This is a genomic window from Sphingobium sp. EP60837 (assembly GCF_001658005.1).
In the GTDB taxonomy this organism is placed as follows: Bacteria; Pseudomonadota; Alphaproteobacteria; order Sphingomonadales; family Sphingomonadaceae; genus Sphingobium; species Sphingobium tyrosinilyticum.
In genome coordinates, this window is the sequence record NZ_CP015986.1 from 2,504,217 (window position 1) to 2,614,419 (window position 110,203).

The 110,203-nt window shown below is 62.8% G+C and carries 123 protein-coding genes and 2 tRNA genes (1 of these 125 running past the window's edge); 61 read left to right on the forward strand and 64 right to left on the reverse strand.

The features are described from left to right. Positions 1-141: 141 nt before the first annotated feature. The 18 genes from uvrC (at position 142) to EP837_RS12255 (ending at position 18,512) form a co-directional block, all read left to right on the forward strand. Positions 142-2,058: an excinuclease ABC subunit UvrC gene (gene uvrC, locus EP837_RS12170; protein WP_066527927.1), complete on the forward strand. Its 1,917-nt coding sequence runs from the start codon at positions 142-144 to the stop codon at positions 2,056-2,058. 408 nt (positions 2,059-2,466) lie between these two features. Then, positions 2,467-4,125 (forward strand): sensor histidine kinase, encoded by a 1,659-nt coding sequence (locus EP837_RS12175; RefSeq protein ID WP_225870550.1) that lies wholly within the window; start codon positions 2,467-2,469, stop codon positions 4,123-4,125. Between the two features lie 251 nt (positions 4,126-4,376). Continuing rightward, complete coding sequence (locus tag EP837_RS12180; RefSeq protein WP_066527929.1) at positions 4,377-5,159, forward strand: DUF2569 domain-containing protein; 783 nt, start codon at positions 4,377-4,379, stop codon at positions 5,157-5,159. Between the two features lie 665 nt (positions 5,160-5,824). Then, positions 5,825-6,022: a Flp family type IVb pilin gene (locus EP837_RS12185; protein ID WP_066527930.1), complete on the forward strand. Its 198-nt coding sequence runs from the start codon at positions 5,825-5,827 to the stop codon at positions 6,020-6,022. 21 nt (positions 6,023-6,043) lie between these two features. Next, on the forward strand, positions 6,044-6,241 hold the full coding sequence (locus EP837_RS12190) for a Flp family type IVb pilin (RefSeq protein ID WP_066527933.1): 198 nt from the start codon (positions 6,044-6,046) through the stop codon (positions 6,239-6,241). 63 nt (positions 6,242-6,304) lie between these two features. Further along, positions 6,305-7,228, forward strand: coding sequence for a Flp pilus assembly protein CpaB (cpaB, locus tag EP837_RS12195; RefSeq protein ID WP_082919630.1), 924 nt, complete (start codon positions 6,305-6,307; stop codon positions 7,226-7,228). Beyond that, a complete protein-coding gene (locus tag EP837_RS12200; protein WP_066527936.1) occupies positions 7,215-8,708 on the forward strand; it encodes a type II and III secretion system protein family protein in 1,494 nt (497 codons plus the stop codon). The genes cpaB and EP837_RS12200 overlap by 14 nt, the downstream gene beginning before the upstream one ends. 14 nt (positions 8,709-8,722) lie before the next feature. Next, positions 8,723-8,998: a hypothetical protein gene (locus tag EP837_RS12205; RefSeq protein ID WP_066527938.1), complete on the forward strand. Its 276-nt coding sequence runs from the start codon at positions 8,723-8,725 to the stop codon at positions 8,996-8,998. A gap of 19 nt (positions 8,999-9,017) precedes the next feature. Beyond that, complete coding sequence (locus tag EP837_RS12210; RefSeq protein WP_066527941.1) at positions 9,018-10,574, forward strand: pilus assembly protein TadG-related protein; 1,557 nt, start codon at positions 9,018-9,020, stop codon at positions 10,572-10,574. Next, a complete protein-coding gene (locus EP837_RS12215) occupies positions 10,574-11,089 on the forward strand; it encodes a TadE/TadG family type IV pilus assembly protein (protein WP_225870551.1) in 516 nt (171 codons plus the stop codon). Before EP837_RS12210 ends, EP837_RS12215 begins: the two co-directional genes overlap by 1 nt. Beyond that, a complete protein-coding gene (locus EP837_RS12220; protein WP_066527942.1) occupies positions 11,086-11,721 on the forward strand; it encodes a TadE/TadG family type IV pilus assembly protein in 636 nt (211 codons plus the stop codon). Before EP837_RS12215 ends, EP837_RS12220 begins: the two co-directional genes overlap by 4 nt. After that, the gene (locus EP837_RS12225; protein WP_066527943.1) at positions 11,718-12,953 is read left to right on the forward strand and encodes an AAA family ATPase; all 1,236 of its coding nucleotides are present in this window, start codon (positions 11,718-11,720) and stop codon (positions 12,951-12,953) included. Before EP837_RS12220 ends, EP837_RS12225 begins: the two co-directional genes overlap by 4 nt. Beyond that, on the forward strand, positions 12,953-14,314 hold the full coding sequence (locus EP837_RS12230; protein ID WP_066529382.1) for a CpaF family protein: 1,362 nt from the start codon (positions 12,953-12,955) through the stop codon (positions 14,312-14,314). Before EP837_RS12225 ends, EP837_RS12230 begins: the two co-directional genes overlap by 1 nt. Next, the gene (locus EP837_RS12235) at positions 14,311-15,315 is read left to right on the forward strand and encodes a type II secretion system F family protein (RefSeq protein WP_225870552.1); all 1,005 of its coding nucleotides are present in this window, start codon (positions 14,311-14,313) and stop codon (positions 15,313-15,315) included. Before EP837_RS12230 ends, EP837_RS12235 begins: the two co-directional genes overlap by 4 nt. A gap of 4 nt (positions 15,316-15,319) precedes the next feature. Further along, the gene (locus EP837_RS12240; RefSeq protein ID WP_066527944.1) at positions 15,320-16,291 is read left to right on the forward strand and encodes a type II secretion system F family protein; all 972 of its coding nucleotides are present in this window, start codon (positions 15,320-15,322) and stop codon (positions 16,289-16,291) included. Positions 16,292-16,312: 21 nt separating this feature from the next. After that, positions 16,313-17,170 (forward strand): tetratricopeptide repeat protein, encoded by an 858-nt coding sequence (locus EP837_RS12245; RefSeq protein ID WP_156518491.1) that lies wholly within the window; start codon positions 16,313-16,315, stop codon positions 17,168-17,170. Further along, positions 17,167-17,994, forward strand: a complete 828-nt coding sequence (locus EP837_RS12250) for a tetratricopeptide repeat protein (protein ID WP_066527949.1) — start codon at positions 17,167-17,169, stop codon at positions 17,992-17,994. The genes EP837_RS12245 and EP837_RS12250 overlap by 4 nt, the downstream gene beginning before the upstream one ends. Next, positions 17,991-18,512 (forward strand): A24 family peptidase, encoded by a 522-nt coding sequence (locus EP837_RS12255; protein WP_066527952.1) that lies wholly within the window; start codon positions 17,991-17,993, stop codon positions 18,510-18,512. Before EP837_RS12250 ends, EP837_RS12255 begins: the two co-directional genes overlap by 4 nt. A 62-nt stretch (positions 18,513-18,574) precedes the next feature. Here the strand turns inward: EP837_RS12255 and EP837_RS21570 are convergent, their stop codons facing one another. From EP837_RS21570 to purS, 4 genes are all read right to left on the reverse strand, one after another. Beyond that, positions 18,575-19,810, reverse strand: coding sequence for a TonB-dependent receptor (locus EP837_RS21570; RefSeq protein WP_335676088.1), 1,236 nt, complete (start codon positions 19,808-19,810; stop codon positions 18,575-18,577). Between the two features lie 9 nt (positions 19,811-19,819). Next, positions 19,820-20,926 carry a TonB-dependent receptor gene (locus tag EP837_RS21575; RefSeq protein WP_225870553.1) on the reverse strand — a complete coding sequence of 369 codons (1,107 nt, stop codon included), beginning with the start codon at positions 20,924-20,926 and terminating at the stop codon, positions 19,820-19,822. 221 nt (positions 20,927-21,147) lie between these two features. Then, complete coding sequence (purQ, locus tag EP837_RS12265) at positions 21,148-21,822, reverse strand: phosphoribosylformylglycinamidine synthase subunit PurQ (protein ID WP_066527956.1); 675 nt, start codon at positions 21,820-21,822, stop codon at positions 21,148-21,150. Positions 21,823-21,825: 3 nt separating this feature from the next. Continuing rightward, a complete protein-coding gene (gene purS / locus EP837_RS12270) occupies positions 21,826-22,059 on the reverse strand; it encodes a phosphoribosylformylglycinamidine synthase subunit PurS (RefSeq protein ID WP_022683267.1) in 234 nt (77 codons plus the stop codon). 127 nt (positions 22,060-22,186) lie between these two features. Here purS and EP837_RS21345 point away from each other — a divergent pair, with 127 nt between their 5' ends. After that, positions 22,187-22,336: a hypothetical protein gene (locus EP837_RS21345; protein WP_197486278.1), complete on the forward strand. Its 150-nt coding sequence runs from the start codon at positions 22,187-22,189 to the stop codon at positions 22,334-22,336. A 51-nt stretch (positions 22,337-22,387) separates the two neighbouring features. Next, complete coding sequence (locus EP837_RS12275) at positions 22,388-23,140, forward strand: sulfite exporter TauE/SafE family protein (protein ID WP_066527957.1); 753 nt, start codon at positions 22,388-22,390, stop codon at positions 23,138-23,140. A 66-nt stretch (positions 23,141-23,206) separates the two neighbouring features. On the opposite strand, the gene purC is transcribed toward EP837_RS12275, so the two are convergent. The 5 genes from purC to otsB all read right to left on the reverse strand — a co-directional run bounded on the left by purC (position 23,207) and on the right by otsB (position 28,353). Beyond that, positions 23,207-23,989: a phosphoribosylaminoimidazolesuccinocarboxamide synthase gene (gene purC / locus EP837_RS12280; protein ID WP_066527959.1), complete on the reverse strand. Its 783-nt coding sequence runs from the start codon at positions 23,987-23,989 to the stop codon at positions 23,207-23,209. A gap of 137 nt (positions 23,990-24,126) precedes the next feature. After that, the gene (locus EP837_RS21350) at positions 24,127-24,267 is read right to left on the reverse strand and encodes a hypothetical protein (RefSeq protein ID WP_197486279.1); all 141 of its coding nucleotides are present in this window, start codon (positions 24,265-24,267) and stop codon (positions 24,127-24,129) included. 37 nt (positions 24,268-24,304) lie between these two features. Beyond that, a complete protein-coding gene (locus EP837_RS12285; protein WP_066527960.1) occupies positions 24,305-25,714 on the reverse strand; it encodes an alpha,alpha-trehalose-phosphate synthase (UDP-forming) in 1,410 nt (469 codons plus the stop codon). Further along, a complete protein-coding gene (locus tag EP837_RS12290; protein ID WP_225870554.1) occupies positions 25,711-27,561 on the reverse strand; it encodes a glycoside hydrolase family 15 protein in 1,851 nt (616 codons plus the stop codon). The genes EP837_RS12285 and EP837_RS12290 overlap by 4 nt, the downstream gene beginning before the upstream one ends. Positions 27,562-27,588: 27 nt before the next feature. Beyond that, positions 27,589-28,353 (reverse strand): trehalose-phosphatase, encoded by a 765-nt coding sequence (otsB, locus tag EP837_RS12295; RefSeq protein WP_066527961.1) that lies wholly within the window; start codon positions 28,351-28,353, stop codon positions 27,589-27,591. Between the two features lie 127 nt (positions 28,354-28,480). On the opposite strand from otsB, the gene parC reads away from it, so the two are divergent. Both parC and EP837_RS12305 read left to right on the forward strand, forming a co-directional pair. Next, positions 28,481-30,769: a DNA topoisomerase IV subunit A gene (gene parC, locus EP837_RS12300; protein ID WP_066527963.1), complete on the forward strand. Its 2,289-nt coding sequence runs from the start codon at positions 28,481-28,483 to the stop codon at positions 30,767-30,769. 180 nt (positions 30,770-30,949) lie between these two features. Beyond that, complete coding sequence (locus EP837_RS12305; protein ID WP_225870604.1) at positions 30,950-32,605, forward strand: putative bifunctional diguanylate cyclase/phosphodiesterase; 1,656 nt, start codon at positions 30,950-30,952, stop codon at positions 32,603-32,605. Here the strand turns inward: EP837_RS12305 and EP837_RS12310 are convergent. From EP837_RS12310 to EP837_RS12325, 4 genes are read right to left on the reverse strand one after another with little or no spacing between them, the layout of a single operon-like run. After that, on the reverse strand, positions 32,569-33,780 hold the full coding sequence (locus EP837_RS12310; RefSeq protein ID WP_066527970.1) for a CCA tRNA nucleotidyltransferase: 1,212 nt from the start codon (positions 33,778-33,780) through the stop codon (positions 32,569-32,571). The two genes, EP837_RS12305 and EP837_RS12310, sit on opposite strands and share 37 nt — an antisense overlap. After that, positions 33,761-34,372, reverse strand: coding sequence for a CoA pyrophosphatase (locus EP837_RS12315; protein ID WP_066527972.1), 612 nt, complete (start codon positions 34,370-34,372; stop codon positions 33,761-33,763). The genes EP837_RS12310 and EP837_RS12315 overlap by 20 nt, the downstream gene beginning before the upstream one ends. Further along, positions 34,369-34,935, reverse strand: a complete 567-nt coding sequence (locus EP837_RS12320) for a DUF1285 domain-containing protein (RefSeq protein ID WP_066527974.1) — start codon at positions 34,933-34,935, stop codon at positions 34,369-34,371. The genes EP837_RS12315 and EP837_RS12320 overlap by 4 nt, the downstream gene beginning before the upstream one ends. A 43-nt stretch (positions 34,936-34,978) precedes the next feature. Then, positions 34,979-35,497, reverse strand: coding sequence for a GNAT family N-acetyltransferase (locus EP837_RS12325; protein WP_066527977.1), 519 nt, complete (start codon positions 35,495-35,497; stop codon positions 34,979-34,981). Between the two features lie 111 nt (positions 35,498-35,608). Between EP837_RS12325 and EP837_RS12330 the strand changes: the two genes are divergently transcribed. Then, positions 35,609-35,992, forward strand: coding sequence for a dihydroneopterin aldolase (locus tag EP837_RS12330; RefSeq protein WP_066527982.1), 384 nt, complete (start codon positions 35,609-35,611; stop codon positions 35,990-35,992). 10 nt (positions 35,993-36,002) lie between these two features. Here EP837_RS12330 and EP837_RS12335 read toward each other — a convergent pair whose 3' ends face one another. Beyond that, positions 36,003-36,986, reverse strand: coding sequence for an isopenicillin N synthase family dioxygenase (locus EP837_RS12335; protein ID WP_197486281.1), 984 nt, complete (start codon positions 36,984-36,986; stop codon positions 36,003-36,005). Positions 36,987-37,024: 38 nt separating this feature from the next. On the opposite strand from EP837_RS12335, the gene EP837_RS12340 reads away from it, so the two are divergent. Further along, the gene (locus EP837_RS12340; RefSeq protein ID WP_066527988.1) at positions 37,025-37,432 is read left to right on the forward strand and encodes an EVE domain-containing protein; all 408 of its coding nucleotides are present in this window, start codon (positions 37,025-37,027) and stop codon (positions 37,430-37,432) included. A gap of 136 nt (positions 37,433-37,568) precedes the next feature. After that, entirely contained in the window at positions 37,569-37,853 is a 285-nt protein-coding gene (locus EP837_RS12345) for a hypothetical protein (protein ID WP_380807001.1), read from the forward strand. Positions 37,854-37,916: 63 nt separating this feature from the next. Here the strand turns inward: EP837_RS12345 and EP837_RS12350 are convergent, their stop codons facing one another. Further along, positions 37,917-38,219 (reverse strand): glycine zipper 2TM domain-containing protein, encoded by a 303-nt coding sequence (locus EP837_RS12350; protein ID WP_066527998.1) that lies wholly within the window; start codon positions 38,217-38,219, stop codon positions 37,917-37,919. Positions 38,220-38,339: 120 nt separating this feature from the next. Between EP837_RS12350 and EP837_RS12355 the strand changes: the two genes are divergently transcribed. The 4 genes from EP837_RS12355 to EP837_RS12370 all read left to right on the forward strand — a co-directional run bounded on the left by EP837_RS12355 (position 38,340) and on the right by EP837_RS12370 (position 41,295). Further along, complete coding sequence (locus EP837_RS12355) at positions 38,340-38,801, forward strand: cupin domain-containing protein (protein ID WP_066528004.1); 462 nt, start codon at positions 38,340-38,342, stop codon at positions 38,799-38,801. A gap of 98 nt (positions 38,802-38,899) precedes the next feature. After that, positions 38,900-39,529 carry a class I SAM-dependent methyltransferase gene (locus tag EP837_RS12360; protein ID WP_066528006.1) on the forward strand — a complete coding sequence of 210 codons (630 nt, stop codon included), beginning with the start codon at positions 38,900-38,902 and terminating at the stop codon, positions 39,527-39,529. A 63-nt stretch (positions 39,530-39,592) separates the two neighbouring features. After that, entirely contained in the window at positions 39,593-40,525 is a 933-nt protein-coding gene (locus tag EP837_RS12365) for an ABC transporter ATP-binding protein (protein ID WP_066528007.1), read from the forward strand. Continuing rightward, complete coding sequence (locus EP837_RS12370; RefSeq protein ID WP_066528018.1) at positions 40,522-41,295, forward strand: ABC transporter permease; 774 nt, start codon at positions 40,522-40,524, stop codon at positions 41,293-41,295. Before EP837_RS12365 ends, EP837_RS12370 begins: the two co-directional genes overlap by 4 nt. A 36-nt stretch (positions 41,296-41,331) precedes the next feature. Here EP837_RS12370 and EP837_RS12375 read toward each other — a convergent pair whose 3' ends face one another. The 5 genes from EP837_RS12375 to EP837_RS12395 all read right to left on the reverse strand — a co-directional run bounded on the left by EP837_RS12375 (position 41,332) and on the right by EP837_RS12395 (position 44,783). Next, positions 41,332-41,652: a hypothetical protein gene (locus EP837_RS12375; RefSeq protein WP_066528019.1), complete on the reverse strand. Its 321-nt coding sequence runs from the start codon at positions 41,650-41,652 to the stop codon at positions 41,332-41,334. Between the two features lie 85 nt (positions 41,653-41,737). Continuing rightward, positions 41,738-43,114: an MATE family efflux transporter gene (locus tag EP837_RS12380; RefSeq protein ID WP_066528021.1), complete on the reverse strand. Its 1,377-nt coding sequence runs from the start codon at positions 43,112-43,114 to the stop codon at positions 41,738-41,740. 62 nt (positions 43,115-43,176) lie between these two features. Next, entirely contained in the window at positions 43,177-44,106 is a 930-nt protein-coding gene (locus tag EP837_RS12385) for a DUF808 domain-containing protein (protein WP_066528022.1), read from the reverse strand. Between the two features lie 102 nt (positions 44,107-44,208). Next, positions 44,209-44,454 carry a hypothetical protein gene (locus tag EP837_RS12390; RefSeq protein WP_066528026.1) on the reverse strand — a complete coding sequence of 82 codons (246 nt, stop codon included), beginning with the start codon at positions 44,452-44,454 and terminating at the stop codon, positions 44,209-44,211. Then, entirely contained in the window at positions 44,451-44,783 is a 333-nt protein-coding gene (locus tag EP837_RS12395) for a hypothetical protein (protein WP_066528027.1), read from the reverse strand. The genes EP837_RS12390 and EP837_RS12395 overlap by 4 nt, the downstream gene beginning before the upstream one ends. 123 nt (positions 44,784-44,906) lie before the next feature. Between EP837_RS12395 and EP837_RS12400 the strand changes: the two genes are divergently transcribed. After that, a complete protein-coding gene (locus tag EP837_RS12400; RefSeq protein ID WP_066528028.1) occupies positions 44,907-45,212 on the forward strand; it encodes a plasmid stabilization protein in 306 nt (101 codons plus the stop codon). A gap of 5 nt (positions 45,213-45,217) precedes the next feature. Here the strand turns inward: EP837_RS12400 and EP837_RS12405 are convergent, their stop codons facing one another. Together EP837_RS12405 and ygfZ are read right to left on the reverse strand one after the other, a co-directional pair. Next, positions 45,218-45,976 carry a glutaminyl-peptide cyclotransferase gene (locus EP837_RS12405; RefSeq protein WP_066529388.1) on the reverse strand — a complete coding sequence of 253 codons (759 nt, stop codon included), beginning with the start codon at positions 45,974-45,976 and terminating at the stop codon, positions 45,218-45,220. Between the two features lie 95 nt (positions 45,977-46,071). Next, positions 46,072-46,809, reverse strand: coding sequence for a CAF17-like 4Fe-4S cluster assembly/insertion protein YgfZ (gene ygfZ / locus EP837_RS12410; protein WP_066528031.1), 738 nt, complete (start codon positions 46,807-46,809; stop codon positions 46,072-46,074). Between the two features lie 135 nt (positions 46,810-46,944). Here ygfZ and EP837_RS12415 point away from each other — a divergent pair, with 135 nt between their 5' ends. Further along, positions 46,945-48,276 (forward strand): dihydroorotase, encoded by a 1,332-nt coding sequence (locus tag EP837_RS12415; protein ID WP_066528032.1) that lies wholly within the window; start codon positions 46,945-46,947, stop codon positions 48,274-48,276. Between the two features lie 88 nt (positions 48,277-48,364). Here the strand turns inward: EP837_RS12415 and rarD are convergent, their stop codons facing one another. Both rarD and EP837_RS12425 read right to left on the reverse strand, forming a co-directional pair. Continuing rightward, positions 48,365-49,246, reverse strand: a complete 882-nt coding sequence (gene rarD / locus EP837_RS12420) for an EamA family transporter RarD (protein WP_380807190.1) — start codon at positions 49,244-49,246, stop codon at positions 48,365-48,367. Positions 49,247-49,263: 17 nt separating this feature from the next. Then, the gene (locus EP837_RS12425; protein WP_066529389.1) at positions 49,264-49,485 is read right to left on the reverse strand and encodes a hypothetical protein; all 222 of its coding nucleotides are present in this window, start codon (positions 49,483-49,485) and stop codon (positions 49,264-49,266) included. Between the two features lie 155 nt (positions 49,486-49,640). Here EP837_RS12425 and EP837_RS12430 point away from each other — a divergent pair, with 155 nt between their 5' ends. The 6 genes from EP837_RS12430 to EP837_RS12455 all read left to right on the forward strand — a co-directional run bounded on the left by EP837_RS12430 (position 49,641) and on the right by EP837_RS12455 (position 53,738). Further along, the gene (locus tag EP837_RS12430) at positions 49,641-50,369 is read left to right on the forward strand and encodes a hypothetical protein (RefSeq protein ID WP_066528034.1); all 729 of its coding nucleotides are present in this window, start codon (positions 49,641-49,643) and stop codon (positions 50,367-50,369) included. Between the two features lie 61 nt (positions 50,370-50,430). Beyond that, positions 50,431-50,814, forward strand: a complete 384-nt coding sequence (gene crcB / locus EP837_RS12435) for a fluoride efflux transporter CrcB (protein WP_066528037.1) — start codon at positions 50,431-50,433, stop codon at positions 50,812-50,814. Then, positions 50,811-52,139 (forward strand): RluA family pseudouridine synthase, encoded by a 1,329-nt coding sequence (locus tag EP837_RS12440; protein WP_066528040.1) that lies wholly within the window; start codon positions 50,811-50,813, stop codon positions 52,137-52,139. The genes crcB and EP837_RS12440 overlap by 4 nt, the downstream gene beginning before the upstream one ends. Further along, a complete protein-coding gene (locus tag EP837_RS12445; protein WP_066528041.1) occupies positions 52,136-52,795 on the forward strand; it encodes an HAD-IA family hydrolase in 660 nt (219 codons plus the stop codon). Before EP837_RS12440 ends, EP837_RS12445 begins: the two co-directional genes overlap by 4 nt. After that, entirely contained in the window at positions 52,792-53,046 is a 255-nt protein-coding gene (locus tag EP837_RS12450) for a hypothetical protein (RefSeq protein WP_066528043.1), read from the forward strand. The genes EP837_RS12445 and EP837_RS12450 overlap by 4 nt, the downstream gene beginning before the upstream one ends. Continuing rightward, on the forward strand, positions 53,043-53,738 hold the full coding sequence (locus tag EP837_RS12455) for an ATP12 family chaperone protein (RefSeq protein WP_066528047.1): 696 nt from the start codon (positions 53,043-53,045) through the stop codon (positions 53,736-53,738). The genes EP837_RS12450 and EP837_RS12455 overlap by 4 nt, the downstream gene beginning before the upstream one ends. Positions 53,739-53,775: 37 nt before the next feature. Here the strand turns inward: EP837_RS12455 and EP837_RS12460 are convergent, their stop codons facing one another. The 3 genes from EP837_RS12460 to EP837_RS12470 form a co-directional block, all read right to left on the reverse strand. Further along, complete coding sequence (locus tag EP837_RS12460; protein ID WP_066528054.1) at positions 53,776-54,456, reverse strand: murein L,D-transpeptidase catalytic domain family protein; 681 nt, start codon at positions 54,454-54,456, stop codon at positions 53,776-53,778. Positions 54,457-54,546: 90 nt separating this feature from the next. Next, on the reverse strand, positions 54,547-54,840 hold the full coding sequence (locus tag EP837_RS12465) for a hypothetical protein (RefSeq protein ID WP_066528056.1): 294 nt from the start codon (positions 54,838-54,840) through the stop codon (positions 54,547-54,549). Between the two features lie 7 nt (positions 54,841-54,847). Continuing rightward, positions 54,848-56,302 (reverse strand): L,D-transpeptidase family protein, encoded by a 1,455-nt coding sequence (locus EP837_RS12470; RefSeq protein WP_066528058.1) that lies wholly within the window; start codon positions 56,300-56,302, stop codon positions 54,848-54,850. 57 nt (positions 56,303-56,359) lie between these two features. Here EP837_RS12470 and EP837_RS12475 point away from each other — a divergent pair, with 57 nt between their 5' ends. Continuing rightward, a complete protein-coding gene (locus EP837_RS12475) occupies positions 56,360-57,265 on the forward strand; it encodes a histone deacetylase family protein (protein WP_066529395.1) in 906 nt (301 codons plus the stop codon). Here EP837_RS12475 and EP837_RS12480 read toward each other — a convergent pair. The 6 genes from EP837_RS12480 to hisB form a co-directional block, all read right to left on the reverse strand. Then, on the reverse strand, positions 57,262-57,834 hold the full coding sequence (locus EP837_RS12480) for a hypothetical protein (RefSeq protein ID WP_066528060.1): 573 nt from the start codon (positions 57,832-57,834) through the stop codon (positions 57,262-57,264). The genes EP837_RS12475 and EP837_RS12480 overlap by 4 nt on opposite strands. A 67-nt stretch (positions 57,835-57,901) precedes the next feature. Continuing rightward, positions 57,902-58,222, reverse strand: coding sequence for a phosphoribosyl-ATP diphosphatase (locus tag EP837_RS12485; protein ID WP_066529399.1), 321 nt, complete (start codon positions 58,220-58,222; stop codon positions 57,902-57,904). 35 nt (positions 58,223-58,257) lie between these two features. After that, a complete protein-coding gene (gene hisF / locus EP837_RS12490; protein WP_066528062.1) occupies positions 58,258-59,022 on the reverse strand; it encodes an imidazole glycerol phosphate synthase subunit HisF in 765 nt (254 codons plus the stop codon). Between the two features lie 103 nt (positions 59,023-59,125). Continuing rightward, positions 59,126-59,863 (reverse strand): 1-(5-phosphoribosyl)-5-[(5-phosphoribosylamino)methylideneamino]imidazole-4-carboxamide isomerase, encoded by a 738-nt coding sequence (hisA, locus tag EP837_RS12495; RefSeq protein ID WP_066528064.1) that lies wholly within the window; start codon positions 59,861-59,863, stop codon positions 59,126-59,128. Positions 59,864-59,888: 25 nt separating this feature from the next. After that, positions 59,889-60,506 carry an imidazole glycerol phosphate synthase subunit HisH gene (hisH, locus tag EP837_RS12500; protein WP_066528067.1) on the reverse strand — a complete coding sequence of 206 codons (618 nt, stop codon included), beginning with the start codon at positions 60,504-60,506 and terminating at the stop codon, positions 59,889-59,891. Continuing rightward, positions 60,503-61,090 carry an imidazoleglycerol-phosphate dehydratase HisB gene (hisB, locus tag EP837_RS12505; protein ID WP_066528070.1) on the reverse strand — a complete coding sequence of 196 codons (588 nt, stop codon included), beginning with the start codon at positions 61,088-61,090 and terminating at the stop codon, positions 60,503-60,505. Before hisB ends, hisH begins: the two co-directional genes overlap by 4 nt. 97 nt (positions 61,091-61,187) lie before the next feature. On the opposite strand from hisB, the gene EP837_RS12510 reads away from it, so the two are divergent. The 3 genes from EP837_RS12510 to EP837_RS12520 all read left to right on the forward strand — a co-directional run bounded on the left by EP837_RS12510 (position 61,188) and on the right by EP837_RS12520 (position 63,501). After that, positions 61,188-61,664: an SspB family protein gene (locus tag EP837_RS12510; protein ID WP_066529401.1), complete on the forward strand. Its 477-nt coding sequence runs from the start codon at positions 61,188-61,190 to the stop codon at positions 61,662-61,664. Between the two features lie 66 nt (positions 61,665-61,730). Further along, positions 61,731-63,113 (forward strand): class II fumarate hydratase, encoded by a 1,383-nt coding sequence (gene fumC / locus EP837_RS12515; protein ID WP_066528072.1) that lies wholly within the window; start codon positions 61,731-61,733, stop codon positions 63,111-63,113. Between the two features lie 40 nt (positions 63,114-63,153). After that, positions 63,154-63,501, forward strand: a complete 348-nt coding sequence (locus EP837_RS12520) for a hypothetical protein (RefSeq protein ID WP_066528073.1) — start codon at positions 63,154-63,156, stop codon at positions 63,499-63,501. Here EP837_RS12520 and EP837_RS12525 read toward each other — a convergent pair. Then, positions 63,498-64,052, reverse strand: a complete 555-nt coding sequence (locus tag EP837_RS12525) for a DUF2585 domain-containing protein (RefSeq protein WP_380807188.1) — start codon at positions 64,050-64,052, stop codon at positions 63,498-63,500. The genes EP837_RS12520 and EP837_RS12525 overlap by 4 nt on opposite strands. 73 nt (positions 64,053-64,125) lie before the next feature. Between EP837_RS12525 and gmk the strand changes: the two genes are divergently transcribed. After that, entirely contained in the window at positions 64,126-64,791 is a 666-nt protein-coding gene (gmk, locus tag EP837_RS12530) for a guanylate kinase (protein WP_066528077.1), read from the forward strand. A 178-nt stretch (positions 64,792-64,969) separates the two neighbouring features. Here the strand turns inward: gmk and EP837_RS12535 are convergent, their stop codons facing one another. After that, positions 64,970-66,034 (reverse strand): class I SAM-dependent methyltransferase, encoded by a 1,065-nt coding sequence (locus EP837_RS12535; protein ID WP_066528079.1) that lies wholly within the window; start codon positions 66,032-66,034, stop codon positions 64,970-64,972. Next, on the reverse strand, positions 66,024-66,926 hold the full coding sequence (gene lgt, locus EP837_RS12540) for a prolipoprotein diacylglyceryl transferase (protein WP_380806980.1): 903 nt from the start codon (positions 66,924-66,926) through the stop codon (positions 66,024-66,026). Before lgt ends, EP837_RS12535 begins: the two co-directional genes overlap by 11 nt. 167 nt (positions 66,927-67,093) lie before the next feature. On the opposite strand from lgt, the gene EP837_RS12545 reads away from it, so the two are divergent. After that, positions 67,094-67,804: a helix-turn-helix domain-containing protein gene (locus tag EP837_RS12545; RefSeq protein WP_066528080.1), complete on the forward strand. Its 711-nt coding sequence runs from the start codon at positions 67,094-67,096 to the stop codon at positions 67,802-67,804. Between the two features lie 346 nt (positions 67,805-68,150). On the opposite strand, the gene rplI is transcribed toward EP837_RS12545, so the two are convergent. The 9 genes from rplI to EP837_RS12590 all read right to left on the reverse strand — a co-directional run bounded on the left by rplI (position 68,151) and on the right by EP837_RS12590 (position 75,546). After that, a complete protein-coding gene (gene rplI, locus EP837_RS12550) occupies positions 68,151-68,747 on the reverse strand; it encodes a 50S ribosomal protein L9 (protein WP_066528082.1) in 597 nt (198 codons plus the stop codon). Positions 68,748-68,760: 13 nt separating this feature from the next. Beyond that, positions 68,761-68,985: a 30S ribosomal protein S18 gene (rpsR, locus tag EP837_RS12555; RefSeq protein ID WP_004212076.1), complete on the reverse strand. Its 225-nt coding sequence runs from the start codon at positions 68,983-68,985 to the stop codon at positions 68,761-68,763. Positions 68,986-68,998: 13 nt separating this feature from the next. Beyond that, on the reverse strand, positions 68,999-69,430 hold the full coding sequence (gene rpsF, locus EP837_RS12560) for a 30S ribosomal protein S6 (RefSeq protein ID WP_066528084.1): 432 nt from the start codon (positions 69,428-69,430) through the stop codon (positions 68,999-69,001). Between the two features lie 176 nt (positions 69,431-69,606). Beyond that, a complete protein-coding gene (locus EP837_RS12565) occupies positions 69,607-70,008 on the reverse strand; it encodes a BLUF domain-containing protein (protein WP_225870555.1) in 402 nt (133 codons plus the stop codon). Between the two features lie 138 nt (positions 70,009-70,146). Beyond that, positions 70,147-70,509, reverse strand: coding sequence for an RcnB family protein (locus EP837_RS12570; RefSeq protein WP_066528087.1), 363 nt, complete (start codon positions 70,507-70,509; stop codon positions 70,147-70,149). Positions 70,510-70,632: 123 nt separating this feature from the next. Next, complete coding sequence (locus EP837_RS12575; RefSeq protein ID WP_066528092.1) at positions 70,633-71,838, reverse strand: ABC transporter permease; 1,206 nt, start codon at positions 71,836-71,838, stop codon at positions 70,633-70,635. A 112-nt stretch (positions 71,839-71,950) separates the two neighbouring features. Beyond that, positions 71,951-72,649 carry an ABC transporter ATP-binding protein gene (locus tag EP837_RS12580; protein WP_066529410.1) on the reverse strand — a complete coding sequence of 233 codons (699 nt, stop codon included), beginning with the start codon at positions 72,647-72,649 and terminating at the stop codon, positions 71,951-71,953. A gap of 4 nt (positions 72,650-72,653) precedes the next feature. Next, entirely contained in the window at positions 72,654-74,084 is a 1,431-nt protein-coding gene (locus tag EP837_RS12585) for an efflux RND transporter periplasmic adaptor subunit (RefSeq protein WP_066528094.1), read from the reverse strand. Continuing rightward, entirely contained in the window at positions 74,074-75,546 is a 1,473-nt protein-coding gene (locus EP837_RS12590; RefSeq protein ID WP_197486282.1) for an efflux transporter outer membrane subunit, read from the reverse strand. Before EP837_RS12590 ends, EP837_RS12585 begins: the two co-directional genes overlap by 11 nt. 147 nt (positions 75,547-75,693) lie before the next feature. On the opposite strand from EP837_RS12590, the gene fabD reads away from it, so the two are divergent. From fabD to mltG, 5 genes are all read left to right on the forward strand, one after another. Continuing rightward, positions 75,694-76,629, forward strand: coding sequence for an ACP S-malonyltransferase (gene fabD / locus EP837_RS12595; protein WP_066529416.1), 936 nt, complete (start codon positions 75,694-75,696; stop codon positions 76,627-76,629). Positions 76,630-76,649: 20 nt separating this feature from the next. After that, the gene (fabG, locus tag EP837_RS12600) at positions 76,650-77,390 is read left to right on the forward strand and encodes a 3-oxoacyl-[acyl-carrier-protein] reductase (protein ID WP_066528097.1); all 741 of its coding nucleotides are present in this window, start codon (positions 76,650-76,652) and stop codon (positions 77,388-77,390) included. A 197-nt stretch (positions 77,391-77,587) separates the two neighbouring features. Continuing rightward, entirely contained in the window at positions 77,588-77,821 is a 234-nt protein-coding gene (locus tag EP837_RS12605) for an acyl carrier protein (protein ID WP_007689016.1), read from the forward strand. Between the two features lie 179 nt (positions 77,822-78,000). After that, a complete protein-coding gene (gene fabF / locus EP837_RS12610; RefSeq protein ID WP_066528099.1) occupies positions 78,001-79,260 on the forward strand; it encodes a beta-ketoacyl-ACP synthase II in 1,260 nt (419 codons plus the stop codon). A gap of 11 nt (positions 79,261-79,271) precedes the next feature. Then, the gene (gene mltG, locus EP837_RS12615) at positions 79,272-80,243 is read left to right on the forward strand and encodes an endolytic transglycosylase MltG (protein ID WP_066528101.1); all 972 of its coding nucleotides are present in this window, start codon (positions 79,272-79,274) and stop codon (positions 80,241-80,243) included. A 311-nt stretch (positions 80,244-80,554) separates the two neighbouring features. Here mltG and EP837_RS12620 read toward each other — a convergent pair whose 3' ends face one another. Continuing rightward, a complete protein-coding gene (locus tag EP837_RS12620) occupies positions 80,555-80,974 on the reverse strand; it encodes a sugar transporter (RefSeq protein WP_066528103.1) in 420 nt (139 codons plus the stop codon). 102 nt (positions 80,975-81,076) lie between these two features. Here EP837_RS12620 and EP837_RS12625 point away from each other — a divergent pair, with 102 nt between their 5' ends. Both EP837_RS12625 and EP837_RS12630 read left to right on the forward strand, forming a co-directional pair. Further along, complete coding sequence (locus EP837_RS12625) at positions 81,077-81,616, forward strand: peroxiredoxin (protein ID WP_066529421.1); 540 nt, start codon at positions 81,077-81,079, stop codon at positions 81,614-81,616. A gap of 40 nt (positions 81,617-81,656) precedes the next feature. Beyond that, positions 81,657-82,148 carry a 2'-5' RNA ligase family protein gene (locus EP837_RS12630; protein WP_066528104.1) on the forward strand — a complete coding sequence of 164 codons (492 nt, stop codon included), beginning with the start codon at positions 81,657-81,659 and terminating at the stop codon, positions 82,146-82,148. Here EP837_RS12630 and gloA2 read toward each other — a convergent pair. Further along, entirely contained in the window at positions 82,128-82,511 is a 384-nt protein-coding gene (gene gloA2, locus EP837_RS12635; RefSeq protein WP_066528106.1) for an SMU1112c/YaeR family gloxylase I-like metalloprotein, read from the reverse strand. The genes EP837_RS12630 and gloA2 overlap by 21 nt on opposite strands. 74 nt (positions 82,512-82,585) lie before the next feature. Between gloA2 and hemB the strand changes: the two genes are divergently transcribed. Further along, complete coding sequence (gene hemB / locus EP837_RS12640; RefSeq protein ID WP_066528108.1) at positions 82,586-83,581, forward strand: porphobilinogen synthase; 996 nt, start codon at positions 82,586-82,588, stop codon at positions 83,579-83,581. Positions 83,582-83,585: 4 nt separating this feature from the next. Next, a complete protein-coding gene (locus tag EP837_RS12645) occupies positions 83,586-84,173 on the forward strand; it encodes a gamma carbonic anhydrase family protein (RefSeq protein ID WP_066528114.1) in 588 nt (195 codons plus the stop codon). Between the two features lie 97 nt (positions 84,174-84,270). Here the strand turns inward: EP837_RS12645 and EP837_RS12650 are convergent, their stop codons facing one another. From EP837_RS12650 to zwf, 5 genes are all read right to left on the reverse strand, one after another. Then, a complete protein-coding gene (locus EP837_RS12650; RefSeq protein WP_066528116.1) occupies positions 84,271-84,783 on the reverse strand; it encodes a hypothetical protein in 513 nt (170 codons plus the stop codon). Between the two features lie 40 nt (positions 84,784-84,823). Beyond that, positions 84,824-85,441: a bifunctional 4-hydroxy-2-oxoglutarate aldolase/2-dehydro-3-deoxy-phosphogluconate aldolase gene (gene eda, locus EP837_RS12655; protein ID WP_066528118.1), complete on the reverse strand. Its 618-nt coding sequence runs from the start codon at positions 85,439-85,441 to the stop codon at positions 84,824-84,826. After that, complete coding sequence (gene glk, locus EP837_RS12660; protein WP_066528120.1) at positions 85,441-86,406, reverse strand: glucokinase; 966 nt, start codon at positions 86,404-86,406, stop codon at positions 85,441-85,443. Before glk ends, eda begins: the two co-directional genes overlap by 1 nt. Positions 86,407-86,517: 111 nt before the next feature. Further along, positions 86,518-88,344 (reverse strand): phosphogluconate dehydratase, encoded by a 1,827-nt coding sequence (gene edd / locus EP837_RS12665; protein WP_066528123.1) that lies wholly within the window; start codon positions 88,342-88,344, stop codon positions 86,518-86,520. Then, the gene (zwf, locus tag EP837_RS12670) at positions 88,337-89,791 is read right to left on the reverse strand and encodes a glucose-6-phosphate dehydrogenase (RefSeq protein ID WP_066528127.1); all 1,455 of its coding nucleotides are present in this window, start codon (positions 89,789-89,791) and stop codon (positions 88,337-88,339) included. Before zwf ends, edd begins: the two co-directional genes overlap by 8 nt. A gap of 194 nt (positions 89,792-89,985) precedes the next feature. Between zwf and EP837_RS12675 the strand changes: the two genes are divergently transcribed. Beyond that, positions 89,986-90,070, forward strand: a tRNA-Leu gene (locus tag EP837_RS12675). Between the two features lie 235 nt (positions 90,071-90,305). Here the strand turns inward: EP837_RS12675 and EP837_RS12680 are convergent. Next, positions 90,306-91,448, reverse strand: a complete 1,143-nt coding sequence (locus EP837_RS12680; protein WP_066528130.1) for an aminotransferase class I/II-fold pyridoxal phosphate-dependent enzyme — start codon at positions 91,446-91,448, stop codon at positions 90,306-90,308. A 56-nt stretch (positions 91,449-91,504) separates the two neighbouring features. On the opposite strand from EP837_RS12680, the gene EP837_RS12685 reads away from it, so the two are divergent. Continuing rightward, entirely contained in the window at positions 91,505-91,768 is a 264-nt protein-coding gene (locus tag EP837_RS12685; RefSeq protein WP_066529424.1) for a hypothetical protein, read from the forward strand. Positions 91,769-91,774: 6 nt separating this feature from the next. Here the strand turns inward: EP837_RS12685 and pgl are convergent, their stop codons facing one another. The 5 genes from pgl to EP837_RS12710 form a co-directional block, all read right to left on the reverse strand. Continuing rightward, positions 91,775-92,464, reverse strand: coding sequence for a 6-phosphogluconolactonase (pgl, locus tag EP837_RS12690; protein WP_066528137.1), 690 nt, complete (start codon positions 92,462-92,464; stop codon positions 91,775-91,777). Between the two features lie 5 nt (positions 92,465-92,469). Next, complete coding sequence (locus EP837_RS12695; protein WP_066528143.1) at positions 92,470-92,943, reverse strand: YbaK/EbsC family protein; 474 nt, start codon at positions 92,941-92,943, stop codon at positions 92,470-92,472. Beyond that, the gene (galE, locus tag EP837_RS12700) at positions 92,940-93,944 is read right to left on the reverse strand and encodes a UDP-glucose 4-epimerase GalE (protein ID WP_066528146.1); all 1,005 of its coding nucleotides are present in this window, start codon (positions 93,942-93,944) and stop codon (positions 92,940-92,942) included. Before galE ends, EP837_RS12695 begins: the two co-directional genes overlap by 4 nt. A gap of 341 nt (positions 93,945-94,285) precedes the next feature. Beyond that, the gene (locus EP837_RS12705; protein WP_066528150.1) at positions 94,286-96,463 is read right to left on the reverse strand and encodes a 3-hydroxyacyl-CoA dehydrogenase NAD-binding domain-containing protein; all 2,178 of its coding nucleotides are present in this window, start codon (positions 96,461-96,463) and stop codon (positions 94,286-94,288) included. Positions 96,464-96,602: 139 nt separating this feature from the next. Further along, the gene (locus EP837_RS12710) at positions 96,603-97,811 is read right to left on the reverse strand and encodes an acetyl-CoA C-acetyltransferase (RefSeq protein ID WP_066528153.1); all 1,209 of its coding nucleotides are present in this window, start codon (positions 97,809-97,811) and stop codon (positions 96,603-96,605) included. A gap of 174 nt (positions 97,812-97,985) precedes the next feature. Here EP837_RS12710 and EP837_RS12715 point away from each other — a divergent pair, with 174 nt between their 5' ends. After that, the gene (locus tag EP837_RS12715; RefSeq protein WP_066528156.1) at positions 97,986-99,647 is read left to right on the forward strand and encodes an MFS transporter; all 1,662 of its coding nucleotides are present in this window, start codon (positions 97,986-97,988) and stop codon (positions 99,645-99,647) included. 4 nt (positions 99,648-99,651) lie between these two features. On the opposite strand, the gene EP837_RS12720 is transcribed toward EP837_RS12715, so the two are convergent. Further along, the gene (locus EP837_RS12720; protein ID WP_066528158.1) at positions 99,652-100,233 is read right to left on the reverse strand and encodes a nucleotidyltransferase family protein; all 582 of its coding nucleotides are present in this window, start codon (positions 100,231-100,233) and stop codon (positions 99,652-99,654) included. Between the two features lie 193 nt (positions 100,234-100,426). Here EP837_RS12720 and folE point away from each other — a divergent pair, with 193 nt between their 5' ends. The 3 genes from folE (at position 100,427) to EP837_RS12735 (ending at position 102,706) form a co-directional block, all read left to right on the forward strand. Then, positions 100,427-101,035 carry a GTP cyclohydrolase I FolE gene (gene folE, locus EP837_RS12725; protein ID WP_066529427.1) on the forward strand — a complete coding sequence of 203 codons (609 nt, stop codon included), beginning with the start codon at positions 100,427-100,429 and terminating at the stop codon, positions 101,033-101,035. Beyond that, on the forward strand, positions 101,032-101,868 hold the full coding sequence (locus tag EP837_RS12730) for an SDR family oxidoreductase (protein WP_066528161.1): 837 nt from the start codon (positions 101,032-101,034) through the stop codon (positions 101,866-101,868). Before folE ends, EP837_RS12730 begins: the two co-directional genes overlap by 4 nt. Positions 101,869-101,929: 61 nt before the next feature. Continuing rightward, entirely contained in the window at positions 101,930-102,706 is a 777-nt protein-coding gene (locus EP837_RS12735) for an enoyl-CoA hydratase-related protein (protein ID WP_066528172.1), read from the forward strand. A 496-nt stretch (positions 102,707-103,202) separates the two neighbouring features. Here the strand turns inward: EP837_RS12735 and EP837_RS12745 are convergent, their stop codons facing one another. The 5 genes from EP837_RS12745 to EP837_RS12765 all read right to left on the reverse strand — a co-directional run bounded on the left by EP837_RS12745 (position 103,203) and on the right by EP837_RS12765 (position 107,133). After that, positions 103,203-103,580, reverse strand: coding sequence for a YkvA family protein (locus tag EP837_RS12745; RefSeq protein WP_066529430.1), 378 nt, complete (start codon positions 103,578-103,580; stop codon positions 103,203-103,205). 45 nt (positions 103,581-103,625) lie between these two features. Further along, positions 103,626-103,700, reverse strand: a tRNA-Thr gene (locus EP837_RS12750). A gap of 31 nt (positions 103,701-103,731) precedes the next feature. Continuing rightward, a complete protein-coding gene (locus EP837_RS12755) occupies positions 103,732-104,592 on the reverse strand; it encodes a hypothetical protein (RefSeq protein WP_066528177.1) in 861 nt (286 codons plus the stop codon). An 18-nt stretch (positions 104,593-104,610) separates the two neighbouring features. Continuing rightward, complete coding sequence (locus tag EP837_RS12760; RefSeq protein ID WP_066528179.1) at positions 104,611-105,927, reverse strand: replication-associated recombination protein A; 1,317 nt, start codon at positions 105,925-105,927, stop codon at positions 104,611-104,613. Between the two features lie 27 nt (positions 105,928-105,954). Beyond that, positions 105,955-107,133 carry a glycosyltransferase family 4 protein gene (locus tag EP837_RS12765; protein WP_066529433.1) on the reverse strand — a complete coding sequence of 393 codons (1,179 nt, stop codon included), beginning with the start codon at positions 107,131-107,133 and terminating at the stop codon, positions 105,955-105,957. Between the two features lie 118 nt (positions 107,134-107,251). On the opposite strand from EP837_RS12765, the gene EP837_RS12770 reads away from it, so the two are divergent. The 3 genes from EP837_RS12770 to rnr all read left to right on the forward strand — a co-directional run. Beyond that, entirely contained in the window at positions 107,252-107,470 is a 219-nt protein-coding gene (locus tag EP837_RS12770) for a DUF2945 domain-containing protein (protein WP_066529436.1), read from the forward strand. A gap of 44 nt (positions 107,471-107,514) precedes the next feature. After that, positions 107,515-108,165, forward strand: a complete 651-nt coding sequence (locus tag EP837_RS12775) for an MOSC domain-containing protein (protein ID WP_066528187.1) — start codon at positions 107,515-107,517, stop codon at positions 108,163-108,165. A gap of 67 nt (positions 108,166-108,232) precedes the next feature. Then, on the forward strand, positions 108,233-110,203 hold the 5' portion of the coding sequence (gene rnr, locus EP837_RS12780) for a ribonuclease R (protein WP_066528199.1). It continues 369 nt past the right edge of the window; 1,971 of the gene's 2,340 nt are visible here — the first part of the coding sequence; the start codon lies at positions 108,233-108,235; its stop codon lies beyond the right edge, outside the window.

Genomic DNA, 110,203 nt, shown 5'->3' on the forward strand with positions numbered 1-110,203 from the left:
CCCCTTTTTGATGGTCACGCCTGAAGGATGGTGTTGCGGGCAATATAGGGTGATCTTGTTAGGGTGAGTCCATGGCCTTCTGTTGGGGAGCAGGGGCGCACAGCCATTGCGCTTGTCTCTGTCGCCGCTATCTCTGCAACCATGTCGCATCCCCAATCTCCGGACCGTTTTCACGAAGACAAGGCCAGTTTCACCGTGCGTGGAGCGGGGGCGCCTGATATCGAAGCGGGCGTGGAGGCGATCCGCACGACGCTGAAAACTTTGCCGACGCGGCCGGGTGTCTATCGCATGCAGGATGCGCGGGGCGACGTTCTCTACGTCGGGAAAGCGCGGGCGCTGCGGAACCGGGTTGCCAATTATACGCAGGTTGATCGGCTGCCGAAGCGGTTGCAGCGCATGGTGTCGCAAACGCGGTCCATGACGATCGTCACCACCAATAGCGAGGCCGAGGCGCTGTTGCTGGAGGCGCAGCTGATCAAACGCTTCCGCCCGCCATATAATGTTCTGCTGCGTGACGACAAAAGCTTCCCCTTCATTCTGCTGCGCGAGGACCATGACTTTCCTCGCGTACAAAAGCATCGGGGCGCGCGGAAATATAAGGGGCGCTATTATGGCCCCTTCGCCAGCGCGGGGTCTGTGACGCGGACGATCAATGCGCTGCAGAAGCTGTTCCTGCTGAGAAGTTGCACGGACAGTTTCTTCGCCAACCGGTCGCGGCCTTGCCTGCTGTTCCAGATCAAGCGCTGTTCGGCCCCCTGTGTCGGGCGGATCGACGAGGCGGCCTATGCCGAGTTGGTGATCGACGCTCAGGACTTTCTGGGCGGAAAATCGACGGCCGTGCAGAAGAAGCTGGGAGAGGCGATGCAGTCGGCTTCGGAGGCGTTGGACTTCGAGCAAGCGGCGGTGCTGCGCGACCGGCTGAAGGCGCTGACGTTCATCCAGGGTAGCCAGGCGATCAACGCGGAAGGGCTGGGCGACGCTGATATCTTTGCGCTGGCGACCAAGGGTGGGGCGATGTGTATCCAGGCCTTCTTCATCCGTGGGGGGCAAAATTGGGGGCATCGCAGCTTCTTCCCGGTTCATACCGCCGAGGTGGCGGAGGATGAGGTGCTGGCGAGCTTCATGGCGCAATTTTACGAAGAGGTGCCGCCGCCCAAGCTGATCCTGTCCGATCGTGCGCCGATGGAGTGCGAGTTGATAACGCAGGCGCTGAGTGAGCGGATTGGGGCAAAAGTTCGGATTGAGGTGCCCCAGCGCGGCGACCGGACCCGGTTGATCAAGCAGGCCCAGCGCAATGCGGTAGAGGCGCTCGACCGGCGGCTGGCGGAGACGACGACGCAGGCGAAGGTCCTGGACGAGATGGTCGAGACTTTCGGGCTGGACGGCGTGCCGGATCGGATCGAGATTTACGACAACAGCCATATCCAGGGGAGTCATGCGCTGGGCGCGATGGTGGTGGCGGGGCCGGAGGGCTTCCGCAAGAATGCCTATCGCAAGTTCAACATGAAGAACCCCGAAACATCGAACGACGATTTCGCGATGATGCGCGAGATGTTCGAGCGGCGCTTTGGCCGGGCAGCGCGGGAGGACCCGGATCGGGACAGCGGGGAATGGCCAGACCTGGTGTTGATCGATGGCGGCAAGGGGCAGCTGTCGGCGGCGCGCGCGATCCTGGAGGATATGGGGATCGAGGATATCTGCATGATCGGCATCGCCAAGGGGCCGCACCATGGGCGCGAGGGGCGGGAGGTGTTCCATATGCCCGATGGGCGGGAGATCAGCTTTCCGATCAACCACCCGGTGCTCTTCTATCTCCAGAGGCTGCGGGACGAGGCGCATCGCTTTGCGATCGGGGCGCACCGGCAGAAAAGGAGCAAGGCGATTTCGACCAGTTCGCTGGATGAAGTGCCTGGCATCGGGCCGTCGCGAAAGAGGGCGCTGCTGATGCACTTCGGGACGGCGAAGGCGGTGAGGAGCGCGGCTTTGGAGGATTTGTTAAAGGCGCCCGGGGTTTCGAAGGCAGTGGCGCAGCAGGTTTATGACTATTTCCATGGGTGAATTAGTGAGTTGCGAGCGTTTCTAAGATATTGTTTCGATACCGTTATTAAATGACCGGCGACGAGGACCGGCGGACCGGGCGATGACCAGCGACTAGCGACGCGGCCGCCCACCACCTACCGCCCAAGGACGACTGCTACCGGGGCGGTGACCTATTGCTGAGATTTTATCGTTGGTCTTGCGCAATGACTGTTGGCCTGCGATGGTCTGCGCAGACGCTGAAAAAATCATGGCGCGGGGATAAGGTATGAGGGTCGCAACTCTCGGCAAGTTTGGATTGGTGGTAACTACCGTTAATAGTGGCTTCTTAGAAGGTTCACTTTGCTGTTATTATTTTCCCGGGCTTAATACTTAGCCAAAGTCATATAACTAATAATATAGACTTTAGTGCCGGGAGATTATGTCACCGTGATCCATGGGCATGCCGAACTATCGCGGACGTTGAACAGGCGGCGATCCTTCGCCCTGTCTGCGCTTCGCCCGTGGCAAATGCTGGATGTTACGCGCTTGGTGCTGGCAAGCGTATATACGATCGTCAGCTTTGCCTTTGCGACCCCACGGTCATGGGCCGAGGGGGCGGAAAATGGCATCATCCTGGCCATGCTTGCGCTCGCCCTGGCGGCGCTGACGCTGTCGGCCCGATCCTGGGTTACGGAGATGCGGCTGCGCAAGCCGGTGGTCTGCCTGGACGCGCTGCTGTTCCTGTCGCTGCTGGTGGTGACGAACCCCGGCACCAGCCCTTATTTTTCCGGCAGCCTGTTCGTGGCGGTCGAGATTGCGCTGATCGTGCGGCGGCGCTTTCACCTGCTGGTCGGCGCATTCGCGGTCATCACGGCGCTGATGACCCTGTGGGTGGACGAATTGATGGTTTTGCCGTCCGAACCGGATGCGGAGCGGGCCGCGCTGCGCGTGCTATATCTTGCGGTGGTGATCGCGATAACGGGCATGCTGTTGGGGCCTCGCCGTGAAACGCTGCTGGAGCAGGAGCGGATGCGGCGGCTGGCCGACAGCGCCTTTCCGCCGGCCAAGGGCAGTCCCGGACCTTTTCTGTTGCAAGCGCTGAAGATTGCGACGGGCGGCGAGAATGGAGCGGTGTTGTTTCGCGCGGCCAGTGCAGAGCCCTATCGCTTTGCATCGAGCCGCTTTGGCGAAGAGATGCCGGAGGGCAATGGCGGGCTGCTGGCGGTGGAAACGGGTTGGCATGACTGCCGCCGGGGCGCTTCGATCAGCCTGTCATCGGACGGCGTCAGTCAGATTTTTCCGCTGACCCCTGGCGGCCGGGCGTGGGCGGCCCTGCTCGAGGCTGAAACGCTGATGTCGGTCCGCGTGTCGCTGGGCACATTCGACGCGGTGGGCGCGGTGCAGCTCGACGATCCCAGCCATGAGGATGTCGTTGCCATCGCCCAGCGGGTGTTCGAAAGCGCGTGCGAAGAATTGATGGTGCGCAACAGTATGGACCTGGCCCATGTCATAGCGGGAGCGCGGGAGCGCGAACGGTTGCAGCGGGAACTGCATGACAGTGTGCTGCAAGCTCTGGCGAGTATCCGCTTTCAGGTCGCGCCAGTGCTGAACGGCACGATCGGCGATCCCATGCCGGTGGTGCAGAATGTCGATCGGATCGCCAAGGACCAGATCGCCACCATCCGTTGGATCATCAATCCGGAGGTGGACGAGGAGGATTTCGCCTATCTGCCCGAAACGCTGTCGATGGTCGTGCGATCGCTGGCGGATCAGTGGGGCATCCAGTGCGAGTTGAAAGTGGAGGATGGCAATTGCGCGACGAGCGCGACGATCGGCCGGGAGCTGAGCTTTGCCGTGCGGGAGATCGTTGCCAATGCGGTGCGGCACGCGCGGGCGCGGGCCGTGGAATTTTCCCTGCAGCCTGCCGGCAACCGCATTGCGCTGCATGTGACGGATGACGGCGTGCCCAACTTGGCGCGTTTGGGATCGACGGGCGCGGTGCCTTCGCGGTCATTGATGCGGCGGGTGCAGGCTTTGGGGGGTGAGGTGTTCCTGCGCAATATTGGCGGGCGCACGATGATTCAGATTACCGTGCCTCGGAAGTGAGGGCAGGAAGCGCGCGGTTTTTCGACTTCGCTCGAAACGAACGGAGGGAGGAGCGCAGGGGGCTGGCTGCTCTCAGCGTTGAAGGGTTTGTCCCGTTCGTTTCGAGCGAAGTCGAGAAACAATGGCTTGCACGCCGCCATCCCCGCCGTTCGGCAGAACTTTCCCCTCACCCGCGCATTTTACCCAGCATTAACCAGAAGTGCGGATAGTCGGCGCTTCTAGTGGCTGTCCGGGTGGAGGTTCCCGTTTCCATGGTGCGAGTGGTTAAGGATCATCTCTATCGCCGGAGCGTCGCGCTGGTGCTGTCGATGCAAGTCAATTTGCAACGTATTGTCGCCGCGTGGGTCCTCGTCGCCGCCTTCGCTTGTGGCGTGCGGATCGCTTTTCCGGCGACGCCTTATGATGGCGTGCCTTGGATGAGCGGGACGGGGTTGCTGCCCTATCTGCTGGTTGTGGGAGCGCCAGTGGGTTCGCTGCTGATGGGGCTGAAGCTGTTTCCAGCGGGACGGGTGCTTGCGCAGCCCAGTTTCCGCCTGGCGCAGGTCGGTCGCTGGCGGAAGATCGACTGCCTGAAGGCGCGGGAAATGTCGCAGTTCGGGCTTTATGGCGTGATGGCGTCGCTGTTGCTGGGCATTGCGCTCAACGTGCCGGTGCGGACGTTGGAGTTTCTGAGCGCCATCCCTGCGCTCGGGAGCTATTCGCCGGGCTGGTATGTGAGCCTTTATGCGGTGATGCTGGCCGACGTCGTGCTGCTATCCAGCCTTTATATGTTCGCCTTTGCCATGGCGCTGCGAATGGCGCCCCTATTCCCCCGCTTCCTGGTAATGGTGTGGGGTGTGGACCTGATGGCGCAAATGGGCATTGCCGAGCTGGTCACGCGGATTGGGGATGTGCCGCATGCCGTCGAACTGTCGCTGGCTGGCCTCCTGGAGGGCAACGTGAAGAAGGTACTGATCAGCGCTGCCCTCTGGTTGCCTTATCTGCTGCTGTCAGAGCGGGTGAATATCACCTTCCGTAATCGAATTAGCGCCTGACCTTAGGTCCCGGTTCGGCGAACCGAATCGGCGGAGTCCGGCGCGCAAGCGGCAAAAATGGGGGATATTTGGTAGCGGCAGGCTGCACATGATTCGCGACGAGTCGATGGGGACATCGTTCGCTTTACTCATCTCGAGGGTCTGAGGACGGCATGGTCCAGCCTCCTGACATTGGTGGTATTTCCATCGATTGTACGCATGTGGAAGCGACTATTTGATCAGGACATATATCTTTGATGCTGTTCGTATTCCTCAGCATTCGCCAAATCACTCCCGATCGGTAACCTCGTTGATGTTCGTTATTCTTAATGGCCATCAAAGTTACTCGTAGAAGTAATCAAATAATGATTGAGATCAACTTTAAAAACCTGCAGGTATATAACCAAAGGTATACTCATCAAAAGTGCTCGGATACTATCGAGCGCAAAATAGGTAGCGAAAATGGTTAATAAAATTTGACCATAAGCTTCTGAAAAATATGGATATTTTTTACCCTGTTGACTTGATCTTGCTTTGGGTCATTTTGGCGACAAGTTCTACGGGAACTGCCCAACTGCCTGGCGAGTGGAGCAATCACTGCTGGGGTCGCCAGGTGGCAAAGGCCCCTCCGCAGAGCTGTGCAAGAGCAGCCGGAACGCTTTCGGCGCAATAGGGGTGAAAGAGACATGACTTTCTTCAAGACTCTCTGGCGCGACCAGAGCGGTGCTTCGGCGGCCGAATATGCGCTGATCCTGGCAATTGTCGGCACTGGCATTGCGTTGGCCGCTTGGAACTTGGGCACGGCGATCAAAAATTCGATGGGCAGCGCCACCAACTGCATCAAGAATGTCGGCACGGGTTCTGCGCCGAGCGCTAATTGCTGAGCCTAAAAGAGGGGTAAGTACATGACTTATTTTAAAAAGCTTTGGGCAGATGAAAGCGGTGCTTCGGCGGCCGAATATGCCTTGATCCTGGCAATTGTGGGTACCGGCATTGCGTTGGCTGCCTGGAACTTGGGTGCGGCGATTAAGAATTCAATGGGTCTTTCCACGAACTGCATTAGCAATGTTGGCACGGGCTCTGCACCTCCGGCCAATTGCTGAGTATAAATAGGAAGGCCAGCCTGAGGCTGGCCTTCCTAACTTTCAGTTCGGGGGGGAGTTGTTGTGGGGCAGCGCAGATCTTTAATCATCCTTGGTCTCGCGATCTTGCTGGGCTTGGCGGCGGTGTTCATCGCCAACAGCTATTTGAGCAAGGCTGAGCAGGCTCAGGCCACGCCGCAGGGTGGCATGGCCAAGGTGGTCGTCGCATCCATGCCGCTGGCTTTTGGTGCGGCTATTACGCCGGAAAAGATCAAGGTCGTCGATTGGCCCTTGGCTTCGGTGCCGCCCGGCGCCTTCCGGGACCCGATGCAACTCACCTCCCTCGGCAAGCAGCGCGTGGTTCTGCGCCAGATCGAGCCGGGCGAGCCGATCCTCACTTCCAAGCTGTCAGGCGAAGGCGGCCGCGCCACCATGTCCGGTGTGCTGCGGCCCGAAATGCGTGCGGTGGCGGTACGGGTGAATGATGTTGCGGCGGCGGGCGGCTTCGTGCTGCCGGGCGATATGGTCGATGTCTTCGTGACCCGCACGATGCAGGACGGCGTTGGAAGCCAGCAGATCACCGATGTGCTGCTGCAGAATACGCGCGTCATCGCGATCGACCAGAATGCGAACGACAGCTCCAAGGACCCCGCGATTGGCAAGACCGCGACGCTGGAGGTCAACCAGGTCGATGCGCAGAAGCTGGTGCTGGGCCAGCAGGTCGGCCAGCTAACGCTGGTGCTGCGCAACGTGACGGATGAGCCCAACCCGGCGGTGCAGACCGTGGGGACGGAGGATCTGCGCGATGGCGCCTATGTGGGCGGCTTTGCCGGACCGCGCGCCCGGATCGCGGAGGCCGCCTATGTGCCTGCTCGGCTTCCGGTGATGCGCGCTCCGCGCCGTGCCGTGCCGAAGAATGTTTCCGCTCTGCCCGCGACCGCATCGGTCGAAATCGTGCGCGGCACGACTGGCACCAGCTATGAGGTGAAGCGCTATGGTTCCCGCTAAGTCCTTGTCGATGCTGGCGCTGGGGGCAGCGCTGGCTGCGACGGCGATGCCCGCTCAAGCCCAGGTCGCATCGCTGACCGCCAGCAACATCGATCATGCAGGGCAGCTCGACGTGCCGCTCAACAAGAGCCAGGTGCTGACTGTCGATCGGCCTTTTTCAAAGGCGCTGGTGGGCAATCAGGAAGTCGCCGACGTCCTGCCCTTGACCAACCGATCGCTCTATGTGCTGGGCAAGAAGGTGGGGACGACAAGCCTCACGCTTTATGACAGCCGCAACATGCTGATCGCGGTGGTCGATGTGGCGGTGGGGCCGGATGTGGTGACGCTGAAGCGTCAGCTGGCCGAACTGATCCCCGGCGAGCAGATCGGCGCGCGCGTTTCTAATGACGCGGTGGTGCTGACCGGCACAGTGTCGAGCGCTTCGGCGGTCGATCGGGCGATGCAGATCGCCAAGACCTATGCCGGGGGCGACGAGAAGGTCGTCAACATGCTGTCGGTAGGCGCGTCGCAGCAGGTGATGCTGGAAGTGCGCTTTTCGGAAGTGAACCGGCAGGCGGCGAAGCAGATTGGGCTGAACCACAGCTTCAACGGTAACCGCACTGCGGGCAGCATCGGCAACCTGTCGGCTGACTCGATCGTGCCGACCAACAATAATGGCGTGCCGACCATTCTGCTTGACGGGCTGTCCGATGCTTTTGGCGTCGGGACATGGGCGTACAAGATTGGGAGCGTCAACATATTCTCGGCCCTTGATGCGCTGGAGCGCAAGGGGCTGGTGAAGACGCTGGCCGAGCCGACGCTGGTGGCGCTGTCGGGTGAGACCGCGTCCTTCCTGGCGGGCGGCGAATTTCCGATCCCGGTAACGCAGAGCAGCGGCGGGGGGGGCAATAACGGCAACGGCATCACTGTCGAGTTCAAGCCGTTCGGTGTCAGCCTGGGCTTCACGCCTACTGTCCTGAGCGACGGCATCATCAACCTGGTGGTTGAACCGGAGGTTAGCTCGATCGATCCTTCGGCGTCGGTATCGATCAACGGATTGGTCGTTCCGGGCCTGCTGACGCGGCGGGCGAAGACTGTGGTGGAACTGCGGGATGGGCAGTCCTTTGCGATTGCGGGGCTGCTGCGTAACGACTTCCAGGATACGGTGCGGCAACTGCCGGTGCTGGGTTCGCTGCCGATCATCGGAGCGCTGTTCCGCTCGACCGGCTTCCAGAAGCAGCAGACCGAACTGGTCATGATCGTGACGCCTCGGTTGGTGAAGCCGATGCGGGCGGAGGATGTGAGCCTCCCGACCGATCGGGTGGGCAATCCGCATGAGCTGGACCTGTTCCTGATGGGGCGGACGGACAAAGCGGTGGGGATCAACCCGCTCAATCCCGATGCGATGCCACCGGAAAGCCGCCGGACGGCTCCCGCGCCTACGCCTGCCGCCCCGGCGCCGGCTCCGGCGGGCGCGACGCAGAGCGGATATGAACTATGAGCGGGAGTGAGACCATGCGCACACTGTCCCTGGCCGTCCTGCTGGTCGCCCCGGCGCTGGCGGGCTGCACTACAAACGACCCGACCTTCGGCGGCGCGGTGCGCAGCAACTATGCGCAGCAGGTGATCAACCCGGACCCACGCTATGAGGGCACGCTCGTCGAAGGCGGCGAAGGCACGCGCAGCGCCGCCGCGGTGGAACGCTACCGCACCGACAAGGTGAAGGAGCCGAAGTCGATCCGCACCACGTCCGGTAGCGGTGGCTCCGGCGGCGGCTCAGGCGGCCGGTGATCGGGGAGGGTTTCAATCCATGTCTGCCCGTCGGAATAGCCTCCTAAGGTCAACCAGCGGTGCGGTAGCGCCGACGGTCGCCCTGTCGCTGTTCGGGCTGATTGCGGCGGGCGGCATCGCTTTTGATTATGCGCGGATGGCGAGCCTCGACAGCGAATTGCAGACTGCTGCGGACCAAGCTGCTTTGGCAGCGGCGACGCAGTTGGATGGGAAGAGCAATGCCCGGACAAGGGCGACTAACGCCGTCAATAATCTTATCCAGAACGATGCCCGATTTGCAAATGACAAGTGTGGTGCGGCAATTAAGGTCGGCGGCACGGTTCCTACGGGCTGTGACAGCAGCGGAGCCCTGACCTTCTATCAAGACAAGGCCAAGACAACTTTGGCTACCACTGATCAGGATGCCAATTTTGTTGAGGTGAAGGTCAATTCGCGCACGGCTTATTTCGCGCTGACTCCGATCGTGAGGACATTTTCGTCGGGAGCCTTGTCGGCGAAGGCCTTTGCCGGGGTTGGATCGGCGATCTGTAAGGTGCCGCCGGTGATGATCTGCAATCCGAGCGAGCCGGACACCAACGCCGATGAGAATTTGGCTTTCAATGTATCGCGAGGCGTAGGCCTGAAGCTCATCACCGGCAATGCTGACGCGGCAGGCAACTTCGGATGGCTGGAGGCGACGTTCAAAAATGGTGCGAACGGCCTAGCCGCCGCATTGGGTTATGACACCATTCAGACCGATTGCCAGGCAATGGATGGCATCACTACCAAGACCGGCATGAGCACTTCGGTGCTGGATTCACTCAATACCCGATTTGACGTCTATGCGAACGGCAGCATCTGCCCGTCGCAATATGGCGGCACATGTTCGCCCTCCACCAATACGCGCAAAGACCTGACCTGTAGTTCCGACAACGGGAGCACCTGCAAAAACGGATTTGATGTTTCGGACAACCCATACCGGCCGACGACCGCTGCGGTGATGACCGGTGGTTATCCTGATATCATGGGTTATCCCCGTGATCTGTGCCATGCCGTTCCGCAAGGATCGCAAACATGTGGTATCGTTGGCAGCGGCACATGGGATCGTGACGCTTATTTCAAGGTAAATTACGGTTGGGACGCGGCCACATGGCCGGGCGCAACCAGCCTTGGGGCAACGCCGAGCCGCTATGATGTGTATAATTGGGAAGTCGCCCATCCCAGCGTCGTGGTTGGAGGGGTTGCCAAGGGGATCGGTGTGGCGCAGCCCGCTGGCAGCAAATATGCCTTCGGTTCTCCAGCCAATGGTGTAGCGGGCATTACGCCCAGTTCTGCGGGTGTGGATCGCCGGCGCATCTCAGTCGCTGTTCTTAACTGTCACGCCCTTAAGCTGCATGGCAAGACTTCGGGTATTGACCCGGTGAAATGGCTTGATGTTTTTCTGGTTGAGCCATCCATCGATCGTAAGATTGGGGGAACCAAATGGACCGAGAAGAAGGAAGTCTATGTCGAAGTGATTGCCGACACAGGGAGCGGCCTAAACGGAGCGAGTAATCCACAGGTGATCGAGCGATCGGTCCCGTACCTGATTGAGTGATGACGATGGCCTCTTCTTTCCTCTTTCGTCCCATCGGTTGTAACCGGGCAGCAGCTGCTGCGGAAATGGCTCTCGTAACACCCCTTCTCATCACTTTGATGTTCGGTGCGTTTGAGCTGGGCAACTATTTCCTTAGCGAGCACGTTGTGGCGAAGGCAGTTCGCGATGGCGCGCGCTATGCTTCGCGGCGGGCTTTCACAGAGTTCACCTGCCCTAACACCGTATCAAGCGACGTAGTGGACAAGACTCGCAATATCACCCGCACCGGGCAGATCGCAAATGGAGGGACAGCACGGTTAACCAGCTGGACTACAGCGACGACAGTTTCGGTGACACTCAGTTGCACCGCAATTTCTGGAGGAAATTACTCTGGGATATATAATGGCATGTCGAACGTCCCTCGGATCAAGGTTTCCGCCACCGTTCCTTATACGTCCCTGTTCAATAATCTTGGCTTCACCAGCACTTCGTTGTCGCTGATTTCGTCATCCGAAGCGACGGTGCAGGGGATATGATCCGGCGGCTTGCCCTCCTTGCTCAAGACCAGCGCGCTTCTTCGGCGGCGGAATTCGCGATCGTATTGCCGTTGCTCATCATATTTTTATTCGGCATCATCGATGTTGGCCGTCTGATGTGGACTTGGAATCGCGCGGAAAAGGCGACCCAGATGGGTGTGCGCTATGCCGTCGCTACCGACATGATTCCCAACGGTCTGGCTGCATATAGTTTCGTCGTTAGTGGCTCGCTCTCACAGGGTGATCCAATCCCTGAGGCTTCCTTCGGCGGAGCGTCTTGCAACTTCAATGCGGGCGCTGTCAGTTGTTCATGCAAGACAGGGGCGACCTGTCCGAGTCCTCTGGTCAGTAACAGTGCGACGGCACTGACTGCGTTTAACAACGTCGTTGCCCGTATGAAATTGTTCATGCCTGAGATCACGGCGAGTAAGGTCACCATCGACTATGACTATTCGGGCCTGGGTTATGCAGGAGATCCCAACGGGCCGGACGTTGCTCCGCTGGTCAAGGTATCCCTGAAGCAAATGACCTTTACACCGGTGGCTTTGACACCTTTTAGAACTAGCATCTCTCTCCCCAGCTTCAGCGCCGCCCTCACCATGGAAGACGGCCAGGGCACGGTATCAAATTGAGGAACAAGATCTTGGGCATCGTGACGAACACAGCGGAAGCCGCCGAGAGCTGGACCCTCGATGTTGGGGATGAGGGTATTCACCTGATCCTGTCGGAGCAGGAGGTTGCGGCTTCCGATATATTGGGGGATCGGCTGAGCGGGCAGTCGCTGACGCTTTCGATGTTGGCGCCCAGTGCTTCTCTGCCGTCGCAGCTGGTGAGCGAGGCCAAGGCGATCATATTGGAGGTGATGCCGGACGACGAAGCTTCCATGCGGCGGCTGGCGGCGTTGCGGGCGGCTCATCCGGCTCTGCTGGTAGTGGCGGCGGTGCGCAATGCGGAGATTCCGCTGGTGCGCGCGCTGTTGCGGAGCGGGATCAATGATGTGTTGCCGCTGCCTTTGCAGGCGAGCGAACTGACGGCCATCCTGGACCATTTGCGGGCGGAGATCACGGCTAAGGGCGGGCAGAACGTCAAGACGGGGCAGCTGGTCTCCATCATCAAGAGTGTTGGCGGCGTGGGGGCTACCACGATCGCGACCCAGGCGGCGAGCCTGCATGCCCGGTCGGTCCGTCAGGCGGGCGAGCGGGTTTGCCTGTTCGACTTCGATATTCAGTTCGGCAATGCGGGCACCTTCCTGAGCATAACGTCTCCGCTGACGCTGGCGGACCTGTTGCAGGGCGGCAATCGGGTGGATCGGGAGCTGCTGGGATCGGTTACGCTCGAAACGCCGACGGGGCTTCACGTCGTGACCGCGCCGACGGAGATCATGCCGCTGGAGGCGGTGAACGCCGAGCAGGTGTTCCGCGTGGTCGAACTGGCGCAGCGCAATTTCGATACCATCTATCTCGACCTGCCGGGCAATTGGACGAACTGGTCCATGTCGCTGGTGGCGCGGTCGGAAGTCATCTTCCTGGTGTGCGAACTGACCATCGCCAGCCTGCGTCAGGCGCGGAGGCAGATTGCGCTGCTGCGCGACCAGGGCATCGATCCGGCGCGGATCCATGTGATCGCGAACCGGGTGGAGAAGAAGCTGTTCCGCGCGATCGGGCTGGCAGATGCGGCAGCGGCGCTGGATCATCCGGTGAACCTCAGCATTGCAAACGACTTCCCGCTGGTGAGCTCGGCGCTGGACCAGGGGGTGCTGATCCAGGAACTCAAGGCACGCAGCCGCATCTGCAAGGACATGGCCGACATAGTCGATTGCGCCATGCAGGCGGTCGAGGCGCGGCGCCAGGCGGAGAAGGGCTGATGTGGCAGATCCGGAAAGGCGATAGCCGGTTTGGCGATACTCGGGATGAGGTGGGGCCGACCGATACCGAGCTGGTCCACTGGGAAGAGGACCGGCATACCGAACTGAAGGTCGCTCTGCACCAGAAGCTGATCGACCTGATCAACCTGTCCGCGCTGGAAAATATGTCGCGCGCGCAGGTGGAAGCGGAAGTGGGCGAGATCGTCCATGAACAGCTGGCGCTGCAGAAGCATGCGCTGAACTTGGAAGAGCGCAAGCGGCTGGTTTCGGACATATTGGACGAGCTGCTGGGGCTGGGGCCGCTAGAGCCGCTGCTGAAGGACCAGAGCGTCACTGACATTTTGGTGAACGGCCACAAGATCGTCTTCGTCGAGCGCGGCGGACGGCTGGTGGAGACGGCGACGCGGTTCAAGGATGAGAAGCATCTGCTGCGTATCATCCAGAAGATCGTCGCGGCTGTCGGGCGGCGCGTAGACGAGGCTTCACCCTTTGTCGATGCGCGTTTGGCGGACGGTTCGCGCGTCAATGCGGTAGTGCCGCCGCTGGCCGTGGATGGGTCGCTGCTGTCGATCCGTAAATTCGCCAAGGTGCCGATCAGCATGGGGCGGCTGTCCGAGCTGGGCAGCGTGCCCGCGCCGATGGCGCAGGTGCTGGGGGCGGTGGTGGCGGCGCGGCGCAATGTGCTGATTTCCGGCGGGACGGGTTCGGGCAAGACGACGCTGCTCAACGCCATGTCGGCAAGCATCGACGAGGCGGAGCGGATCGTCACGATCGAGGATTCGGCCGAATTGCAATTGCAGCAGCGTCATGTGGTGCGGCTGGAAACGCGGCCCCCGAATATCGAAGGGCGGGGCGAAGTCACCCAGCGCGACCTGGTGAAGAATGCACTGCGTATGCGGCCGGACCGCATCATCGTGGGCGAAGTGCGCGCCGGTGAAGCGTTCGACATGCTGCAGGCGATGAACACCGGCCATGATGGATCGATGACCACGGTCCACGCCAATACGCCGCGCGATGCTCTTTCGCGTGTCGAGCAGATGATCGGCATGAGCGGCATCGACATTTCGCCGCGATCGGCGCGGGCGCAGATTGCTTCGGCGCTGAACGTGATCGTGCAGGTCGGGCGCCTATCGGACGGCCGCCGCCGCCTGATGAGCATTTCCGAGATTACCGGCATGGAAGGTGAGGTCATCACCATGCAGGAAATCTTCCGGTTCAAGATGACCGGGCGTGAGGAGAATGGGATGGTGCGCGGCCATTTCGAGGCGACGGGCATCCGGCCCAAATTCATGAGCGAACTGTCCGATCGGGGCATCAATCTGCCCGCGGACCTCTTCCGGCCTGATGCGGTGGTGCAATGATCAATCCGATCTACATCCGCGCCTTCGTTCTGGTCCTGCTGTTCGCGGCGGTGATCCTGACGATTGAGGGCGTCCACAGCTGGTTCCGGGCACGCGCGGGTACGGAGCGCGTCGTCAACAAGCGGCTGAAGATGATCGCGGCGGGGTTCGAGCGCAGCACGGTCCTTTCAAAGCTTCGCCGTGATGACGAGACGCTGAACTTCAATCATGACAGCGTCTTCGGCCGCATGGGGCTGAGCGTCATCCGGGCGCTGCATGGCGCGGGCCTGAGCGTGCCTGCGCGCACGGTGCTGACGCTGATGACGATCGCGACGGGGCTGCTGTTCCTGATCGTGATTATCGGCGCGCTGCTGTCAGGATATGGCATGACGGCGGGGATGATCATGATGGCGGCGGCCTTTGCCGCGTCGCTGGGCGTGCTGCTGCCGATCATGGTGCTGAGCCGGTTGAGCCAGCGCCGGCGCAAGAAGATGGAAGAGCAGTTTCCCGTGGCGCTGGACACTTTCGTCCGAGGCCTGCGCGCGGGGCATCCGATTGCGGCGGCATTGGACCTGCTGACCAAGGAGATGCGGGACCCGATCGGCAGCGAGTTCGGCATCGTCGTCGATGAAGTCACCTATGGTTCCGACCTGCGCGACGCCTTGCAGCGCATGGCCGAGCGGTGGGACATGAACGAGATGCATATGTTCGTGACGTCCCTGTCCGTGCAGGCGGAGACGGGCGGCAACTTGGCCGAGATATTGGAAAATCTGTCGCTGGTGATCCGCGAGCGGGCGAGCCTGTTCCTGAAGGTGCGGGCGCTGAGTTCCGAAGGGCGGATGACCGCGGTCATGCTGACCGCGCTGCCGATCCTGGCCTTCGTCGCGTTGTTCCTGCTCAATCCGGCCTTTTACCTGGATATCGCGCAGGACCCCATGTTCATCTTCGGATTTTCCGGGCTCATCATCCTCTACATCATCGGCTTCGTCACGATACGCCGCATGGTTGACCTGAAAGTGTGACCTGATGCTGGACCTCGCCCTTATCTCGCAGCTTCGGCCGATATTGCTGATCCTGCTGTTCGTCGCGATCGTGGCGATCGTCTATGGCGTTTCGGAAGCGGTAGCGCGCACCTCGAGGGTGCGCAGCCGCCTCGATGTGGTCAGCGAAGCGGGGAGCGTGGTGCAGGGCGGTGGGCAAAGCCTGCGCAACGAGCGGAACAACAGCGAATGGAAAAAGCTGGTCGAGCGGATCGAGAGGCTGGGCATTTCCCTGGCGGATACGCAGAATGACAGCCTGCGCAAGCGGCTGATCGCGGCGGGCTACCCTTCGCCCGAAGCGCCCAAGGTGTTCACATTCATCCGGCTGGTGCTGACGTTGGTGCTGCCTGCGATATTGGTGCTGATGTCGCTGAACAAGCCGGAGCCGCCGAGCCCGGTGAAGCTCTACTTGATGGCGACTGCTATCGCTGTGCTGGGGCTGTATCTGCCTAACCTGTTCATTTCGGCCAAGGCGGCGCGGCGGCAAGAGGCGATCGTTCACGGCTTTCCCGACGCGCTGGACCTGATGCTGGTGTGCGTTGAGGCGGGGCTTGGGCTGGAAGCGGCGATGGATCGGGTGGGGCGCGAACTTGCCATATCGCATCCACTGGTGTCGCAGGCGCTGGGCAAGGTGGTTCTGGAACTGCGCGCGGGGCGCAGCCGGGCCGATGCGCTGCGGCGTATGGCGGACGATGTGGATGTGGACGAAATCCGCTCCTTCGCGACGCTGCTGATCCAGTCGGACCAGCTGGGGTCGAGCGTGGGGCAAACGCTGCGCGTCTATGCGGCGGAAATGCGCGAGAAGCGGCGGATGCGGGCCGAAGAAAAGGCGCACAGGTTGCCGGTGCTGCTGTCGGTTCCGCTGGTCGCCTGCATGCTGCCGGTGATGATCGGGGTGCTGATGCTGCCTGCGGTGGTGCGGGTAGTGCGTGATATTCTGCCGGCGATGGCGCGGTAGAGGACATAAAGGGGACGGGGCATGAAGAGACGGGCAATGGCGGTCGCGCTCATCTTCGCGAGCGCGGCATGCAGTTCAGCGAACCGGGACGTCGCGATCCGATCCGTCAACAGCGAGGCCGTAGGCACGGCCGGGCAGGACTCTCTGGCGCGCGGCGACGTGCTGTTTTCGCGCGGGGAGCATGCGCTGGCGCTGGACGCCTACCGGCGAGCCATGCGGCAGAACCCGGCCGATCCGCACGCGCTAAACGGCGTAGCGATCAGCTATGCGGCGATAGGGCGGCATGACCTAGCGCGCGAATATTTCGAATTGGCTCTGGCGCGCGCGCCGCAGGATGAGCGCATTCATCGGAACTTCGCGCGCAGCCTGATGGCGCAGGGTTTGCAGGCCGAAGCGAACGCGCTGCTGGCGCAGATCGGGCAGGGGGCCGTGCCGGGGACGGCGCGCCGCCCGACGCTGGCGCAACTGGCGGCGAGCGGGGGAGGGACGCCCGCCGGATTGCCTGCGCGAACCGCTGGGCTGGATCTGGAACGGGTTTCGATGGGTGAAGTGCGGTTGCGTACGCTGGCGGTCAGCGGCGCGCGGCCGACGCTGCCTGGCCGCAGGACGTCGCAGTTGAACACGGCGATCGTGACTGTCGCCAACGCGAGCAAATCAGCGCCTGCCATTTCGCTGACGCGCGAGTTGAAAGCGCCGATCGTCCAGCTTTCCGCCACGTCCGATGCGACGCTGGACAAGCCGGTCGCGTCGCTGGGATGTAACGTGTCTCCGGTTGGGGCTAACGCCAAGGCGTCACCAGCTTGCGCGACGATGGCGGGCGCGGTCGAGCATGATGGTCTGTTCGAACAGTTGTGGAAGTGGAGCGGAGGCCGGGGATGAGCGTCCTCCTGCTTCTGGCGGCTGCGACGGCTTTACCTGCACCGCTGCCGCCGAGCGCGACGACAGCTCCCGCGTTGGATTATGGCCGCCTGATCGATGATGCGATCGATGGTGGGCGGATCATCCAGGCTGAAAGCATGCTCGGCCAATGGCGGGCCAATGCGCGAGCGCAGGAGGGCGCGGCGGTCGATATCGCGGTCGCGCGTATGACGCTTGCCAAGGGACAGAATGGAGAGGCCGAAACGCGCTTTGCCGCGATCAGCCAGGCCGGATCGAAGGACTGCCGCGTCGATGAGGGGCTGGGCATCGCGCGTCTGCGGCTTGGCCGCGCTGAACAGGCGACAGACGCGCTGCGCCGCGCCGTCGATCATTGCGCCGGGCGCTGGCGGGCATGGAATGCGCTGGGCGTCGCCTATGATGCTGAAAAGGCGTGGGCACTTAGCGCGGCGGCCTATGAAAAGGCATTTCAACTGACCGACAAGCCGGTGCAGATACTCAATAATTATGGCCTTTCGCTGATGGCGCAGGGGCAGGCGGAGAGAGCCGTGGCCATATATGGCAAGGCTTTGGAGCTGGCGCCCGATGACGCGCGCATCATCGCCAATAGCGACGCCGCGCAGATCATGGCTGGACGCGACATAGAGCGCCGCCCGGCCGACGACGCCAATAGCTGGGCGAAGCGGCTGGGCGAGGCAGGGAAGGTGGCGCTGCGCATGGGCGACGCGGGCAAAGCGCGGGCATATTTGAGCCGCGCAGTGACAGAGTCGGAAAGCTTTCAGCCAGAAGCTGCCGCCACGCTTGCAACGATGGGAGCCAAGCCGTGACGAAGGACCTGATATTGCTGGCGGTTTGCCTGGTTCTGATGGCAGCGGCGATCGAGGATATCGCGAAGCTGCGGATTTCGAACATATTGCCGCTGCTCGTCATGGGCCTGTTCGTGCCTTGGGTGGTGGTGGCCGGTTGGCAAAATGACATCTGGCAGAACGGAACGCTTTTCCTGGTGGTTTTTGCCCTGGGGTCGGCGCTGTTCGCGATGGGCTGGATGGGCGGGGGAGACGTCAAGCTGATGGCGGCTTGCGCGCTCTGGTTCGATTGGTCGGCGGCACTGCCCTGGTTTGTCTATGTGACGGTGGGCGGCGGCGTGCTGGCGCTGCTGCTGATGGCCGGGCGGCGCATGGTTCCGCGTACGGTGCGGGACGGTTCCTCGCTGGCGATCTTCGCGGCGAACGGCCCCATTCCCTATGGCGTGGCGATCGCGCTGGGGACCATCATGACGCTCTATATGGCTGGACCCAATCCGAGCGGCGTTGCGCATCTGCCGTCCTTCGTGAAGGGGTTGTAACGGAATAGGAAGCGGCCAATCGTCCTTCTTTTGGCGAAAGGCGATTGGCGACCCCCATGGTTTCACGACCCCAGGCGCGTCCGCAGCGTTACGCCGATTGTTCTTGGCTCGCTCGGCGTTCCCACGATGAGGCCGCTATTGCCTGCCTGCACGGTAAGATTCTGCATATAATCCCGGTCGAACAGGTTTCGGGCGAACAGCGCCAGCTCCCATTGTCCGGCGCGGTAACCCACGCTGCCGTTGACCAGCGTATAGCCTTTGATCACCGTATAGGCGGAGCCGGTTGCCTCACCCCGGACCCGTGTGCGGGTAACGGCGTCGGCGCGGAGGAACAGTTCTCCGCCTTTCAAAGGCGCGCGATATTCTCCGCCTGCCGATCCGGTCCATTTGGGTAGGCCGGGGAGAGCGTTGCCGGTGAGATCGCATCGCGCCGTGCTGCTTCCCGTCCGCTCGATGGGGCAAGGCCCGTTGGGATAGCTGGCATATTCGCCGTCCGCATAAGCGCCCGACGCCCTCAGCGTCAGGTGGGACCCTAATGCAGCCGATGCGTCGAATTCGATGCCCTTCACCCTGACCTTGGGGATATTGGCAAGATAGCTGCGCGGCGCGACGGTGGCCGAATTATCGACGATATTGGCCTGAAAATCCTTCACATCCACATGATAGCCATTGATGTTGAAGACCAGCGCGCCTTCCAGCAGCCGCGTCTTGAGCCCGGCTTCCCAGGTAGAATTGGTTTCCGGGCGCACGACGGCGGTGGCCAGCACGGCCTGATTGGCGCTGTTGACCGGCAGGCCGGACATGTTGATGCCGCCCGACTTTTGCCCCTTGGCGAAGCTGGCATAGGCCATGATCTGATTGGTCAGGTCGTAGGCGATGTTGATCCGTCCCGACGCGCTGCCGTCGCCGTCATGCGCGCTGTAGCTTTGCGCGTGCAGGATCGATTGCTGGTCGTTGTAGAGCGTCGAAACGGGCACCGTCGCCTGCCCGCCGAAGGTACGCACGTCATAGATGCCGTCTTTCTCCTCATAGGTGTAGCGCAGGCCGCCTGTGATCGAGAGCCGCGCTGCCGGATGCCAGCTCACCTCGCCGAAGACGCCGAAGCTTTCGCTGCGGAAGTCGGTATGGCCGTCGGTCTGATAGCCGTTCAGCAGGGCCGATGTGCGGGTGGGGCTGGCGGGGAGCAGCCAATAGGTCGCCAGCGGGCCATAGATGCTGATCGGGCGGCCCGTAATCTTCTGGTGGAAATAGTAGAGGCCGGCGACATAGTCGATCGGTCCGGGGCTGGTGGAGCCGATCCGTAGTTCCTAGCTGAACTGCTCCTGCCGGGACGGGATATGCTGCGTGGTCTGGATGTGCAGTCCGGTATAGTCGCGATCGTTGGCCGCGTCCCAGTCCCAGAAGCGCCAGGCGCTGATCGACGTCAATATGGTCCCGCCGAGCTTCCAGTCGGCGGTAGCCGAAACGCCGCCTTCATCCGTATCGACGCCAAGCGGCGCGTCATTGTCGGTTACGCGATCATAGGGATTGAGGCTGGGCGGGGCATAGGGGGCACCCGGGGCATTGGCGGCCAAAGTCACATAGCGTTGCGCGGCAGGCTTGAGCGTTGGCGCCACCCGCACGAAAAGCTGGGCGCAGCAATTGTTGCTGAAGTTCGCCCAATCTCCGATGACCCGCAGGGTGAAATCCGGCGATGGCTGGAACAGCAGTTGCCCGCGGATCGCATCATTGTGAATATTATTCTGCCGCTCGTCGCGCCGGACGTTGCGGATATAACCGTCCTGCCGCGTCACCAGACCCGACAGGCGGAAGGCGAGCACGCCATCCTCGATGGGGCCGGTCACCGCAGCCTTGGCCTGCAGGAAGTTTCGGCTGCCGTAGGAGATTTCCGCTTCTCCGCCGAAGTCGAAGCTGGGCTTCTTCGTGATGATGCTGATCGCGCCTGCCGTAGTGTTCTTGCCGAACAATGTGCCTTGCGGTCCGCGCAGCAGCTCTACTCGTTCGATATCGGCGAAGTCGAACGCCGCGGTTGCGGGGCGGGCATGATAGACGCCATCGACATAGAAGCCCACGCCCCCTTCCAACCCGTCATTGGCCTGGCTGACGGCGACGACGCTCGATCCCAGGCCGCGTGTCGTGAAGGCGGTGTTGCGCGGATTGGCGGAGGAATAGTTGAGCGCGGGCGCCAATTGGCTGAGCTGGTTGATGTTGACTGTGTAGGTTCGTTCGAGGTCCTTGCCGCTGACGATGCTGAGCGATGCGGGAACGCGCTGTGCATCCTCTTCACGTAGGCGGGCGGTGACGATGATCGGCCCTTGAGGTGCGCTTTCCGCTTTGGGCGTCTGCGCCAACACTGGCTTCGGAGAAATGCCCGCCAATAATGCCGCTATTACGGCACAAGATGTCTTGTTCATGTCTGCCCCCTTCTTCGTTGGGGCAGCCGGTACAAGCTACTCGCGTGATTGGCTATATTCAATTGTATATAGGTTTGACTGGCGAGGATGGAGTGGAAAGACGCTGAAAATAGTGGATTTCAGTCGTTCTCCCTCTTCCATCATCGGAAGAAGATTGAGAAACGCCGCGCATCGTCGCGATCAGCTATACAGCCGTCCCATGCCGGAACGGCGCGCCCTCGTCAGGCGCGCGCCAGCAGACCTTCGAGCAAGCCTTCGAACAGGCGGCGGCCGTCGGTCTTACCGTGGGCGGGTTCGATCACGCGTTCGGGGTGGGGCATCATGCCCAGCACATTGCCCGCCTCGTTGAGGATGCCTGCGATGTTGCGGGCCGAGCCGTTGACACTTTCGCCATAGCGCAGCGCCACGCGGCCTTCGCCTTCGAGGCGGTCGAGCGTTTCGGGGTCGGCGAAATAATTGCCGTCATGATGGGCAACCGGGAAAATCACCGACTCGCCAGCGTCGTAGCGGCTGGTGAAGGCGCTCTGCGCATTTTCCACCGTCAGGGAAACGTCGCGGCAGACGAAATGGCCGCCGGCATTGCGCAGCAGCGCGCCGGGCAGCAGGCCGCTTTCGGTCAGCACCTGGAAGCCGTTGCAGATGCCCAGTACATAGGCGCCGCGATCGGCCGCCTTTGCGACGGCCTGCATGACAGGAGAGCGGGCTGCCATCGCGCCGGATCGCAGATAGTCGCCATAGGAAAAGCCGCCCGGAACGCCGATCAGGTCGATGTCATCCGGCAGTTCGGTGTCGCGGTGCCAGATCATGGCCGGCTTCGAACCGCTCACCGCCTCGAACGCCGTGGCGAGGTCGCGGTCGCAATTGCTGCCGGGGAAGACGATGACAGCGCTCTTCATGGCTCAGGCCACCTTTTCGATGCGGTAGTTTTCGATCACCGTGTTGGCGAGCAGCTTGCGGCACATGGCGTCGATATCTTCGTCGCTGGTGCCGTCCGCCAGGTCCAGCTCGATGAGCTTGCCCGCGCGCACGTCGTTCACGCCCGAAAAGCCCAGGCCGTCGAGTGCGTGGTGGATCGCCTTGCCCTGCGGGTCGAGAACCCCGCCCTTGAGGGTGACGAAGATGCGGGCTTTCATGAGGCCAAAAACTCCGTGGATTGCTATGGCGCACCCCCTAGTCGCCTGCGCCGCGCCAAGCAAGGCATTATCCCTTTATTAGCCACTGTAAGGCTATAGCTCATGCACGGCATGAGGGGTTTTCAGGATGGCTGGTCTTGCGCTGGCGATGTTTGTCGGGCTTTTCGCCTTCGGGCAGCAGATCGTCGGCTATGACGATCCGCATGGCCGCGTCCAGTTGGCGCTGCTGGCGACCTTCACCTTCGGCGTACTGATCGGATACCGGGCCAACAGCTGAGCGGGCGATAAAGTCGTTCGCTTGAGCCGCCTTCTATTCTAGGGCGGCGGCATGAGTGGCGAATATCTCTATTATACATGCGCGATCCTGGCGGTGATCCTTTCGGGGCTCGCCAAGGGTGGTTTCGCAGGCGTGGGCGCGCTGGCGATGCCGATCATGGCGTTGGGCATCGATCCTGTCCGGGCTGCGGCGATCATGCTGCCCATATTGATATTGCAGGATGCGGTCAGCGTCTGGTCGTTCCGGCATAGTTGGGACGCGCATATCTTGAAGGTGATGCTGCCCGGCATGGCGGCGGGCGTGGGGCTCGGCTATCTCTTTGCCGCGCAGGTGCCTGAGACGGCTGTGCTGGGCGCACTGGGCTTTATTTCCACGCTGTTCGGTGCGCAGAGGCTTTGGGTGGAGCGGGGCGGGGCGATCGTCCTGCCGTCCACATCGCCCAACTGGATCGGGACGCTGCTCGGCGTGGCGAGCGGCTTTACCAGCCAGATCGCCCATGCGGGTGCGCCGCCCTTTCAGATGTGGGTTCTGCCCAAGCGGCTGGCGCGCGATGTGCTGATCGGAACCAGCGCCATCGCCTTTGCCGTCATGAACTGGATCAAGGTGCCCGCTTATGCCGCGTTGGGGCAGTTCACCCGCGCCAATCTGATGGCGACAGCGATGCTGGCGCCGATCGCGATCGCGGCGACCTTTGCCGGGGTGGTGCTGGTGCGGCGGGTTGATCCGGCGCGTTTCTACACGCTGATCTACGTGCTGATGGTGCTGCTGGGGATCAAGCTGATGGTGGACGCAGCGATGGGGTAATTCCCCTCCACCGCCTATGGCGGTCCCCCTCCCCATCACGGATGGGGAGGATTTGGGAGGTGCCGATCAGTCCTTGCTGCGCTTCTTGCGGTGAGTGTCGAGGTCCAGCACGGTCGTATCTGCGCCCTCGGGCATGAGGCCGAGGCGGCGCGCGACTTCCTGATAGGCTTCGACTTCGCCGCCCAGATCGCGGCGGAAGCGGTCCTTGTCGAGCTTTTCGCCGGTGTTCATGTCCCACAGGCGGCAGCCGTCCGGGCTGATCTCGTCGGCCAGGATGACACGGCTATAGTCGCCATCCCACAGGCGGCCGAACTCCAGCTTGAAGTCCACCAGGCGGATGCCGATGGCCGCGAAGAGGCCGCACATGAAGTCGTTGATGCGGATCGCCATGTCGGCGATGTCGTGCATCTCTTCCTGCGTGGCCCAGCCGAAGCAGGCGATATGCTCTTCGGACACGAGCGGATCGCCCAGCGCATCGTCCTTGTAGCAATATTCGATGAGGGTGCGGGGCAGCTGCGTGCCTTCCTCGATCCCCAGCTTCTTGCTGAGCGAGCCGGCGGCGACGTTGCGCACGACGACTTCGATGGGGACGATTTCCACCTGGCGCACCAACTGCTCGCGCATGTTGAGGCGGCGGATGAAGTGGGTGGGCACGCCGATCTGGCCAAGCAGGGTGAAGATATGCTCGGAAATGCGGTTGTTGAGCACGCCCTTGCCGGAGATCGTGCCCTTCTTCTGCGCGTTGAAGGCGGTGGCGTCATCCTTGAAATATTGAATGATCGTGCCGGGCTCCGGGCCTTCGTAAAGGATCTTTGCCTTGCCTTCGTAAATCTGGCGGCGACGAGCCATGCGCGTTCCTGTCTTCCAAGAAAGAATGTGCCCCGGCAAACGCGAATCGAAAAAGGATCAGCGGGTGCCGGGGCTGCTAGGGCTCGGCCCATAGACCAAAGCAGGCGGGGGTGCAATTAGGGTGCTGAATTCGCGCGCTACAGGACGTCGCCGAACATGAACCAGACCAGCGCGATCCAAGCCGCAAGACCGACAACGCCCAAGATAACGCCGGAGCGCGCCCGGATCGCATGCGCCAAGCCGCCGCCTTCGGTCCATTCGTCTCCGTCATCCGTCATTGGTTCAGTGTAGCCAACCAGGACAGGGAGGAAAGCGCTATTCGGCCGCCTCTATCTGGGGCTTTTTCTCTTCAACCTCGCGCTGGACCGCCATCAGGCGTTCGGTGAAGCATTGCCGCCACCAGCTTATGTCCTGCTCCTCAACGCATTTCATCATCGACTGCCAGCGGCGCTTCCGTTCCTCCAGGGGCATCGCGAGCGCGCGAGTGATGGAATCGGACACCTCCTCGGGACTATAGGGGTTGATGAGCAGCGCGTCCTTGAGCTGGGTGGCCGCTCCTGCGAAGCGCGAGAGGATGAGGACGCCGGGGTCCTCCGGGTCCTGCGCCGCGACATATTCCTTGGCAACGAGGTTCATGCCGTCGCGCAGCGGGGTGACGAGCCCAATCTGGGCAGCGCGATATATGCCCGCCAGCTTGTCGCGGGGATAGCCTTGGTTGACGTAGCGCACGGGGCTCCAGTCCACATCGCTATATTCGCCGTTTATGCGGCCCGCGAGCGCGTCCAGCGTGGCGCGGATATGCTGGTAGCTTTCCACTTCGCCCCGGGACGGGGGCGCTATCTGGGTCAGCACGACATTACGATGATGTTCGGGGTGGTCCTTCAGGAAGCGGGCATAGCCGTTGAAGCGTTCCTCCAGCCCCTTGCTGTAATCCAGCCGATCAACGCCCACGATCAGGGCACGGTGCTGCAGCGAACGGCGGACCTGTTCGAACATGGAGCTGGCCGCGTCGCTGACGGCGGCCCTGGAGAATTCCTGGGCATTGATGCCGATCGGGCAGGCAATCGCCTGGATCGTGCGGCCATTGAGCGTGACGAAGTCGCCGTTGACCGTTCCGCCCATTTCCCGTTCGATATAATGGCGGAAGGATTCCAGCCATTCTTCGGTGTGGAGACCCACAACATCATAAGCGAAGAGCGTCTGCACCAGCTTGGTATGATGCGGCAGCGACACGAGCAGGCGCGTCGGCGGCCAGGGGATGTGCAGGAAAAAGCCCATCCGGTTGTTAAGGCCCTTGTCCCTTAACATCTGGCCGAGCGGGATCATGTGATAATCATGAACCCATATGATGTCCTCTGGTTCGATCAGGGGGCTCGCCGTGTCGGCGAAGCGCTGATTGACGCGATTATAGCCGCCTTCGAAATCGCGGGCATATTCCGCCAGATCGATCCGGAAGTGGAAGAGCGGCCACAGCGTCTTGTTGGCGTAGCCGTTATAATATTCATCGACGTCCTGCTCTTCCAGATCGATCGTTGCAGTCTTGACGCCTTCGTCTTCCGAAAAACCGATATGGCCGGTGAAATTTTCCGTGATCTCACCCGACCAGCCGACCCAGATGCCCCGGCTTTCCCGCAGCGCCTGGGCGAGAGCTACGGCAAGACCGCCCTGATTACCGGACTTGTTGGGCCTGCTTACCCGGTTGGAAATGACAATCAGGCGGCTCATCGCATCACGCTCCAGGGTTTGCTCAGCAGAACGGCGCAATTGATGATGCCGACCAATGAGTAGGTTTGGGGATAGTTCCCCCATAATTCTCCGGTCACTGGATCGATATCCTCGGACAGCAGCCCGGCGGCAGTGCGGCGCGACAGCATCTCTTCGAACAGCAGCCGCGCCTCTTCCGTGCGGCCAGTTCGGTGCAGGGCTTCGATCAGCCAGAAGGTGCAAACATTGAAGGCGGTGACCGGCTCGCCGAAATCGTCGGGCGTGCTATAGCGGAGCATATTGTTGCCCCGGCGCAGATCCTGCTCCAGCGCCTTGAGCGTGCCGACGAACATGGGATTGTCGGCGGTCAGGAAACGCAGGTCGAGTAGTTGCAGCAGTGAGGCGTCGCGGGCGTCATCTTCGAAATTGGCCGAGATGGCGTTGCTGTGGGTGCGCCAGGCCGACTGAAGAATACGCGCCTTCATGATTTCTGCCCGTTCGCGCCAATGCACTTCCCGCTCGGGCAGGGCCAACGCGGAGGCGGCGTGGGCCAGGCGGTCGCAGGCGGCCCAGCACATCACCGCGCTATAGCTGTGCACGTGGGCGCGCGTGCGCAGTTCCCACAGGCCAGCGTCTGGCTGGTCATAGACGGCCCAGGCGCGTTCGCCGACAGCCTCCAGCGCTTCGAAATCGGACATGCCGGCCATGCGGAGCAGGCGTTGGTCGATGAAGCCCTGAACCGAGGACAGGACGATCTGGCCGTAAGCGTCATGCTGGATTTGCGAATAAGCGGCGTTGCCGACGCGGACCGGGCCCATGCCGCGATAGCCGGGCAGATTTTCCGCCTCCCGCTCCTCCAATGTCGCGTTGCCGCGCACATCGTAGAGCGGTTGGATATGGCCGCCCTTGGCCCCATCGACGATGTTGCGCAGATAGACGAGGTAGCTTTCCAAGACGTCCAGCGCACCAAGGCGGTTGAGCGCTTCGACCGTGTAATAGGCGTCGCGTATCCAGCAGTAGCGATAATCCCAGTTACGCCCTGAATCTGCATGTTCGGGGATGCTGGTCGTCAGTGCGGCGACGATCGCGCCGGTTTCCTCATGCTGACAGAGCTTAAGCGTGATGGCGGAGCGAATGACGGCTTCTTGCCACTCCGCAGGAATGGCGAGCCCGCGCACCCAGACCTGCCATTCATGAATGGTGTCGTCCAGCATCCGTTCGACGGCGGGCCGCAGGGCGTCGGAAAAGCTCTCATCCGGCCCCAGGAAGAAATGCATGTCATGTTCCAGACGGAACCAGCTTTCCTGGCTGATGAGGCCGATAGGCGCATTGGTGGACATGCGCATCGCCATGTAGGACAGGACGAGGCGGATATGGTTCGAGCCATAGCTGATCGGCACATTTTCCGAATGCCACGACGTCGTCGGGCGGAGCCGGACACGGATTCGCGGGCTGCCCGCAACGGGACGGACGATGCGGCAAAAGGCGACCGGGCGGTACATGCGTCCCAAATGCCGGTGACGGGGGCAAAAGTCGTAAAGCTCGATCGCGTTGCCGTGATCGTCGGTCTGCCGTGTCACGAGGATCGGCGTGTTGCGGATATAATGCTGCTCTATGCTGACGCAGTTTTCCAGCTCGATCGCCCAGAAACCATGTGCGTCCGGGCCATCCCATGCCTTGTCATCCAGTAGGGCGGAAAAGACGGGATCGCCGTCCACGCGGGGCACGCAGGCCCATATCATCCGGCCGGCGCGGTCGATCAGCGCGGATGCCTGGCAGTTGCCGATAGGCCAAAGATCGAGATTGCGCTCGTTCCCGGCGTAGCTTGTTTGACTGTGCCTGACTATCGGTCTGCCCCCTTGGTTCATTCAAACGAAGGGGGCGCAGGCCGTCGTTCAGCCCGGCCTGGCGACCCCCTCCAGGAGATAATGCCTGACGGCGGCAACCTGTTCCAAAGAGAATGCGGCCAGCGTCGCCCTGGGCGGGCCGACCAGAATGCCAGCGCCGCCCAATGCGGCGGCGGCGGCGAAGCCTTCCTCATCCGTGACGTCGTCGCCGATGAAGACCGGCCGCCCGCCTGCCATGGGTGCGCGGGCCATCAAAACATGCACCGCGCTGCCCTTGTCCGCGCCGCCGGGGCGTAACTCAAAGAGCATCTTGCCCGGTTGAAGGGCGAGGCCCAGCTTGTCCGCAAGGTCGCTCGCCAGTTCGCCCGCCTGTGCACCCCATTGGGGAGCGCCGCGGAAATGGAGACCCACGCTGATCGACTTGCGTTCGACGAGCAGGCCGGGCTTGCCGTCTGCGAAGGCGTGAAAGGCGGCTTCCGCATCGTCCACGGCGGGGCGGCGGGGGGGCGCTTCGACGCCTTCGCCCGGATGAGCGAATTCCAGGCCGTGGGTGCCAGCCAACAGGAAGTTCGCGAAACCCAGGTCGCGCAGGGTTGCGATCGATCGGCCGCTGACGATCGCCAGCCGCCCGCCCAAGGCGTCGCGCAGTTCGCCGAGCAGGGTGAGCAAGTCTGTATCCACCACAACGCCGTCCGGCGTGTCGGCGATCGGCGCCAAGGTGCCGTCGAAGTCGAGGAATAGGGAAGCCCCCGTCAGCAGCGAAGCAGGCGGAGGGGGCAGGTGGGGCAGGGGAGCGAGGCGGGATTCGGACACGCGCGCAAAGTGGCGCGGTTCGCCGAATGTGCAAGCCCTGGAAAATAGCCTGGACGATTTTTTCCGCCCTCACCCATCCCCGTAAACTCCGTTTCCGTTTTTCGGCGGCGCTGCTATTCCGATCGCGATGACCGATTTTCGCGACCCGTTCGACGCTATCAAGGATCACCCGTTCGACGATGCGCTGTCTCAGCGCTATCTCGTCTATGCCCTTTCCACCATCACCGCGCGATCGCTCCCCGACCTGCGGGATGGGTTGAAGCCGGTGCACCGGCGGCTGCTATGGGCGATGCGGCTTCTGCGGATGGAGCCGGGGGGCGCATCACCTGATGTGCTGGTCGCCAATCCGGCGCGCAACACCACCAGCTACAAGAAGTGCGCGCGCGTCGTCGGCGACGTCATCGGTAAATATCACCCGCATGGCGACACATCAGTATATGACGCGATGGTGCGCCTGGCGCAGGATTTTTCGCTGCGCACGCCGCTGGTCGATGGGCAGGGCAATTTCGGCAATATCGATGGCGATAACGCTGCGGCCATGCGCTATACCGAGGCGAGGCTGACGCAGGCTGCTGCCGACCTGATGGCGGGGCTGGACGAGGGCACCGTCGATTTCCGCCCGACCTATAATGGCGAGGACGAGGAGCCGGAGGTTTTCCCCGGCCTCTTCCCCAATCTGCTGGCCAATGGCGCGAGCGGCATTGCAGTCGGCATGGCGACCAGCATCCCGCCGCATAATGTAGCCGAATTGATTGATGCGGCGGGTCTGCTGATCGACAATCCGGAAGCAGAGCATGCCGAGCTGATGCAGATCGTGCGCGGACCGGACTTTCCCACGGGCGGCGTGCTGGTGGACAGCGCTTCCATCATTTCAGAGGCTTATGCGACGGGGCGCGGATCTTTTCGCACCCGCGCACGCTGGCACAAGGAAGATGGCGGGCGGGGCACCTGGGTCGCGGTGGTCACGCAAATCCCGTTCCAGGTCCAGAAGTCGAAGCTGATCGAACAGATCGCGGTGCTCATCAATGACAAGAAGTTGCCGATCCTAGCCGATGTGCGGGACGAGAGCGACGCGGAGATCCGCATCGTTATCGAGCCGCGCGCGAGGACGGTCGATCCTGATGTGTTGATGGACAGTCTTTTCCGGCTGACGGACCTGGAAAACCGCTTTCCGCTGAACCTCAACGTGCTGGACGCTGCGCGGACGCCGCGCGTGCTGGGGCTGAAACCGGTGCTGGTCGAGTGGCTGAAGCATCAGATCGATGTGCTGGTGCGGCGCGCACGGCACCGGCTGGACAAGATCGCGGCGCGAATGGAGCTGCTGGACGGCTATATCATCGCCTATCTCAACCTCGACCGGGTGATCGAGATCATCCGCACGGAGGATGAGCCCAAGGCGCTGATGATGGAGGAGTTTCAGCTCAACGACCGGCAGGCCGAAGCCATCCTGAACATGCGGCTGCGATCCTTGCGCAAGCTGGAGGAGATGGAGTTGCGGCGCGAGCATGGCGAGCTGCTGAAAGAGCGCGACGAACTGACCAAGCTGGTCGAAAGTCCAACGCGGCAGCGCACGCGCCTGAAGAAAGACCTGGCCGAGCTGCGCAAGCGCTATTCGCCTGAAAGCGAGATCGGCAGGCGGCGCACGCTGGTCGAGGAGGCTGCGCCCGCGCGCGAAATTCCGCTGGAGGCGATGATTGAGCGTGAACCCATCACGGTGATTCTGTCGGAACGCGGCTGGATCCGCGCGATGAGCGGACACCGCGACCTGGCAGCGGCCGACACGCTGAAGTTCAAGGAAGGCGATGGGCCGAAGATCGCTTTCCATGCGCAGACGACGGACAAGCTGCTGCTTGCCACGTCGAGTGGCCGCATCTTCACGCTCGGCGCGGACAGGCTACCGGGCGGACGGGGTTTTGGCGATCCGGTTCGGTCGCTGGTCGATATGGATGACCAAGGCGATATCGTAACCTTGTTCCCGGCCAAGACTGGCGGCGAACTGCTGCTGGCGGCGTCGGACGGGCGGGGCTTCGTCGCGGCGGTGGCCGATGTGATCGCCGAAACGCGCAAGGGCAAGCAGGTGGTGAATGTGCGGCCGGGCGCTCGCCTGACGGTGGTGCACAAGATTGCGACGGAGGCAGACAGCGTCGCCGTGGTGGGCGAAAACCGCAAGTTGCTGGTCTTCCCGCTTGTCGAGATGCCGCGCATGGCGCGCGGCCAGGGCATCCAGATGCAACGCTATCGTGATGGCGGACTGTCGGATGCCGTGGCGTTCCGCATGAGCGATGGTCTAAGCTGGGCGATGGGCGGCGACCGCGGACGAACGCGAACCGAGGCGGACATGTCGCCTTGGCGCGTGGCTCGTGGGGCAGCCGGGCGGATGCCGCCGGTCGGCTTCCCGCGAGACAATCGTTTTTGAACGATCGCGTAACAATCCGCATATCCGGTTGAAAACAGGGACGTCGTTTCCTGAAAATTTACCACTGGTGCCTAGTGCGGGGGTATGAAGTCCGCTCCCGTGCGTATTCGGCCAGGTCAAAAGCCGAAAGAAGACCTCCTCGCGAGGTTCACACGCACGCATCTGCGCTGCCTGGCGGAGATGGAACATTGGCTGGAGGCCATGCCTCAAGCTGCGGCAATGTTATGCTATAAAGACAGCAACTTGTCTCTCGTTGCTGTGAACCAGCCTTTCTATAAAACCTTCCTTGCGGCCTTCGATCCGGAGGATGAGCCGCCCTATTATGATGATTGGCGCAAGCGGATCATCGACATGGCGCTGTCGGGAAACAACTCTTCCCTTTTTGAGTTGCGCCGCGACGGACCGCTGGGGCCTGAATATTTCTGCTGCACAGCGGGGTTGCTGCCATCCATGGACGATGGAGCGAACCTGATCCTTTTCACGGCGCTCGATCGAACCAGCGACCGGGTAACTGAAAAGAATCTGCGGCGTGAATTGTTGTCTGACGGGTTGACTGCCTTGCCCAATCGGACGGGTTTTGGCGAAGAGATTGATGACCGGCTGCAGAATGCGCCTTGGCCGGAAAATGCGCAGTTTGGGATTATTGCCATCGATCTCAGCCGGTTCAGCCGCGTCAACGAATCGCTCGGTCCTTTGGCGGGCGACGAACTGCTCATCACCGTCGCCAAGCGTTTGAAGTCGAATTTGCGTCAGGGCGATGTGCTGGCACGCATCGGCGGAAATGATTTTGCGATTTTTGCTAGACTGAACAATGGACTATCTGACTGTCTTCATATTGTTCAGAGGGTCAGGGATTCGCTGAGTTCGCCCATTCGGTTGAGCGATCTGCAAATCCGCGTGGATTGTGCGGTCGGCTGCGCCCTATCAACGAGCCTTGGGGACGATCCCGACGATGTCGTGCGCAAGGCGCAGGCCGCGGTGAAGATCGCCAAGCGCAGTGGCAAGGTTGAAATCTATCGCAACGGCGTCCTTAAGGAGGCGCAGCGGCGCTTTTCCATCGAAAGCCGGCTGCGAACGGCGCTGTCCCAAGGCGAATTGACGCTCGCTTATCAGCCGCTGATTCATCTGCAGACCGGCGAGATTACTGGTTTTGAAGCGCTAGCCCGCTGGAATGATCCGGACCTTGGGCATGTATCGCCGGTGGAGTTCATCGCCGTGGCCGAGGAAAGTGGGCTCATCACGCCGCTCGGCCGCTGGGCTGCTTATGAGGCGGCGCAGGCGCTCAGCCGCTGGGATGGGAAATTCGCCCAGCCTGTTCCCGTGGGCGTCAACGTCAACCTGTCGCCCATTCAGATGGCACGGGATGATGTGGCTTCGATGTTTGAGGAAGCGCTGCGCTATTCGGGCATTTCGGGTAACCGGCTGACCGCCGAATTGACCGAGAGCGCCATCATCGTCGATCCGGACAAGGCGCGGAAACTGCTGGTTGCGCTCAAGGATTTGCAGATGCCGATCGCGATGGACGATTTCGGCACCGGCTATTCCAACCTAGCGAGCCTGCACAGCCTGCCGATCGATATATTGAAGATCGACCGCAGCTTCGTATCGGGCATGCTGGAGGACAAGGACAAGCAGGCGATCGTGCGCACGATCCTGTCGCTGGCGGACTCGCTGAACCTGCACGTTACGGCCGAAGGGGTAGAGACGCAGGAGTTGGCCCACGCGCTGCAATCCATGGGCTGCGGCAATGGCCAGGGCTTCTATTTCGCGCGGCCGATGCCGGAAAATGACGCGTTCGACTATTGGCGGGCGCGTTGGAATTTCGAAACGGTCTGATCTGCGATCTGGCTAACCCGATCCGCATCGGGAAAGCCTTCCTCCACCCACAGACGCTGCACTTCGCCTAAGGCTTTGGCCACATCCGGTCCCGGGGGCAACCCGCGAGCGATCAGCGCGCCCCCGCCTATCGGAAGCTGCGGAGGGGCCCAGCCCTGCAGTGGTTGGATATGTTCCAGTGGAGCAGCCGGGTCGAGCAGGATGCGGTCGATTGCGCTTTCCACACCTATGTCGAAAGCCAACGCCTGAGGCGAACTGGTGGCACCGCTGGTGTCGAGCGCCAGGACCAGGCGTTTGCGGGCCTTGTTCGACAATTTGAGCCGCGCACCGACGAGATCGGCGGTGCGAGGGTCTGGCGGCAGCAAGGCGGCAAGGCGGCGGAGGGGCGCAGATTGCACCCCGGCGGCGGCTTCGCGGGCGATCAATTGCTCGACACGGGAGAGGCCCTCTGCATCGATCTCGGGCACCACGGGGACAAGTATCCCGCCGTCGATCATCAGGCGAAGGGACATGATCGGCGAGGGCAGGGCGAGCAGCTTGAGCAATTCGTCGGCAATGCGCTCGCGCGACAGGGCCATCAGGCTGTTGGCGGCGGCACGGCAAGCGGCGAGGGCTTCGTCATCTGGCAAGTCCCGGCCGAAGCGCGCGAGAAAACGGAAATAGCGCAAGATACGCAGATGATCTTCGGCGATGCGCGCGGCGGCGCTGCCGATGAAGCGCACGTGGCCTGCTTCCAGGTCCGCTACGCCCCCGAAAAAATCCGTCACCTCATGGCTTATCGGGTCGGCATAGAGGGCGTTGATCGTGAAGTCGCGACGGGCGGCATCCTCGCGCCAATCCGCGGTATAGGCAATCGTGGCGCGGCGGCCGTCCGTGCTGACATCGCGGCGCAGGGTGGTGATTTCTACAGGCCATCCGGCAATGACGGCGGTAATGGTTCCGTGGTCGATGCCAGTCGGAACTGCCTTGATACCGCCGGCCTTCAAGCGGTCGACAACAGCCTGAGGCTCCAGCACTGTAGCGATGTCGAGATCACTGACGGGCAGGCCAAGCAGTCCGTCGCGCACCGCGCCGCCAACATAGCGGGCACAACCTTTTTCCGCCTCCAGCGCGGCGAGCAGGCCGTCCAGCCCCGGCCGGTGACGCCAGTCGGCATCAGGCAATAAGGCGGTCATAGCTGAGTCTCCGGGAAAGGTTGGCGAGGATCGCGGCGGTGATGCCCCAAATCCGGCGGCCGTTCCACATTATCTCATAATAGTGCCGTTCAAGACCCTGAAATTCAACGGCATGCTTGACGCGATTGGCCGGGTCCAGCGCATAGGAAAGCGGTACTTCGAACCAGTCCGCGACCTCGTCTGCCTGGGCGGTAAGCGGCAGGTCGGGCGGAATGACGCCGAGCACCGGCACCACGTCGAAGCCAGTGAAGGTGTGGTAGCGGTCGGACGTGCCGATGATATCGACCAGGTGCGGGGGCAGGCCGATTTCCTCCTGCGCTTCCCGCAACGCCCCGGCGATCTCGTCAGCGTCGCTGTCATCGACGCGGCCGCCCGGGAAGGCGATCTGTCCTGCATGCTTCCGTAAGGAAGCTGCGCGTTCGGTGAGGATGAGCCCTGGTTCCGGCCGGTCGGTGATTGCGACGAGCACCGCTGCGGGAGCGAGAACGATCTCCCCATCTATGCGTGGATCGCGTGTGTCCGACAGCATCAGGCCGACTTCGCGGCCATGACCTTCCGTCAACGCGATGCGCAGCCTGTCCGCCAGTGTCATGCCGATCCATCCAGCGCGAAAAACGCGCCGTTGCTCCACAGGCCGATCGGGTCGCTGCCTTCATCAAGGGCGAGGTTCATCAGCTCATAATAGACGCTACGGTTGACGAGCGCATCAAGCCCGCCCCGAACATGCAGATAGGGATGCGGACCATCGGGCGTTTCGCGGATCGAAAGCGGATGATCCGGGTCCGCCGATACTAGGTCGCCGCTGTTGAGACGGAATGCGAGCGCGCGGTCACGCCCCTTGCCCTCGCTTTTCAGTTCGACGGCGATGAAGGGGGCGTCCTCCACTTCGATCGAAAGCTTTTCTACCGGTGTTACAAGCACATATGAACCGTCATTCTCACGCCGCAAGATCGTAGAGAAGAGGCGCACCATGGCTTCGCGGCCGATCGGCGAGCCTTGATGATACCAAGTGCCGTCGCGGGCGATGCGCATCTCGCTGTCGCCGCAATGATCGGGGTTCCACTGCTCGACCGGTGGCAGCCGCTTTTCCGCCACCAGGCGAGCGACGTCGGTCAGAGATAGGCTGGAAAGATCAGGCGGCGGATCCATAGGCATGGCGTCGAGATAGGGTCGCCAGCGGCCGATGGCAAAAGGGAATTTAGGCGGGCGCAGTGATTCGGGGGCTGAGTATCCCTTCGCCGCCAATGGCGCGGCCATCGACTGACAATGCCAGGAGGCGGCGAGCCTCGAACGGGCCAGGACAGGTCCAGCCTGCGGTGGCTTCCGCCGAAAAGCCCCAAAAGCGGCCATAATATTCGGGATCGCCGATCATCATCAGCGGCTCGCTGCCAAGAGCGCGGGCCGTGGTGACGACAGTGTCCATCAGCGCGCGGCCATGGCCGGTGCCCTGCATGGCGGGGGACACTGCGACGGGACCAACCATGATGAGGGGCGTCTGCGACCCGTCCAAATGGGTGATAGCGACGGGCCAGCTCTGCAGCGAGCCGACAAGCTCGCCATGTTCATCGACTATGCCAAAGGATAGTTCGGGCAGCCATGGCATGCCGTCCCGTATCAGATAAGCGGTTCGGCCGTGGCGGTCAGGGCCGAAAGCGGCGTCGAGCAGCCGTTCGATCGCCTCTTCCGCCACGATGTTGAGGGGCACGATATGAGACACGTCTTGCCGATCCGCCGTCAATGGCGCATGGACCGCGCCGGGAGCGGCGGGCTTAGCGCCTGCTTCGCAAAATAAAAGTCTATTCTGGCGATCGCCAGCAGCAGGAAAGCCATGAAAAGCGGATTTGACGATTTTCTGACGCTGGAGGTCAATCATCTGGACGTCGATGTCCTGACCGGCATCTATTCGGAAGAAACGCACTTGCCGCAACCGCTGCGCATTTCCATTCGCGCGCGGTTGAAGGTTGCGGATCATTATGCGCTCGACACGCCGCTGTCGCGGTCGAAAAATTACATGGACCTGAAGCATGCCGCGACGGCAGCGCTGCCCGAGGGCCAGCATTTCACCCTGATCGAAGCGGTGGCCGACCATATCATCGAGACGATCTTCCTGCAGGACGACAAGGTGCTGCATGTCGAGGTGAAGATCATCAAATTGGCGCTGAGCGAGAAGGGCGAGGAGATCGGGATAACGCTGGGGCGCTGGCGGCGCTAAGGCTGCGGCCTCACGCCTTGATCAGGCCGATCTCCCGAAGCCGCTCCGTCAGATAATCATGTGCAGTGATCGGCGGGTCGCGGCGCGGATGCGCGGCGTCCACGCATTGCGGCAGCGGTTCGATGAGGAAATCCGGGCGCAAGTGCAGGAAGAAGGGCATGGAATAGCGCGCCACCCCGCGACGTTCAGGCGGGGGATTGACGACCCGGTGGCTGGTCGAGTGCAGGCGGTGGTTGGTGAGCCGCTGGAGCATGTCGCCGACATTGATGACAAGCGCGCCGGGTGGCGGCACGACCGGGAGCCAGTTGCCCTGCCGATCCTTCAGTTCAAGACCGCCTTCTTCCGCGCCGAGCAGCAGGGTGATGAGGTTGATATCCTCATGCGCGCCCGCACGAATTCCGGGCGCGTTCGGAGATACGGGTGGATAGTGGAGCAGCCGGAGGATCGAGTTGCCATTCTCTACGGCATCATCGAACCAGTTTTCCTCTAGTCCAAGATAGAGAGCGATGGCTGACAGGATGCGGGCGCCGAACCGATCGAACTCTGCGTAAAGTCGTCTGAAAACAGATTGAAATTGTTGTATTTCTCTGGGCCAGATATTGGCTGGCATGGTTGCGGTCAAAGGATCATCGGCAGGCAGGTCGCGGCCAACATGCCAAAATTCCTTGAGATCATTTTCGCTCGCGCCCTTCGCGATTTCCCGGCCAAAGGCCGTATAGCCGCGCTGCCCACCATTAGCCGCGGCGTCATAGCGCCGCTTCTGGTCGTCAGGCAGAGCGAAGAAAGTGCGGGCGAGCACCCAGCCTTCATCGACCAGGGCGGCGTCCATGCCATGATCCTTGACCATGGCGAAGCCGAATTGTCGGAAAGACTCGCCGATCGCCGATGCGAAATCCTCCTTCGCCATGCTGGTCAGCGATAGCAGGGGGACCTGTTCCAATGAAGCTTCCGGCACGTTTGCAGCATTCCTTCGGGGAAATGGCGTTCCGCGCATCCTTGATCGGCCCACGCGGCTGATGCAAGGAGGCGCGCATGAACTATTGGCTGATGAAATCGGAACCCGACGTCTTTTCTTATGACGATCTGGTCGAGAAGGGGAAGGCGGAGTGGGATGGCGTGCGCAACCATGCCGCGCAGCTGAATATGAAGGCGATGCGGAAGGGCGACTTGTCCCTCTTCTACCACAGCAATATCGGTATTGAGGCCGTGGGGGTCATGGAGATCGTCGAGGAAGCGGCGCCCGACAGTACCGATGAAACCGGCAAGTGGATCGCGGTGCATGTCGCGCCGAAGGAAAAGCTGGCCAAGCCCGTCACGCTGAAGGCGATGAAGGCTGATCCGGCGCTGGCGGACATGGTGATGCTGCGTCAGTCGCGCCTGTCGGTCTCTCCGCTGACGGAGGCGCAGTTCAAGCACATCATCGCGATGTCCAAAGTATGACAAGCCATTGATTGCGCGGAGCGCAACTGGCCAGCCGCTTTTTGCGATTGTCGGGCTGATGCACCCCTGCAAAGCTGCGATCAACAGAACAAGAAGACCCAGAGGTGTTTGATCGGCATTCACAAGGAGCACACCCATGCGAATGCTGTCTAAGATTGTACTCACCGGCGCCTTCGGCGCTGCTATCGCCGCCGTTGCGCCCGCCCATGCGGAAGAAGCCAAGCAGCGCTTCACCCATGAAGGTTATACCTATGTTTACGAGGTCAAGGACACGAAGACCGGCAAGCTGATCTCCGGCCGCCGCTATCCCGACGCCGTGGCGTTCAACCTGGCCGTAAAGAATGGCAAGGTCTCGGGGATCTCCGGTGGTCAACAGGTCACCTTCAAGGTGGAAGACGCGCGCGGCGCTTCGGCGAAGTAAGAGTTTAGTTCTTCTGGACAATGAAAAGGGCGGCTCCCAGCCGCCCTTTTTTATGACGAAAGATTAGCGGCAGCGGCGCTTGCTATCGATCGACTTGCCCAGAAGCGCGCCGCCTGCAGCACCCAGGATCGTGCCGGTCGCACGGTCGCCGCGGGTGTCGATTGCGCGGCCTACAAGCGCGCCGCCCACGCCACCGATGATGAGGCCGGTGGTCCCATCCGACTTGCGGCAATAGGTTCTCCCGTCACGGCCGCGCCATTCGCGATAGCGATAATGCTCGCGAGCGCTTACCCCATCGGTAGGGATCGCCATGGAAACCGGAATGGCCATCGAAAGGGCCGACAGAGCGATAATGGCTTTACGCATAAAATTCTCCTCCGAAACAATGATTTGGCTGTTGAACCCGTTAATAGTGGACGAGGTTGCATGAACCTACGGCAACGGGCTAATCGATTGAAAAATGAGGATTAAAAATGAAGTTAGGCAATGAGTGACCGGGGCGAGGACAGTGCAGGAGCATTGATCAAGGCGCTCGATCTCGCGCCGCATCCTGAGGGCGGCTGGTATCGCGAGACTTGGCGCGCAGAGGCTCATGCGGGTGAGCGTGCTGCAGGTACGGCGATCTATTTCCTGCTGGAGGCGCACCAGCGATCGCACTGGCACAAGGTCGATGCCGATGAACATTGGTTCTGGCATGGCGGCGCGCCGCTCCTATTGTCCGTTGCCGGTGATGACTGCGCGGTCGGACGGGTGACGCTGGGCTTCGACCTTATGGCGGGGCAATGCCCGCAGGGGATCGTCCCGGCGGGACATTGGCAAGCGGCGGAGCCCTTGGGCGGATGGGTGCTGGTCAGCTGCACGGTCGTTCCCGCTTTCGAATTTTCCGGCTTCACCTTGGCGCCCCCCGGATGGACGCCCGACGAATCGCCCAACCCGTCGGGAAAGTGAAAAATTTGCCATCTATGGACATGTTAAAGCCAATCGACGTCGCGCGCCGGGCTCGCTAAGGGGAGTCGCAATGACGTGTTTCTGGTCGCCTTTCGCTCATGCATGACAAGCCCAAGCGCAGCCGGGCGATGGCTTTGCCCCATGGCGAATTCCGCACGCGCGCGACGGAATATCTGGATTTCCTGGCTGCCTGGGTGAAGAAGCCGCGCCAGACCGCTTCGGTCGTGCCGAGCAGCCGCTACCTCGCGCGCCTGATGGTGGGGCATATAGATCCGCTTGACGGCCGCGTCATGGAATTGGGCGGTGGCACGGGCGTGTTCACTCGCGCGATCCTGCAGACCGGACTGCCAGCCGAAAAGCTGGAAGTGGTCGAGATCAATCCTGCCTTTGCACGTGGGCTGCGAAGGCATTTCCCCCATGTGTCGGTGCTGGAAACCCCGGCGCAGATCGTCTCGACCGTCGCCGCTGGCGAGCCAGGCCAATATCAAGCGGTGGTGAGCGGCCTGCCGCTGCTGGCGATGGATCGCCATGTGCATGCGGATATCCTGTCCGAAGCCTTTCGCATGTTGCGGCCGGGGGGTAGCTTCATCCAGTTCACCTATTCGACGCGGCCGCCGGTCAGTCGAGATGTGCTGCACGCGTTGGACCTGGAAGTCGCGCGCGTCGGGCAGACGGTGCGCAATTTCCCGCCAGCCACTGTCTTCCGCTTTCACCGCCTTGGTGAATAGCCCGGTTGCGCCACGGCGGCGCAACCCTATCTTGGCGTTCAGATAAGAGGGGCTTTCGCGCGCATGGCGTCCATCATTACCGTATCGGGCCTGACCAAAAGTTATGCATCGGGCTTTCAGGCGCTGAAAGGCGTCGATCTGGAGATTGAGGAAGGCGAGATTTTCGCGCTGCTGGGGCCGAACGGCGCTGGCAAGACGACCATGATCTCCATCATTTGCGGGAATGTGCGGCCGACCGGCGGCAAGGTAACCGTCGCCGGGCACGATATCGTGCGTGACTATCGCGGGTCGCGCTCCGCGATCGGGCTGGTGCCGCAGGAACTGCACACCGACGCGTTCGAGCGGGTGATAGACACGGTGCGCTTTTCCCGTGGCCTGTTCGGCAAGCCGCGCAATGACGCGCATATCGAAAAGGTGCTGCGTGACCTTTCGCTATGGGACAAGCGCAACAGCAAGATGCTGGAACTGTCCGGCGGCATGAAGCGGCGCGTCATGATCGCCAAGGCGCTCAGCCATGAGCCGCGCGTGCTGTTCCTGGACGAGCCGACCGCTGGCGTCGATGTCGAGCTGCGCCGCGACATGTGGAAGCTGATCGGCGAATTGCGGCAGACCGGCGTGACCATCATCCTGACCACCCATTATATCGAGGAAGCCGAGGAGATGGCTGACCGGGTGGGCGTGATCAACAATGGCGAGCTGATCCTGGTCGAGGAAAAAACTGCCCTGATGAAGAAGCTGGGCAAGAAGACGCTCACCGTGACGCTGGGCGAGCGGCTGGAGCGTCTTCCGGTCGAGCTTGGCGACTGGGATGTGGCGTTGAATGCCGATGGGTGCGAAATCGAATATGTTTTCGATACGCGAGCGGAGCGTACCGGCGTGTCGTCGCTTCTGCGCAAGCTCGGTGACCTTGGCATCGGTTATAAGGACCTCAACACGCAGCAGAGCAGCCTGGAGGATATTTTCGTGAGCCTGGTCCATCAGGAGAAGGCGGCATGAGCGGCGGTTTCAACCATCGGGCGATCTGGTCGATCTACAAGTTCGAGCTGCACCGGTTCAGCCGCACGCTGCTGACGGGGCTGCTGGTGCCGGTGATCACGACATCGCTCTATTTCGTGGTGTTCGGCGGTGCGATCGGATCGCGGATGACGCAGATCGACGGGGTTCCCTATGCGGCGTTCATCGTGCCGGGGCTCATCATGATGTCGATGTTCACGGAAAGCATCTTCAACGCGAGTTTCGGCATCTACATGCCCAAATTTGCAGGGACCATCTACGAACTGCTGTCAGCCCCGGTTTCAGCGACGGAGACGGTGATCGCCTATGTCGGCGCGGCGGCGACCAAGTCGCTGATCGTCGGCATCATCATTTTCGTGACCGCGCATTTGTTCGTGGATATTCATGTCGCGCATCCGTTCGCCATGGCGGGGTTCATGTTGCTGATAGCGGTCAGTTTCTGCCTGTTCGGCTTTATCCTGGGCATATGGGCGCAGAGTTTCGAGCAGCTGCAGGTGATCCCACTGCTGCTGATCATGCCCATGACCTTCCTTGGCGGGGCGTTCTATTCCGTGCACATGCTGGCCGAACCGTGGCGGACGGTGACGCTGTTCAACCCGATCGTCTATCTGGTGTCGGGTTTCCGATGGACCTTTTTCGGGCGCGGAGATGTGGGGATAGAGTTCAGCCTGCTGTTCGTCAGCGCGATGCTGCTGGTTTGCCTGGCCATCATCGGATGGATGTTCCGGACCGGCTACCGACTGAAGAAATGAAAGGGGCGGTCAGTTGCCGACCGCCCGCTGGGCTGTTCAGGCCGCGGCGCTTTCGGGAGCGACGGCAAAGAGGGTGACGCCCTTATATTTGTCGTCATTTTCATTGTAGAGGCCGTACATCGCCTCGAACGTCTCATCCAGCACGCTGACGTCATTGAGGCCAGCCAGCTTGAACGTGCCGAGCTTCAGTTCGCGGGGCGGGCCGCCTTCGCGCTCCACGGTCACGGCGTCGATAAACATCTCGTCGTGACGGGTATAGAGGATGTGCGGCGCCAGCTTGACGACCATCTTATTGTAGGTCGCCTTGAGGCATTTCTGAAGCGCGATCGCTTCGAAAATGGTCGTCGGGGCAGTCATAATGTCCCGTCCTTTAGCAATTTGGCGCTGGGGTTCAATTGCTTTGTGCATCGCACCATGGCCGCATAGTGCATCCGGGCCTTTTTCAGGATGAGCCGACAAGTCCCAGGCGGTCACGCATCATCCAGCGGACAAGCAGCAACACCGCCACCGCTCCCAGCCCGCTTGCCAGGCCAAACCAGATGCCCAGGCCCTTCATGCCCAAGGGGAAGGCGAGGAGGGTGCCGACACCGACGCCGATAATCCAATAGCCAATGAGAGCGAAGATCATCGGCACCTTCGTATCGTGCAGGCCGCGCAGGACCCCCGCGCCCACCGCCTGCGTCGCATCGACCAGTTGGAACAGGGCGGCAACGGCCAGGAAGCTGACCGTGAGCGCTGCGGTGCCCGCATTTGCGGTATCGGTCAGGTCGAGGAACGCGCCGATCAGCAGGCGTGGAACCGTGATCAGCAGGATCGCCGCTGCAAAGGCGAAGCCGAAGCCCAGAATGAGGGCGAGCCAGCCCGCCCGGCCTACGCCCGCCCTGTCGCCGCGTCCGTAGGCCAGGCCCACGCGCACGGTTGCGGCTTGGCCGATGCCCATCGGCACCATGAAGAGAAGCGCGGCGATCTGAATGGCGACGGCGTGCGCGGCGAGCGAGTCGCGGCCGATGAGGCCCATGAGCAAGGCCGACGCGTTGAAAACCGTGGTTTCGAAGCCGACCGTGATCGCGATCGGCAGGCCGAGCGCCCACACGGCGCGATGCCGTTCCCGATCGCGGGTCCAAAAGCGACCGAACAGCCGGTAGCGCCGGAAGCGCCGGTCTATCAGGATTACGGCGAGCAATCCCAGGAACAGGAAGAGCGAGGACAAACTGCTCGCCAGCCCCGCGCCGAACAGGCCGAGCGCAGGCAGGCCGGCGTGGCCGAAGATCAACAGCCAGCCCGCAAGCAGGTTGAAGGGCATCGCCAGCAGCATGATGACCACCGCCCAGACAGGCCGCTCGAGCGCCGAGATGAAGTTGCGCAAGGTGGTGAAGCCCAGAAATGGCAGCAGCGCCCATTGCAGGCCATGCATCATCCGCCCGGCTTGATGCGCCAGGTCAGGCTGCTGTCCCATGCCGAGCAGTATCGCTTCGCTCTGGGAAAGCAGGAGCCAGGCGGGCAGGACGAAGAGGAAGGCGGCGCGCAGCGTCTGCTGTACGGTGCGGCGTACGTCGCGGACCGAATGGCGGCGGCGGCCGCGTTCATTGGCGATGAGCGGGGCTGCGGCCGTTACAAGTCCCATGCCGAAGATGAGCAGGGCGTGGAACAGATTGATGGCGAGAGCGCCTGCGGCAACCCCTTGCGCGCCGAGCCGGCCGATCAGCAACAAGTCCGTCGCAGCAATCCCCGCCCAGGCGATATTGCCCGCGATCATGGGGAGGGCCAGCGCCAGCAGCGCTCCTGCCTCTATGCGCCAGGGGGAGGGGTGCCAATTCATGTCAAACCTGACCCACGCCGTTCGCTCGACACGAACGTCCGAAGAGTTGCTCGAATAATCCTTCAGTGCTTCTTGAACAGGTGCAGCGCTGCGACGATTATGCCGCCGATCACCAGGCCAACTATTGCGCCCCCAATTGCATTCACGACCCAATCGATAGCCGCGCTCAAGGCGGGCAACGCGTGAGCAGCGCCCTCGGCGACATGATGAATTGCGCCTGGGATGAGGTCCCAGTGGAATTCATGCAGGCCATGGACGATGAGCCCGCCGCCGACCCATAGCATGGCCGCAGTACCGACGACGGATAGGATCTGCATCAATACCGGCATTGCCTTCACCAGGCCCCGGCCCACTGCGCGGGTGGCGGCAGCGGAGCGGTCCGCGAGGTGAAGGCCGATATCGTCCATCTTCACGATAAAGCCGACAACGCCATAGACGCCTGCGGTGATGAGGACGGCGACGACCACCAGGATCAGTGCCTGTTCCCACAGAGGTTCGGTAGCGACGGTGCCGAGTGCAATAGCCATGATTTCGCCGGACAGAATGAAATCGGTGCGGATCGCGCCCGAAACCTTCTGGTCTTCCAATTCCTTCGAACTGTGCGTGGTCATCGCTTCCTCGGCGACGTCATGGCCGCCTTGCACTGCTTCAAGCAGCTTTTCGACCGCTTCGAAGCATAGGAAGGCGCCGCCCAGCATCAGCAGCGGCGGCAGCAGCCAGGGCGCAAAGGCGCTCAACAGCAGCGCGGCGGGAAGGAGGAAGAAGAGCTTGTTACGCAGCGATCCGCGCGCGATCTTCCAGATGATGGGCAGTTCCCGGTCGGGGGTAAGGCCCATGACATAGCGCGGCGTCACCGCCGTATCATCGATGACCACGCCTGCCGCCTTCGTTCCTGCCCTGCCCGCCGCCGCCGCGACGTCATCGAGAGAGGTTGCAGTGAGCTTTACGATGCCCGCGACATCGTCGAGCAACGCGATCAGACCCGAAGGCATTGATATATTTCCCCTGTTGCAGGGCCGATGCGCAGCCCTCTACGGCTTGGTCTCATAGGGGCGCGGCCAAGCGGGAGCAATAACAGCGCGGATCAGGATGGATCAGGCGATGCCGCGATAGTTGCCGGGCGGGTCGCTGGCGGGGAAGGATTCGTCCATCTGCTCATCGACCATGTCCCAATCTTCGGCGGCTATATGCTGCTCTTCCGGTCCTGCATCGCGCACGATGCCATATGAGCCGACCGGCGCGCGATGGTCCAGGTCATGCCTAGCTTGCCGCTCTTGCCAGGCGCGCCACGCAACTGCACTCAAGCCGCCCAGAAAAGCGAGCTTCAACAACCCCTTCATGACGATTTCTCCTGCGAGTCGTGAACATGTATCCAGTCGGCCCGGTTGCCGCTCACTCCGTGAGGATGGAGCGAAAATTCGCCTTCTTCGTCTGTGCCGGGTTCGGCCTCATCCCCACCCGGATGCGTCGCGACGGCCCAGCGTTCCCGCAGCGCCGCGTTGATCATGGCCCGCCACTGGCTCTCATCGCCCGCTTCGCGCATCGCTGCGTCAGGGTCTTTCATGATGGCGAGGATGCTGGCGGCGTCGGCCACCCGTTCCTCCCACTGATCGGGTTCGCCGGCGGCAAGATGACGGGCCAGCCGTTCGATAAGGGTGCGCTGTTCCATGGCCGGGGAACGCGTGCCGATCAGCTTCCGTTCCGCCTATTTCGTGACGCAAGCGAAGCGGCTTGAACGGTACGGGCGGATGCTCGTTGAAAAGGCGTGAAGCGTGCTGAAAGGAGACCAACCATGCCTCGCGGCGACAAGAGCAGCTATACCGACAAGCAGAAGCGCAAGGCCGAGCATATCGAGGAGAGCTATGAGGACCGTGGCGTTTCGCGCGATGAAGCAGAACGGCGAGCCTGGGCTACGGTGAACAAGGAATCCGGCGGCGGGAACAAGTCCGGGTCCGGCCGGGGTAAAGCCGACACCCATGTGTCTTCGCGCAAAGGTGGACGGAAAGGCGGCGCAGCTTCGGCCCGCCGGTCTGCGGCCGATCGTTCGGCTGCGGCCAAAAAGGGTTGGGAGACGCGGCGGAAGAGGGCCGCTGGTTAGTCTTCCTAGCGGGAACTCTTCGCCATAGGCTGCAGCCTGATTTCGAACAATTTGGGCCAATATTTGCCGGTGATGAAGAGCCGGTCCGCTTGTGCGTCATACGCTATGCCGTTTGGAACAGCCTCGTCATCGGTCGCGCCGCTGGCCTTCGCGAGCGGCGCAATGTCGATCCAATCGATGACTTTGCCTGTCGCCGGGTCGATGCGCGCGATGTGGTTGTCATACCAGATATTGGCCCAAATCTCGCCTTTTACATATTCCAGCTCGTTTAGCCGATCGACGAGGCGTCCGTTGAAGCTGACCGTTATGCGGCGCGTTTCCGCGAGTGTTTCCGGGTCTAGAAAACGGAGCTGGGCGGTGCCGTCGCTCATGATGAGATTGCGGCCGTCCTGCGTCAGGCCCCATCCTTCGCCTTCATAGCGGAAGCGAGAGACGGGTGAAAAGTCGGCAAGCTTCCACACGAAGCCCTGACGATGACGCCAGGTGACGCTGATCAGCCGGTCTTTCCAGTTGACGATCCCTTCGCCGAAATAGGGCTGGGGGATGATGCGCCGCTCGATGACCTTGCCGTCTTTCAACGAGACCTTGCGGATTGCGGAGCGGCCCTCAAGGCCCGTGCTTTCGTAGAGGGCGCCATCGTGGAAGAAGAGCCCCTCTGTGAATGCCGCGGGATCGTGGGGGTAGGTTTTGACCAGCTTCCAAGGCGTGTCTGCTAGCGCGGGTGCGGACAGGAGTGTGAGCAGACAGAGCAGAGGGAAAAGCAGAGCCGCCCACCTCCGTTGGTTTCGAGAGAGGTTGAAAAAGACCGGCGGGGGGTATCCGTTTCTAGACTTCGCTCGAAACGAACGGTTGGTGGACATCATTCGGCGGCTTGCCCTGCGATGGCGGCGGCAAGCCATGCCGGCAGAATGGCAGGATCAATATCCTCCACACGGCGCAATTCGATCGATAGGCCCATGTCGGTCAAGGCAAGGCGCTGGCGCTTCTCATCGGCCTCGGCCAGCGGCACTGCGACGAGGCGGCGATTAACCTTGCTGCGGTAATGCATGCGTGCGGTGTTTTCCTGGCCGACATAGCAGCCTTTGTCGAAATCGACGCCGCGCAGTTCCCCGGCATTGGTTTCCAGCCAGAGCGTCTGATCCTGACCCAACTCGGCCGCGCCCTCGAACACCGCGAGGGACAGGCGATGCGCGCGGAAGGCGGGGGACGCGTCGCCGGTTGTGGCCGGGGCGAGCCAGCGATGCCCAAGCGCGGGCAAGCGCGGGTCGAGCGGCTTGTCCGCAGCATCGAGTGACCAATGAACGGCGAGGCTGTCTTCACGTCCGACCACTACTTTGCGGCGTAAGCGATACAAGGTGAGGCGCTTCGCGAGCGCATCGGCCTGCGCCGCTTCGCAGTCTATCAGCACATCGTCGCCATCAGCCCATAGGATGAAGTCGAACAGCGCCTTGCCCTGCGGCGTCAGCAGCCCTGTCCAGCGGGGCTCGTCTGCCTTCAGCGTCAGTACATCGCGGGTCAGTAGGCCCTGGAGGAACGGCCTTGCTTCTTCGCCTGAAATTCTGATGAGCGCTCGGTCGCTGAGTGTGGTGGGGGTCATCCGTGCAACTTAGGCGCAGCCCTTGATTTTTCTACCCCGTTCGTGTCGAGCGAAGTCGAGATATGTTGCGCACGGCTTCTCGACCCTTCGGCGATGCTCAGGACAGGCTTCGCTCGAAGCGAACGGAGAATTTAGATGACCCAGACTTATGACCTCATCCTGAAGAATGGCACCGTTCATACGCCCGGCGGCGCAGACAAGGCCGATGTGGGGGTTCGCGGCGGCAAGATCGTGGCAATCGGCAGCGCGCTGGGCGATGCGGGCGAGGTGATCGACTGTGCGGGGCTCGATGTGCTGCCGGGCTGCATCGACAGCCAAGTCCATTTCCGCGAGCCGGGGCTGGAGCATAAGGAAGACCTCGAATCGGGCAGCCGCGCGGCGGTGCTGGGCGGTATCACCGCCGTATTCGAGATGCCCAACACCAATCCCAATACCGACAGCGATGAACGGGTCCGCGACAAGCTGACCCGCGCGCATCACCGCATGTGGTGCGACCATGCTTTCTATGTCGGGGCGACGGCGGATAATGCCGAGCAACTGAAAGAACTGGAGCGGATTCCCGGCACGGCGGGGGTGAAGATCTTCATGGGCGCATCGACTGGCAGCCTTTTGATCGATGATGATGCGGCCCTGTCCCGCGTGCTGGCGAGCGGCACGCGCCGCGTCGCCATCCATGCCGAGGACGAAGCGCGGATGAATGCACGCAAGGACCTGCGGGTGGAAGGCGATCCGTCTTCTCATCCGGTCTGGCGGGATGATGAAAGCGCGATGATCGCGACGAAACGGATCATCGGCCTTGCCCGCAAGGCGCGCCGCCGCATCCATATCCTGCATGTGACGACGCCTGCGGAGCTAGAGTATATAGCGTGGCACAAGGACATCGCGACCTGCGAGGTGACGCCGCAGCATCTGACGCTGGCGGCCGAGGACGCCTATCCACGCCTTGGCACCTATGCGCAGATGAATCCGCCGATCCGTTCGGGCGCGCATCGCGATGGCCTCTGGCGCTGGCTTAACCAGGGTGTGCCGGATGTGCTGGGTAGCGACCATGCGCCGCATACTGTCGAGGAAAAGGCCAAGGCTTATCCCGCTTCCCCTAGCGGGATGCCGGGCGTGCAGACGCTTGTTCCCCTGCTGCTCAACCATGTGGCGGAGGGGCGCTTGTCGCTGCGGCGGTTCATCGAATTGACCTCCTCCGGACCGCAGCGGGTGTTCGGCCTAGTGGGCAAGGGGCGTATCGCTCTCGGCTATGACGCTGACTTCACCGTGGTGGATATCAAGAAGCGGTGGACGGTGGGCAGCGAATGGCTGGCCTCACGCTGCAACTGGTCGCCCTTCGAAGGGATGGACCTTACCGGCAAGGCGGTGGGCACCATCGTTCGCGGCCATCGCGTGATGTGGGAAGACACGCTCGCCAATGAGGCCGTGGGCGAGGCTGTGCGGTTCGAGGCGACGGAGTTCGCCTGACCTGCAAACCGTTCGTTTCGAGCAGAGTTGAGAAATGAGGGGCAAACCTTCCGGGGCTCGACTGCGCTCGAAACGAGGGGAGGCTAGTCTAAGCCGCTGCCAACCTGCTGCGCCTCGCCGCCGCGAAGCTGTCCGTCGCAAAGAGGATGAGGCCGAGCCAGATGAGCGCGAAGCTTAGGATCTGACCGTGCGTCAGCTTTTCGCCGTAGAGAAATACGCCGCAGAAAAATTGAAGCGTCGGCGCGACATATTGCGTCAGCCCGAGCGTCGCCATCGGCAGCCGCTGCGCCGCCATGGCGAAGAGGATGAGGGGTACGGTCGTGAGCGCCCCCGAGATCAAAAGCAGCGTCGTCAGATAGGTATCCTTGCCAAGGCTAATGCCGCCATGGGCCGACAGCCAGAACAGATAGGCAAGCGCCAGTGGAGCCAGGATCAGGGTCTCAGCGCCCAGCCCGACCATTGGAGCGACGGGCGTCAGCTTGCGGATGAGGCCATAGAAGGCGAAGCTGATTGCCAGGGCCACGCTGATCCACAAGGTGGTAAGCGCCGCAGCCGCCATGATGGCGACGCCCAGCGCGGCGATGCCGATGGCGATGGCCTGTCCCCGACGCAGCCTTTCCTTCAGTACGAGGACGCCCAGCGCCACATTCACTAGCGGGTTCAAGAAATAGCCCAGGCTCGCGGCGATGACATGGCCGTCGTTGACCGCCCAGACATAGACCAGCCAGTTAATCGCTATGAAGAATGCCGATCCGGTCAGAGGCAGCAATAAACGCCGGTCACGCAGGGTGGCGAGCAGCATGCCGATGCTGCCGCGTGCGGCCAGCAGGCCCAGGATCAAGGTGAGGGACCAGATGATGCGTTGCGTCACCACTTCGACCGGGGTGACGGCATTCAGCAGCTTGAAGAAGATGGGCAGCAGACCCCACAGCCCATAAGCGCCCAGCGCGGCGAGCAGCCCCGTGCGCAGGTCCTGTCGATGCTGATTCAGAAGATGCCTCCGCCCAGGAAGAGGCGCAGCGCCCCAAAGGCGGCGACGAGCAGACAGAAATTGCGGCCGCTGTTTCGCGTCGACAGCATGCCGATCAACGCGCCGAACAGCGCGACGGGCACAAGCAGCCAATTGGCGATGCCAAGAAACGGCAGAAATGCCGGGATCATAAACAGCAGCGCGAAAAGGCCGATGAGAACGGAAAGGACGTTAAGCATGATAGGCAAAATGGCCCTTAGGCTGCCCGGGCACAAGATGGTCCGCAATGCCAATGCAAAGCGAATGGCATCGCGAAATTTTTAGCGATTTACCAAAATCCCTAACGGAAAATTAACCTCCGCTCTTCATCCCTTATTTACGAAGGAGTGAAGCCATGCTGCGTTTCCGTTCTGCCTGTGCCCTTGCAGTGTTGCTGGCATTGCCGCTGGCGAGTTGCGGAAAACGCGATCAGGAGGCGGACCTGAACGCACTCGACGCGCAACTCACCAATAACGCGGTCGATCCGGCGCTGAATGAGGCGCTTGCGGGGAAGATCGTGGTCGATCCCAATCTGGCGAAGCGCTCCGGTGGCAAGGCAGATCGTGCCGCGACTCTGCCCATGCTGAAGGGCGATGCGGCAAAGGCGCTCGCCGAATCGGTGAAGATCGCGGGAGGGAAGCTGCTGGCGACGCCCGCCCCTGGGCAGGGCGACGCAGCGGAATCGACGGCGGCGCTCACGTCCGTCGCGCAGGAGCAGCATAAGCCCGGCGGCAACGTCTTCTGCCGCAAGCAGCTCGCTTATGGAATGCAGTGGGCGAGCCGGATGCCCGACCCGTTCACCGTCTTTCCCGGCGGCCAGCTGAAGGAAGCGGCGGGCGCGGATAAGAATGGCTGCACATTACGGGCGGCCACCTTCGTGACGCCCGTGCCCCGCCAGAGCGTGATGGATTTCTATTATACTCAAGCGCGACGAGCGGGTTTTGACGCTGAACACAAGATCATGGACGGCGATCATGTGCTGGGCGGCACGCGCAACGATGATGGGGCGGCCTTCCTCTTGCTCTTCACCGACGCGCCGGGTGGACGGACAAACGTCGATATCATCGCCGATCAGGGGCAGTAGCCAAGCAGAAAGGCGCGCGCGCCCATTTTCTTTGCCGCATTTTGCCTCTAGGGCGGGCGGCATGAACAATATCCTCCTCGTCATGAGCGGTGGCGCAGTCGGCGCGCTGGCCCGCTATCAGCTTGGCCGCTTCGCCGGCCAAATGCTGCCGGGTGCGCTGTGGCCGTGGGGGACCTTTGCCGCCAATGTCCTGGGCGGCTTTGCAATGGGCCTGCTCGCCGGATGGCTCGCGCGGTTCAATGCCGGTTCGGGTGAGGCGGTGCGGCTGCTCCTCGGTGTCGGCGTACTGGGCGGCTTTACGACCTTTTCTTCCTTTAGCCTTGAGACGGTGCTGATGATCGAGCGTGGCCAAATGGGCATGGCGCTGGGCTATGCGGTCTTTTCCGTCGTGGCGGCAGTCGCTGCCTTGGTTGGCGGCCTTAGCGTCGTGCGGAGCGTCGCATGAAGGGCCGTCCTCCGGGCAAGCCGTCGGGTCCCCCACGTGGCGGCCGTAAGCCGGCTAGCGGTGCTGGCGCGCCGGGCCGTGCACGCGGGGCCGCCAAGGCGGCGCGTGCGCGCAAGCCTGATGGGGCGAAGCCCACCGCTAAGCCATCGGCTAAGCCCGCACAGGCAAAAACTGCTCCGGCAAAGGCGGTTCCGGCGAAGGCCGCTCCGGCCAAGGGCGTCTCGCTCGATGTTCGGCAGTTCCGGGTGGGGCCGGATGATGACGGCATCAGGCTCGACCGTTGGTTCCAGCGGCATCTGCCCGACATCGGCTTCAACAGCGTGTCGCGCTGGGCGCGCACGGGGCAGTTGCGCGTGGATGGCGCGCGTGCAGCTCCCGGCGACCGGCTGACCGAAGGCCAGATGATCCGCGTTCCGCCCGCCGAACCCAAGGCTCCCGAAGCAGCCAAGCCCCGCCGCGTCCGCCCGCAATTGAGCGACGATCAGGAGGCCTTTGCGCAGAGCCTTGTCATCCATCGGGATGCGCAGGCGATCGTCATCAACAAGCCGCCCGGCCTTGCCACGCAGGGCGGGACCAAAACCGACGACCATGTCGATGGCCTGCTCGATGCGCTGGAATTCGAACTGGATCAGCGGCCAAAGCTGGTTCACCGGCTGGACAAGGACACATCCGGCGCGCTGCTGATTGCCCGGACGTCGCGATCTGCGGCTTATTTCGCAAAAGCCTTCTCCAGCCGCACCGCGCGCAAGGTCTATTGGGCGATCGTCATGGGCGTGCCGTCGATCGACGATGGCATGATCGAACTGCCGATCGCCAAACAGCCCGGCACCGGCGGCGAGAAGATGCATGTCGATGAGGAGGAGGGGCTGCCTGCTCGCTCGCGCTATCGCGTGATCGAGCGCGCGGGCAACCGCGCCGCCTGGGTGGAACTGCAGCCGCATACCGGCCGCACCCACCAGCTGCGCGTGCATATGGCGGCGATCGGTCACCCGATCATCGGTGACGGCAAATATGGCGGCAAGGAAGCCTTCCTGTCGGGCTCGATCAGCCGGAAGATGCATCTGCATGCTCGCCGCATCCGGGTGGATCATCCCGATGGCGGCCGCGTCGATGTGCGCGCAGAACTGCCGGAGCATTTCGCCGCCAGCCTGACGTCGCTGGGCTTCGACATTAGCGCTGGCGACCTGCCGTTGGACGAGGAAATCGCTCGCGCACCTACGCGGGAGGATGAGAAGAAGGCGGCGCGCGCGCATGCCAAGCAGGTTCGCAAGGGCCGGCGGGGTGAACGGCGTTCGCGGGGAGCGGGCGCGCCGCGCAAGAAATGAGCAACCGGCTCGCAGTGTTCGACTGCGATGGCACATTGGTGGATAGCCAGCACAGCATCTGCACGGCGATGACTCGCGCCTTTGAGGCGGAAAAGCTCGCGCCGCCTGATCGGGCGAGCATCCTGTCTGTCGTAGGACTTTCGCTGCCGCTGGCGATTGCTCGGCTCCTGCCGGACGCGCAGACCGATTTCCACGATCATCTCTCCGAAAGCTACAAGCGCGCCTTTCACCGCTTGCGGCAGGACAATGCCGTGTCCGAACCGCTTTATCCCGGCATTGCGGAACTGATCCGCGGCCTCGATGCGGACGGCTGGCTGTTGGGCGTGGCGACCGGAAAGTCCGATCGCGGCCTTAACCTCTGCCTCGGCCATCATGGCATCCAAGCCCATTTCGTGACGCTCCAGACCGCCGACCGGCATCCGTCGAAGCCGCACCCGTCCATGCTGCTGACCGCCATGGCCGAAGCGGGCGCGGCGCCTGAAACCACGGTGATGATCGGTGACACGAGCTACGACATCGACATGGCGCTCGCCGCAGGTACGCGCGCGCTGGGGGTGAGCTGGGGCTATCACGCGCCGTCAGACCTGATAGCCGCGGGCGCGCATGGCATAGCGATGGACAGCAGCGAACTCAGCAACCATATCCGGGCAAAATGACCGACTTCCCTCCTCCGCCTCCCGTCGATCCCGAAAAGGCCGCGCGTCAGCGTCATTTTGCGCTGGGCCTATTCCGCCTGTCCGGCGCTCTGCTGGTGATGTTCGGCTTTCTCATCCTGATGCAGCGGTTCAGCTGGGTGCAGGGGGGCAAGGCCAAGGCGATGGGCGCAATCTTCGTGATGGTCGGCCTGTTCCAGTTCATGATCGTGCCCCGCCTGCTGCTAGCGCTGTTCCGGAGGCCGCCGCAATGAGGCGCTTCTACAAGGATGTGGCGGTTATCTCCGGCGATGCAGGCCATGAGATCCAGTTGGATGGGCGGCCGGTGCGCACCCCTGCGCGGGCGTCCTTGGCCTTGCCGACGTTGCGGCTGGCAGCGGCAGTGGCGGACGAATGGCGTGCGCAGGGCGAGAGCGTCGATCCGCGAACCATGCCCTTCACCGGCCTTGCAAATGGAGCGATCGATCAGATTGCGCCTAATCGCGAAAGCTTTGCCGCTGGCATCGCCCGATATGGGGAAAGCGACCTGCTCTGCTACCGCGCCGATGGGCCTGCGGAACTGATCGCGCGCGAGGCTGCGGCATGGGACCCGCTGATCGATTGGGCGCGGCACCGCTATGACGTCACTTTCCGCGTGACTCATGGGGTCATCCCGGTCGATCAGCCGCCCGAGACGCTCGAAAGGCTGGAGGCGGCTGTGATGGCCTATGATCCGTTCATGCTGGCAGGGCTATCCACGCTGGTCACCTTATCAGGGTCGCTGGTGTGCGGATTGGCGATCGTTGAGGGCGGGCATGATGCCGACACGATCTGGACGGCGTCGGAAATCGATGAAGCCTGGGAAATCGAGCAATGGGGCGAGGATGCCGAAGCTGCCGCTCGCTCGGCCAAGCGGCGGGACGAGTTTGCGATGGCCCGGCGATTTTGCGCGTTGGTGAGCGAGTAGCCGCGAGCTTGGCGTCTCGCCACGGGCAAGCTCGGTCTTAAGCCTCAGCCGACCTCAGCTTGTTCGCATAGACCATCCGCCCTGGCCCAAGCAGCCCCAGCAACTGGGGGAGCATGTGGCGCGCCACCGCGAAACAACCTTCGCTACGGCCGATCTTGCCCCAGGTGGCGATATGATCCTCGCTCACATAGTCCGCGCCGTGCACCACGATCGCCCGCATTTCCGCATTGTTGTTCTGAGGATCGAGCCCCGTGAGGCGCATCGCTCGGCCATGCTGCCCTTCGTAGATTTCGCCCGTCTTGTAGGCGCCTGCCGAACTGGCGAGCGAATTGGGCTCGTTCGAGAAGGTCTGGAGCCAACCCGAATGGGCCGGATCCGAGCCGCGGCCATGGGCGACCAGATAGGAGCTGGAATGGCCACCGACCAGATCGACGATGTGAAAGCGCAACTCCCGCGAGGGAGCGTCAAAATCGGCCAAGGCAACGCGGTCCCGTAGCGCGAACATGTGGGAATGTTGATCCATTGCGGCCTTTGCCCGGTCGAGCAGATTGGCATAGGGCTGCTTTGCCAGCGGCGTTACCGGATGGGGCGTGGGAGGAGGCGGTAGCGGCGCAGAGGGCTGCGGCACACCCGTCAGGGCAGCCCGCCCAGCGCTATCGGCCAAAAATGAAAAGGCGAGCCCGCTCAAAGCGAGCTTCGTAAAACTGCGGCGATCCATGGTGCCCAATATAGCAAAGACGCCCGGGCAGTCCAAGACCGGGGCGGGGAGAGGCGGCCGCCATTCGTCCGAAGGCGGCCAGCCTTTGGCTCAATTGGTCGAGTTGCTGCTTTCGGACGGCTGATTGTCGAGCCGCGCCGTCATGCCGGTCGCCTCCGCATCGTCTTGAATCTGCTGCTGTTCCGAAATGCTCGGCGGCGGCGCGGGTTCCGCGGCGGCGGCATTGTTCGAGGGCGGCGGCAGCGGCGCTTCGGGTTCCTCGATAATCACATTTTCTACCGGCGGCTCGACCAGATTGTTGGTCGTGGGCGCTTCCTCTTCCTTTTTTCCGCAGGCGGAAAGGGCGAGCGAGCCAGCCAGAATGGCGAGGGCAATCTTGCGCATTTGGGTCTTAATCCTTCGAAGCGATGGTGGCCGCAGGGGCAGCCATGGGGTCCAGTCGGCGGCTCGACGCCTCGATCTTCTGGGCGAGCAGCTTGTCCCAGCCATAGGGGTCGGAACGGAAATTCATCGTGCCGTTGCTGCTGGAAAAAGCGGTCCAGTAAAGCAGATAGACTGCCACTTCCTTGGGCAACTGCACACGCTGCGTCTTGCCGGTATCGATCAGCGACTGCACTTGGCCCGACAGCTTCGGGTCGTCCTGCAGCATCAGTTCGGCCAACGGCACCGGCTTTTCGAGACGGATGCAGCCATGGCTGGCGAGCCGGTCGTAGCTCGAAAATTTCGCGCGGGCAGGCGTGTCGTGCAGATAGACGGCGAAGGGATTGTTGAAGTCGAACTTCAACCGCCCGAGCGCGCTGCTTGGCCCGGCGGGTTGCACGATCCGCTCGCCGGTTTCCAGGGTGCCGACGATCTTGTATCCCTGCCGCAGCAGGGCGGTCCGGCCCTTGGGCCACAGTTCCTTCTTCGCGATGGAGGAGGGGACGTTCCACGGCGGATTGACGACGATCGAATGGATGCTGGATGTCAGCATCGGCGTCGCATTGTCGGGGGCCCCCGTTACCGCCCGCATCGACGTAACCGGCTGGTCGCCTTCGAACACGGTGAGGACGGCGGCGGCGATGTTCACCTGCACGCGATTGACCGGCAACTGACGCGGCATCCAGCGCCACCGCTCCATATTCGCCATGATCGCGCCGATGCGATCCTCAACCGGAACATTCAGCTCCTTCAGCGTCCGCGCGTCGAGCAGGCCGGTAGGATTGAGCCCGTAGCGGCGCTGCGCCCGCTGCAGGGCATCCACCAGCTTCTCGCCGGGCTGGACGGTCTTATCCTCGATGGCGAGCCGCTTGCGGACCGCGTCGGGCGCCGACTTCGCCGTCAGCACGGGCCAGCCGCCAGCATCGCGTATCCGCTCATAATTGGAGAGGCCACGGCGCAGACCGTCATAGCCCGAATAGGGCGGCGTCAGACCAGCGGCCCATTGCGGCAGGCGATCTTCGGCGATCGCGCGGGCAAGGCCGGGGCGGGGATCGAAGGCAGCGGGTCGCAGCGCCCAGATGTTGAGGAAGTCGGCGGTATCGACCCGCCCGGTGCTGAGCGCCTTGGCCCTGTCCAGCACGGCGGAGATCAGCGCGTCGCTGGCAAGTGAGCTCGTCGCCTTGCTGCGCGCCATCAGCCCCTGTTCCGCGCCGCCCTTCAGCCAATTGTTGAGCCAGACCTGCTGTGCAGCCGATGGCGTTGGGATCGGCACCGGCGGCGGCGTAACCAAGGCCGGGGGCGCGATCACCGGCGGCGCGGGCGCGGGCAAGGTCGGCGCGACGGCGGGTGGCTGTGCCAAAGCTGGCGCGGCGGCAAGGCCGAGCAGGGGAGCGACGCAGAAACGGATCAAATCGGGACGGTTCATGCTGGACCAGATAGCGCAAAGCCCCCATCGTTCAAACTTCCATAGCGGAAAAAGATGATGCTCCATGTCGTTCACCATCCTGCCTATGTCTCTCCCGCCACAGCGGGGAGCCGCTTTCGCTTCGATAAATATGGGCTTGTTATGGAAGCGCTTAAGGTAAGCGGAGCCCCCTTTACCGTACATGAACCCGTAACGATCCCGCGCCACTGGATCGAGGCGGTACACGATCCCGCCTATGTGGAGGAGGTCGCGGCGCTGAGCGTCCCGGTTGAAAAGGAGCGGCGGATCGGCTTTCCCGTAACCGACCGGATCATGCGGCGGTCGATGCTGTCGCCCGGAGGCACCTGGACAGCGGCGAAACTGGCGATGGCCCATGGCTATGCGGCCAACGCAGCGGGCGGCAGTCACCATGCGCTATATGACAGCGGGGCAGGCTATTGTGTGTTCAATGACTTGGCCATCGCGGCGAATCGATTGATCGCGGAAGGAGACGCGCGCCGCATCCTGATCCTGGACTTGGACGTCCATCAGGGCGACGGCACCGCCCGGTTGATGGCTGGCCGGGAGGATGTGTTCACCTTGTCGATCCATGCGGAAAAGAATTTCCCGGCTCGCAAGGCGCGATCGTCGCTGGACGTCGAATTGGCTGATGGTGCTGGCGATCAGGATTATATGGCGGCCTTGATGGAGGTGCTGCCCCATACGCTCGACGCCTTCGAGCCCGACCTTGTCCTCTATCAGGCAGGCGTTGATCCCCATGCGGAAGATAAGCTCGGCCGTCTCGCGCTGAGCGATGCCGGCTTGGCGGCGCGGGATCGCGCCGTGATGCGGGAAGCGCGGCGGCGCGGCATCCCGCTCGCCAGTACCATGGGTGGCGGCTATGGCGAGGATCGGATGGCAGTGGCGCGGCGCCACGCCGCCTGCATGATCCGGCTGGCGGCGGAGGCAATGCGCCGCGATTAGTGCAGCGTCCCAGCGTCGGTGGTCGCGACCACCCCGCTCTCCATGAGCTTCGCCGCGATCACGCCCGCTGCGGCCAGCGCGATGAAATCGCTGAAGGCAAGGTAAAGGATATAGCCCCAAGGCGCGTGGCTGAGCACCGCCTGGGCCACGTCCAGCCACAAGACTGCCGCCAAGGCGAAGAGGATCGCAATCCGCGAGCGGTCACCAAAATCCGTGGCCGTAAACCGCAGGGCGAAGGCGATCACCATGCCGACCACCAGCGCCAAGATCAGACCGCCGATAAGCGCAGCGCTATCGGTGACGGGAAATCCACTGACATTGTAGAAGATCGTCGCAACCGGACCCTTGCCATAGAGGATTGTACCCTGCGCGCTGGCAGGATCGGGCACCACATAGACGCCGGTGCCCGTCTGTGTTAGCGCTTGCGCCATTGCGGCCTGTAAATTGGCGCTTGGCGCCTCGCCCGCGCGGTGGAATGCAAGGGCGCTGAGCGGCGTTCCCCAGAAAATAAAGCGGACCACAAACAGCGCAAAGCCGCCCAAAAGCCCGCCGCCGACCGTCCTTATCATACGCCCTCCTGTCCCTGTTTGCGCTGGGTGCGAACAGGAAACGCGGGCGGGCTTTCCGGTGGCGGAACTAATCCGGCGGACGCGAAGCTTTCTCGGCGATGCCGGACACGCCTTCGCGGCGGTCGAGTTCGTCCAGCACAGCGTCGAGCGGGATGCCCATGTCGCCTAGCAGGATGAGCAGGTGGAAGAGCAGATCGGCGCTTTCGCCGATTGCGCCATCTTTGTCTGACGTCATGGCGGCAATGACGGTCTCCACCGCTTCTTCGCCAACCTTCTGTGCGATCTTGCCACGTCCGCGCGCGGTGAGCTTCGCCACATAGGATTGGGCGGGGTCAGCGGTCCGCCGCTGGCAGATGGTCTTTTCCAGGTCGAAGAGGGTCGATCGCATGGGCCTCATCAAGCGCCCGGCGCGGGGCGCGTCAATCAAAAGTTGCGGACGGGCACGCCTGCAGCGGCGAGCGCTTGATGCGCTTCGGCGACGGTATGCTGCCCGAAGTGGAAGATGGAGGCCGCCAGCACGGCACTCGCATGGCCTTCGATCACGCCTTCGACCAGATGCTGGAGCGTGCCTACGCCCCCACTGGCGATGACCGGGACCGAGACTGCATCGGCGATGGTGCGAGTAAGGGCGAGGTCATAGCCCTGCTTGGTGCCGTCCCCATCCATGGAGGTGACGAGCAACTCTCCCGCACCCAGTCGCGCGAGCCTCACCGCATGTTCCACAGCGTCTATGCCGGTCGGCTTGCGGCCGCCATGGGTGAATATCTCCCAGCGATCTTCGCCCACGCGGCGTGCATCCACGGAGCCGACAACGCACTGACTGCCGAAGCGGTCCGCGATGTCGGCCACCACTTCGGGTCGCGCGACAGCGGCGCTGTTGACCGCCACCTTGTCCGCCCCTGCAAGCAGCAGCGCCCGCGCGTCCTCCGGGCTGCGTACGCCGCCGCCCACGGTCACCGGCATGAAGCATACCTCGGCGGTCCGGCGCACCACATCCAATATGGTGCCGCGCTGCTCATGGCTGGCGGTGATATCGAGGAAGCAAAGCTCGTCCGCGCCCGCCGCGTCATAGACGCGCGCCTGTTCGACCGGATCGCCCGCATCGCGCAGATCGACGAAATTGACGCCCTTCACCACGCGGCCATTGGCGACGTCCAGACAAGGGATGACGCGGGTGCAAACCGTCATGCTTCGATCTTCCAACGTCCATTCGGTTCGAGCGAAGTCGGGGACCGCTGAGCGAGAGCTTCTCGACTTCGCTCGCAGCGGACGGAATAGCGGAGAGCTTTTGTCATGCTGCGGCCTTCGCCACCGCCAGCGCTGCCTTCAGATCAAGCCGCCCATCATACAGCGCGCGACCAGTGATGACGCCTTCGATCCCTTCGTCGGCGTGGAGGCTGAGGATGCGGATATCGGCGATCCCCGCAACCCCCCCGCTGGCGATCACCGGAATGTTGGTCGAGCGGGCGAGGTCCACCGTCGCTTCGATATTGCAGCCCTTGAGCAGCCCGTCGCGGCCAACGTCAGTGAAGAGCAGGCTTGCGACGCCCGCATCTTCGAAACGGCGGGCAAGATCGGCAACCGGCATGTCGGACTTTTCGGCCCAGCCGTTCGTCGCGACGAAGCCGTCGCGCGCATCGACCGCCACGACGATGCCGCCAGGGAAATCGCGCGCGGCGGCCTTCACGAACTCGGGGTCCTTGAGCGCGGCAGTGCCGATCACGATCCGCGACACGCCCAGGTCGAACCAGCGCTCGACCGCTTCACGATTGCGGATGCCGCCGCCCAACTGGACATGGCCGGGGAAGGCCTCGACGATCCGCTCGACCGCCTCGGCATTGACCGCGTGGCCCGCAAAGCTGCCGTCAAGATCAACGACATGGAGATGCTCGGCTCCTGCCTCGGCAAAGATCAGCGCCTGAGCGGCGGGATCGTCGCCATAAACGGTGGCGCGATTCATGTCGCCTTCGGCCAAGCGGACGACTTGGCCGCCTTTCAGGTCGATGGCGGGGAAGACGATCAGGGACATCAGATATACCTAGCGGGGAGCGGGCTCACGGACGCCACTCCAGAAAACGGGACAGGAAGGAAAGGCCATAGGTCTGGCTCTTTTCCGGGTGAAACTGGCAGCCGATGATGGTGTCGCGCGCAACCGCGGCGACCAGCGGCCCGCCATGATCGGTGACCGCCGCGATATGGGCGGGATCGGCAGCTTCGAAATGATAGCTGTGCAAGAAATAGGCCTCGCCTGTCTCCAGCAAAGGGGGCGTTCCGTTCAGGCTTACCTTGTTCCAGCCCATATGCGGCACCTTGATCGCCGGATCGGTGGGCTCGATCAGCCGCACGGTGCCCGGGATCCAGCCAAGTCCCGCATGCCGCCCGAACTCCTCACCCGCATCGGCGAGCAGCTGCATCCCCACGCAGACGCCAAGGAAAGGTGTGCCACGCTGGCCCACCGCTTCATTCATCGCATCGATCATGCCGGGAATGGCGGAAAGCGCATCCATGCAGGCGCGAAAAGCGCCCACGCCAGGCAGCACGATGCGGTCCGCCCTCGCTACCACGGCAGGGTCGGCGGTAATGACGGCATCGCTCGCCCCAGCCTTGCGCAGGGCATTGTGGACCGAATGGAGGTTGCCTGCGCCGTAATCGATGAGGGTGAGAGCGGTCACAGCATCCCCTTGGTGGATGGGATCGCGTCCGCCTTGCGCGGATCGATCTCCACCGCCTGGCGCAGCGCGCGGGCAAGGCCCTTGAAGCAGCTTTCGACAATATGGTGATTGTTGCTGCCGTAGAGATTTTCGACATGCAGCGTGATCCCGGCAGCCTGCGCGAAGCTGTGGAACCAATGCTCGATCATCTCGGTATCCCACTCGCCGAGGCGCTGGACCGTGAAGTCCGCCTTGAACACCAGCCAGGGCCGTCCCGAAATGTCGAGCGACACCCGGCTCAGCGTCTCATCCATCGGCGAATAGACGCTGCCGTACCGGGTGATGCCGCGCTTGTCGCCCAGCGCCTTGGCCACCGCCTCGCCGATCGCGATCGCCGTGTCCTCGGTCGTATGATGTTGATCCACGTGCAGGTCGCCGACCGTCTTCACATCCATGTCGATCAGCGAGTGACGCGAAAGCTGCTCGATCATGTGATCGAGAAAGCCTATGCCGGTAGAAACGGTATAGACGCCAGTGCCGTCCAGGTTGACGGTCACGTCGATCTGCGTTTCCGCAGTGTTGCGGTGAATTTCGGCCGTGCGCATGGCTGCGCCCTATACCGAAGTGGGTGCGGCATGCAATGTGGCGTTGCATGTGTGGGGCGCACTTGACCCGCCGCGCGGCGCCGTTAGGACATTGGGCATGAGCGACGACTTGCCCGACAGCCTGATTCCCTACGACGAAATCGTGCAGGAGGCCTTGCGCGCCGTGGTCGGCCGCGTGCTGGGCGAAGTTGAGCGTTCCGGCGGTCTTCCGGGCACGCATCATTTCTATATCACCTTCAAGACTCAGGCGCCGGGAGTCGCGATCCCCAAGCAGTTGGTGGAACGATTCCCGGACGAAATGACCATCGTGCTCCAGAATAAATTCTGGGACCTGAAGGTTGGCGGCGACGGGTTCGAGGTCAGCCTGACCTTCAATCAGGTAGCGGCGCACCTCGTCATCCCCTTCGCCGCGATCACGGCCTTCGTCGATCCCGCGGTGAATTTCGCGCTTCAGTTTCAGGTGCAGTCCGACGGATCGCCCGAACCGCACGAAGAAGCGGAAAATGACGCGCCGCAGGTCAAAAGCGAGGACGGCTCGAACGTCGTCACCGTGGATTTCGGCAAGAAGAAATAAAGGCTGGCGAATAGCCGGATCACCTCCCAAATTGGCTTCCAACCTCACCGCGCTGGGAGCCGTTGCATGGATAGCCGCACCGAAACCGACAGCATCGGCGCCGTAGAGGTGCCCGCCAGCGCCTATTGGGGCGCACAGACCCAGCGCAGCATCGAAAATTTCCCCTTTGGCATGACGGAGCGCATGCCGATCGGCATCGTCCACGCCCTCGCCATCGTCAAACAGGCCGCCGCGCGGGTCAATCGCACCGAAGGTCTCGCGGCCGAATTGGCCGAAGCAATAGAAGCGGCGGCGGCGCAAGTAGTGGCGGGCGGTCATGACGATCAATTTCCGCTCGTCATCTGGCAGACCGGCAGCGGCACGCAGTCGAACATGAACGTCAATGAGGTGATCGCGGGCCTCGCCAACGAAGCACTGACGGGCAAGCGCGGCGGAAAGTCGCCCGTGCATCCCAACGACCATGTGAACATGGGCCAGTCTTCCAACGACAGCTTCCCCACCGCACTCCATATCGCCGCCGCCCGCGCCGCAACGGATCAGCTTTTCCCGGCGCTCGACCGTCTTCATAAGGCGCTGGATGCCAAGGCGCAGGCATGGGGCGATATCGTCAAGATCGGTCGCACCCATCTACAGGACGCGACCCCGCTGACGCTGGGCCAGGAATTTTCCGGCTACGCGCACCAACTCTACCGCTGCCGCAAGCGGATCGAGCCGGCTGTGATGCACGGCATGATGGCGCTCGCGCAGGGGGGCACGGCGGTTGGCACCGGCCTCAACGCGCCCGAAGGTTTCGGCATCGCTATGGCGCGGGAAATCGCCGCGATCACCGGCCTGTCGTTCCGCACCGCCGACAATAAGTTTGAGGCGCTGGCATCGAACGATCCCTTGGTCCACCTTTCTTCGACGCTTTCCACGCTGGCTGTGGCTCTGACGAAGATCGCCAATGACATTCGCCTGCTTGGCAGCGGCCCGCGCTCGGGGCTTGGCGAACTGGATCTGCCCGCCAACGAACCGGGCAGTTCGATCATGCCGGGCAAGGTCAATCCGACCCAATGTGAAATGCTGACCATGGTCGCGGCGCAGGTCATCGGCAATCACCAGGCGGTGACGGTCGGGGGGCTTCAGGGGCATCTGGAACTCAACGTGTTCAAGCCGCTGATCGGCGCGGCAGTTTTGCGCTCCATCCATCTGTTGAGCGTCGGCATGGAAAGCTTTGCTGAACGCTGCGTCGATGGGCTGGAAGCCAATGAGAAGCGGATTGCCGAGCTGGTCGATCGTTCCCTCATGCTGGTGACGGCGCTCGCGCCTGAGATCGGTTATGACAATGCGGCCAAGATCGCGAAACATGCTCATGGGGAAGGGCTGACGCTCAAGCAGGCGGGACTTGCGCTCGGGCTCATCGACGAGGACAGCTTCGACCGGCTGGTCAGGCCGGAAAATATGGTGTGAACTGGCGGAACCGCCGCTTCTGCAATACATTGAGGGCAGTATGAAGAAGATCGCTTCCAAACAGCCGCTTGTCACCATCCGCCCGCCGCGCAAGGCTGGCCTGCTGCGAAAGACGGCGCGTCTGGGCGCGGCGGTGGTCGCGGCACGCGTGGCGGCGGCGACGGGCAAGAAGGGCGTCGTCGGCCTGGTCGCCGGTATCGGCGCAAAGCGTCTGATCATGCGACACCCGCTGGGCGCACTGTTCGTGACGGGAGCCTATCTCGCGGGCAAGGCGTATGAAACCAAGCGGGATCTGGACAGCAAGCGGGGCACCAAGGCGCTGCCTGACCTCAGCGGCGAGCCGGTGCCGATCGGACAGGCGCGAAAGACCCGCGCGTCCAAGCCCTAAAGCGCCGACTGCCAAAGCTTCACCGCATCAATCGGCCAGGCGAGCATCAGCACATTAAGCGTCAGGTTGTCGCGGATCACGGCGAGCGCGATCAGTTCCAGCGCGATCCCCGCGCAGACCGTCACCCATACCGGCGCACGGGCGGCAAACAGGAAGCCCAGCGTCATCATGCCAATGTCGCTCATCGAATTCAGGATGCTGTCGCCGCTATAGCCCAGTGCAATGGTCGCCGCGCGATAGCGATCGATAATGATTGGCGAATTTTCCAATATCTCCCACACGCATTCGACGAGAACGGCGAGGGCCAGGCGCGGGCCGATCGGTTGCCGCCGCATCACCGCCCGCGCTGCCGCGTAGAAGAGGAAGCCGTGGATCACATGGCTCAGGCTGTACCAGTCCGCGATATGCTGGCTGTTGCCGCTGTCGAGCGCACCATGCCACATTTCGACATAGCCGCAGGTGCAGATGGGCGGCCGCGCCATCAGGAACAGCAGCGCGCAGGTTAGCAGGGCGATGACCCCAGCCGTTAGAAAACCCCGCCGGTTGCGGATAGCCTTGCGTCTCAAAAGATCGTCCCCCTGCGCGGCCTCTTGCCAAATGCTTTCCACGGCGTCACTAGCGGCCATGGCCGACAGCATCCCTATCGAGGCGCCCGATTTCAAGCGGCGTGGCGTGCTCTTCGTTCTTTCCTCGCCATCTGGCGCGGGCAAATCCACCATTGCGCGAAAGCTTCTGGCCGCAGAGCCGGACCTTGCCATGTCCGTGTCCGCGACGACGCGGCCGATGCGGCCGGGCGAGGTTGAGGGCAAGGATTATCATTTCGTCGATCTGGAAGAGTTTCGCCGGATGACGGCGGATCATGAATTCCTCGAATGGGCGCATGTGTTCGGCCAACGCTATGGCACCCCCCGTGCGCCCGTCGAAGCGATGCTGAAGAGCGGCCGCGACGTACTGTTCGACATCGATTGGCAGGGCGCGCAGCAACTGCATCAGATCGCCGGTGGCGACGTTGTGCGGGTGTTCATCCTGCCGCCCTCAATGGAGGAATTGGAACGACGCCTGCGCGGCCGCGCCACGGACAGCGAGGAAGTGATCGAAGGCCGCATGTCGCGGGCCGCCAATGAAATCGCGCACTGGGACGGCTATGACTATGTGCTGTGCAATGTCGATGCGGAGGATTGTTTCCAGCGCGTGCAGACGATCCTGCACGCCGAACGCATGAAGCGCAGCCGTCAGACCGGCCTTATCGGCTTCATCCGCAGGCTAAGCCGCTATCATCAGGAAGATTGAGGCCGCCTGATTTCCTTCCGTCCCCCGTTCGTTTCGAGCGCAGTCGAGAAACGGATAACGCTGGATCGACAAGCCGTTCGCCCTGAGCGTATCGAAGGATTCCACTTCTTCGGAATTACGGGACGGCTCCAACACGCTCAGCCGGAGCGGATTGGATGGTCTTGAACGAGGTCAAGCGCTATTCAAATCCCGCAGGGTCCGCCCATTCCGGGTGCACCCAGGCCATCGCCTTGAACAGCGTGCCCATTGCGTCATCCGCAGTCAGCCGGACGCGCGCGGCCTCTACCTCCGCCGCCCGCGCGGGCGCCGTACGCGCCAGCTGATCGGCCCGGGCGTCGATGCCCAGCTGGCGCAGGAATGCGCCTTGGCCTACGGGGCCAAGCACTCTTAGCCCCGCCTGCCGCGCCATATTGCCGATCATGGTGAAATCGACATGGGTCGTCAGGTCGCTCTCGCCGGGGTCTTGAAACGGATCGGCGAACTGATGTCCTCGCACCGCCTGCAGCGTATCGCCGACCGCCGGGCCTTCATAGCCATAGTCGATGATGATCGCGGCGCCCCCCTGCCGGGCGATGCGCTGGGCAAGGTCGAGCGCGATGGCGGTTCCGGCCAGGGGCATCTCCAAAATCGCTCCGTCCGGCGCATCGGCCGCTATGGCGGGAATACCCGATTCGACGCGGCGGTAGCCCGGCATCGCTTCGAATCGGCCGGGCTGAGCCTCATCGGTCCGCACTACCCGTTCCCGCCATTCGGCATCGCTGCGCACGATCTGGCGCACGGGCAGCGCGTCGAAAAACTCATTGGCTACGACCAGCAGCGGGGCATTTTCCGGCAGGGTCCCGACCGCCTCATGGTGAGAAACCATCGGCAGCGCCAACCGCTGCCGCTCGCGCAGAGTAGGGCTGGTCTCGACGAAATGGGGCGGAGGGGTGAAGCCTATGTTTCCCATCGCGCGCAACGCATCGGATGCGAGCGTGCCGCGTCCCGGTCCCAGCTCGACATAAAGCGCATGCGGCCGGCCGCCCGACCGCATCCAAACATCGGCAAGGCACAGGCCGATCAGTTCGCCGAACATCTGGCTGATTTCAGGCGCGGTGGTGAAATCGCCCGCGGTCCCCAGCGGGTCGCGGGTGCCATAATAATGCTGGTTCGCCTCGGCCATATAGTGGGCGACCGAAATGGGCCCGCCCGCGTCAATCTGGCGGGCGAGGCGCTCCGCCAGCGTCAGCGGTTCAGCTGACACTCGCGCTGCCGGCGATCGGTTCGACGCGGACACGGCGGCCCTTCGCCGTCACGATGAGGTAGAGGCCGCCCAGGATCATCGGCACGCACAGCCACTGGCCCATATGAAGGCCGGTGCGCGCCGCGAACTCCATCAACTGCGCGTCGGCCTCCCGATAATATTCGATGCCGAAACGGAACAGCCCGTAGAAAAACAGGAACAGGCCGACCAGCAGGCCCGGCTTGTACCGCGCTCGCGTCTTCCAAAAGGCGAAGGCCAGGATAAGGAGCAGGACGATGCCTTCGAAAAAGGCTTCGTAAAGCTGGCTCGGATGGCGAGGGAAGGGGCCGCCGGTGGGGAAGATCACCGCCCAGGGAACGTCTGTCTCCTTGCCCCACAGCTCGCCATTCACGAAGTTGGCGAGGCGGCCGAAGAACAAGCCGAAAGGCACGCAGCAGGCGACATAGTCATGGATGCGAAGCCAGGACAGATTTTCCTTTCGCGCCATGTAAAGCACGCCAAGCGACACGCCGATCACCCCGCCATGGAAAGACATGCCGCCATTCCACAGTTTGAAGACATCGAGCGGATTGCGCAGGATTTCCGGCTGGTAAAAAAAGACATAGGCGAGCCGTCCGCCGATGATGATGCCTAGCGTCGCGTAAAAGATCATGTCGTCGGCATGCCGCCGCGCCATGGGGGATCCGGGCTGGGCGACTAGCTTCAGCAGATACCAGTAGCCGACCAATATGCCCGCCAGATAGGCGAGGCTGTACCATTTGAGCGTGAAGAAACCGAGGTCCAGCGCAACCGGGCTGAGCCCCAGCTGATCGAAATGGATGGCGCCCGAAGCGGCGGCGGCGAGGTCAAGGATCAAGTTGTGGTTCCCCTTGGGAATTATGGCCTTCGCCATAGAGCAGGTTGGGGCGGCGAGGGAAGGGGGCTGTCAATTTCCTCGGAGATTCGGGCGACACCGGAGTGCAGTGGATTAAGCAGAGATAGCTTTCGCGTCTCATATCGGACCAAGATTTAGGCAGCTGTTAACCTGCTGGAAACCTTCGCCGTGGCACTCATGGCGGCATGTCTATCGACCCCGTTATAGAGCAATCGCCGGCAACCGGCGAAAAGCGCGAGACCGCGCGCTGGCCTATCCGTCTGGAAGTGCCGGGGGCGCTGGGCAACGAGCCTGCGGACGTCACGGTCCACGACATCTCGACGGCGGGCATGCTGATCGAAACCCGGTCGAAGTTGAAGCTTGGCCAGGTCGTGCTGGTGTCTCTACCCGAAGCCGGGACGGTCGCCACTCGCGTGGTGTGGCAGGATGATCCGCTGTTCGGTTGCCGCTTCGATGAAGCGCTGCCGCAAGCGGCCGTAAGCGCCACGCGGCTGCGTAGCAGCAAGCGCAGCAACGGAAGTCCGGTCGATCATGTCGTGCAGGGCAATGGCCCGGAAATGCTCCCGGAACGCCTGCGCCGCCTGCGCCGCGAACGCGGCCTTAGCCGGGCGGCGTTGTCGGAGCGGACGGGGTTCAGCAAGCCCTCGCTCTGGGCATGGGAATCGGGCAAGACGATGCCCCGGCGCAAGAGCCTCATCATCCTGGCGGAGGTGTTCGGCCTGACGGAACAGCAGTTGCTGCTCGGCGAAACGGCCGCTGCGCCGCGCGAGTCTCGTCCTGCTGAGGGTGCGCATGGGGGGCAGCAGCTTCATGAGGTCATCGACGCGGCAAAGCGCCAGATTGCGCAGCACGCCGGTGTCGATAAATCGCAGGTGCACGTCCGTATCGATTATTGATGAGCCTGCATCAGCCAGCCCGCTCAAGCTGATAGAACGAGCCACTTGCCTCGTTCGAATGTCGGAGCCTCTGGTTTTCTGAAGAGGCAGGACGCCACTCGATCCCGGCATGAAGGAAACATGCCATCCGCTATGGGCAGCCTGTAAACCTCCAAAGCAGGCACATGATCGCTTTTGATGCTTGGACAGGCATCAAAAGCTCAGGTCGAGCGAAGGCATCTCGAGGCTCTGAAAAGTCATCTCCTCTAAAGACTGGCGATTGTTCGGTCGTTCCTTCGGCCATTCGGCCGCAGCCATAAAAAAGCCGCCCGGTGAGGGGCGGCTTTCTTTCAATCCGTTGGGAAACTCAGGCTTCTTCAGCCGGAGCTTCTTCGGCCTCCACGGCGATCTCGCCGGGCTCCGCATTCGGATCATAATCTTCGGTGAAGCCGGCCTCGTCCTTTTCGAACAGGTCAGCCATCACGTCCACGCCCTGCGCCTGCAGATCGGCCTCTTCGGGCGAGCGGGCGACGTTCACCTGGATGGTAGTGACGACTTCCGGGTGCAGCGCGACTTTGACGTCGAAAAGGCCCAGGGTCTTGATCGGGCGTTCCAGCACGATCATCGCTTTGGTCACGTTGGTTACGCCATCGGCATGCAGCGCTTCGACGACGTCACGGACGGCGACCGAACCATAGAGGTGGCCGGCGTTCGACGACTGGCGGATCAGGATGATCTGCTTGCCGTTGACGCCTTCGGCAGACTTTTCGGCGTCCGAGCGGCGAGCGGCGTTGTCGGCCTCGATCTTCGCGCGATTGGCTTCGAAGACCTTCTTGTTGGCATTGTTGGAGCGCAGCGCCTTCTTGTTGGGCAGCAGGAAGTTACGGGCGTAACCGTCCTTTACGGTGACGACGTCACCGATGGCGCCCAGCTTCTCGATCCGTTCGAGGAGAATGATTTCCATGAGTCTTACTCCCTCACTTCACGATGTAGGGCAGCAGGCCCAGGTGACGGGCGCGCTTGATGGCCTGGGCCAACTCACGCTGCTTCTTGGCGGACACCGCGGTGATGCGGCTGGGGACGATCTTGCCGCGTTCGGACACAAAGCCCTGCAGCAGACGGACGTCCTTATAATCGATCTTCGGCGCATCCTTGGCGGCGAAGGGGCAGCTCTTGCGGCGGCGGAAAAACGGGCGTGCCATGTTTCAGATCTCCTTATTCGCCAGCCGGGGCTTCTTCGCGATCGCGGCGCGGGCCACGGTCGCCACGATCTTCGCGCGGACCGCGATCGCCACGGGGGCCGCGATCACCACGCTCGGAGCGCTCCTGCTTGCGCATCATGACCGACGGGCCGGCCTCCAGCTCATCGACCTTCACGGTCATGTAGCGGATGATGTCTTCGTTGATCTGGGTCTGACGCTCCAGTTCCGCGACGACGCCGGCGGGGGCGTCGATGTTCAGCATCACATAGTGCGCCTTGCGGTTCTTGGCGATCTTGTAGGCGAGGCTGCGCAGGCCCCAGGTCTCGACCTTGGTAACCTTGCCTTCATTATCCTCGACGATCTTGGTGGCGGTTTCCGCCAGTGCGTCCACCTGCGCCTGTGCCAGATCCTGGCGCGCAAGGAACACATGCTCGTAAAGAGCCATGGGTATTGCCTCATCTGTTGGCCGATCGCTGACGCCCACCCCATGTGGAACGCCCCTCCGGCTGTCGTCTCAAAACAGTCTGTCGCATGCCCGCGAGTCACCCTCGTGGCGTGCGAAGCGGCGCCTATGACGGAAACATAGGTGAAAGGCAAGCGGATGCTGGCTGCGATCGAACCTCAGCCGCGGTGCATCTCTGCCGAACCCATGAAATGGGCGCGGGTCGATGCGCCGGCCCGATCCAGCAGGACGGCGACCTTGTCCTTCAGATTGGCGGAAGGCTGCGCAGGATCATCATAGGCCATGCCCCAATCGCCAAATTCACGTGAGTCAATTGCGGCTTCCCGAAGCTTCACGACGCCCCGATGGCGGTCGTCCTGGCGGATGCGTTCATAGACGCTCTCCACAGCCGCCCGCGGACCTTCGAGCACCTGGATGAAGCGCTTGCTGTTGAACAGCAGCAGCCCCGTTACATCCGCCAGACGGTTCCGGACTGCCGCGGCGCGGGCGATTGCCGCACACTGGTCAGCCGTCACGCTCCCTTGAGCGCTGCTGATATACATGATCTGGTATAAGGACATGATGTTTCCTGATAACGCCGCCCACAGCGGCCATATCGCCCGGAAACGCTTTAGATTTCGTGTTTAACCTTGATCATGCAAAGCGCCCCGGAGGGAGAGATGTCTCCGGGGCGCTGCTTCACCATATTGGCGGACGGCTTAGCGAATGGCGCTGCCGATCACCGCGCCGATGATGCCGCTGGTGATCGCCACCAACACCGCGTCATTGCCCGAGCGGACCCAGTGATAACCGCGCGGCGGGGCGTTCAGGCGATAGTCGCGATAATTGTTGATCACGCGGTAATCGCGGGCATAGCGGCGGTCGAAGCGTTGACCCTTGTTCCAGCGGCGATAGTCATTCTTGCGCACGACGGTCTTGTGCTTCACCACCGTGTGGCCATGGGGGCCATGCTTTACCACGCGGGTCACTTCGCGATGCGGCGCGGCCTGTGCCTGCGCGGCGACCATCGGGCTTGCCACCATGGTCGTTGCGGCCAGGCTCATCAGTAGTTTCTTGATCATCTCACTTGCTCCTTGCTTTTTTGTCTGTCGCGCCGTTGCTCCGGCGTTGAAGACAGATTTAGGCAAGACTTGTCGCAAGCTTGTGCCAAAGCGGCGGCTTAACTGTCTGAAATTGTAACAGCCTCATTCGTGCCGCAGCGCGTCGATGGGGTTGAGCGCCGCCGCGCGTCGCGCCGGAAAATAGCCAAACACGACGCCGATCGCCGCCGAAAAGAGGAAGGCGATCAGGTTGACCTTCACATCGAAGATGAAAGGCACCTGCATCAGCGGCGCGATGGCGACCGATGCGATGAGGGCGAGGAACAGGCCGATCATCCCGCCCAGGCACGACAGCACGATCGCCTCGACCAGGAACTGCATCAGCACCTCGCGCGCAACGGCGCCGATGGCGAGCCGGATGCCGATCTCGCGGGTGCGCTCCGTCACGGACACCAGCATGATGTTCATGATGCCGATCCCGCCGACCAGCAGGGAGATGGCAGCAACCGCCGCGACGATCTGAGTCAGGATCGTGGTCGTGCCGGTCAGCGTGTCGCTGATCTGCTTGGTGTCGAAGACGTTGAAATTATCCTCCGCGCCCGGCTTCACCTTGCGCCGCTCGCGCACCAGTTCTTCCAGGCTCGCCTGCACGGTGGAGGTGTCATAGGCATCATCCACCGCGATCATGATCTGGCTGATGTCGCGGTCGCCGGTGAAGCGGCGCTGCACGAATTTGATCGGCATGACGACCACATCATCCTGGTCACCAAAGCCGCCTTGCCCGCGTGTCGCCAGCGCGCCGATCACCTGGCAGGAAACACCCTTGATGCGCAGCCGCTTTCCGACGGGGTCGCTGCCCTGGAACAGGTTGGTGCGCACCGTATTGCCGATGATGCAGACGGGTTTGCCTGCTTCCTCCTCCTCCGGCATGAACAGGCGTCCCGCGTCCGCCTTCCAGCTTTGCACCTCGAAATAGGCGGCGGTGGTGCCATAGACGGTGGTGGACCAGTTGGATCCTTCATAGATGGCGGTGCCGCTCGACTGGACCAGCGGGGCAACGGCGCGCACGCCGGTCAGCTGATTTTCGATCGCGGCAAGGTCGGCGGGCTTGAAGTCCGGCGGGCGCGGGCCGCCTCCGCCACGGCCGAAGCCCTGACCGGGGCGAAGCTGCAGCACGTTCGCGCCCAGCGAGCTGATCTGCTGGCGCACCGCGGCGGTCGCCCCATTGCCCAGCGTCACCATAGTGACGACCGCCGCCACCCCGATGATGATGCCCAGCGTCGTCAGAAAGCTGCGCAACTTGTGCCGGTTGATCGCGCGAAAGGCGAGGATGACGGTCGTGCCTAGCATCGGCAAGAAGCCCCCTGAGCCGTTCGGGCTGAACCTGTCGAAGCCCCATTTTTGTCGGAAGCGGAGTTGAGCCCTTCGACAAGCTCAGGGCGAACGGAGGTCTTGGGCGAAATCACACCCTCACCCCATTCTCAATCCCGTCCACATGCCCATCCTTGAAATGCACGATCGTCCGGGCATAGGCCGCCATGTCGGGCTCATGCGTCACCATCAGCACCGTGATGCCACTATTCTTGTTGAGGTCGGTCAGCAGTTCCATGATCTCCACCGACCTTTCCGAATCCAGATTGCCGGTCGGCTCGTCGGCGAGCAGCACGGCGGGGTGGGTCACGATGGCGCGGGCGATCGCCACGCGTTGTTGCTGGCCGCCGGACAGCTCGGCCGGCGTGTGATCCCACCAATCCTTCAGGCCCACCTTATCCAGCGCCGCCATGCCTGCGTCATAGCGCGTCTTCTTGTCCTCACCCCGATAGAGCAGGGGCAATTCGACATTCTCCAGCGCGGTCGTGCGGGACAGCAGGTTGAAGCCCTGGAACACGAAGCCCAGATAGCGTCGCCGCAGCAAGGCGCGCTGATCGCGATCGAGCGTTTCCACATGACGGCCCTTGAACAGGAACTCGCCAGCAGTCGGCACATCGAGGCAGCCTAGAATGTTCATCGTCGTCGATTTGCCGGAGCCCGACGGACCCATGACGGCGACAAAGTCTCCCTCCGCAATGTCGAGGTCGATGCCCTTCAGAGCCTGAAAGGCTGTCGGCCCCGATCCATAGACCTTGGTTACGCCGCGCAAGGAGATGATGGGATCATCCATCGCCTCAGCTTCCGTTTCGCCGCCCGGTGCCGCGCGCTTCGCTACTCTGGCCGCCCCGATTGCGCTGCTGTCCGCCGCCGTTCGCACTATCCTCGGCGGGCTGTTCCTGCCCCGCCGCAAGCTGGCCGGTGATGACGCGCATGCCGGGCTTCAGGTCGCCGCCGGTGATCACCGTGCGCGCGCCGTCGCTGGCGCCGACGACCACCGACACGGCCTTGGGCTTGCCGTCCGCGCCCACGACATACACGGTCTGGCTGCTGCCGATGCCGAAGCTGACCTGTCGCGCATTGCCACGGCGGAAGCGGCGCGGGCCGGGAACGATCTGGCTGGTAATGCCGCCGCCCTTATCCCCAGCGCTCGGCTTGAAGCGCAGCGCGGCGTTGGGGACCAGCAGGACGTTGTTCAACTCCTGCGTCACGATATCGGCCGTGGCCGTCATGCCAGGGCGCAGCGTCTCATCCTTGTTATCCACCGCCAGCACGGCGGTATAGGCGACCACCGTGCCGCTGGTGCTGGCCGTGCTGCTACTGCCCGATGAGGTGGTGGAAGAGGAACTGCTCGAGGCATTGGAGCCGACATTCACCCGCGTCACGCGCGCGGGGAAGCTGCGGCCGGGGAAGGCATCGACGGCGAAGGTCGCCGCCTGGCCTTCCTTCACCTGACCGACGTCCGCCTCATCGACGGAAACCTCGACCTCCATCTGCGTCAGGTCCTCTGCGATGGTGAAGAGGACAGGCGCGTTGAGCGATGCCGCCACCGTCTGGCCCGGCTCGATGTCGCGCGACAGCACGACGCCGGTCACAGGCGATACGATCTGAGCGATGGACAAATTGGTCTGCGCTGTCGAAAGCTGAGCGCGCGCCACGCTTACCTGTGCCTGTTGCGCGCGCAGATTGCCGACGGCTGACTGATAATCTGCCCGCGCCGCATCCAGTTCCGTCTTGGCAGGGACGCGGCCACCCGACAGGCGGAAGACGTTGAGCTGCCGGTCCAGCGTCGCCTTCGCCAGCGCCACCTGCGCCTGCGCCTGTGCGACGCTCGCCTGGGACGCCGAAACCTGCGCCCGATTCTGGTTCACTGTATCCACCAGGCGGCGCGTATCGAGTTCGGCGAGCCGTTGTCCCTTCGTCACCCGGTCGTTCACATCCACATAGACCTGCGTGATCTTGCCCGACTGTTCGGAACCCACATCGACCTGATTGATGGGCTTCAGGTTCCCGGTCGCCGACACGGTGACGGTCAGGTCGCCGCGCCGCACTTCGCGCGTGGCGTAATTTGGGCTGTCATCGCCTGAAAAGCAGCGGGCGAGCAGGAGAATGAGGATCAGCAGCGCAACGCCGATCGCGCCGCGCATCACCCATTTGCGCCACGGCTTTTCCGGCCGCGCCCCCAGAAAATCGTCCAGGTCCTGATCCTTGCTCACATCATTGCTCATTCGGGCGGTTTTCCATGTTCTGCCAGCCGCCGCCCAACGCGTTGTAAAGTTGGGCGATGGCCAGGACTTCGTCAGCCTGCGCGGCGGCAAGACTGTTGCGCGCGTTCAGCAGGGTGGTTTCGCTGGTGGAAAGCGTCTGAAAATCGATCAGGCCCGCCTGATACTGGCTGCGCGCCAGAATAGCGGCGTTGTTGGAAGCTTCGAAGGCGATGCGAAACTCCGCGGCGCGCTGGCGGGCGCTGGTGAGTGACGCCATGGCGTTTTCCACATCCTCAAGCGCGGTCAGGACGCTTTGCTTATAGGCCGCAAAAGCTGCGTCGGTCGCGGCTCTTTGCGAACGCACCTGCGACGCGAGCCTCCCGCCATCGAAGATCAGCTGCGCGACATTGGCGAAGACGCTGCCAGTGATCAGGTCGAACAGGTTGCTGAACGATGTGGCGTTGGTGCCGATATTCCCGCTGATCCCCAGCGAGGGGTAAAGCTGCGCCTGCGCGATGCCGATCCTGGCGGTGGCGGCGGCCAGCGCCCTTTCCGCGCTGCGAACGTCAGGCCGCTGGCGCAGCGTATCGGCGGGAATGCCGGTGGCGATGTTGGCCGAAGCAACGGGAATGGGCGCTGGCGTCTCCAGCATCCGCGTGGCCTCTCCCGGTGCCTGACCGGTCAGCACGGCAATGCGGTTCAGGCTGCCGCGCAGGCTTGCTTCCAACTGTGGGATGGTGGCGTTGGTCTGCGCCAATTGCGCCCGAGCCTGCTGCTCGTCCAGAGAGGACACCAGCCCCGCCTGCAGCCGCCAGTTGGCGATATTATAATTATCCCGCTGAATCGCCTGCGTTTCGCGCGCTATGCGAAGCTGCGCCTGCGCCTGCCGAGCCTGCACATAGTTGGTGACGAGTTCGGCGATGATCGTCATCCGGACATTGGCGAGGTCATAGCCCGACGCGACAAGGTCCGCCCGCGCGGCCTCGGCGGAGCGCGAAAGCTCGCCAAACAGGTCGATCTGCCAGCTGGCATTGGCGCCAAGCGAATAGCTGCTGCTCCATTTGCCTGAGCCGCTGGACACCACATTGCCATCGACCACGCGGGTGCCACCGCCAGCGCTGCTATAGTTGCGACCGCCCGAACCGGACGCATTCACCTGGGGCAGGAAGGCCGCGTTCGCCTGCCTCAAGGATTCGCGCGCCTGACGTAGCCGCGCCTGCGCTTGGACGATGTCCAGATTGCCGGCGATCGCCTCATCGATCAGGCCGCTCAGCGCCGGATCGTTGAGGCGCGTCCACCAGGTCGCAAGTTCCGCCTGATCGACGGGCGTGCTGCCGCCTTGGCCGTAATAGGTGGCGGGCACCCCCAATGCGGCAGGCTGCGGCGCCTTGTAATCGGGACCTGCCGCACAAGCAGATAGGGTCAGGCCGGTCCCGATGATCCAGGCAATGCGATATCGCACCTTTTCCTTGCACTCCGTCATCGTTAAAGGGACGCCACCTGGGGGGTGGCGGCGGTCCGATTGGGGAAACTGCCGAAACGGGCCGGGTGCCTCAACGGCATTTGTGTCTCAAAGTGTAACGATTAGGAAATGGCGCTTTTGCGGGCGCCTGGCGGCAAGGGGTGAATGATGAGGGCATTTCTTTTTCCGGGGCAGGGCAGCCAGTCGGTGGGCATGGGCAAGGCGCTGGCCGATGCGAGCCCGGCAGCGAGGGAACTGTTTCAGGAGGTCGATGACGCCCTGTCGCAGCATTTGTTCCGCATCATGGTGGAAGGTCCGGAAAGCGACCTCACCCTCACCGAAAATGCACAGCCGGCGATCATGGCCAATGCGCTGGCGACGCTGCGCGTGATGCAGCGCGAGGGCGGCTTCTCGCTGGCGGAGAAGGGCGATTTTGTCGCTGGGCACAGCCTGGGCGAATATAGCGCGCTCTGCGCTGCGGAAGCCTTTGACATCACCACCACCTCGCGCCTGCTGAAGCTTCGCGGACAGGCGATGCAGGCGGCCGTGCCGGTGGGAGAGGGGGCCATGGCCGCTCTGCTCGGCGCGGACATTGAAAAGGCGCAGGCGCTGGCCGACGCCGCGGCTAAGGGCGAAGTGTGCACCGTCGCAAATGACAATGATCCGACGCAGGTCGTCATCTCCGGCCACCGCGGCGCGATCGAGCGGGCGGTCGCTCTGGTCAAGGACCATGGCATCAAACGCGGCGTACTGCTGCCCGTCTCCGCTCCCTTCCACTGCCCGCTGATGCAGCCGGCCGCCGATGCGATGGCCGAAGCGCTGGGCAATGCCGCCGTCGCTACCCCGCTGCTGCCCGTTTACGCCAACGTCCTCGCCGCACCGATCGCCGATCCCGAAGAGATCAAGGCGCGCCTCGTTGAACAAGTGACCGGCCGCGTCCGCTGGCGCGAATCCATCGCAGCGATGTGGGAAGCAGGCGTCACCGACTTCGTGGAACTCGGCGGCAAGGTCGTCGGCCCCATGGTCAAGCGCATCGCCCCCGACGCCACCGTCCGCAGCGTCGTGACCATGGATGATATCGAGGCGGCGCTCGGCGCATTCTGAAAAGATAAGGATAAGAGACTATGTTTGATCTGACAGGCATGACCGCGCTGGTGACGGGCGCTTCGGGCGGTATCGGTTCCGCCATCGCGAAGGCGCTCGCCGCGCAGGGTGCGACGCTCGCGCTTTCAGGCAGCAATGAGGAAAAGCTCAAGGCGTTCGCCGTCGAACTGGGCGGTAACCACAAGACGCTGGTCTGCAACCTCAGCGATCCCGCTTCCGTCGATGCTCTCGTGCCGCAGGCGGTTGAGGCGCTGGGCGGGAAGATCGACATTCTCGTCAACAATGCCGGCATCACGCGCGACAATCTGGTGTTGCGCATGAAGGATGATGAATGGTCGGACGTCATTTCCGTTAACCTAGAAGCCGCTTTCCGCCTCGCCCGCGCGGCCGCCAAGCCGATGATGAAGGCGCGCTTCGGCCGCATCATCTCGATCACCTCGGTTGTGGGCGTCACCGGCAATCCCGGCCAGAGCAACTATGCCGCTTCGAAGGCTGGCATCATCGGCATGTCCAAGTCGCTGGGTCAGGAACTGGCGAGCCGCGGCATCACCGTGAACTGCGTCGCTCCTGGCTTCATCCGCTCCGCCATGACCGACGCGCTCAATGACGCGCAAAAGGGTGCGATCCTGCAGAAGATTCCGGCCGGGGATCTCGGCGCAGGCGAGGATATTGGCGCGGCCGTCGTCTATCTCGCCAGCCGGGAAGCGGGCTATGTCACCGGCCAGACGTTGCATGTAAATGGTGGCATGGCGATGATTTAAGAGGGAGGCGATTCGGACGACTTCCCATGCTCTCCCATTTGCAACGGGGCGGCCTTGTGCCATCCAAGCACATGGGATGGGGGGAAATCATGCTTTTCGATCGTTTCTTGCCTCTTGCCTCTGTCGGGCCTTGCCTCTAGGGCATGCCTTAACAAATATTCACAACCATCAACGATACCCAGTAAGAAGGACCACTCATGAGTGAGACCGCGGATCGCGTTAAGAAAATCGTCGTCGAACATCTGGGCGTCGAAGCCGAAAAGGTGACCGAGGACGCAAGCTTCATCGACGATCTGGGCGCAGACAGCCTGGATATCGTTGAGTTGGTGATGGCTTTCGAAGAAGAATTCGGCGTCGAGATCCCCGACGATGCGGCCGAGAAGATCGCCACCGTCAAGGATGCGATCGACTACATCGACAGCAAGCAGTAAAAGCGTCTCGCGGCCCGCCTCCAATGGCCGGGCCGCCTGCGTTTTTGCAAGGGAATGGCTCCTCCTGTCCCGCGAAAGCAGGTCTTGGGGAGCTTTTTCGTATCTGGACCGCCGTTCACAACCGCTGTCGAAGCGGCTAAGGAGCGGCGCAAGCCTATGAAGATTTTCGGAGCAGATATATGCGTCGCGTCGTCGTAACCGGCCTCGGCATGGTAAGCCCCCTGGGCGGAGATGTCGAAACCACGTGGAAGAATATCCTCGCGTCCAAGTCCGGCGCGGCCACGATCGCGCGCTTCGACGCCAGCGAGTATAAGTGCCGCATCGCCTGTGAAGTGAAGCCCGCGGATCATGAATATGGCTATGATCCGGGCCTGGACGTCGATCACAAGATTCAGCGGCAGGTCGATCCCTTCATCGTCTATGGCATTTCCGCCGCCAGTCAGGCGCTCCGCGACGCGGGCCTCGACAATATGAGCGAGGAAGAAAGGCTGCGCGCTGGCTGCTCCATCGGTTCGGGCATCGGCGGCCTGCCGGGCATCGAAAGCGAATCGCTGGTGCTAGCAAACAAGGGGCCGAGCCGCGTTTCCCCGCACTTCGTCCATGGTCGCCTCATCAACCTGATTTCGGGCCAAGTCTCGATCAAATATGGCCTGATGGGCCCCAACCATGCAGTCGTCACGGCCTGCTCGACTGGCGCCCACTCGATTGGCGATGCCGCCCGCATGATCGCGATGGACGATGCCGACGTCATGCTGGCGGGTGGCGCGGAAAGCGCGATCTGCCCGATCGGCATCGCCGGTTTCGCCCAGGCGCGCGCATTGTCGACCGCGTTCAACGACACGCCGGAAAAGGCTTCGCGGCCTTATGACGTCAACCGCGACGGCTTCGTCATGGGCGAGGGCGCAGGCGTGGTCGTGCTGGAAGAATATGAGCATGCCAAGAAGCGCGGTGCGCATATCTATGCCGAAGTTATCGGCTACGGCCTCTCGGGCGATGCCTATCACGTCACCGCTCCCCATCCGGAGGGCAATGGCGGCTACCGTTCGATGGAAATGGCGCTCAAGAAGTCGGGTCTGTCGCTCGCCGACATCGACTATGTGAACGCGCACGGCACCTCGACCCCGCTTGGCGACGAACTGGAACTGGGCGCGGTCAAGCGTTTGTTCGGCGACAATATCTCGACCATGTCGATGAGCAGCACCAAGTCCGCCATCGGTCACCTTCTGGGCGGCGCGGGCGCTGTGGAAAGCATCTTCTGCATCCTCGCCATCCGCGACCAGATCGTGCCGCCGACGCTCAACCTTGACGAGCCCAGCGAAAGCTGCGCGGGCGTGGACCTGGTCCCGCACGTCGCCAAGGAACGCAAGGTGCGCGCGGTGCTGAACAACAGCTTCGGCTTCGGCGGCACCAACGCCTCGCTCATCATGAAGGCGATCTGAGGATAAAAATCGTGCGGCGGTTCGGGCTTGGCATCCTCGCGATCGGCCTGGCCGTCGCCGCCTTCGTGGCGTTTCGTTTCGTCTATGGCTGGACCGAAGCGGGTCCTGCGCCGCGGGATATCAGTGTCATCGTGCCGGAAGGCGCCACCGTGGCCGACGCTGCGGTTCTGCTGAAGCAGGCAGGCGTCGTGCGCTCCGCCGACGCCTTCCTCACGCGAACCAAGGTCTTCGGCCGAGGCAGGTCGATCAAGGCGGGCGAGTTCCTGATCCCCAAGGGCGCGAGCAACTCCGCCATCTTTTCCATCCTGCAGGGCGGCAAGACGCTGACCCGGCTCGTAACGATCCCCGAAGGCATGCCCTCCATCCTCGTCCACGAGCGGTTGATGGCAAATGACCAACTGACCGGCGATGTCGCGGTCCCGCCAGAGGGCAGCGTGCTTCCCGACAGCTACGCCTTCGACAAGGGCGAAAGCCGCGCCGTCGTGCTGAAGCGCATGCAGGACGCAATGACGCGCGCGCTCGATAAATTATGGGCCGAACGCGCGCCTAACACGGTCGCCAAGTCGCCCAAGGAAGCCATCATCCTCGCCAGCATCGTCGAAAAGGAAACAGGCGTGCCGGGCGAACGGCCGATGGTCGCTGGCGTCTATGGCAACCGCCTGAAAAGCGGCATGATGCTTCAGGCGGATCCGACGATCATCTATCCCATCACCAAGGGCAAGCCCCTCGGCCGCCGCATCAAGAAGTCGGAGATCGCGGCCGTCAACGGCTATAACACCTATGCCATGACGGGCCTGCCCAAGGGGCCGATCGCCAACCCCGGCCGGCTGTCCATCCTCGCGGTACTGCATCCCGCTGACACCAACGCGCTCTATTTCGTCGCGGACGGGAAGGGCGGCCACATCTTCGCCGACACGCTGGAACAGCACAACCAGAATGTCCGCAAATGGTTCGAAATCCGCCGCGCGCGCGGGGAGATTTGAGCGCCGTTCGGACAATCGCCGGCGGCCTCTGAATGCGTCCACACCACCACCGTTCGTCCTGAGTCAGGATGCCTTCGCAGTTGCACGCCCGCTTCGATCGCTTGGCGCGAACGGAGCAGGAAAGCGGACCGATTACTATCGACCATAAGCGGACCCATTAATTTCCGTTCGTTTCGAGCCTGTCGAGAAGCGAAGGCGAGAAAATGGCGTTACGCACCCCGTTTTCGATAACGGCTTCTCAACAAGCTTGAAGCCTATTCGAACCGAACGGTTCCAGGAGAGATGGTAGCAAACCACCCATAACGCCCCACCTACCGCAACACCCCCTTCGCCTGCAGCCCTTGCGCATAAAGCAACTGCCCCACCGCGATCACCAAAATCACCGCCGGAAACGCCGCGGCGCCAGCCCCTTTCACCGCTAGCAAATCCGTACCCAAGAAGCTGTACCCGAACTGCACGACAACGCCGATCACGGACAGCGCGAACAAAGGCACCGCCACTCGCTTCCGCATCAGCAGCATCGTAGCGCCCAGCGTCCCTGCGCCGACCGCCACGGCATATGCCGCCCAGGCCCAACCCGGCATCCCTGCAAATATCCGTGCCGTATAGGGATCGCTTTTCGCCAGTGCCGCCAGATCCGCCGTATATTGAAGGATGAAGGCCGCCACGCCGATCAAATTCCAGATCAGCAGACCAAGCGCGAATATCGCGAAGGATCGTGATGCGGACATGCGTGTTTCCCCCTGCAGATGCCCTTTGCGCCATCTCGGCGTGGCGAGCATATAGAGATCGGCGCGCGCAGGGAAGCGTGCGCCCGAAAGGGAGAAGTGACGATGCTGGGACGTTCCGTGCCTGATGTGACGCTGAAAACGCGCGTACGCGACGAAAGCGTCGGAGGACCCAATCCCTTCCGCTGGGAAGATGTTCAGACCGGCGATCTGTTCAAGGGAAAGCGGGTAGTCGTCTTCTCCCTGCCGGGCGCTTTCACCCCCACCTGCTCGACGGAGCAATGCCCTGCCTTCGAACGCTTCTATGATGATTTCAAGGCGCTGGGCGTTGACGATGTTTATTGCGTTTCCGTCAACGACGCCTTCGTCATGTACCAGTGGGGCAAGCATCTGGGCGTCAGGAATGTGAAGCTGCTTCCCGACGGATCGGGCGACTTCACCCGCCGCATGGGCATGCTGGTGAAGAAGGATCATCTGGGCTTTGGCGATCGCAGCTGGCGCTATGCGATGGTGGTGGATGACGGCAGGGTCGTCGCCTGGTTCGAGGAGCCCGGCATCAACGACATAGGCGAGGATGACGATCCCTATGGCGAAACCCGCCCAGAGCCTGTGCTGGAATGGTTGAAGGAGCATCCCGCTGGCTGATCGCGGCGGGGACGGAGCGCCGATCATCCTGACGGCGCTGATGGGTGCGGAGGATTTCGCCTGGGCGGACTCGCTTCGCCGCGCCCATTTTCCGCCCGATCGCAATCTGGTGCCCGCGCATATGACGCTGTTCCACCATCTGCCTCCATCGCTGCTGCCGGAACTAGCCGCGCGGATGAAGCAGATATGCGCCGCTCCGCCGCCTCTGGCGATCGTCAACGGCGTTCTGCTGCTAGGTCGCGGGGTGGCGTTCGATGTCCGCAGCGACGGTCTGCTGGCGATATGGGATGATTTGGCTGATGCTTTCACCGGCCTGCTGACGCCGCAGGATCAGGCGCGCCCGCGCTTCCACATCACCGTGCAGAACAAGGTGGAGCCTTCCACCGCCCGCGCGCTGGCCGATCTGCTGAAGGTGGACTTTCGCCCCCGTCCGCTGAAAATCGCAGGATTGGCCGCCTGGCATTATCGGGAAGGCGGCTCCTGGGACTTGGCGAAAAAGGCCAGCTTCCGCTCAGCGCGCATCCTCATATAGCTCGAGCGGCAGTCCGTCCGGATCGGCGAAGAAGGTGAAACGCTGCCCCGTATAGGAATCGCTTCGGACAGCTTCACATGCGATCTCCGCTGCCCCCAGCCGGGCGATCTCCCGATCCAGATCCTCGACGCAAAAGGCAAGGTGCCGCAGGCCGCAAGCCTCGGGCTGCGACGGACGCGGCGGCGGCGAAGGAAAGGAGAAAAGCTCGATCTGGGCATTGCCCGCGTCCAGATCACATTTCCATGATTGCCGCTCTTCCCGCCACACTTCGCGGATGACCGGCAAACCCAATATCTCCGCGTAAAAGCGCCGGGACCGCGGGTAGTCGGAACATATGATCGCGATATGGTGGATGCAGCGCATGGCAGTCGCCCCTAGCATGCGCGACCGGCCGCCGGAACCTTGATCCCCCTCGCGCGGCGGCCTACACCCCCTCCATGAGCTATGCCCCCTATCCGGCGCTCCGCCTGCGCCGCACTCGCGCCGCCGCGTGGAGCCGCGCAATGCACGCCGAAATCCGCCTTCACCCCAGCGACCTTATCTGGCCGCTTTTCGTCACCGAAGGGCAGGGGGTAGAGGAGCCGATCGCCTCGCTTCCCGGCGTGTCGCGCTGGTCGGTGGACGGCATCGCGGCCCGTGCAAAGGAAGCCCGCGACGCAGGTATCCCGTGCCTCGCGCTTTTCCCCAACACGCAGCCTGAACGGCGCAGCGACGATGGAGCTGAAGCGCTCAACCCCGACAATCTCATGTGCCGCGCCATCCGCGCGATCAAGGATGCGGTGCCCGATATCGGCGTCCTGACCGACGTAGCGCTCGACCCCTATACCGCCCACGGCCAGGACGGCTTGCTTGATGAGGCAGGCTATGTCGTCAACGACGCCACGATCGACGTTCTCATCGGCCAGTCGCTCAACCAGGCGACGGCGGGCGCGGACATTATCGCGCCCAGCGACATGATGGACGGCCGCGTCGGCGCGATCCGCGAAGCGCTGGAGGAAGAAGGTCATGCCAATGTCCAGATCATGGCCTATGCCGCCAAATATGCGAGCGCCTTCTACGGTCCCTTCCGCGATGCGGTCGGTTCCAGCGGCCTGCTAAAGGGCGACAAGAAAAGCTACCAGATGGACCCCGCCAACAGCGAGGAAGCGCTGCGCGAGGTCGCGCTCGACCTGGCGGAGGGCGCGGACAGCGTCATGGTGAAGCCGGGCCTGCCCTATCTCGACATCATCGCGCGCGTGAAGGACCGGTTCGAAGTGCCCGTCTTCGCCTATCAGGTGTCGGGCGAATATGCGATGATCGAAGCTGCCGTCGCCGCCGGGGCAGGGGACCGTGATGCGCTGGTGCTGGAAACGCTTCTTGCGTTCAAGCGCGCCGGCTGCTCGGGCGTCCTGACCTATCACGCGCTCCACGCCGCGCGGCTGCTGGGAGCCTGACGCCATGCCTGATCATCCGCACGCCGCCCATCCCGATCATCCCGGCGCCACCATCCTGACCTTCGCAGGCAAGATGCCGGTCATCCACCCCAGCGCCTTCATCGCGCCCGGCTGTCGCATCATCGGCGATGTGGAAATCGGGCCTGACGCCAGCATCTGGTATAATTGCGTGGTTCGCGGCGACGTGAACAAGATCCGCATTGGCGCACGCACCAATATTCAGGACGGCAGCGTCATCCATTGCGACGGCCCCGACGCCGCCCGGCCTCAGGGCTGGCCGACGATCATCGGCGACGATGTCCTCATCGGCCATATGGCGATGATCCACGGCTGCGATTTGAAAGACCGCGCCTTTGTCGGTCTCGGCGCGGTGGTGATGAACGGCTGCACCGTTGAAAGCGACGCCATGCTGGCGGCAGGCGCTTTGCTATCGCCCGGCAAGACCATCCCGCACCGCCAGCTCTGGACTGGCCGCCCCGCCAAATATGTGCGCGACCTGACCGACGAAACAATTATCGGCATGCGCGAGGGCGTCGATCGCTATGTGCACAATGCGAAGGCGCATAAAGGCGCACTGAAGGCCGCTGGTTAGCGCCTCTCCTCCGTTCATTTCGAGCTAAGTCGAGAACTGAGATGAATGGCCTATTCGTTGCTCGGCTACTCGAAAAGAATGGTTCTAGAACCGATTTCTAAGGCTGAGCCAAGCGCCCCTTGATCGCATCGATCCGGTCATTCTGCGAATCGACAACGGCCAGCGCTGCCTTCCGCGCCGCATCAATCTGTTCCGCGCCGCCGCGAGCCTTGCCCTCGGCCACCGCGTTGCTGCGCTCTACATATAGCGTATCCAGGCTCGCCAGCGCTGACACGCTGTCGTTTTGGGCCGCCTCCAGCTCACTTATCGCCAGTTGCGCCGCTACCCAGCGCTCGCTCGACACGGCCGCGCCGGCCGCCGCCCGCGCAGCCCGATCCGCCGCTGGCCACGCCTTGTCGAAAGCCGCGCTTCCCGCCTGCGCCTGCCCCGCAAGCCGATCGACCTGCGCCTGCAGCGCCGGATCAGCCTCTACCGGGGCGGGAGCAGCCGGAGCTTCGCCCATTGGCGCATTCTCCACCGCCCGTTTGGCGAGCGAAGGGTAGCCTGTCAGCGTCCCCGCGCAGCCGGAAAGGAACAGGGCGATGGTGGTCAATAAGCGGCGGAATATCATCCCGCTGATCTAGGGCGGGAAATGCCGCCGCGCAATGGCGTCAGCGCGGCAGCGCCGCCGCCTCCCGCGCCAGCGCCTCGATCTTTGCGGCGTCCACCGGGCCTTTGGGCACCACCCAGCTTCCGCCAACGCATTTCACGAAGGGCTCGGCCAGCCATTTGGGCGCGCTCTCCGCCGTGATCCCGCCCGTTGGGCAGAAGCGGGCGGCATGCAACGGCGCTGCCAGCGCCTTCAGCGCAGGAAGCCCGCCCGACGTTTCCGCCGGGAAGAATTTGAAATGCGTTAGTCCCAAATCCAGCCCGCGCATGATGTCGCCCGCCGTCGCGGTCCCGGGCAGGAACGGCACGCCCGCCGCCACCGCCGCTTTGCCCAGCGGCTCGGTAAGTCCCGGGCTCACGATGAAGCGCGCGCCCGCCTCCATCGCGGCATCCAGTTGCGAAGGGTTGAGTACCGTGCCCGCACCCACCACCGCGCCTTCGACCTTTGCCATCTCCCGGATCACATCCAGCGCGGCTGGCGTACGCAGCGTGACTTCCAGCGCGGGCAGGCCGCCCTTCACCAGCGCCTGCGCGATCGGCAGCGCATCTTCCACCCGATCGACCACCAGCACCGGAATGACCGGCGCCAGTTCCATCACCTGTTCAACGCTGAGCGACATTATTTCTTCTCCCGAAAGGCCGCGGCCGCACCGTACAGCCCAATCTCTTCATGCAAGGCGAGCCGGATCGGCACCGCCGCCATCAGACTTTCAAAGCGTCCCTTGGCGGTGAAGCGCCGGTGGAACCCACTTTGCGGCAGCAGGTCGCGCATCCGCTGGGTCAGCCCGCCCGCCAGCACCACGCCATGCGGGCCATGCGCCAGCGCTAGATCGCCCGCTACAGACCCATAGCACAGGCACAGACGGTCGAACGCCGCGCGGGCAAATTCGTCCGTCCCGTCGATCGCCGCCTGCCACAATTCGGCATCTTCCATCAGCACGACGCGATCGTGGCCGATCGTCGCCATCGCCTTGTAGATATTGTTGAGCCCCGGTCCGGACACGACCCGTTCCGTCGATACCCGCAGAAACTTGTCGCGCAGATAGGCGAGGATCTTCTCCTCCAGCGGATCGAGCGGGGCGAAATCCAAATGCCCGCCCTCGGTCGCGATCACATGCGGTTCGTCATCATCGAAAGCGATCATCGCGACGCCAAGGCCGGTGCCCGGACCCACCACCGTGACCCCGCCATCGCGCGGAAAGGGACGGTCCTCCCCGAACAGCAGCGGCAGATTGTCCTTGGGCAGACGGGCGACAGCATGCGCCACAGCCTCGAAATCATTGACCAGCCGCATCTGCTTCAGGCCCAGTTCCTCGTCCAGCGTATCGGGCCGGATCATCCAGCTGCTGTTGGTCAGCTTGATGACGTCCCGCCCGATCGCCGTCGCGAAGGCGATCGACGCCGCCTTGGGCAAATCGCCGCCCTCATCATGCGCGAACGCCGCCCAACAGGCTTGCAGGTTCGGAAAGTCCGCCACCTTATATTTGCGCGCCTTGCCCAGCGTCGGCACATTTCGCGCGTCCAGCTTGGCTCGTGCGAAGCGGGCGTTGGTGCCGCCAATGTCGGCAGCGATGATGTCGGTCATAAGACCTCTCCAGTCATGATCGTCATCCCAGCGAAAGCCGGGATCTCGTGAGGCTGGGCCGCGCCCTCTCGCCAGAGACGCCAGCGTTCGCTGGCATGACGGGTGGGGGGATTATAATTCAGCTTCCATCGCCGCCAGAATCGGCGAAGCGCCCTGTTCCGCCAGGTCGCTATGATGCCGGAACAGCGCAAACAGCTCACGCCCCGTGTCATAGGGGGCAGGCGGCGGCGCGGGCGTCTCGCGCGCGTCCCATTCGGCCGCATCGACCAGCGCCTCGACAACGCCACTCTCCGCGCACACCCGCACCATGTCGCCGTCGCGTAGCTTCGCGATCGGCCCACCGCCCAGAGCTTCGGGCGACAGGTGGATCGCGGCGGGCACCTTGCCCGAAGCGCCCGACATGCGCCCGTCGGTCAGCAACGCCACGCGGAAACCGCGATCCTGCAGCACGCCCAGCGCCGGGGTCAGCTTGTGTAGTTCCGGCATGCCATTGGCGCGCGGCCCCTGGAATCGCATAACGACAACCACATCGCGCTCCAGCTCGCCCGCCTTGAACGCGCGCAGCACATCATCCTGATCGTGGAAGATCGCGGCAGGCGCCTCGACCGTCCAGCGTTCCTTGTCCACGGCGCTCACCTTCATGACGCAGCGGCCAAGATTGCCCGCCAGCAGCCGCATGCCGCCATCCGGGCTGAACGCATTGGACACCGGCCGAAGGATCGATTCATCACGCGACGCCGGGACATCGCGCCATTGCAGCGCCTCATTCTCCAGCACCGGCTCCTTGCCATAGTCGGTCAGGTCTTCACGCGCGACGGTCATGACGTCCCGGTGCAGCAGGCCATTGTCCAGCAATTCGCGGATCACCACCGACATGCCGCCCGCCATGTGGAAGTTGTTCACATCGCCTGCGCCATTGGGATAGACCCGCGCCAGCAGAGGCACGACGTCCGAAATCTCGGCAAAGTCGGTCCAATCGACATGGATGCCCGCCGCCCGCGCCATTGCGGGAATATGGATCGCATGGTTGGTCGATCCGCCCGTCGCCATCAGGCCGATGATGGCGTTGACGATCGCCTTTTCATCGACGCAATGGCCAAGCGGCCGGTAGTCGTCGCCATCCCAGCCGATCGCCGCCAGCCGGTGCACTGCCGCCCGCGTGAGTTCGCTGCGCAGCTTAGTGCCCGGATTGACGAAGGACGCGCAGGGCATGTGCAGCCCCATCACTTCCATCATCATCTGGTTCGAATTGGCGGTGCCGTAGAAGGTGCAGGTGCCCGCGCCATGATAGCTGGCGCTTTCCGATTCCAGCAGTTCTTCCTTGCCGACCTTGCCCTCGGCGTAAAGCTGCCTGATCCGCACCTTTTCCTTGTTCGCCAGTCCCGAAGGCATCGGTCCCGCGGGGACAAAGATGGTCGGCAGGTGCCCGAAACGCAACGCACCGATCAGCAGCCCTGGCACGATCTTGTCGCAAATGCCCAGCAGCAGCGCGCCTTCGAACATGGCATGCGACAGCGCGATTGCCGTCGAAAGCGCGATCGTGTCACGGGAAAAAAGCGACAGATCCATGCCCGCCTGACCCTGCGTCACGCCGTCGCACATGGCAGGCACGCCGCCTGCGACCTGCGCCGTCGCGCCGACTTCGCGCGCATAGACTTTGATGGCGGGCGGGTAGGCGCCATAAGGCTGATGCGCGGACAGCATGTCGTTATAGGCGGTGACGATGCCCATGTTCATCGCGTTGCCCGACCGAATCACCGGCTTGTCCTCGCCGGTCGCGGCAAATCCATGCGCCAGATTGCCGCAGCTTAGTTGCGAGCGGTTGGTTCCCGCGTCGCGCCCGCGCTCGATCAGGTCGAGATATTGGCGGCGGCGCGGCGCGCTCCGTTCGATGATGCGATCGGTGACCTTGGCGATCACCGGATGAAGGTCAGTCATGCCAGCTGGCTCCGTCTCGTTCAGTCAAGGCAATGGCCGAAGACGGCCCCCAGTTCCCAGACGCATAGGGTGAAGGCTTCATGCCGGCTTCTTTCCACCCGTCGATGATCGAATCGATCCAGGTCCATTGCGCCTCCACCTCGTCGCGGCGGACGAACAGCGTCTGGTCGCCCGCCAGCAGGTCCAGGATCAGCCGTTCATAGGCGATGCGGCGGCGCTGTCCGGCAAAGGCGGCGGTCAGCGATACGTCCAGCGTGACCTCCTCCAGATGGACGTCACGCTCCAGTCCCGGCCTTTTGCTCATGATCAGCAGGCGGATATATTCCTCCGGCTGCAGGCGGATGATCATGGCGTTGGGTTCCAACCCGCCATTGCGGCCAAAGATCGAATGACGCACCGGCTTGAACTGGATCTGGATTTCCGACTGGCGGGCCGGCATCCGCTTGCCCGTCCGCAGGTAGAAAGGCACGCCCTGCCAGCGCCAATTGTCGATATGGGCTTTCAGCGCCACGAAGGTTTCCGTGTCGGACGGCTTGCCCAGCTCGTCGGCATAGCCGGTGACGATTTCGCCGCCGACCGCGCCTGGCGTATATTGTCCGCGCACGCTGTTGGTCTTGACCGTCTCCGCCGTCATCGGACGCAACGATCGCAACACCTTCACCTTCTCGTCACGCACGGCCGTTGGGTCCATGCGGGCAGGGGGTTCCATCGCGATGATCGACAAGATCTGCAGCACATGGTTCTGCACCATGTCGCGCAGCGCGCCCACGCCGTCATAATAGGAAACCCGGCCCTCCAGGCCCACCGTCTCGCCAACGGTAATCTGCACATGATCGATCGCCGTGGCGTTCCACAGCGGTTCGAACATCACATTGCCAAAGCGCAAGGCGAGCAGGTTCTGCACCGTCTCCTTGCCCAGATAGTGATCGACGCGGAAAATCTGGCTCTCATCGAACAGTGCGCCGATGCCGTCATTGACTTGCTTGGAGGAGGCAAGGTCCTTGCCGATCGGCTTTTCCATGGCGATGCGCGTCGTCGGCGTGATCAGCCCCGCCTCCGCCAGCCCCTGCGCGGTTGGCGCGAAGAGGGAAGGAGGCGTCGATAGATAGACCGACAATCCCCGATCCTCACGTCCTTCCAGCCGCTTGGCCAGCTTCTTGAACTGCGCGGCATTGCCCGCCTCGACCGGCTGATAGCCAATCAGCGCCTTCAGCTGCCCGGCGACCTCCGGATCATAGCGGTCCGCGCCCACGAACTTTTGCAGCGCCTTGTCGATGTCGGCGCGAAAGGTCTCGTCATCCATTTCGGTACGGCCCGACGCGACGATCATGAAATCGTCGGGCAACAGGCCGTCCGCCAGCAGATTGTAGAGCGATGGAAAGATCATGCGGTGCGCCAGGTCTCCCGTGGCGCCGAACAGCAGGAATGTGGCAGACGGATCGGTCAAAGGATGCCCTTTTCCGTTTGGGGTTTTTCAAGTCTGCACGAAACGGCCATATAGCGGGTGAGTTTCGTTACGCAAGCAGGCTACCGGGGGCAGGAGGCTCTCGCAACCGCTTGAGATCGATCTGCTGCTATCTCGCTGATTTTTGTCTGGACGCTGGCGGCCGATTTTGCCATTTGGCGCGAGCAGCCATGCACGCGGGCGTGGTGAAACTGGTAGACGCGCCGGACTCAAAATCCGGTTCCGAAAGGAGTGTCGGTTCGATTCCGACCGCCCGCACCATCTCCTCCGATCGCTAGGACGAAAATGGCCCGGCCGCATGAGCAGCCGGGCCAGGGGGCTTTTACACGGGTAAAAGCCTCGGGTCGCGGGACACTCCCTAGCGCTTAATCATGATAATTCCAGTTAATGCGCACCGATCCATCCGTTATGGATCAGATGCTTCAGGTGAGCCGTTAGCGGATCATCCACCTCCGTTCGGGCTGAACCTGTCGAAGCCCGCGCCCTGCCTCAAAGTTCAGCAGGCGCTGGACGCCTGTGCCTTGAACCAGGGGATGAGCCGCGAAATCGCTTCCTCCACCCGGTCGGTCGATACCGCAAAGCTGATTCGGATATGGCGATGCCCGTCCACCGGATCGAAATCGATCCCCGGCGCCGTCGCCACGCCGGTTTCCTCCAGCAGCTTCTGACAAAAAGACAGGCTGTCGTCCGTCAGATGCCCCACATCCGCATAGATGTAGAAAGCCCCATCGGGCGGCGCGATCTCCTTGAGGCCCAATGCGGGCAGGACGGCGAGGAGCAGCTCCCTGTTCCGCCGGTAGTTGGCGACATGCCCCTCCAACTCATCGATGCAGTCGAACGCCTTCAGCCCCGCATGCTGCGCCAGGGAAGGCGGCGTCAGGAACAAATTCCCCATCCGCGCCCGGGCCGCATCGATCAGCGCCGGCGGAAAAACCACCCAGCCCAGCCGCCACCCCGCCATGGAGAAATATTTGGAAAAGCTGTTCACGATCACGGCATTGGGCGCGAACTCCAGCATGGAATGTGCCGCTTCGCCGTAAGACAGGCCGTGATAAATCTCGTCCGACACGATCCGGATGCCGCGCCGCGCGCAAACCTCCGCGATCCGCGCCATTTCCTCGGCCGGGATGATCGTGCCGGTGGGATTGGCGGGGCTCGCGATGATGACCCCGTCCGGCGCAGGCTCCATCGCCTCCAACGCCGCCGCGCTGATCTGGTAGCGCTCGGCAGGCCCGCAATCGACCTCCACCGGCTCCAGATACAGCGCCTTCAGCGTATTGCGATAGGCCACATAGCCCGGCCGCGCCGTCGCGACCCGCGCGCCCGGCGCGAACAGGCAACTGAGCGCCAGCACCAGTCCCGGCGAAGCCCCGCAGGTCAGCAATATCTGCCCCGCGTCCACCGAAACCCCATAACGCTCTCGATAGAGCAGCGCGATCCGTTCCTTGAGCGCCGGGCTCTCCCAATAACCCATCGGATCGCTATCTAATATCCGATGCGCCTCGGCGATCGAGGCGCTCGGCGCGCCGGTAGAAGGCTGCCCGAATTCCATATGCAGGATGGAACGCCCCTGCGCCTCCAGCCGGTGCGCTTCAACTCCGATGGCGATAGCGTGAAAAGGATCAATGTCGGCAATCATGGCCCGCCTCTTACGCGCGCTGCAACCTTGTCACAATCGCCGCGTTGAGCATCCTCGTGAACGAAACCATCCTCGACGCCCTCCAATATTATGGCGCCGGAGTCGCGACACTCGCCGCTCTCATCGTCTCCCTCAACCTGGGCCGCCGCATTACCGGCTGGGCGTTCGTCCTGTTCGTGACGTCGTCCATCGCCCTGATCGGCTGGGGCTTCCTGTCGGAAGACAGCGAGGGCATAGGCTTTCAGAATATCGCGCTGCTGCTCATCAACGTCGTCGGCGTCTGGCGCTACCTCATTTCCAAGCACAAGCCGCGCAACTGACGCGGCTCACTCGGAAATCCAGACCTCCACCGAGACGGCATGCTGGCAGAGCGCCACCCGGATAGGCAGCTCCTCGACGGGCCCGCCAGCGAGCGCCCTGTCATACACCGCCTTCTTCGCCGCCCCGCCAATCTGCAGGAAGATATGGCGGCTCTTCAGGATCGCACTGGCGCTCAGCGACATGCGCTGATGCGGCGCGGCAGGCGGCGTCACCGCCAGCGTCAGCGCGCTTGTCGATAGCCCATCCGCCAGTTCCTTTGCCTCCGGAAAGAGCGACGCCGTATGACCATCCTCGCCCATCCCCAGCAGCACGATATCGAGCGGCCAGGGCAGTCCTGCAAAAGCCGCCTCGCACGCGGCCTGCCCGGCATAGGCGTCCGCCGCCCCATTCTTCATTCCTACGAAGCGCGCCTTGGCCGCCTCGCCCTGAAGCAAGGTCTCGCGCACCAATCGCTCATTGCTGTCCGCATGGTCCGGCTTCACCCAGCGCTCATCGACAAGCGTGACGACCACCTTCTCCCAATCCAGCGCCGCGGCCGACAGAGCCTCCAGCACCGGCCGGGGCGAACGCCCGCCCGAAAGCGCGATCGACGCCAAGCCCCGCGCCGCAATGGCATCGCCCAGGACGACGCCGATCCGCCGCGCCATGTCCGCCGCTGCCAGCGCGCCATCGACGAAAAGATGTTCTGTGGGCATGTCAGTCAATTCTCTTCAGGAAGTGTGCAAATGTCGATCCAGCGCGCGCCAGTGAGATCGGCCAGCCGCGCAGGCGTCAACTCCACCGATGCCGTCCGTGATCCCGCAGCCGGGAAAACCGTCTCGAAATCCTGCAATGAAATATCACAATAGACGGGCAGGGGAGATGCCAGTCCAAAAGGACAGACGCCGCCCACCGGATGGCCGGTCAGCCCCTCGACCTCCTCCAGTCCCAGCATGCGCGGCTTGGCGCCCAGCGCTGCCTTCGCCTTGCCATTGTGAAGCCGCGCGTCACCCCGCACAACCACCAGCGCCACCTCGCCGCCGACCCGCAGCGACAATGTCTTGGCGATGCGCGCCGGAACCACGCCCAACGCCTCTGCCGCTTCGCTGACCGTGGCGGTACTCACGCCCTGATCGATGATCGCGACATCGGGCGCGAGCGTGGAAAAGAAGGCGCGAACCGACTCCTCGCTCATTTGCCACGAATCTCGGTCAGCTTGCGCTCCCACGCCAGAGCATGGGTGACGATTTGGTCCAGATCGGCATAGCGCGGCTCCCACGGAAACTCCGCCATGATCGCCCGATTGTCGGAAATCAGGGAGTCCGGATCGCCCGCGCGCCGTCCTTCCATCCGCCGGTCGATCTTCAGGTTCGTCACCCGATCCACCGCGTCCAGCACCTCCAACACGGAAAAGCCGCGCCCATAGCCGCAATTGAGCAGGTAATTCTGCTCCGGCTTGGCCATCAAAGCCTCCAGCGCCAGCACATGCGCGGCGGCAAGATCGGTGACATGGATATAGTCCCGCACGCCGGTGCCATCGGGCGTGTCGAAATCCGTCCCGAATACCGATACAGCTTCCCGCTTGCCCAGCGCCGCCTCGACCGCCACCTTGATCAGATGCGTCGCGCCAGCGGTCGATTGTCCCGTCCGCCCAGAAGGATCGGCGCCCGCCACATTGAAATAACGCAGCGCGCAGAAATTCATCGCATGCGCCGCGCTCACATCGCGCAGCATATATTCGGTCATCAGCTTCGACATGCCATAGGGATTGATCGGCCGCTGCGGCGTCGTTTCCTTGACCGGGCTTTCCTCCGGGATGCCATAGGTCGCCGCGGTCGAGGAAAAGATGAAATGCGGCACGCCGACCGTCACGACGCTCTCGATCAGGTCGCGGGTCTTGGCGCTGTTATTATGATAATATTTGAGCGGGTTCTCGACCGATTCCGGCACCACGACAGACCCGGCGAAGTGCATCACCGCCTTTACGCCATGGTCGCGCAGCGTCTTCTGCACCAGCGGCTGGTCGGAAATATCCCCTTCGACGAAAGCCACATCGTCCGGCACGGCCCAACGGAACCCCGTCACCAGATTGTCGATCACCACAACGCCATAACCCGCGTCGCGCAGCGCCAGAACCGCATGGCTGCCAATATAACCGGCTCCGCCTGTTACCAGAACCGTCGGCTTGTCGCTCATAGAAAGAAGGTCTCCAGATAGATAAGCGGCCGCCGTCACCCGTCCGGCATGCCGATAGCCTCTGCTGAACGACTAACCCACTGAAGCCATTATGCCCACCCCATTCATGCTGCACCGCGAGACGAAAAGGGGTTAGGGAGAGCTGTGCTGGCAGGATTCATTGCAATCCCTTCCAAGCCAGAGCGCGATGGCATGGTGCGGAATCTCGTTCTTCCGTTCGTTTTGAGCGAAGTCGAGAAACATGGCGCTAACCGTTTCTCGACTTCGCTCGGAGCAAACGGGTCAGCTAAAGTTATCGCAGTCCAAGCGCTCCTGGGATGACCGTAGAGCCATTCCCGCCTTTAAGCCGCCTCCCGCACCGGCCCGCTTTCATAAAACACCGCCCCACTAGCCGCCATGTCCTGCAACTGCACCGTCGGCGCAAAGCGGTCGCCATGCCGCGCCGCCAGCCGCTCCAGCACCGCGACTACATGCCCGATTCCAACCGTATCCATATGGCTGAACGGCCCCCCGGTCCAAGGCGCAAAACCCCAACCGAAGATCGCGCCCAGATCGCCATCCTCCACCGTCTCCAACACGCCTTCCTCATAGCAGCGCGCGCATTCCACCAGTTGCCGGTAAAGCAGTCGCTCCTTCACTTCCTCGACATCGGGCTGCACCGCTGCACGCGGGAACATCTCCTCCAATCCCGGCCAGAGATGCTTCTTGCCGCCCTCAGGATAGTCATACCATCCCTTGCCATTCTTGCGCCCCAGTCGCCCCAGCTCCACCATCCGCGCCATCACCGCATCGGATGGCTGCGCTATATAGGCGTCGCCCAACTCCTTTTTTGCCGCGAGCATGATCTTGTGCCCCAGTTCAATGGACACCTCGTCGCCCACGGCTAGGGGCCCGACCGGCATGCCCAATTGCCGCCCTGCATTTTCGATGAGGGCGGGGTTGATGCCCTCGGCCACCATCTCGACGCCCTCCTGCACATAGGTGGCGAAGCAGCGAGAGGTGTAGAAACCGCGCGAGTCATTGACGACGATCGGCGTCTTCTTGATCTGGCTGACGAAATCCAACGCCTTGGCGATCGCTGCCGGGCCGGTTTCCTTGCCCAGGATGATCTCAACCAGCGGCATCTTCTCGACGGGAGAGAAGAAATGAATGCCGATGAAATTCTCGGGCTTGCTCCACGCCTTGGCCAACTTGGTGATGGGCAGCGTCGATGTGTTGGACCCGAATATCACATCGGGACCCAGCACCTCTTCGACCTTTTTGGTCACTTCAGCCTTGATCGCCATGTCCTCGAACACGGCCTCGATCACGAAGTCAGCCCCGGCCAGCGCCGCAAAATCGGTAGTCGGCTTCACCCGGCCAAGCGTCTCCGCCATCTTTTCAGGCGTCATGCCCTTGCCCAGCCGCTTCTTCAGCTGCTCTTCGACATGCGCCTTGCCCTTTTCCGCATAGGCCAGATCACGGTCGAACAGCAGCACCTCCATGCCCGCCTGCGCCGCCACCGTCGCAATGCCCGCGCCCATCATGCCCGCGCCCAGCATGGCGAGCTTTTTCGTAGGAACCTTGGGCTGATCCTTCGGCCGCCGCGCACCTCGCTCGGCGGCGTTCTTGTTGACGAACAGGCTCCGTATCATGTTCGCCGCCTGCGGTTCGGCCGCGACCTTCGCAAAATATTTGCTCTCGACCTGGATCGCCCGGTCGAACTGCAACATCGCCCCTTCATAGACCGCCGACAGCAGCGCTACCGGCGCATTCATGTTTCGCTGCGCCTGCTTCAACGTCATCGGCAGAGCGCCGACCATCGTCTGCACAAAGCCGGGGTTGAACTGGCCCGCGCCGCCGGGGAATTTGAACCCCTTCACATCCCATGGCTGGCTGCTGGCGGAAGGATTGGCCTTCACCCATTCCTTCGCCTTCTGGACGGCAGTCCCCTGGGGGACCACCTCATCTACTACCTTCAGCATCGCCGCCTCGGGGGGGCGGAACAGCTTGCCCTGCAACATATACATCAGCGCGGCCTGCACGCCCATCAGGCGCGGCAAGCGCTGCGACCCGCCACCGCCGGGAAACAGGCCAATCAATATCTCGGGCAGGCCCAGCTGCGTCTTGGCACTGTCACCCACCACGCGGCGATGACAGGCCAGCGCCAATTCAAACCCGCCGCCGACGCAGGTGCCCTCGATCGCGCATGCCACCGGCTTGCCGCATGTCTCCAGCCGCCGGAACAGCTGGTTCAACACGAAGACCTTGTCATAAATCTCGGCCGGGGCAGGACGCTTGCTCCCCGCGCTCGCCAGCATCGATCCGAAATATTTCAGGTCCATGCCCGCCATGAACCCGCTGTCCTTGCCCGAAGCAATGACCGCGCCCTTGATCTCTTCCTCCGACGAGATGCGCGTGATCGCGGCGTCCAGATCGGCCAGGAACTCCGGCCCGATGACGTTCATCGACTGACCCGGCACGTCGATGGTGAGGGTGGCGACGCCGTCGGCGTCGATGTCAAATGCAATAGTCATCATGGTGACTGGACCTTTCTCTCCGCCGTTCGTGCTGAGTAGGGGCTGAGCTTGTCGAAGACCCGTATCGAAGCATCATTCCTTCGATACGCCATTTCGACTTCGCTCAATGGCTACTCAGGACGAACGGCCAAATCCCTGCTCAAACCCGCTCGATAATAATCCCGGTCCCCATGCCCGCACCCACGCACAGGTTCACCAGCGCCGTGCCCTTGCCGGACCGTTCCAGTTCATCCAGCGCCGTCCCCAGCACCATCGCGCCCGTCGCGCCCAGCGGATGGCCCATCGCAATCGCGCCGCCATTCACATTGATCTTGTCATGGTCCAGGTCCATCGCCTGCATGTAGCGCAGCACCACGCTGGCAAAGGCTTCGTTCAGTTCCCACAGGTCGATGTCATGGCTGCTCATGCCCGCTCGGTTGAGCAACTTGCCCGCGACGAATTCCGGCCCGGTCAGCATGATCAGCGGTTCCGATCCGATCGACGCCATCGCCTTGATGCGGGCGCGGGGCTTCATCCCATATTTCTCGCCCATCTCCTTGTTGCCGACCAGCACCACCGCGGCGCCATCGACGATGCCGGAACTGTTCCCGGCATGATGGACATGGTTGATCCGCTCCAACTCGGGATATTTCAGCAGCGCGACCGTATCGAAGCCCGGCATTTCCTCGCCCAACGCCGCAAAGCTGGGCTTTAGGGCGGCGAGCGACTGCATCGTCGCATCGGGTCGCATATGCTCGTCATGGTCCAGCATTACCTGGCCGATAATGTCCCTGACCGGCAGGATCGACTTGGAAAACCGCCCTTCGTCCCATGCCTTCTTCGCCCGCCGCTGGCTTTCCACTGCATAGGCGTCCGCATCGTCGCGGCTGATCCCGAATTTGGTCGCAATGACGTCCGCGCCTATGCCTTGAGGCGCGAAATAGGTCTTGTAGGCGACGGCCGGGTCCATCGCGATCGCGCCGCCGTCCGATGACATGGGCACCCGGCTCATCGACTCGACCCCGCCGCCGATCGCGAGACCCGCTTCGCCTGAATAGACTTTCGCCGCGGCCATGTTCACCGCTTCCAGTCCCGACGCGCAGAAACGGTTGATCTGCACGCCCGGCACCGTCTGGGCATAGTCCGCGTTCAGCACGGCGGCTCGCGCAATGTCTCCGCCTTGTTCGCCGATCGGGGTAACGCAGCCGAGGATTACGTCATCAATGTCCGCCGTGTCGATGTCGCTCCGGTCCCGCACCGCCTCCAGCACCTGTGTCGCCAGCTGGACCGGCGTAATCTCGTGCAGCGACCCGTCAGGCTTGCCCCGGCCGCGCGGCGTCCGTACGGCGTCGTAGATAAAGGCTTCCATCGCTTAGTCATTCCTCTCCGCTGGCGCAGCAAATGTATTTACGTTTACGTAAAGTGCAAGCCTTTCCGAAAACGCGTTCTTCTCGCTATTTCCTTCATCAATTCCGCTCTCTCGGAGCCATTGCCCCTCCGCCGGGTTTGACGCTCCAGTCCAATTCGGGTTCAAGCATCATCAGTGTCAGAGGCTGATTCCCCTCCAGCGCCATCGCCTTTCGCCATCCCCATTTTCCGCGCGGTATGGTTCGCCAGCCTCGCGTCCAATTTCGGCGGCCTGATCCAGTCCGTCGGCGCGGCCTGGATGATGACGTCGCTATCCGGTTCACCCCAACTGGTCGCGCTGGTCCCTGCCTCCACGACCCTCCCGATCATGCTGCTCTCGCTCTGGGCGGGCGCGGTCGCCGACAATCTCGATCGGCGGCTGGTCATGCTCGGCTGTCAAATCTTCATGCTGATGGTGTCCGCGCTTCTCGCCCTGTTCGCCTGGGCAGGACTGCTGACGCCCTGGTCGCTCCTTGCCTTCACCTTCCTCGTCGGCTGCGCCACCGCCATCAACGGCCCAGCCTGGCAAGCGTCCGTCGGCGACATGGTCCCGCGCTCTCAATTGCCCAGCGCCGTCGCGCTCAACAGCATGGGCTTCAACCTCGCCCGCAGCGTCGGCCCGGCCCTCGGCGGCGTCATCGTCGCAGCCGCAGGCGCCGCCGCCGCCTTCCTGACCAATGCGCTGAGCTATATCGGCCTTTCTCTGGTTCTGCTCCGCTGGAAACCGGACCGGCCCCCCCAACTTCTGCCCCGCGAGCGGCTTGGCGTCGCGATGCGGGCAGGGGTGCGCTACGTCGCCATGTCGCCCAAGATCCAGCTGGTCCTGCTCCGCAGCGCGGCCTTCGGCATCGGTGCGAGCGCGGTCTCCGCCCTCATGCCTCTTATCGCCCGCGACATATTGGGCGGCGGCGCGCTCACCTTCGGCCTGCTCAGCGGCGCGTTCGGGATCGGGGCGGTGTTGGGCGCACTGTCCTCCGGCAGGCTCCGCCGGCGCTTCGCGATCGAACCCATTGTCCGCTCCGCCGCCCTGGCGTTGGCTGCAGGCACCGCGATCGCCGCCTCCACTGGGTGGCTTGCCGTGGCGATAGCGGGCTTCCTGCTATGCGGCGCAGGTTGGGTCATCGCGCTTTCGACCTTCAACGTGTCGGTCCAGATGTCCGCCCCTCGATGGGTCCTCGCGCGCGCGGTCGCCCTTTATCAGATGACGGCGTTCGGCGGCATGGCGCTGGGCGCATGGCTGTTCGGCTGGCTGGCCGAACATCTCGGCGTCGTCACCTCACTTCACGTTGCCGCTGGGGTGCAGCTTGCAGCCGCGATGATCGGCTTGTTCCGTCCATTGTCTCAGACCGGCGATGAAAATCTCGACCTGCTGAACCGCTGGCAGGAACCGCAGACCGCCGTGCCGATCGAACCCCGCAGTGGCCCGGTGGTCGTCACGATCGAATATCGCATCCCCGCTGGCTCGATCGTCCCGTTCCTCGCGGCGATGAGCGAGAGGCGGCGCATCCGGCGGCGCGACGGCGCGCATGGCTGGTCGCTGCTGCGCGATCTCGCTGACCCGGAATTGTGGATCGAGCGCTATCATGTTTCGACATGGCTAGATTATGTTCGCCATAACAGCCGCCGCACCATGGCCGACACCGCTAATTCAGACGCCCTCGCAGCCTTGCATAGCGGACCGAATCCGCCGGTAGTTCACCGTATGCTGGAGCGGCAAACGGGCTCGCTTCCGATCGGCCGCATGCCGGATGTACGCGAAATGGACGACCCCATGACCGATCCCACCCGGTCAAGCTGATAGCTCAAGCTTCGGGCAGATCATCCGGCGTATCGATATCCAGTAGGGCGCTTCCCATCGCCTCTATCTGCACGCCCCGGCTCAGCAGCGCCCGCGCGCCTTGGTCTCCACGCAGCGTCAGCAGCTCCGGAAAATGCTTACGTCCGACGAAGGCAGGTGGGGAGGAGGAGAAGCCATCCGTGCTCGCCACCACCGACCGCACATCCTCCGCCGCCAGGCATATGCGGTTATAATGCGACTGCGGCACATAAGGCATGTCGCCAAGGCAGATGAGGATGCCCCGGCACCGCTTGATCGGCATGACATGCTCCACCGCCCGGACGATGCTGCTCGCCAGCCCTTCTTCGGGATGATCATTGACCACTATGCTGTAGCCGCGCCGCTCCAGCCTACGGTGAATGTCCGGCGCCTGACCGATCGGCCGCGCCACCGCGACCAGTTCCGCAAAGGCGAGTGAGGCGACGGCTTCCAGCGTGTGGGCGATCACGGGTTTGCCGCGCAGGTCGGCCATCAGCTTGTCTTCCTCGCCAAAGCGCGAAGACATGCCTGCGGCCAACAGCACGGCGGCGATCTGCTCGGTCCGCATGCGTCAGAGTGCGCGCGGCTGAGGCGAAAAAGGCAACGGAAAGATCATGGATAGCGAACCGATTTCTTATTGTTGTCGATGATCTGCCAGCCATCCGGAATTCTGTCCATAACATGAGCAAAGGAGACTGGCGTTCCGCTTGTAGAGCCGCCATATGCGCGCTGAACAAAAACAGACAGGAGTAGTGCCTGCCATGGACTATGATCCCGATGCCGAGGCTGTAGGCGAAGCTATCAAGGAAGCCGTGCCCGCAAATGTGTCAGAGGCCATCCGGACGTTGATCCGCTGGTCGGGTGACAATCCGGAACGCGAAGGTCTGCTGGAAACGCCCGAACGTGTCGCGCGCGCCTGGCGCGAATATTGTCGCGGCTATAATGCCGACCCGGCCTATCACCTGTCTCGAATCTTCCATGAAGTCGGCGGCTATGACGATATCGTGCTTTTGAAGGACATACCGTTCCAATCGCATTGCGAACATCACATGGCGCCGATCATTGGCCGGGGTCACATCGCCTATCTGCCGGGCAAATATGTGGTCGGCATATCGAAGCTGGCCCGCGTGCTGCATGCCTTCGCCAACCGGCTGCAGGTGCAGGAGAGGCTGACCGCCGAAGTCGCCAACTGCATCTGGGAAAATCTGAAGCCGCAGGGTGTCGCCGTCGTCATCGAAGCCACCCATGGCTGCATGACAGGACGCGGCGTGCGAACGCCCAATGTTCTCATGAAGACCAGCCGGATGCTCGGCGTGTTCCGCGATGATGAAAAAAGTCGCGAGGAAGTGCTGAAGCTCATCGACTCGTGAGTGAGGAGGAAGCACCTGCTTACCGTCCTCTGGGCGGAGCACGCGGGCGGACGGAAGGATCTCTGCCGCTGGCGAACAAGCGGCTTGCGCTCGTGACGGGCGGACACAGGCGGCTTGGCGGCGTGATCGCGGCGGGCTTCGCACGCGCCGGTTATTCCCTCGCGATCCACGGCAGTCACGATACGCGTCTCGACTCCGCACTTGCCCTCGCCCTCGATGAAAGCGGGACCGAGTGGGACGGCTTCACTGCCGATTTTGCCGACCCGGAAAGCGCGGAAGAATTGGTCGCCAAGGTGGCGGAGCGATTTGGCCGCCCGCCCGACATATTGGTGAACAGCGCCGCTATCTTCGGCCAGGATCGGCTGGACAACGTCACGGCCGATGATCTGATGCGCCATTATGCCGTCAATTGCGCAGCGCCCGCACTCCTTACAAAGTCGTTCGCGACGATCCCAGCGGGCGTTGCGGATCGCTGCATCATCAACATCCTGGACCAGCGAATCGATCACCCCCATGCTGACCAGCTGGCCTATACGCTTTCCAAGGCAGCGTTGGCGGGGCTGACCCGGCTATCCGCCTCCAGCCTTGCGCCCCATATCCGTGTCAACGCGGTAGCGCCCGGCCTCACCATCGCGACGCCCGATTACGACGAGGAGCAGATGGAAAAGCTGCAATCCGCGATGCCGCTGGGCCGCTTGCCGCTGGCGGAACAGATCGCCGAAGCCGCCCTCTATCTCGCGCAGGCGAGCGCTGTTACAGGGCAGACGCTTTATGTCGACGGCGGCGCCCATCTGCGCAGCTATGATCGCGACTTCATGCATATGGGGCGGTGAGCGGCCGGGAAGGCTGCGCTCCCACCGCACATGCGGTCGCAAGATATTGGGGAGATTGACGATGAGCTTTGAAACGATCCTGGTCGAACAGCGCGATGCGGTAACGTTGGTCACGCTCAACCGGCCGCAAGCGCTGAACGCGCTGAATACACAGGTGCTGGCGGATTTGAGTGCGGCCTTCGCCGCCTATGATGCCGATCCCTCGCAACTCTGTCTTGTGCTGACGGGCAGCGAAAAGGCTTTCGCCGCGGGTGCCGACATCAAGGAGATGGCGACCAAGGAAGCAGCGGACTTCTTCCTGGAGGACTTCTTCTCCGGCTGGCAGCGTGATGTGGTCGCAACCCGCAAACCATGGATCGCGGCCGTGGCAGGCTTTGCGCTCGGGGGCGGCTGTGAACTGGCGATGATGGCGGACTTCATCATCGCCGCCGACACCGCCAAATTCGGGCAGCCCGAAATCAAGCTGGGTGTCGCGCCCGGCATGGGTGGGTCGCAGCGCCTGACCAAGGCAGTGGGCAAGGCGAAGGCGATGGAAATGTGCCTGACGGGCCGCATGATGGGTGCTGAAGAAGCGGAACGCTCGGGCCTCGTCTCGCGCGTGGTTCCTGCGGCCGAGCTGGTGGACGATGCGCTCAAGACTGCGGCCGCGATCGCTGCCATGCCTCCCATGGCGACGATGGTGAACAAGGAGATGGTGAACCTCGCCTTCGAAACCGGTCTGGCTCAGGGCCTCCTGAACGAACGCCGCCTGTTCCAACTGCTGACCGCCACTGAGGATCGGGTCGAAGGGATGGCTGCTTTCGTGGAAAAGCGTCCCGGCGTTTGGAAGGGGCGCTGAAAAAAGGGACTTTTGCGGCTCTCAGGCAGCAGCAAAAAAATATCCACAATTATCCACAGCTTTAGATGCATGCTGTCTTCAACGAGTAAGATTCCGCTTTGAGCGACTCGCTTTTGGTGAGACCATCAATTCATCGAAACGAACGACGAAACGGAGAAATCCGGATCTTCAAATCAAAGAGAAATCAATGATTTGACGGACGTTTCGGTCATCAAGCGGATGTTGGAGCCGAAAGGATCGAACAAAAGCGGGATGGTCTTCAAATGACGATGCCATGCACGCGCGAAAGCGAACGTCGGGCATTGGAATTGAAGGCAGGCTGCGGGATATGGCTGAAAATGCCGGATGACTGGAGCCAACACGATGCAGAGCCTTTCAGGTAAAGCATCGCGCGCCGAGTCCGATGATCGCATCCTGAACGGGAAGCGGATCCTGAGACACGACGGAAGTGGGGACCGGCAGAAATGCCGGCCCCCATTTTGCATTGGGGCACCGTTTACGTCTTAGGCTCAAACCACAGCCACATCGCCGCTGCAGCAGCCAGCCACAGCAAGACCACAAACGCGGCGCCTGCACGGCTGGACGGACGCGCCGACCGGCGCTGAGCCTCCGCCCGATACTCCTCCATCAACGGCGGGGGAATGAGCCGAACGGCCAGGACTATGCCAAGCGGTACGATCAGAAGATCGTCAAGATAGCCGATCACAGGGATAAAGTCCGGGATCAGATCGATCGGACTAAGTGCATAGGCCGCGACGATGGCTGCGATCAGCTTCGCAACAGCCGGGGTCCGGCTATCGCGCGCCGCTATCCAGAGGGCGAGGATGTCGGCGTTCATGCCTTTCGCCCACGCCCGCAGCCTCTGCCAGATCATCGACATGATCTTAGCCTTAAGGTGGCGCAGGCTATTTAGGAAGGCTGGTGCCGGATGCAGGATTCGAACCCGCGACCTTCGGTTTACAAAACCGCTGCACTACCACTGTGCTAATCCGGCATGTCCGTTTGGACGGTGAAGCGCCTTACTATCAGATGACGCCGAACGTCCAGCCCTCCGTTGCGGCAATATGTCGATTGAGCGGCCTCGGCGTCCACAGGCTCGGCCGGGGAGCGACATTGCGAAGCCAGGCCGCGGTGACGATCGCATCGGCTCCATGATCGTCGGGCGGCAATCCCTTATACGGCGCAGAGCCGAGCGCGAAGAGCGCATCATTGAGAGCGGCCAAGTCGCGCATCTTCGTCCGCCCCTTGGGACGTCCGGCCGCCCTTGCGGCGATGCTGGTATAGATTTCGACGACCAGCGAGCCAAATCGCGGCGGCGGATCAAAGGGCCAGACGGGCACATGGCGGCGCACATGATGGAGCAGCCGCATCCCCGCGAAGCTCGCCTTCGCCACCTGTGCTGCGCCGATGGCGTCATAGACGGTGGACGGTTTGCCGCCGCCGCCCGCATTATAATGCGCTTCGCACACCCGATTGTGCATATAATCGGCCTTCATCCCATCAGCCTTGCCGAAGTAGAAGTGCCGCCGATGCGTGACGTGGAGCAAGCTGGCCGCCCCAAGGTCGGGATCGTCGCATATGTGATCGACATAGGCCCAGAAGTCTGGCCCGGTCACGGGCACTTCGTCACCTGGCAGATAGGCTTGCCGTGCAACGAAGGGCGGGGCGAAGCTGAAATCGAACCCAAACAATGTGGGCGCTTCCACCGCAGCCGCGACCAGCCATTCGCCGACGGCTGATCTGGACCAGAAGCCGCCTTCGGGCGGGTGGATAAGCCGCGGCACGGCGTCCCCACGCTCGCACAGGGCAACCGCGATCCCCTTGTGCCGCACGCCCTTCGCGCCCGACCAATCGATCGCCGCATAGCGAGCGAAGCGCGGGGTCATGGACGCAGCTACCCTCTCTCAGCTCTCGTGGCGCTCTGCACGCAGGCGGTCCCAATAAGCCATGCGTTCGGCTACCCGCGCCTCAAAGCCGCGATCGGTGGGCGCGTAATAGGTCTGCGGGTCCATCTCCTCAGGCCAGTAATTGTCCCCTGAAAAGCCCTCCGCGCTATCATGATCATATTGATAGCCCTTGCCATAGCCGATCGCCTTCATGAGCCGCGTGGGCGCGTTCAGGATATTCTTGGGCGGCATCAATGATCCGGTGTCGCGCGCCGACTTCCAGGCCGTCTTCATCGCCCCATAAGCGGCATTGGATTTAGGGGCAGTGGCGCAATAAAGGCATGCCTGAACGATCGCCAGCTCACCCTCCGGGCTGCCGAGAAAGTCATAGGCATCCTTGGCCGCGAGGCATTGCACCAGCGCCTGCGGGTCGGCGAGGCCGATATCCTCGCTGGCGAAGCGAACCAGCCGCCGCAGCACATAGAGCGGCTGCTCCCCCGCCGTAAGTATTCGCGCCAGATAGTAGAGCGCTGCCTGCGGATCGGACCCGCGCAGCGATTTGTGCAGCGCGGAGATGAGGTTGTAATGTCCCTCCCGATCCTTGTCATAGACCGCCATCCGCCGGTGGAGCAGGGCGGAAAGGCCCGCCGCATCCAGCGGCTCGCCAATATCGATCGAATAGAGCGTTTCGACCTGGTTCAGCAGGAAACGCCCGTCGCCGTCTGCGCTCGCCAGCAAGGCGTCCCGCGCCGCCGCCGTCAGCGGTAACGGCCGCCCGGTCAGCGCTTCCGCCCGGTCCAGCAGCAGTTCCAGCGCCGCAGCGTCCAGCCGGTGCAGGATCAACACCTGCGCGCGGGACAGCAGCGCCGCGTTCAGTTCAAAGCTCGGATTTTCCGTCGTCGCCCCGACCAGCGTGACCGTTCCATCCTCTACAAAGGGCAGGAAACTGTCCTGCTGCGCGCGATTGAACCGATGGATCTCATCCACGAACAGCAGCGTCTTTTCGCCGCGCCGGGCATGATCCTTGGCTGCGGCGAAGACCTTCTTCAGGTCGGCCACGCCTGAAAAAACGGCCGAGATCGGTTCGAAGCGCATGTCCACCGCATCGGCCAGCAGGCGGGCGATGGTCGTCTTGCCCGTGCCCGGCGGTCCCCACAAGATGATGGAGGAAAGCCGCCCCGCCGCCACCATTCGCCCGATCGCGCCTTCCGGCCCGGTCAGGTGGTCCTGGCCCACAACATCGGACAGGGTGCGGGGGCGCAGCCGATCGGCCAGCGGGGCATTCTCCGCTGGCTCCCCGGTTGTTTCTGCGTCGGAAGCGAAAAGGTCAGCCATCGACCCGATATAGGGAAAGCGCGGCTGTTAAGGAACCGGGCTGGAGCGCAACAAAGCGCCTTGCGACCGCTGGCGGATGACGCGGATATAGGTATCGACCAGCGCCTGGTTCACTTGGTCCCAGCCATAACGCTCCGCCTCCGCCCTGGCGGCTGCTCCTGCATCGGCGCGCGCCTGCGGATTGGTGCAATAGGCCGCGAGCGCATCGGCAAAGGCGCCGATTGCTCCGGGGCGGATCAGGCGTCCCGTCACGCCTTCGGTCACCAGGCTTTCGCTGCCAGTGGCCCGGGCGGCAACGGTGGGTAGCGCGCAGGCCATCGCCTCCAACGTCACATTGCCGAAAGTTTCGGTGATGGACGGGTTGAACAGCATATCCATGCTGGCGACGGCACGACCCAGGTCCGCGCCCTTCTGAAAGCCGGTGAAGATCGCGTTGGGCAAGCGATTCTGGAACCATTCGCGCGCGGGTCCTTCGCCCACGATCATTACCTTGTGCCGCACATGCCGCAGCGCCAGCTGGTCGATCGTGTCGGAAAAGACGTCCAGCCCCTTTTCCATCACCAATCGGCCGATGAAGCCGATCACCGCCTCATCATCCTCTATGCCCAGCGACCGCCGCCACGCCAGGTCGCGCTGGCCCGGATTGAAAATCCGCCGGTCGATCCCGCGCGTCCAGATGCCGACATCATAGCTCATCCGCTGTTCGCGCAGCAGCTGCGCCATCGATTCGGACGGGGCGACGATCGCGTCGCACCGGCGATAGAAGCGGCGCAGCAGGGATTCGATGACGGGCTCCAGAAAGGCCAGTCCATAATAGCGCGGATAGGTTTCGAAACGCGTATGAACCGACGCGACCGCAGGCAATCCACCGCTCCGTGCCCAGCTCACCGCCCTGTGCCCCAGTGGATCGGGGCTTGAGACATGGACGAGGTTGGGGCGAAATCGCTTGAGGTCGCGACGAACGGCGCCCGACATGCGATAGGGGACGCGATATTCCCGACGCCCCGGAACCGCGAAGGATGGCGCGCTGACAAGGTCGCCGGTCGGCTCGAAAGCGGGCGTCGCGATGGTCGGCGAATAGACGCGCACGGCCGCGCCCTGACTCAGCAGATAACCCACGAAACGGTTGAGCGCCTGGTTGGCGCCGTCGCGCACATAATTGTAATTGCCGCTGAAGAGCGCGACGCGAAGGCCAGTGACATCCATCCGCCGCCCCTTAACCCAGGCGAACGAAAAACCCAAGGGAACCGCATGCGGGACGGGGATTTTTGTCACTGCAATCATGTGGAAAGTCCGCAATGCCGCTGCGGCAGGAGAGGATGGAATGACCGACAGTTTCCGCAAAGGAATGCGGGTGAAGTGGAACTGGGGCCAGGGCGTTGGCCGTGGCCGGGTCGCCGAAAGGTTCGACCGGCATGTCGAACGGACGATTGAAGGCGCGCCGATCCGCCGCAATGGATCGGCCAGGAACCCCGCCTATCTCGTCCAGACCGACAATGGCAGCGAAGTCCTGAAACTGGGTTCGGAACTCAGCCGCGCCTGACCCTAGCTACTCGCCAAGAGCCTGCGCCCCTGCCATAGGACCGCATGGCTGATCATCTTGTCGTCGAAGCATTGCTGACTGGCACGCCGGTTCCTTTCCGGGACGGAGACTATAGCGCCATCGCCAAGCGCCCTGTGGACGGCACGGTTCGCATCGGCTGGCTCGGGCTGGAAGGGGACGCGGTCGCCGATCCCATCCATCATGGCGGCTGGGACAAGGCGATCCATCTTTACCCGCAGGACCATTATGCCTGGTGGCGCGAGCGCAAACCGGATCATCGGTTGCTGGCTGCGCCGGGTGCTTTCGGGGAGAATGTCGCGTCCCACGGCATGACCGAGGAGCAGATTTGCCTCGGCGATCGCTTTTCCCTCGGCAGCGCGATTGTCGAAGTCAGCCACGGTCGTCAGCCCTGCTGGAAACTCGACCACCGCTTCGGCGCGCGCGATGTGCTGGCGACGATCGTCAAGACTGGCCGCTCGGGCCTCTATTTCCGCGTGCTGCGGGAAGGGGAGGCGGAGCCGCAAGGCCGCATGGACCTGCTCGACCGTCCTCTGCCCCAATGGCCGATCGCGCGCGTCTTCAGGCTGTTGATCGGCGGCGGGCACAAGGCAGAACCCGACGCTGTGCGAGCGCTCGCGGGCATGCCGGTGCTGGCCGAGGCTTGGCGCGACCGGGCGCGAAAATTGGCGGAGTAGGTGGACGAAGCCAAATCTTGCGCCTTCGCATCTGGTGTGGCGGCGGAGCGGTGCCTATAGCTAACCCATGGTATCGACCCAAAAGCAGAAAAAATCCGATAAGGTCCGGCCCGCCGGCTTTCCCACCCGCGATCAGGTGATGGACTTCATCACCTCCTCCGATCAGCCCGCAGGCAAGCGGGAGATCGCCAGGGCGTTCGGCCTCAAGGGGCAGGAAAAGATCGCGCTGAAGGCGCTGCTGAAGGACATGGCGGATGAGGGGCTGATCGATCTCGGCGCGGCCCGTGCGTTCCACAAGATGGGCGGCGTGCCGAAGGTCACCGTGCTGCGGATCGTGGATGTCGATGACACGACCCTGATCGCCACGCCCGAGCGGTGGGAGGCTGAAGGCCAGCCCGCGCCACGCCTGCGCGTAGTCGAACGCGGCAAAAGGGGCGCGCTGACGATCGGCGATCGCATCCTCGCCAGGACGGAAGAGGCGGGGCGCGGCTGGGTAGCGCACCCGATGAAGAAGCTCGCCAAGGCGAGCGAAGAACTGCTCGGCGTGGTGGAAGCGGGCGAGGGGGGCAAGCTCTGGCTGCGGCCCGTCGATAAGCGCATTCGCAAGGACACACCGATCAGCGACGCGGGCAACGCCAATCCTGGCGACCTCGTGCTGGCTGAGCCTGTGGGCCGGCCTCCTCGGATCAGCGCCCGCATCACCGACATATTGGGTGATCCCTTCGCCCCGCGCAGCTTCAGCCTGATCGCGATACACAAGCACGGCATACCGCACGTCTTCCCCGAAAAGGTGGAGGATGAGGCGTTGGCAGCCGCGAAAATCGCCCTGCATGAGGACAAGCGCGAGGATCTGCGCCACCTGCCCATCGTGGCGATCGACCCCGTCGATGCGCGGGATCATGACGATGCTGTATGGGCCGCGCCGGACGAGGACCCCGCCAATCCCGGCGGCTATCGCGCCATCGTCGCCATCGCCGACGTCAGCTATTATGTCCGCCCCGGCAGTGCGCTCGACAAGGAAGCCCGCAAGCGCGGCAACAGCGTCTATTTCCCAGACCTCGTCGTCCCGATGCTGCCGCACCAGCTTTCGTCCGATATGTGCTCCCTGCGCGCAGGGCAGGACCGCGCGGCCATGGCCTGCCATCTCGTGGTCGATGCCTCAGGCAAGGTCACATCCTGGCGCTTCACCCGAGCAATCATCCGCGTCGCCGCCGTCCTCGCCTATGAAGACGCCCAAGCTGCTATCGACGGAGAAAAGCCCCTCTCCTTCAGGGGAGGAGTTGGGGTGGGGGAAAGCCCCGCAGCCGACCTTCTCGAATCCGCCCTGAAACCCCTTTGGGCCTGCTGGAAACTTCTCCGCAAAGCCCGCGACAAGCGTGACCCTCTGGCGCTCGACCTGCCCGAACGCCGCGTCGTCCTGGACGACAATGGCAAGATCGTCAGCGTCGCTGTCCGCGAGCGCCTGGACGCGCACATGCTGATCGAGGATTATATGATCGCCGCGAACGTCGCCGCCGCCAAGGCGCTGGAGGCGAAGAAGGCGCCCGTCATGTATCGCGTCCACGAGCCGCCAAGCCGCGAAAAGCTGGTCGCTCTCAAGGACTATCTCGCGACCTTCGACATCGAATTTGCGCTGGGGCAGGTGATCAAACCCTCAACTTTCAACCGCCTGATCGATCGCATCGGCGAGGCGGAGGAAAAGCCGCAGATCATGGAGCAGATCCTGCGCAGCCAGACACAGGCTTATTACGCGCCGCAAAATATGGGGCATTTCGGCCTGGCGCTTGGCTCCTACGCCCACTTCACCTCGCCCATCCGCCGCTATGCCGACCTTCTCGTTCACCGCGCGCTTGTCGGCGCCTATGGCCTTGAACTGCCCGCGCCCAAGGGCGGCGTCCTGCCCGACCGCACATCGCTCAGCGGCGATGACTATGAGAATATGGGCCGCGTCGGCGAAATGATCAGCCAGCATGAACGTCGCGCCATGGAAGCGGAGCGGGAGACGATCGATCGCTATGTCGCTGCCTATCTCGCCGCG

Coding starts and splice junctions, on each gene's coding strand:
- ygfZ (WP_066528031.1), bottom strand. CDS start 46,809: ATGACCCCCACCACACTCAGCGACCGAGCGCTCATCAGAATTTCAGGC.
- EP837_RS12765 (WP_066529433.1), bottom strand. CDS start 107,133: ATGGATGTCACTGGCCTTCGCGTCGCGCTCTTCAGCGGCAATTACAAT.
- EP837_RS12375 (WP_066528019.1), bottom strand. CDS start 41,652: ATGACTGCCCCGACGACCATTTTCGAAGCGATCGCGCTTCAGAAATGC.
- glk (WP_066528120.1), bottom strand. CDS start 86,406: ATGACCGACATCATCGCTGCCGACATTGGCGGCACCAACGCCCGCTTC.
- EP837_RS12590 (WP_197486282.1), bottom strand. CDS start 75,546: ATGACGGAGTGCAAGGAAAAGGTGCGATATCGCATTGCCTGGATCATC.
- EP837_RS12385 (WP_066528022.1), bottom strand. CDS start 44,106: ATGCCTTCGGGTCTGATCGCGTTGCTCGACGATGTCGCGGGCATCGTA.
- EP837_RS12585 (WP_066528094.1), bottom strand. CDS start 74,084: ATGAGCAATGATGTGAGCAAGGATCAGGACCTGGACGATTTTCTGGGG.
- EP837_RS12425 (WP_066529389.1), bottom strand. CDS start 49,485: ATGCTTAACGTCCTTTCCGTTCTCATCGGCCTTTTCGCGCTGCTGTTT.
- EP837_RS12770 (WP_066529436.1), top strand. CDS start 107,252: ATGACCGACAGTTTCCGCAAAGGAATGCGGGTGAAGTGGAACTGGGGC.
- EP837_RS12205 (WP_066527938.1), top strand. CDS start 8,723: ATGCGCACACTGTCCCTGGCCGTCCTGCTGGTCGCCCCGGCGCTGGCG.
- EP837_RS12340 (WP_066527988.1), top strand. CDS start 37,025: ATGAACTATTGGCTGATGAAATCGGAACCCGACGTCTTTTCTTATGAC.
- EP837_RS12330 (WP_066527982.1), top strand. CDS start 35,609: ATGAAAAGCGGATTTGACGATTTTCTGACGCTGGAGGTCAATCATCTG.
- EP837_RS12250 (WP_066527949.1), top strand. CDS start 17,167: ATGAGCGTCCTCCTGCTTCTGGCGGCTGCGACGGCTTTACCTGCACCG.
- hisB (WP_066528070.1), bottom strand. CDS start 61,090: ATGCGCACGGCCGAAATTCACCGCAACACTGCGGAAACGCAGATCGAC.
- EP837_RS12445 (WP_066528041.1), top strand. CDS start 52,136: ATGAGCAACCGGCTCGCAGTGTTCGACTGCGATGGCACATTGGTGGAT.
- EP837_RS12440 (WP_066528040.1), top strand. CDS start 50,811: ATGAAGGGCCGTCCTCCGGGCAAGCCGTCGGGTCCCCCACGTGGCGGC.
- purS (WP_022683267.1), bottom strand. CDS start 22,059: ATGAAAGCCCGCATCTTCGTCACCCTCAAGGGCGGGGTTCTCGACCCG.
- purQ (WP_066527956.1), bottom strand. CDS start 21,822: ATGAAGAGCGCTGTCATCGTCTTCCCCGGCAGCAATTGCGACCGCGAC.
- EP837_RS12370 (WP_066528018.1), top strand. CDS start 40,522: ATGAGCGGCGGTTTCAACCATCGGGCGATCTGGTCGATCTACAAGTTC.
- EP837_RS12290 (WP_225870554.1), bottom strand. CDS start 27,561: ATGAACCAAGGGGGCAGACCGATAGTCAGGCACAGTCAAACAAGCTAC.
- EP837_RS12275 (WP_066527957.1), top strand. CDS start 22,388: ATGAGTGGCGAATATCTCTATTATACATGCGCGATCCTGGCGGTGATC.
- EP837_RS12400 (WP_066528028.1), top strand. CDS start 44,907: ATGCCTCGCGGCGACAAGAGCAGCTATACCGACAAGCAGAAGCGCAAG.
- EP837_RS12710 (WP_066528153.1), bottom strand. CDS start 97,811: ATGGAAGCCTTTATCTACGACGCCGTACGGACGCCGCGCGGCCGGGGC.
- fabD (WP_066529416.1), top strand. CDS start 75,694: ATGAGGGCATTTCTTTTTCCGGGGCAGGGCAGCCAGTCGGTGGGCATG.
- EP837_RS21350 (WP_197486279.1), bottom strand. CDS start 24,267: ATGACGGATGACGGAGACGAATGGACCGAAGGCGGCGGCTTGGCGCAT.
- pgl (WP_066528137.1), bottom strand. CDS start 92,464: ATGCCCACAGAACATCTTTTCGTCGATGGCGCGCTGGCAGCGGCGGAC.
- EP837_RS12720 (WP_066528158.1), bottom strand. CDS start 100,233: ATGCGGACCGAGCAGATCGCCGCCGTGCTGTTGGCCGCAGGCATGTCT.
- purC (WP_066527959.1), bottom strand. CDS start 23,989: ATGGCTCGTCGCCGCCAGATTTACGAAGGCAAGGCAAAGATCCTTTAC.
- EP837_RS12465 (WP_066528056.1), bottom strand. CDS start 54,840: ATGCGCAAGATTGCCCTCGCCATTCTGGCTGGCTCGCTCGCCCTTTCC.
- EP837_RS12760 (WP_066528179.1), bottom strand. CDS start 105,927: ATGGCTGACCTTTTCGCTTCCGACGCAGAAACAACCGGGGAGCCAGCG.
- folE (WP_066529427.1), top strand. CDS start 100,427: ATGGACTATGATCCCGATGCCGAGGCTGTAGGCGAAGCTATCAAGGAA.
- EP837_RS12390 (WP_066528026.1), bottom strand. CDS start 44,454: ATGAAGGGGTTGTTGAAGCTCGCTTTTCTGGGCGGCTTGAGTGCAGTT.
- lgt (WP_380806980.1), bottom strand. CDS start 66,926: ATGGCGAAGGCCATAATTCCCAAGGGGAACCACAACTTGATCCTTGAC.
- EP837_RS12310 (WP_066527970.1), bottom strand. CDS start 33,780: ATGACCGCCTTATTGCCTGATGCCGACTGGCGTCACCGGCCGGGGCTG.
- hemB (WP_066528108.1), top strand. CDS start 82,586: ATGAGCTATGCCCCCTATCCGGCGCTCCGCCTGCGCCGCACTCGCGCC.
- rpsF (WP_066528084.1), bottom strand. CDS start 69,430: ATGGCTCTTTACGAGCATGTGTTCCTTGCGCGCCAGGATCTGGCACAG.
- rpsR (WP_004212076.1), bottom strand. CDS start 68,985: ATGGCACGCCCGTTTTTCCGCCGCCGCAAGAGCTGCCCCTTCGCCGCC.
- EP837_RS21345 (WP_197486278.1), top strand. CDS start 22,187: ATGGCTGGTCTTGCGCTGGCGATGTTTGTCGGGCTTTTCGCCTTCGGG.
- EP837_RS12350 (WP_066527998.1), bottom strand. CDS start 38,219: ATGCGTAAAGCCATTATCGCTCTGTCGGCCCTTTCGATGGCCATTCCG.
- EP837_RS12415 (WP_066528032.1), top strand. CDS start 46,945: ATGACCCAGACTTATGACCTCATCCTGAAGAATGGCACCGTTCATACG.
- gmk (WP_066528077.1), top strand. CDS start 64,126: ATGGCCGACAGCATCCCTATCGAGGCGCCCGATTTCAAGCGGCGTGGC.
- EP837_RS12365 (WP_066528007.1), top strand. CDS start 39,593: ATGGCGTCCATCATTACCGTATCGGGCCTGACCAAAAGTTATGCATCG.
- hisF (WP_066528062.1), bottom strand. CDS start 59,022: ATGACGGTTTGCACCCGCGTCATCCCTTGTCTGGACGTCGCCAATGGC.
- EP837_RS12230 (WP_066529382.1), top strand. CDS start 12,953: ATGTGGCAGATCCGGAAAGGCGATAGCCGGTTTGGCGATACTCGGGAT.
- EP837_RS12755 (WP_066528177.1), bottom strand. CDS start 104,592: ATGACCCCGCGCTTCGCTCGCTATGCGGCGATCGATTGGTCGGGCGCG.
- EP837_RS12650 (WP_066528116.1), bottom strand. CDS start 84,783: ATGATATTCCGCCGCTTATTGACCACCATCGCCCTGTTCCTTTCCGGC.
- EP837_RS12395 (WP_066528027.1), bottom strand. CDS start 44,783: ATGGAACAGCGCACCCTTATCGAACGGCTGGCCCGTCATCTTGCCGCC.
- EP837_RS12575 (WP_066528092.1), bottom strand. CDS start 71,838: ATGCTAGGCACGACCGTCATCCTCGCCTTTCGCGCGATCAACCGGCAC.
- hisA (WP_066528064.1), bottom strand. CDS start 59,863: ATGTCCCTGATCGTCTTCCCCGCCATCGACCTGAAAGGCGGCCAAGTC.
- fumC (WP_066528072.1), top strand. CDS start 61,731: ATGGATAGCCGCACCGAAACCGACAGCATCGGCGCCGTAGAGGTGCCC.
- EP837_RS12285 (WP_066527960.1), bottom strand. CDS start 25,714: ATGAGCCGCCTGATTGTCATTTCCAACCGGGTAAGCAGGCCCAACAAG.
- gloA2 (WP_066528106.1), bottom strand. CDS start 82,511: ATGCGCTGCATCCACCATATCGCGATCATATGTTCCGACTACCCGCGG.
- EP837_RS12545 (WP_066528080.1), top strand. CDS start 67,094: ATGTCTATCGACCCCGTTATAGAGCAATCGCCGGCAACCGGCGAAAAG.
- EP837_RS12735 (WP_066528172.1), top strand. CDS start 101,930: ATGAGCTTTGAAACGATCCTGGTCGAACAGCGCGATGCGGTAACGTTG.
- EP837_RS12460 (WP_066528054.1), bottom strand. CDS start 54,456: ATGGATCGCCGCAGTTTTACGAAGCTCGCTTTGAGCGGGCTCGCCTTT.
- EP837_RS12480 (WP_066528060.1), bottom strand. CDS start 57,834: ATGATAAGGACGGTCGGCGGCGGGCTTTTGGGCGGCTTTGCGCTGTTT.
- EP837_RS12335 (WP_197486281.1), bottom strand. CDS start 36,986: ATGCGCGGAACGCCATTTCCCCGAAGGAATGCTGCAAACGTGCCGGAA.
- EP837_RS21575 (WP_225870553.1), bottom strand. CDS start 20,926: ATGAACAAGACATCTTGTGCCGTAATAGCGGCATTATTGGCGGGCATT.
- EP837_RS12315 (WP_066527972.1), bottom strand. CDS start 34,372: ATGACACTGGCGGACAGGCTGCGCATCGCGTTGACGGAAGGTCATGGC.
- EP837_RS12620 (WP_066528103.1), bottom strand. CDS start 80,974: ATGTCCGCATCACGATCCTTCGCGATATTCGCGCTTGGTCTGCTGATC.
- edd (WP_066528123.1), bottom strand. CDS start 88,344: ATGACTGACCTTCATCCGGTGATCGCCAAGGTCACCGATCGCATCATC.
- EP837_RS12580 (WP_066529410.1), bottom strand. CDS start 72,649: ATGGATGATCCCATCATCTCCTTGCGCGGCGTAACCAAGGTCTATGGA.
- EP837_RS12520 (WP_066528073.1), top strand. CDS start 63,154: ATGAAGAAGATCGCTTCCAAACAGCCGCTTGTCACCATCCGCCCGCCG.
- EP837_RS12320 (WP_066527974.1), bottom strand. CDS start 34,935: ATGCCTATGGATCCGCCGCCTGATCTTTCCAGCCTATCTCTGACCGAC.
- EP837_RS12745 (WP_066529430.1), bottom strand. CDS start 103,580: ATGATCTGGCAGAGGCTGCGGGCGTGGGCGAAAGGCATGAACGCCGAC.
- EP837_RS12180 (WP_066527929.1), top strand. CDS start 4,377: ATGGTGCGAGTGGTTAAGGATCATCTCTATCGCCGGAGCGTCGCGCTG.
- EP837_RS12245 (WP_156518491.1), top strand. CDS start 16,313: ATGAAGAGACGGGCAATGGCGGTCGCGCTCATCTTCGCGAGCGCGGCA.
- EP837_RS12345 (WP_380807001.1), top strand. CDS start 37,569: ATGCGAATGCTGTCTAAGATTGTACTCACCGGCGCCTTCGGCGCTGCT.
- EP837_RS12625 (WP_066529421.1), top strand. CDS start 81,077: ATGCTGGGACGTTCCGTGCCTGATGTGACGCTGAAAACGCGCGTACGC.
- EP837_RS12455 (WP_066528047.1), top strand. CDS start 53,043: ATGAGGCGCTTCTACAAGGATGTGGCGGTTATCTCCGGCGATGCAGGC.
- EP837_RS12360 (WP_066528006.1), top strand. CDS start 38,900: ATGCATGACAAGCCCAAGCGCAGCCGGGCGATGGCTTTGCCCCATGGC.
- EP837_RS12380 (WP_066528021.1), bottom strand. CDS start 43,114: ATGAATTGGCACCCCTCCCCCTGGCGCATAGAGGCAGGAGCGCTGCTG.
- EP837_RS12235 (WP_225870552.1), top strand. CDS start 14,311: ATGATCAATCCGATCTACATCCGCGCCTTCGTTCTGGTCCTGCTGTTC.
- parC (WP_066527963.1), top strand. CDS start 28,481: ATGACCGATTTTCGCGACCCGTTCGACGCTATCAAGGATCACCCGTTC.
- EP837_RS12215 (WP_225870551.1), top strand. CDS start 10,574: ATGACGATGGCCTCTTCTTTCCTCTTTCGTCCCATCGGTTGTAACCGG.
- uvrC (WP_066527927.1), top strand. CDS start 142: ATGTCGCATCCCCAATCTCCGGACCGTTTTCACGAAGACAAGGCCAGT.
- EP837_RS12305 (WP_225870604.1), top strand. CDS start 30,950: ATGGAACATTGGCTGGAGGCCATGCCTCAAGCTGCGGCAATGTTATGC.
- EP837_RS12450 (WP_066528043.1), top strand. CDS start 52,792: ATGACCGACTTCCCTCCTCCGCCTCCCGTCGATCCCGAAAAGGCCGCG.
- EP837_RS12510 (WP_066529401.1), top strand. CDS start 61,188: ATGAGCGACGACTTGCCCGACAGCCTGATTCCCTACGACGAAATCGTG.
- EP837_RS12605 (WP_007689016.1), top strand. CDS start 77,588: ATGAGTGAGACCGCGGATCGCGTTAAGAAAATCGTCGTCGAACATCTG.
- EP837_RS12485 (WP_066529399.1), bottom strand. CDS start 58,222: ATGCGATCGACCCTCTTCGACCTGGAAAAGACCATCTGCCAGCGGCGG.
- EP837_RS12695 (WP_066528143.1), bottom strand. CDS start 92,943: ATGAGCGAGGAGTCGGTTCGCGCCTTCTTTTCCACGCTCGCGCCCGAT.
- EP837_RS12705 (WP_066528150.1), bottom strand. CDS start 96,463: ATGATGACTATTGCATTTGACATCGACGCCGACGGCGTCGCCACCCTC.
- fabG (WP_066528097.1), top strand. CDS start 76,650: ATGTTTGATCTGACAGGCATGACCGCGCTGGTGACGGGCGCTTCGGGC.
- EP837_RS12475 (WP_066529395.1), top strand. CDS start 56,360: ATGCTCCATGTCGTTCACCATCCTGCCTATGTCTCTCCCGCCACAGCG.
- EP837_RS12355 (WP_066528004.1), top strand. CDS start 38,340: ATGAGTGACCGGGGCGAGGACAGTGCAGGAGCATTGATCAAGGCGCTC.
- EP837_RS12470 (WP_066528058.1), bottom strand. CDS start 56,302: ATGAACCGTCCCGATTTGATCCGTTTCTGCGTCGCTCCCCTGCTCGGC.
- EP837_RS12210 (WP_066527941.1), top strand. CDS start 9,018: ATGTCTGCCCGTCGGAATAGCCTCCTAAGGTCAACCAGCGGTGCGGTA.
- EP837_RS12645 (WP_066528114.1), top strand. CDS start 83,586: ATGCCTGATCATCCGCACGCCGCCCATCCCGATCATCCCGGCGCCACC.
- EP837_RS12565 (WP_225870555.1), bottom strand. CDS start 70,008: ATGTCCTTATACCAGATCATGTATATCAGCAGCGCTCAAGGGAGCGTG.
- EP837_RS12570 (WP_066528087.1), bottom strand. CDS start 70,509: ATGATCAAGAAACTACTGATGAGCCTGGCCGCAACGACCATGGTGGCA.
- EP837_RS12220 (WP_066527942.1), top strand. CDS start 11,086: ATGATCCGGCGGCTTGCCCTCCTTGCTCAAGACCAGCGCGCTTCTTCG.
- EP837_RS12630 (WP_066528104.1), top strand. CDS start 81,657: ATGGGTGCGGAGGATTTCGCCTGGGCGGACTCGCTTCGCCGCGCCCAT.
- EP837_RS12190 (WP_066527933.1), top strand. CDS start 6,044: ATGACTTATTTTAAAAAGCTTTGGGCAGATGAAAGCGGTGCTTCGGCG.
- EP837_RS12775 (WP_066528187.1), top strand. CDS start 107,515: ATGGCTGATCATCTTGTCGTCGAAGCATTGCTGACTGGCACGCCGGTT.
- EP837_RS12430 (WP_066528034.1), top strand. CDS start 49,641: ATGCTGCGTTTCCGTTCTGCCTGTGCCCTTGCAGTGTTGCTGGCATTG.
- eda (WP_066528118.1), bottom strand. CDS start 85,441: ATGTCGCTCAGCGTTGAACAGGTGATGGAACTGGCGCCGGTCATTCCG.
- crcB (WP_066528037.1), top strand. CDS start 50,431: ATGAACAATATCCTCCTCGTCATGAGCGGTGGCGCAGTCGGCGCGCTG.
- EP837_RS12200 (WP_066527936.1), top strand. CDS start 7,215: ATGGTTCCCGCTAAGTCCTTGTCGATGCTGGCGCTGGGGGCAGCGCTG.
- EP837_RS12185 (WP_066527930.1), top strand. CDS start 5,825: ATGACTTTCTTCAAGACTCTCTGGCGCGACCAGAGCGGTGCTTCGGCG.
- rplI (WP_066528082.1), bottom strand. CDS start 68,747: ATGGAAATCATTCTCCTCGAACGGATCGAGAAGCTGGGCGCCATCGGT.
- fabF (WP_066528099.1), top strand. CDS start 78,001: ATGCGTCGCGTCGTCGTAACCGGCCTCGGCATGGTAAGCCCCCTGGGC.
- galE (WP_066528146.1), bottom strand. CDS start 93,944: ATGAGCGACAAGCCGACGGTTCTGGTAACAGGCGGAGCCGGTTATATT.
- EP837_RS12240 (WP_066527944.1), top strand. CDS start 15,320: ATGCTGGACCTCGCCCTTATCTCGCAGCTTCGGCCGATATTGCTGATC.
- EP837_RS12680 (WP_066528130.1), bottom strand. CDS start 91,448: ATGATTGCCGACATTGATCCTTTTCACGCTATCGCCATCGGAGTTGAA.